The following is a 111,438-nucleotide window of genomic DNA, read 5'->3' on the forward strand; positions in this document are numbered from 1 at the left end:
CCTCGTGACCACCACCGCCGTGGTCCATGCCCTCGTGACCACCACCGCCGTGGTCCATGCCCTCGTGACCACCACCGCCGTGGTCCATGCCCTCGTGACCACCACCGCCGTGGTCCATGCCCTCGTGACCACCACCGCCGTGGTCCATGCCCTCGTGGCCGGCGTGGCCCATGCCCTCGTCGTGGGCGTCCTCGTCCTCGTCGTTGCTAAGCAAGGAGGCCGGCGACGGCCGACCGTCCTCCTTCGTTCCTGATTCGGCCGGCCGGACCAGCGCAGCTCGGCCCTGGTCCAGAGCGACGGCAACGTCACCGGTGCCCTGCACTTCCACTCGGCGCCGCGGCTCGGGGACCTGGCTCCACAGCACGTCGACGGCTTCTGCAAGCTCCGGTCCGGGTTCGCCGAGGACGACCAGCAGGTCGGTGTCCGCAGGTGACACGGCGCACGGCCAGCCGCGCCGGTCCAACTCGGCCTCGACGGACCACCGGAGCGTCGTCGCACCCGGGGCGTCGACGAGCAGCACCCGCGGCCTCGCCAGCGCCCAGTTCCGCACTCGGGCGATCAGGTCCATCGCAGCGCACCTTCACGCCAGACGTAGGTGACACCGACGAGCAGCACGGCGAGGAAGCCGAACATCTCGACGACGGCCGTCGTCCCCATGTCCGCGACCACGACCGCCCACGGGTACATGAAGATCATCTCCATGTCGAAGGCCAGGAAGAGGACCGTGACCGCGTACCACCGCGCGTGGTAGCGAGACACGGCGTGCTGCTGTGGAAGCAGGCCTGACTCATACGGCAGCACGGCGGCGGGCCCCCGGGCGGTGCGCAACGCCGCCGACAGCGCGTACAGCCCGACGATCCAGGCCACGACCAGGACGGCCAGCGAGAGCAGCGCAACCATGGCGCTCTCCTCCCCTCAACGGAGATGCCGTTGGGAATGGCCGGTGCCGGGCGGCGGATACGACAACGTCATCCGGACGACCGTCCGGGTGTGCCCGACTGTAGGGGTGGTCGGAGATGTTCGCGCGGCGACGATCACCCTGCCTTGGCCGCCGCGCCAGCCTCGACACACCGACCGTTAATCGTCGTCGGGCGCCGCTTCCGAGAGGACGACCAACTGGCGGAGACAGTGCTCCCGCAGCGGCTCGGGAAAGCCCTCGGCCAGGCGGTAGTACACGACGCGACCCTGCTTCCGGTTGGTCACCAGTCCCGCCGTGCGAAGCAGCCGCAGGGCATAGCCGACGGCGTCCTCGTTGGCCTCCAGGGCCAGAGCCAGGTCGCCGACGCAGAGCTCCTCGACCATGTCGAGCGCGAATAGCACGCGGGCCCGGGTGGGATCGGCCATCAGGCTCAGCACGCTGGTCAGCTGGGCGGCTTCTTCCCGGCTGGGCAGCCGGGCACGGGCGTGCGCGACACGTTCCGGGTCGACCGGATGGGCGTGGTCAGGTTCGGACATCGAGAAACACCTCCAGGCCGCTCATACCCGTACGGGTCTGCGGGTACCGCCGGAATCGTCGGCGTCCGATCCGGGCGACATCCGAGCCGTCCGGCGCCGAGAAACCGAGGAGGCAACCATGACCGTGGCAGCCCAGATGCTCGACACCTACCCCAAGGACCTCGGCGGGGTGGACAAGCAGAAGCTCCTTGAGTGCATCGAGGCCTGCTTCGAGTGCGCCCAGGCGTGTACCGCTTGCGCCGACGCCTGCCTCAGCGAGGACATGGTCGCCGAGCTGACCAAGTGCATTCGCACCAACGCCGACTGCGCCGACGTCTGCGACACGACCGGCCGTGTGCTCTCCCGGCACACCGGCTACGACGCCAACCTCACCCGGGCGGTGCTCGAGGCCTGCGCTGCCGCCTGCAAGGCGTGCGGTGACGAGTGCGAGAGCCACGCCTCGATGCACGAGCACTGCCGGGTCTGCGCCGAGGCCTGCCGGCGCTGTGAGCGGGCGTGCCGGGACCTCATCAGCTCGCTGGGCTGACAGGGACTGCACGGTGGGTCGGCCTCGGCGGCGCCAGGCCAAGAGCGGCCCCAACGACGCCCCGGGGCCGAACCATCGCTCCAGCGGCGCTGGACGTCGAGCTGCCCCCGCCGACTGTCGAAGGCATCGTGGTCACAACGACACCCGACGCCATCGCTTCCGCAGATCGGCGCGCTCTTCGTCCAGTCGTCGGCGTCGCGGGCTGATGTCGCCCGATCGATGCCGAACAAGTCGGCACTTATGGCGAGTTCGTCGTGAGCGCAACCCCAGCTGTCCCGACGGCGGTATCGACTCTCCGGTTTATCCGTACGGCCGTACGGGCATCCGGACGTCCGACGTACGCCAACCAACGTCTACCCATGCAGCGGTCCGGGCCCGGGGGCCGACACCGCTGCCACTGCAACCACGCACATGTGACGTCGCGGGCTGCGGCGAACGGCTCGCGTGACGATGCAGTCAGTGGTTTGCGGAGTTCCTCCCCACCGACGACAGCAAGGACGGAGATCGGATCCATGGCGACCAAGAGGAGCGACGAGGCGAAGGAACACGGTCAGGACGGCGGCATGTCCCACGAGACGAAGATGTACCTGCGCTTCACAGCCATGATCACGACGTCCATGGTCGTCATGTACTTCACGATGTTCGCCGGCACGTGGGAGTGGAGTCACGTCCGGTTCAGCCAGAGCCGCGTGTTCATGGCGGTCACCATGGGCGGCACCATGGGCCTGATCATGCTCGCGTGGATGCTCAACATGTACAAGAACGTGAAGGGCAACATCGCGATCGTGGCGGTGAGCCTGCTGCTGCTGGGTGGCGGAATCGCGCTGGACCGCAGCCAGGCCACCGTGCAGGACTCCGCCTGGATGAGTGCGATGATCCCGCACCACTCGCTGGCCATCACCCGGTCCGAGCGCGCCGACATCACCGACGTCCGGGTGTGCCAGCTCGCCGTCGAGATCATCAAGGCCCAGGAGCGCGAGATCGCCGAGATGGAGTGGCTGATCCAGGACATCGAGGAGAACGGGAAGGCCGCCACGACCGAGGAGGCGCAGGCCCGCGCCGTTCCCGACTTCGAGGGTTCGGCCCTGCGGGACTGCGCGTCGGAGTGATCGCGGTAAGGCCGGCCACATGTCCATGACGGTGACGACTCGAGCAGGGGTCTCCGGCCGGTGGCCACGGTCCCGGTCTTGTCCGGGACCGTGACCACCCTGAGCACCTTCGGGCCTTTGATGAGGACGCCGAGCTGCGCCACAGCCGGCACTTACAGCGCGGCGGCTCCCGAAGGGGCGCCACCCGAGTCGTGCCGACACAAGGCCACTTTCGGTCAGCTGCCTGCGGTGCCGCCGCCCGCGTGGCGGACGTCGGAATGGGCCGGCGATGGGCCGCTAGCGGTACCCCACGACCAGCCTCCGGGCGCAGACTTTCAGCTGCAGCCGCAGCCACACCCGGACGTCTGGTCACCAGCCCCTGCGAGCAGGTTGGCGGGCTCGGCTACCTGATACCCGGCTTCTTCAACGGCAGCGCGCACGGCACCGTCGTCCACATCGGCCACGGCGCTGACGGCGAGTCCACCGGTGGCGAGATGGACGCTGACGTCGGTGACGCCGGGGACCTGGCGGACCTCTTCGGTCACGGAGTTGACGCAGTGGCCGCAGGTCATGCCGACGACGCTGTACGTGGCGGTGCTCATCTCGAGTTGTCCTTTCGATTCCTCATGTACGTGCATTGCCGTGGATGTTCGTTCTGGTGGTCCTGTCTCAGGAGCGGACCCGGCCGGCGATGGCCTCGATCACCTCGCGGATCATCTCGTCGGCCTCGACCACGGACTGGAGGCCTCGTACCTCCCCTTCCATCCGACGAAGGGGCCTGAGGTAGTCGTCCTTGCGCTGCTGCATGTAGCCGCGAGAACTGCTGGCCTCTGCGTGGCCCGTGACAGGTTCCTGCGCCGACCGACGGATACCCCCCGCCAGTACCCACGCCTTGGAAACCTATACCCCCAGGGGGTGTGATGCAATGACGCATCAAGTGCTCACCCGAGCAGGACCTGGGAGGGCATCGCCCGGTGCGGCAGCAGGAGAGCCTTTCGGCTCCCTGCGCTGACTCATACCCGCCACGCCTCAGTCCTCCAGGACCACTTCAAAGGTCAGTCCGCCGTCGTCCGACTCCACCAGCGCCGTGGTCGTGACGACGGTGATCCTCAGCGAGGCCCCCACCGAGGACGTCGCCGCCACAGCCTGCGGGGGTGATTCCAGCTTGGGCCCCGCCTGCCAGGTCCGGGCTGCGTCCGCGCTCGTCCACACCGCACCGGACGAGTCCACCCCCGCGACGTTCATGCCGTCGTCAGCCCAGTCGACCACCTGGAGGAGCGGCGCACCGTCGTTCCGGACCCACGACCTACCGCCGTCGACAGAGCTGAGGAGACCCTGCTCAGTGGTGGCGAGGATCGTCCGCCCGTCCGGTGCCGCGGCAAGTGCGGCCGGAGTTGCCGGGATCAGTAGCTGCTCCCACTCGTCGCCGTCAGCGCTACGCACGAGGGAGCCGTCGTAACCGAGAACCCCCGCATCACTGACCGTCAGCGCATGGAAGTCGGACTCGCCCTGCCGGGATCGCGGTTCCCACGTCCGGCCGCCGTCCGTCGACTCGATCAGCCCGACCGGCTCTGGCAGGTCGACACCCGGTCCGGGATGCCCGGAGGCGAGAAAATGCCCCGGTCCGCGGACGGCGAAGCCCATCAGGTCGATGACCGGACCGATATGGGTCGACTCGCCGTCATCGCCCACCTCGAAGAGCCCGTCGTGGGTGGCCAGGAGTAGTTGCCCGTCAGCTGGGTCGACTGCGACACCGTGGATGTGGCTGGACGGCAGCATGCCGGCCGTCGCTCCAGTTGCCGCGGGTTCCGACTGCGCAGATGAGGAGGTGCAACCGGCGACGAGCAGCGCGGAGGCGGCCGCTGCAGCCGTCACGACCGAGGAACGCCGCACCAGCGCCGCCAGTGAGTACTTGTCGGTCACAGAAATGACTCTCCCAATCCCGTGGCCGCGAGCCATGCCCGAAGCCAGAACATCAATCGATCCCAGTAACCCGTGAGCAGCAGAATGCCGAGCACGATCAACAAGCCGCCGCCGATCCGCGTCACCGTGCGGGCATGTCGGCGCGCCCAGGCCGACACGCCGACGACGCGGCGGGCACCCAACGCCATCGCCACGAACGGAATCCCTAAGCCGAGGCAGTAGGCCAACCCGAGCACCGCCCCACGAAGCGCGGAGGCCTCCGTATAGGCGAGGGTGTTGACCGCGGCGAGCGTGGGCCCCAGGCACGGCGTCCACCCCAGCCCGAAGACGACGCCGAGCACCGGCGCGCCGGCCAGACCGCCGGAGGGCCGGTGGTGCAGACGGCGTTCCCGCTGCAGCCAGGGAAGCGCGCCGAGGAATGCCAGCCCCATGCCGATGGTCACGACCCCGGCCACCCGGGTCAGCACCGGCGCCCACTCCAGCAGCAGCCGACCCAGGCCACCGAACAGGGCGCCGAAAGAGATGAACACTGCGCTGAAGCCGGAGACGAAGAGCAGGGATCCGAGCAGCATCTTTCGCCTGCCGGGGCTGCGGACCGCCGTCCTGACGGCGCCCGTACCGGACTCCGCAGCTGCGACCACCGGTGTTCCTGTCCCGGGAGCGGGTTCGGCTCTCCTCCCCGGTTCCTCCGCTTCGACGGCCGTTCCGGCAAGCCCCGCGATGTAGCCGACATATCCCGGAACCAGGGGCAGGCAGCAGGGCGAGGCGAAGCTGATCAGGCCGACCAGCGCCGCCACGGCGAAGGCCACCAGCAACGACCCATCGGTGACGATGTCGGCGAACATGGTTCCGAGGTCGGTCATCCTCCGGTCTCCTGGACGAGGCCCGACAGCACCGACTGAAGGTCGTCTCGTGCCACGGCCCCGGTATAGACACCGGCGACCCGTCCCTCCGTGTCGAGCACGATGGTCGACGGGACGACGTTGGCCGGGAAGCCACGGAAGGCCATGGCGACCTCGCCCCGCGGGTCGAACAGCGACGGATACTCCGCGCCGACGTTGGTCATGAAGGCGCTGGCCATCTGCCGGTCGTCTTTCACGTCGATGCCGAGGAACTGCACGCCCTGGTCGCGCACCTCCGCGTAGACGGCTTGGAAGTCGGGGGTCTCGACGCGGCAGGGGGCACACCACGATCCCCAGAAGTTGATGACCACGACGTCTCCGGCCAAGTCGGCCGAGTCGAACTGTGTGCCATCGAGGAGTTCGCCGCTAAAGGATGGCGCGACCGCGCGCCTGGTGGCTTCGATCACCTGGCCAGCGGGGGTAGCGCCGTTGAACTCGTAGCGAGTCCCGGGCGTGGTCTGGTCGACGTCGCTGGACGAGCAACCGGTGAGGGCGATGAACAGGGCCGAGATAACCAAGAGTGCGAGACGACGGAACGCACGAAAGGATTTCGCTGAGCGACGCATGCCAACGCGCATGGGTAGTCCTTCGAGACGGAGAGGCTGATGTTGAGAGAGCGCGCCGGCTCCTCGGCCGAAGCGCGCGAAGCTGTCGACGGGTGGCGCTGTTCCGCATCTGGCACAGCGCCACCCGTCGCGGCATCAGCCGCCCAGCTCGGTCAGCAGCGTCTGCATCTCCTCGATCTCAGCGGTCTGGGACTCGACGATCTCCCGGGCCATATCGACGGCGTCCGGATTGGAACCGTCGGCGATCTCGGTCTCGGCCATGTCCACGGCGCCCTGGTGGTGCGGAATCATCATCTCGAGGAACATCCGGTCGAACTCAGCGCCGGAGGCAGAGTCCAGCGCCGTCATGTCTTCCTCGGACATGCCTTCCATGTCCATGCCGCCGGAGCCGTGGTCCATGCCGCCCATGTCCTCCTCGGGCAGCGGCTCGCCCCACTCCTCGAGCCAGCCGGTCATCGTCTCGATCTCCGGCCCCTGGGCCGCCTCGATGCGATCGGCCAGGTCGATCACCCTCGGGTCGGAGGCCCGGCCGTCGGCGAGCTGAGCCATGGCGAGAGCTCCCTCGTGGTGCGGGAGCATCCCCTGGACGAAGGTCACGTCGGCGTCGTTGTGGACGGTGGAGTCGTTGGCCGAGGTGTCGGCGGCGGCGCTGCTCTCGGAGCTACTCCCTGTGCTGGAGCCTTCGCCGTCGTTGGAGCAGCCGGCCAGCACGATGGCCCCTGCCATGAGGCCGCCGGCAAGGCGGACAAGTCGAGCGGTGGTGCGCGTCATCTCAAGTCTCCTGGGTTGGTGTCATAGGCGTGCGGAACGGACCCGACCGAGCACTTGGGCTGGCGGGTCGGGCACTCGGCCTAGATCCGGAGGAGACAGAGAGCGGAGAGATCCGGTGGCCGCGGGAGCCGAGACCACCAGGTGTGCCACAGCGCAGAGGGCGCCCTGGCGCGGACGATGGAGACTGGAGCTCGTCGGACCAGCGCAGCCACGCCGAGCAGGACCACGCCCGTCAGCAGCACCGCGAGACAGACCGCCCCGAAGGCGGCACCGGGCATCGGCGGACTGTCGTGCGGCAGACCGGACATGGCGGTGACGGAGACCCCGCCCGGGACGGTGCCGGACAGCTGATGCCCCACGACCGTGGACGTCGGCCAGACGGGCCCTGCCAACGCTGCGCCGTGGACCACGGTCATCGCGGATGCCGCCGTCCCGTGGCCGGCGTTCATGTCGCTCGCCATGCACTGAACACCGTGCATGGAGAAGACAGCAGCGAGCAGCAGCAGCGCCCACATGCGTCGCGCCGACATGCCACCTCCCAACGACCGCCCCAGACTACTAGGCCGCGTAGTACTTACATCGCCAGGAGGCGGGCCGGCGAGGCGGTCCGTCGCATGGCGACTGTTCTCGGCCCGGCCCTCAGACGATGCGTCGCGCCCCCGCGTAACCCGACATGTCGACGGAGCCGACCTTGACGGGTTCACCGAACGTAGATGCGTGGACCATCCGTCCACCGCCGATGTAGATGCCGATGTGGCTCACCGGGCTGTAGAAGTAGACGAGGTCCCCCGCCTGCAGCTCGGCCCTCGAGACCGCCTGACCCATGGTGGCCTGCATCCTGCTGGAGTGCGGCAGCGAGATCCCCGCTGCGGCGAAGGCGTATTGGGTCAGCCCGGAGCAGTCGAAAGAGTCGGGTCCCGCTGCGGCCCATACGTAGGGATCCCCGAGCTGGGCCATAGCGGTGTCGACGGCCGTCTGCGCCGCAGCGCTGTTGGCCACCACTTCACTCGGCGGCGGTGCCGCCAGCGTCCGCCCGCCGTGCGCGGCGTCGGCCTCTTCCTGCTGAGCGGCTGTCAGCGCCGTGTACCGGGCCTGGTATTCGGCGATCTCGGCCTGGAGGTCTGCCTGCTTCGCGGTCACCTCGTCAACCTGCCGCTGAGCCTCGGCTGCGGCCCGCTCGGCCGAAAGCTGCGCTTTCTCGGCCACAGCCTGGGCGCTGGCAACCCGGTCGACCACATCGTTGTGGTGACCCGCCACTGATTCCAGGAGGGCGACTCGATCGAGGAACTCCTCGGGGGATCCGCTGGTCATGAACGCCTGCAGGGCGCCGAATCCGTCTCCGGTGTACGCGGTCTGTGCGACGCCTGCCAGTTGGTCACCGAGCACAACCAGTTCCGCCTCGGCCGCGGCGACTTCGTCCTCGGCAGCCGCTGCGGCGGCCTGCTGGGTCTCGAGGTTCTCCCGCGCCTCGTTGAACTGTTCGGTGAGGACTTCCAGCTGATGGCCGCGCTCGGCGACGAGAGAGGCTGCATCCTCGGCCGTGACGGGGTCACCCGGGGCCGCTGCGGCGGCAGGCGCGGAAGCGAGATCGATTCCGACGACGGCGATGCCAGCAAGCAGCAGGCTGCGCTTTCGCCAGTGTCGGGTGGATCGGCGGGAAGGCGTGCAGGGGCGGTGGGCAGTCGCCACGAGGGGCGGCTCTCCTGTCTTCCAGTGCCGCCTACCGAGTTAGCTGACGGATTCGGGCTGGAAGACGCCCTACCTGCGGCCGGCAATTCGGCACGCAGGATTCACCCCAGTACTGCGGTGGGTCCCCGGTCCCGGACGGTCACCCGTCCTGGGTTCGGCGGCGCCCGGACGGGCCTCCATGTGCAGAGGACGACTGCCGAACCGGGCCTGGCCAACATAGGACCGTGACCGTTCCGTGACAACTATGCGGGGCAAATAGTTGCAGGCCCGTCCGTCTGATCTTCCCGACCCTTGCGTCCCGCCGAGGCCATCCTCGGAGAGGGTTCTCTCCCGCTGACTGCCAGTAGGGTGCAGCGACCGATACACCGTCGGACGCACACGCCTGATCCGGACACGACTCCAGCTCCATCGCATGGAGAGCGTGCTCGGGCACGAACGAAGGAGCACGGTGCCACCGCTGGGCAAACTGGAGGCGGCCGTCATGGGCGTCCTATGGTCGGCCGACGGCGCACTGACCGTGCGGGAGGTTCTCGAACGGCTGCCCGTGAAGCGGAACCTGGCCTACACGACGGTCATGACGGTGTTGAGCACGCTGCACCGCAAGGGGATGGTGGATCGCGAAGCGGTCGGCCGCGCGTACAGCTACCTCCCGGCACGAAGCCGGGAAGCAGCGGCTGCGGCGTCACTGCGAGAGATCCTCGAGGCGTCGGAGGATCCCCGGTCGGTTCTGCTGCATTTCGCCGAAACCGCGACCGACGAGGAATCCGAAGTTTTGCGTGACGGCCTCGCCAAGCGGAGCTCCGAACTGTGACCGCGCTCGTTGCTCTCGTCGTCGGCGCTCTGCTGTTCGGCTGGCACGGCCACCGCGTGCTGATGTGGCTCGCGGATCGGCGCCTGGATCCAACGATTTTGCTCACTGGCTGGGTTCTGTCGACGCTGGGCTTCGTCGCCTCGCTGCTCGCCATGCTCAGCCTGGTGGCCCTGCCCGTCGACGAGCATCATTCCGGCGCCTTCGGCCTGGCCGGAGACTGCTGGATGGCCCTCTCTTCCGGAGTCCTGCCAGGGACCGCGGAGGCTGTCGCCGCCACGGGCGTGCTGACTGCCACGTTCGTCGTTGCCAGAGTCGGCCTCGTCATCCACGCGAGACTTCAGCGTCGGCGGCGCAACGCCCCGCACATGCAGCAGCTCCGCCTGCTGGCCGCCGGCTGCCGGGCGCACGACCCACTCTGGATCGACGACGAGCGCCCCATGGCACTCTCCATCGGCGGACGCTCCGGTCTGATCGTCATGAGCCGGGGATTGCGGAATCAACTGACGCCCGCGGCCGTGAACGCCACCCTCGAGCACGAGCGCGCCCACCTCAGGGGCCGACACCACCTCATCCTGGCCATCGTCGAGACGCTCGCCCTGGCTCTGCCGTGGTGCCCTCTGCTGCGTGCAGCGCCCGAAGCGGCGCGGGACCTCGTCGAACTGGCCGCGGACAGCCGGGCCGCCCGCACCTGCGGGCCGTCCGCGGTCCGCGAGGCCCTGTCTCGTCTGACTGGTCAGCCGCTGCCCGCGGGAGCTCTCGCCATGGCCGGGCGCCTGACCACGGCGCGACTCCAGCGGCTCTCCACAGGCAGCATCGGGGGAAGCGGGCTCAGCCGTCTGGCTGGCTGCTCCGCGGTCGCGGCGGGCGCGCTTCTGTTACCCACCGCCGCCGCAGCACTCGCCGTGAGCGCCGTGCAGTGTGCCTTCGCCTGATCCACCCCGCGCTCCATCCGACCGGAGCGGCCTGAACCGTCACTTGCGGCCGATGCGCGTCGCCATCCACGCCGCACAGCGGCGGCACACATAAACACCCGGCGTGCCGCCGAGCTCGTGGACGGCGGTGCGCGGCAGCTCGCGGGCGCAACAGCCGCACGTCAGGAGTTCGTCGGTCCCGGCAGACCGGCGGCGGCCGAGCAGCTTCATCGGAGAACCGCTATGAGTTGTTCGACTGTCGGCGCCCCAGCGAGACGGTCCCCTATGCGGTAGACCCGGCAGGAGAGGCCCACCGGACTGTCCCAGTCCAGGAACGGGTCCCGCCCATCGACGAGCAGAGTCGGCGAGCCGCGAAACTGCATGGCCTCGGCCTCCTCGGGCGTCGCAACCTGGCGGTGCTCCACGACGACGTCTTCCCGCCCGGCTCGGACGAGCGCCTCGCGAAGACGGTCGTCCGCCAGGCGCCAGTTCGGGCAGCCATCGAAATAGAGAAGTGCGACGTGCATGAGCGGAGGACCTCCGGCCTCAACGTCGGGAGAAGTCGCGCGGCACCGCCACTGACCGGGCACAGTCGTGACAGGTGAACGCGCCGGGCACCGCGACAAGCGCCCTCACCCGTCGCCGCGGAAACACGCCGCGGCAGCGGTTGCAGCACTGTAGGCCAGGCACGGCCGCGAACAGAGCAGGTAGCGACCACATGGGCCCATCCTCTCTACCGGTAAGCACGCTGCCAAGCGTTACCGGCGGGGGGAGTGCGGCTGGCGGGCGACCTGAGATGTTCGACCGCGAGGTGCTCAGCTCTGGGAACTGAGCCCCGCCAACGTGACATCGGCAAGCCGCCGGACCGCGACCTCAGATGAGCAGGACCACTGGGGTCACTTCGGCTGCCCCTGCATCACGGGGTCGGCTTGGCTGCGACGATCAGGAATCCCCCGTCGCCACCGGTTTCGCCGGAGTGGCCGCCGGCCGTTCGGTCGTCCTCGTCAGCCGCCGGACCTCTGCGATGTCCAGCTCCAGCAGCGCGGCCGCCCGCTCGGCCGGCACGTCCTCGGCGAGCAACCTACGCAGCGTCTCGCCGAGCGCCGCCGTCGCCACCGCCAAGGCCTGCTCCGCCTCGCTTCGCGCCTCCAGGGCCACCAACGCCTCGGCCGTCGCCTCCTCGACCCGGCGGTCGTGCTCATCGCGAGCGACGTCCAGCGCTCGTCGTCGCTCCCGCGCCTTCGTCAGCGCCGCCGCCTGCCGACTCACCGTTCTGGCCACCGCTTCCTCCGCTCGTCCAGCTGACCGACCGCTGGATCGTCACACGGCCTCATGACACGGCTGCCGACCTGAGCGTCACCCCCAGCAGCCCGGCGACCAGAGCAGGCGTCACCCCACCCCCTCCGACCTGACACACCTCGTGCACGCTGGGAGGTGAACCCGGTCGCGGGGCATGGAGTCGGACGAGTCCGCAGCTTCGCCTCTACTCGCGGCCGGTGGGTCGGTGGGTCGGTGGGTCGTCTACCGCGTTACAGCTCACGCAGACGGTCGCGGTTGCCTTGGGGGGCCACCGCGCCGTCGCGTAGATGGATCTCGTAACCCAGCGCCGTCAGCGCTGCGATGGCTTCGCTGGGCGCGTCTCGCACGACGGCTGCGGTCTGCATGCGGCGCCACCGCTCGCGCCCATCCGCGAGCGCGTCTCGCCATGCATGCTCATGATCCACGCCGAGCTCCCGGACCAGCATGTCGAGGACGTCTTCCAGGCAGGGACGGAAGCGGGTTCCACCTACCGGGAAGTGCAGGTCCGACATGCGAGGTACCGCGGCGCCTTGGGCGACCCGTCCGGCCAGTTGCTGACCCCGAGGTGATCCACTACCGGCTCGTGTCATCACGAATGCGAGAGCGTCCCGGTGCCCGTGGATCTGGACGTGGGCTCCGGGAACATCACCTGTCGTCGCGCGGATGTACTCGTACCGAAACAGCGGCTCGCCGGCTGCCTTCGCACCGGCATAGACCTTGACGGCGGACTCGTCGACTGCCAGGAACTGCCCCGGGCTGTCCCAGACGCAGTAGTACTCCGCCGTGAGGTTCAGAAGCGGAGCTCCATTGACGGTCAACGGGATCCCGGTGCGCGGTTCCTGGTGGACGCTGACGTGGTCGAGGCCGGGATGGTGAAGCGCCCGCGCACGAAAAGCTTCGACGTGGTCACCGACCACGGCCCGGACTGTGACGGTCAGGTCAGTGGCGAAGCGCTGCGCTTCGGCTACGAGGGCGTCGCCGGTGGTCACTCCGACAGGAGGAAGTCGAGCTCATCGAGCTCGGTCAGAGCGGCGAGCTCCTCGGCGTTGAGCATGTATCGGGCGGCGCGTTCGCGGAGGTCGCACTCGTCTCCACCCACGGAGGCGAGGACCTCGTCGCGGCGACGTCTCGCCTCCTCCACGGACAGCGTCTCGACGACCGGCATCCCGCTCTCCTCCCTCATTCAGCGTTCACCCCAGTGGACGTCTCCACTATGCCCATCGGCACTGACAGTTTCGTCCTGAAGCGGAGCCCACGGCCTCCAGCTCCCATGAGATCCGTCGACGGGAGTCCGGTCAGGTGCATGTCCACAGGCCCGGGGACGTCCACAGGGCTGGGCCGAAGCGGGACAGCGGATCGCATACTGCGGCGAGAATGCCTGGTCTGACAGCAAGGTGGGCGATTGCGCGCATGCCAGAGCGGAAGGAGTCGCATGGGAAGGCCGCCGCTGCCGGTCGGCACCTTCGGCAAGATCGACTTTCTCGTGCTCGGCAAGAACCGGGTGCGGGCACGCGCGAGCTTTCGGGATTACGACGGCCACCGTCGTCTGGTCACCCGCTACGGATCCAGCCGCGCGCACGCCGAGCGGCGGCTCCGCGAGGCGCTGCGTGACCGCGGCACCGGGGACGATCCGGTCGCCAGCGCTACCAGTCGGCTCAGCGAGGTGGCGGCCCTCTGGCTCGCCGAGGTGGACGACAGCGACCTGGCCTGGGGCACCAAGCGGCTGTACCGGTTCACCGTCGAGTCCTACATCCTGCCCGGACTGGGCGAGCTGCGACTGCGCGAGGTGACCGTCCCCGCCGTCAACCGGCTACTCGCCGCGGTGAGCAGCAGCCACGGGGCCGCCGCGGCCAAGTCCACCCGCAGCGTCCTGTCCGGCGTCCTCGGCCTGGCCGTGCGCCACGGGCTGCTGCCCGCCAACCCGGTCCGGGAAGCCGCGAGCCGGCGCGCACCCCGCACGTCCCGCGGCCCCCGGGCGCTGACCGTCGAGGAGACCCGCCAACTGCGGGCCCGACTGGCCGCCGACCCCGACGCGGTGCGCCGGGACCTGCCGGACCTGGTCGACTTCATGCTCGGCACCGGCGTGCGCATCGGCGAGGCGTGCGCTGTCCAGCCCTCCGCGGTCGACCTCGAAGCGGCCACCCTCACGGTCGATGCCACCGTCATCCGTATCCGCGGGCTGGGACTGGTTATCCAGGACTCCCCCAAGTCCACCGCGGGCCGCCGCACCCTCGTGCTTCCGTCAGCCGTTGTCGACCTGCTCCGCCGCCGACTCGCCGTCCACCCGAGACCTGACGCGGACCCTTTGGTCATCTTTCCCAGCCCGCAGGGCCGATTGCGCGATCCGAGCAACACCAGCGGCGACCTGCGCGCGGCTCTCGACCGCGCCGAGTTCCCGTGGGTCACCTCGCACGTGTTCCGCAAGACGGTCGCGACCCGGCTTGACGACGCCGGCCTGTCCGCTCGGCAGATCGCCGACCACCTCGGGCACAGCCGGCCCAGCCTCACCCAGGACGTCTACCTGGGGCGCGGTCACGCGAGCCCCGAGGCCGCTGCAGCGCTCCAGCGGTCCCGCTAGCAGGCCCGTCCCCCGGTCTTCCAACCGAGCGCCTTCCGGACGACCTGTCAGGCAATTCGCGCCACCTCACCGTGCTCACGGTGAGACCACGTGCCGCCGTCTCCGGGGACCGTGGCGGTCCGGCGTGCCAGAACAACGGCCCCCGTCTGCAAGCGCGTCCCGACACCGTCCCGGGGGTCCTGATCAAGGATCGACAGCAACCCGCCGACCGGTCGTGGCAAACGTATCTTGGTCGTTCTTTGGACATTTTATCCGCACGGGTTGACCAGACTTGTCGGCTGACCTGCGCTTTTGCTCCCCCGACTGGACTTGAACCAGTAACCCTGCGATTAACAGTCGCATGCTCTGCCAATTGAGCTACGGGGGATGAGCGGGCGCGAGCACCCGCTGGCCCGACGAGAGTACCCCACCGGTCGTCCCGCTCCGCGGCCCCCTCGGCCGTGTCACGAGCGATCAGCACCACAGGTAGCGTGGTTTCCCGTCCTGCTCCCCGCCTGCTGGAGGTCCCCGTGGCGAAGCTGTCGTTCCTCGCCGGTTTCGGCGCCGGTTACGTCCTGGGCTCGCGGGCCGGGCGTGAGCGCTACGAGCAGATCCGCCGCGCGTGGGAGCACGCCAAGGACGACCCGCGCCTGCAGAGCATCGCCGGGATGGCCCAGGCCCGCGCCGACGACGCGCTCTCCTCGATCCGCGCCCGCATGGGCACCGAGACCCCGCGCTGATCCTGCCGATCTAGGGCTGGTCGCCGTCCACGAGCGCGGCCAGCTCCGCCCGTGCCGCCTCGCGGGCAGCCGGGTCGCCGCGGTCGGCGTCGTCGTCGAAGACGACGGTCCACTCCCGCGCGGCCTGGCCGGGGATCCGGCGGGCGACCAGCAGCGCCCCTCCCCCGCCGGGCAGGGCGGTGCGGCGGCTGTCGAGCACCGTCGCGTCCACCCGCTTGCGGACGACGTCGGGCAGGTTGCCGGCCTCGGCCAGCACGTAGCGGCGCACCTCGCCGCGGGCCTGCACCCCCGGCTCCACGTCGACCAGCGGCGTGACGGCGAACGTGCCACCAGCACCCGCCGCCGACCACCGGGCGTGGCCGACCTCGTGCCACGGCTGGACGCCGGCCGCGAGCGCCGGCCCCACCAGCCGCAGCCCCCGGGAGGTGGCCACCAGCCACCCCTCGTCGCCGACCAGCGCACCCCAGGCGAGCACCCGCTCGTCGGGATCGGCCGACACCGCCGCGCGCACCGGATCCGGCGGCCGCGCGAACCGGCGGCGCACCGCGTCGACCACGCTCATCCGAGGCCGCCCAGCGCCCGCTTGCGCAGCGAGATGGCGAGCTGCTCGAGGTCCATCAGCTGCTTGAACGCCTTCATGTACTCGTCTGCTGCCTCCACCGGGTTCATCCGCTGCAGCCGGCCCTTGAGCGCGGCGATCTCGCGCACGGTGGCCATCTCCTGCAGCCGGGCGAGGACGGCGGTGACGTAGCCGGCGTCGGCCTCGCCCACCGAGCGCAGCGGCTCGACGGCCAGCGCGGTCAGCTGGGTCCGGGCGCTCTCCCGGTCGCACTGCTCGGCCACGAGGTCCAGCCACGCAGGCCCGGTGACCGTCGCGGCCGCCGCTCCCCCGGTGGCCGCGACCGCCGCAGCGACCGCGGCGTAGTCGGGATCCGTGTACGCCGCGGGCGGCACGGCGTCGAACGCCGGGCCGGCGAGCTCGGGCACCTGCAGGGCGGCCTTGACCGCCTCCCGCTCGACCGCGATCGCAGCGTCGTCCGGCGTGCGCTGCGGTGGCCGCGGCCGGCGACCGCGGGACTGCTGCCCGGTGTCACCGGTGTGCCGGCGCACCCGCTCCAGCACCTCGGACTCGTCGGTGTTGCCGATCAGGCCGGCCAGCCGGCGGGCGTAGGCCGGGCGCAGTGCGTGGTCCTTGATCTGGGCGAGCAGCGGCGCGGTCTTCTCCAGCGCGGCCACCCGCCCCTCGACGGTGTCGAGGTCGTAGTCGGCCAGCGTCGTCTTCAGCACGAACTCGATCAGCGGCGAGCGGCGCGCGATGAGGTCGCGGACGGCGGCGTCGCCGTGCTCCTGGCGCAGCTCGCAGGGGTCGCGGCCGTCGGGCTCCACGGCGACGAAGGTCTGCGCGACGAAGCGCTGGTCCTCCTTGAACGTCTTCATCGCCGCCGCCTGGCCGGCCGCGTCGCCGTCGAAGGTGTAGATCACCTCGCCGCGGAACTCGTCCTGGTCCATGAGCAGCCGGCGCAGCACGCTGATGTGCTCGCCGCCGAACGCCGTCCCGCACGAGGCGACCGCGGTGGTGACGCCGGCCAGGTGGCAGGCCATGACGTCGGTGTAGCCCTCGACGACCACCGCCTGGTGGCGCTTGGCGATGTCGCGCTTGGCCCGCTCGATGCCGTAGAGGACGGTGCTCTTCTTGTAGAGCGGGGTCTCCGGGGTGTTGAGGTACTTCGGCCCCGGGTCGTCGTCCATGAGCTTGCGGGCGCCGAAGCCGATCACGTCGCCGGTGATGTCGCGGATCGGCCAGGTGAGCCGGCGGTGGAAGCGGTCGATGAGCGTGCCGCGGGAGGATTCCTTCGCCAGCCCGGCGGTGACCAGCTCGTTCTGGGTGAAGCCCTTGGCCCGCAGGTGCCGGGTGAGGGTGTCCCAGCCGCCGGGCGCGAAGCCGCAGCCGAAGTCCAGCGCCACCTGCCGGTCGAAGCCGCGCTCGGCGAGGAACTGCCGCGCCGGCGCCGCCTCGGGGCTGCCGAGCTGCTCGGCGAAGAACGCCTCCGCGGCGGTGTTGGCGGCGACCAGCCGGGCCCGCTGCCCCACCGACGCCCGGTCGGGGCCGGCGGTGGGGCGGCCGCCGTCGTCCTCGTACTTGAGCTCGATGTTCGCCCGGTTGGCCAGGTACTCGACCGCCTCCGAGAACGACAGGTGGTCGATCTGCTGGACGAAGGAGATGACGTCGCCGCCGACCCCGCACCCGAAGCAGTGGAAGAGGTTGCGCGACGGGGTCACCTGGAACGACGGCGACTTCTCGTCGTGGAACGGGCACAGCCCCTTGAGGCTGCCACCGCCGGCGCGCTTGAGCTGCAGGTGCTCGCCGACGATCTCGTCGATCCGGCTGCGCTCGCGCACCAGCGCGATGTCGGCCGCCCGGATGCGTCCCCGGCCGGCCATCAGGTGCTCCCCCCGGCCACGGCGGCGGAGACGCCCGCGGCGGCCGCCGCCTGGTTGCGACGACCGACGACGAGGTCGAGCCACATGAGGAAGACCTGCTCGTCGAGCGGCAGCGAGTCGTCGGCGCTCAGCGTCGGGCGGGGCGACCAGCCACCGGTCGTCCCGCTCTGCGCCACCTGCCGGCCGTCGACCAGGTAGCGGTGGGTGCCCTTCCACCAGGAGCTCGACAGCACCTGCACCGTGCGGCCCGGCAGCTGCACCTCCCAGGAGTCCTTCCACCACGACGTCTGGCGCGCCTGCAGGCGGACGGCGTCCTCCGGTTCGCTCTCCCACCGCGCGGTCAGCACGCCCTTGCGCTTGCCGTACTCCCACCGCCGTTCGCCGACCACCGCGGTGGCCTGCTCCTTCCAGTTCGACGCCTGGAGGGTCGCCACCAGCACGCCGTCCCGCAGCACGGGCAGCACCCGCTTCGGCGCGCCGGCGGTGCCGACCTTGCCCAGCTCGAGCACGTCCCCCTCCTCAGCCGATCCCCGGAGCGCCGGCGACGCTCTCGCCGGTCGCGCGGTAGAGCAGGTAGGCCGCCGTCTCGCGGAGGATGTAGCGGAACTGCGTCGCACGGGTCTGCACCGCGGGGCCCTGGCGGGTGGGCGAGCTGCCGGCGTCGATGCCGGCGTCCTCGGCCATCCGCTCGGCCCGCATCGCGTGCCAGGGGTCGGTCACCAGGACGGCGCTGGTCCAGCCGCGCTCGTCGAACGCCGCCGCCACGACCCGCATGCTCTCCAGCGTGTCGACCCCCTCGGGGACGGCGAGCAGCGCGTCGGCCGGGAGGCCGGCCTGGGCCAGGTAGTCGCGGCCGGCCTCGGCCTCGGTGAACGCGTCACCGGCCGCCTTGCCGCCCACGGTGACGACGACCGGTGCGACGCCGTCCTCGTACAGGTCGATCGCGTGCTCCAGCCGGGCCTCGAAGATCGACGACGGGACGCCGTTGTACTGGGCCGAGCCGAGCACGACGATCGCGTCGGAGGCCGGGTGCGCGTCCTGCCGGGCGGTCCACCAGATGGCCAGCGCGGTGGTGGCCACCAGCAGCAGCGCGGCGAGCACGCCGGCGCCCACGACCCGTGCCACCAGGCTCCGCACACGCACCCCCACGCGTCATGGGTACCACGCGCCGCCGACGGCGTGGGACGCCTGGGGACGCTGCGTCGCTCACCCCCCGGCGCGCTCGGCTCCCAGCGCCGCACGACCGGCCTCCAGCCGGGCCACCGGCACCCGGAACGGCGAGCAGGACACGTAGTCCAGGCCCACCTCGTGGAAGAAGTGCACGGAGTCCGGGTCGCCGCCGTGCTCGCCGCAGACGCCCAGCTTCAGGTCCGGACGGGCGGCGCGGCCGCCCTCGACGCCGAGCTCCACCAGCCGGCCGACGCCGTCGCGGTCGAGCGACTCGAACGGCGAGACGCCGAAGATGCCCTTGTCCAGGTACTGGTGGAAGAACGCCGACTCGACGTCGTCGCGGGAGAAGCCCCACGTCATCTGGGTGAGGTCGTTGGTGCCGAAGGAGAAGAACTCGGCCGACTGGGCGATCTCCCCCGCCGTGAGGGCCGCGCGCGGGACCTCGATCATCGTGCCGATCAGCGGGCGGACGTCGACGCCGTGCTGCTCCTGCACCTCGGTGATGACGCGGTCGGCCTCCTCACGGATGGCCTCCAGCTCCTGCACCGCGCCGACCAGCGGGATCATGATCTCCGGCCGCGGGTCGCCGCCGGCCGCCAGCCGCTCGCAGGCCGCCTCCACGATCGCCCGCACCTGCATCGCGAACAGCCCGGGCACCACCAGACCCAGCCGCACGCCGCGCAGACCCAGCATCGGGTTCTCCTCGTGCATGCGGCGGACCGCGGCCAGCAGCCGCAGCTGCCCCTCGTCGTGGTGTCCCTCCGCCTCGGCCACCGCCACGCGGACCGACAGCTCGGTCAGGTCCGGGAGGAACTCGTGCAGCGGCGGGTCGAGCAGCCGCACGGTGACCGGCAGCCCGTCCATCGCCTCGAAGATCTCCAGGAAGTCCTGCTTCTGCAGCGGCTCGAGCCCGTCGAGCGCCGCCTGCCGCTCGTCGTCGCCCTCTGCCAAGATCAGCTTCTCCACCAGCCGGCGGCGGTCGCCGAGGAACATGTGCTCGGTCCGGCACAGGCCGATCCCGCGGGCGCCGAAGCGGCGGGCGCGGGCGGCGTCCTCGGGGGTGTCGGCGTTGGTGCGCACGTCCAGCGTCCGCGTCTCGTCGGCGTGCGCGAGGATGCGGTGCACGCTGCGGACGAGGTCGTCGGCGTCGTCGGCGTCCGGGTCGATCTCGCCCTCGAAGTACCGGACCACCGAGGACGGCTCGACCGGCACCTCACCGAGCCAGACCCGGCCGGTGGACCCGTCGATCGAGATGACGTCGCCCTCCTCCACCACCGTCCCGCCGGGCGCGCTGAACCTCCGGTTCTTGGTGTCGACCTGCAGCTCCTCCGCGCCGCACACGCAGGTCTTGCCCATCCCCCGGGCGACGACGGCGGCGTGCGAGGTCTTGCCGCCGCGGCTGGTCAGCACCCCCTCGGCGGCGATCATCCCGGCCAGGTCGTCGGGGTTGGTCTCGCGCCGGACCAGCACCACCTTCTCGCCGCGGTCGGCCCACTTCACCGCCTCCTCCGCGGAGAAGACGGCTCTGCCCACCGCGGCGCCCGGTGAGGCGTTCATGCCCTGGGTCAGCTGCTGCGCGTCCCCGCCGGAGACGAACCGCGGGAACATCAGCTGGGCCAGCTGGTCGCCGGTCACCCGGCGGACCGCCTCGTCCATGTCGATGAGGCCCTCGTCGACCAGCTGTGTGGCGATCCGGAAGGCCGCGGCCGCCGTCCGCTTGCCCACGCGGGTCTGCAGCATCCAGAGCTTGTTGCGCTCGACGGTGAACTCGATGTCGCACAGGTCGCGGTAGTGCGCCTCCAGCCGGCTCATGATGCCGAGCAGCTCCTCGTAGGCGCCCTCGTCGATCTGCCGGAGGTCGGGCAGCGGCACCGTGTTGCGGATGCCCGCGACGACGTCCTCCCCCTGCGCGTTCTGCAGGTAGTCGCCGTAGACGCCCTGCTCCCCGCTCCCGGGGTCCCGGGTGAACGCCACCCCGGTGCCGGAGTCCATGCCGAGGTTGCCGAACACCATGGCGACGACGTTGACCGCGGTGCCGGCGTCGCTGGGGATGCGCTCGCGGCGGCGGTAGAGGATGGCCCGCTCCGCGTTCCACGAGTCGAAGACGGCGTTGATCGCCAGGTCCATCTGCTCGCGCGGGTCCTGCGGGAAGTCCCGGCCGGTGTGCTCCCGGACGATGGCCTCGTAGCGGCCGACGACGTCGCGCAGGTGGTCGGCGTCGAGGTCGAGGTCGGACTCGGTGCCCTGCTCGGCCTTCACCGCGTCGAGGGCGTCGTCGAACAGCTCGCCGTCGATGCCCAGCACCGTCTTGCCGAACATCTGGATCAGCCGGCGGTAGGAGTCCCAGGCGAACCGGTCGCTGCCCGACTGCCGGGCCAGGCCCTCCACGGACGCGTCGTTGAGGCCGACGTTGAGGACGGTCTCCATCATCCCGGGCATCGACGCCGCCGCGCCGGAACGCACCGACACCAGCAGGGGGTCGGCCGGGTCGCCCAGCGTCTTGCCCATCGCCCGCTCGAGCGCGGCCAGGTGCTCGCTGACCTGGGCGTCGAGCTCCTCCGGCGTGCTGCCGTGCTCCAGGTAGAAGCGGCAGGCGTCGGTGGTGATCGTGAAGCCGGGCGGGACGGGCAGCCCCAGGTTGGTCATCTCGGCGAGGTTCGCGCCCTTGCCGCCGAGCAGGTCCTTCTGGTCCTTGCTGCCCTCGCTGAAGTCGTAGACCCACTTGGTGGGCGTGCTGCCGCTCATCCCCGCACCTCCGCGCTCCGCCGACCCCCGTCCGGCGATCTTGTCGCAGCGGGACGGGCTCGGCCAGTGCGGGGCGTCAGCCGGCGAAGCCGCAGACCTTGGGGCCCTCTTCGGGGATCACGACCAGCTCGCTGGTGCCGCCGTCGGCCCAGCGCACGGTCACCCGGCGGGCGGCCTCGCCCTCATCCTCGTCGCGGACGACGGAGGTGATCTCGGCCGTGCCGCCGTCCCGCAGGTACTCCCCCGCGACGTCCTCGGGCTGCAGCCGGTCGCGCTCGGACTCGCAGAGCAGGCCGTGCGCGGTCTCGGTGTCGTCGGCGGCCAGCGCCCGGAGGAAGACGTCGGCGGCGTCGCGGGACTGGTCCTCGGCGCTGCCCTTGATCAGCGGCAGCGTGACCACCATGGCGACGGCGACGAGCACGATGCCGAGCAGGCCGAACACCACCCACCACTGCCGCTTCTGCGGCGGGGCGGTGTGCAGCGGCTCCGGGCCGTCGTCGTAGAGGAAGGGTCCCTGGGTCATCCGCCGCTCGTCTCCAGCTCTGCGCCCACCGGGGGCCGGGGGTCGTCCCGGTCGGCCAGCCAGCCCTCGGGCAGCGCGACCGGCCGCGGCGTGCTGGTGCGCCCGCGCGGAGCCCCCAGGACGGCGACCGGGTAGGGCTGGTCGGGGATACCCGCCAGCAGGTCGGCCAGCTCGTCCAGGCCGCTCACCATCGCCAGCGCGCGGCGGACGTCACCGCCCACCGAGAAGCCCTTGAGGTACCAGGCCACGTGCTTGCGGAAGTCGGTGCAGCCGTGCAGCTCGCCCTGCTCCTCGCTCAGCAGCTCGGCGTGCCGGTGCATGACCGCGGCGACCTGGCGGAAGGTGGGCAGCGCGCGCTCGGTGCGGCCGGCGAAGGCCGCCGCGAGGTCGCCGAACAGCCACGGCCGGCCCAGGCAGCCCCGGCCGATGACGACGCCGGCGCACCCGGTCTGGGCGACCATGCGCAGCGCGTCGTCGGCCTCCCAGATGTCGCCGTTGCCGAGAACGGGGATGTCGACGGCCTCCACCAGGCGGGCGATCGGCGACCAGTCGGCGGTGCCGCTGTAGAGCTGGTCGGCGGTGCGCCCGTGCAGGGTGATCGCGGCGGCGCCCTCGTCCTGGGCGATCCGGCCGGCGTCGAGGTAGGTGACGTGGTCGTCGTCGATGCCGATGCGGGTCTTGATGGTGACCGGCACGTCCTTCGCCGCGCGGACCGCCTCGCGGACGATGTTCCGCAGCAGCACGCGGTGCCACGGCAGCGCCGAGCCGCCGCCCTTGCGGGTCACCTTGGGCACCGGGCAGCCGAAGTTCAGGTCGATGTGGGCGGGCCGGGTGCCGGCGACGCCCTCGTCGACCAGCATCTCGACCGCGCGGCCCACGGTGGCCGGGTCGACGCCGTAGAGCTGGACGGAGAAGGCGTCCTTCTCGTCGGTCGTCGCGCGGATCATCCGCAGCGTCTTCTCGTTGCGCTCGACCAGCGCCCGCGTGGTGATCATCTCGCACACGTAGAGGCCGGCCCCGAACTCCCGGCACAGGGTGCGGAAGGCAGGGTTGGTGATACCGGCCATCGGCGCGAGGACGACGGCGGGGTCGACGGTGAGCGCCCCGAGCCGCAGCGGCGGCAGGGCCGTCGTCGTCGGCTCGAGCGTGGCGGTCACGGCACCCAGGGTAGGCGGCGACGCCGGTCACCCTCGCCGTGTGCCACGCGACGGTGTGCGCCGAGGCCCGGTTCCCGGCGTCGGAACCGGGCCTCGGCGCACACGCTCCGGGTCAGCAGCCGGGGAGCTTGCCGGCCAGGTAGGACTCGACCTGGTCCAGCGCCACCCGCTCCTGGCTCATCGAGTCGCGCTCGCGGATGGTCACCGCCTGGTCCTCGAGGGTGTCGAAGTCCACGGTGATGCAGAACGGCGTCCCGACCTCGTCCTGCCGGCGGTAGCGGCGGCCGATCGCGCCGGCGTCGTCGAAGTCCACGTTCCAGTTCCGCCGGAGCGCGGCGGCGAGGTCCTTGGCCTTGGGCGAGAGGTCGGCGTTGCGCGACAGCGGCAGGACGGCGGCCTTCACCGGGGCCAGCCTCGGGTCGAGCTTGAGCACCGTCCGGGTGTCGACGCCGCCCTTGGCGTTGGGCGCCTCGTCCTCGGTGTAGGCCTCGACGAGGAAGGCCATCAGCGAGCGGGTGAGGCCGGCCGCGGGCTCGATGACGTACGGCGTCCAGCGGGTGTTGGTGGCCTGGTCGAAGTAGGACAGGTCGGTGCCGGAGTGCTCGGTGTGCGTCGACAGGTCGAAGTCGGTGCGATTGGCGATGCCCTCGAGCTCACCCCACTCCGAGCCCTGGAAACCGAAGCGGTACTCGATGTCGACGGTGCGCTTCGAGTAGTGCGACAGCTTCTCCTTCGGGTGCTCGTAGTGCCGCAGGTTGTCCGGGTCGATGCCGAGGTCGGTGTACCAGCGGGTGCGCTCGTCGATCCAGTACTGGTGCCACTCCTCGTCGCTGCCCGGCTCGACGAAGAACTCCATCTCCATCTGCTCGAACTCGCGGGTGCGGAAGATGAAGTTGCCCGGCGTGATCTCGTTGCGGAACGACTTGCCGATCTGGCCGATGCCGAACGGCGGCTTCTTGCGCGCGGCGCCCATGACGTTGGCGAAGTTCACGAAGATGCCCTGCGCGGTCTCCGGGCGCAGGTAGTGCAGGCCGTTCTCGTCCTCGACCGGGCCGAGGTAGGTCTTGAGCATCATGTTGAAGTCGCGCGGCTCGGTCCACGCGCCCTTGGTGCCGCAGTTTGGGCAGGAGATGTCGGCCAAGCCGTTCTCCGGGAGGCGGCCCTTCTTCTCCTCGTAGGCCTCCTCGAGGTGGTCGGCCCGGAAGCGCTTGTGGCAGCTCTGGCACTCGGTCAGCGGGTCGGTGAAGACGCCGACGTGCCCGGAGGCCACCCACACCTGGCGCGGCAGGATCACCGAGGAGTCCAGGCCGACGATGTCGTCCCGGCTCTGGACGACGGTCCGCCACCACTGCTTCTTGATGTTCTCCTTGAGCTCGACGCCCAGCGGCCCGTAGTCCCAGGCGGAGCGGGTGCCGCCGTAGATCTCCCCGGACGGGAAGACGAAGCCCCGTCGCTTGCAGAGGTTGACGACCTTGTCGAGGCGCTGGGGATCGTGCTTGGGGGTGCTCACGCGGAGGCTCCATCCGGCTGGCGGTCGGCGGTTGACCACTAGACGTTAGTCGGCCGCGTGCACCCGCCCGTCAGTCGGGAACCGCGACCGGGCGTTCAGCGCCGTCCGGGCCGAACAGCAGCGCGAGCGACGCCCGGATCTCGGCGTGCCGCACCAGGAAGGCCCGCTCGTCCAGCCGCTTGCGCCGCAGCCACCCGGTCACCTCGTCGTTGCACTTGCTGGCGTTGCAGGAGCCGCAGGCCGGGACCACGTTGCCCAGCGTGTACCGGCCACCCCGGGAGATCGGCAGCACGCAGTCCCGCTGCAGCGGCGTCCCGCCGGCACCGCAGTACGCGCAGCCGCCCCAGGCGTGCTGGAGGGCGGCCCACTGCTCGGGGTGCAGGTCGTGCTCGACGGCGTCCATGCGGCGCTTGCGCCGGCGTGCGTACCGGGCGGTGCGGGTGCGGCTGACCACGGTCCGACCGTAGGTGCCCCGGGCCGCGCGGCGCGGGACCGCCGCGTCACTCCCGCACGTCGGCCGGCCCGGTGGACATCGGCAGCTCGGCGGCGAGCCACGCCTCCACCCCACCGTCCAGGTCGGTGGCGCGGTGCAGGCCGATCGCCCGCAGCGAGGCCGCGGCCAGGCTGGAGCTGTAGCCCTGCCGGCACAGGACGACGACCTCGAGGTCGGGGCCGGTCGCCTCCGGGATCCGGTGCGGCGACGTCGGGTCCAGCCGCCACTCGAGCACCGTGCGGTCGATGACGAGGGCCCCGGGGAACTCGCCCTGCCGGCGGCGCTGCGCCTCGGTGCGGGTGTCCACGACCAGCGCTCCGCGCGCCTGCGCCTCGACCAGCTCGGCCGGGGTCGGCCGGTGCACGCCCACGCGGCTGGCGGCCAGGACCGCGTCGATGCCCGTCCCCGTCACCGTGGTCACGCCGGCCAGCCTGCCAGCGGGCGGGTCAGTCGGCGACGTAGACGCCGGGTTCGTCGAGGGCGTGCACCCAGACCGGCGCACCGGCGATCTTCACCTCCGCCGCGGACAGCGCGCGCCGGTAGGAGCCGACGCCGTCCCAGCGGGTGAGCAGCGCCCACAGCGTCGGGTCCTCGGTCGAGCGGCCCACCTCGCCACCCAGGAAGCCCGCTCGGCCGCCCAGCGCGTCGAGCAGGGCGGCGACCGCTCCCGCCAGCTCCTCGCCGTCGTCCCCCGTCGCCCGCAGGCGGGTCACCGCGAACACCCCGTGCTCCTCTCGTCCGGCCTGCGCAGACGCTCCCACGCCCGCCTGTCACCATGGAGGCATGGCCCGGACCACCCGACAGCGCGAAGCGGTGCGCGCAGTCTTCGCCGACCTCGAGGGCTTCCACAGCGCCCAGGAGGTCCACGCCCTTCTGCGCGACGGCGGCGACTCGGTCGGGCTGTCGACGGTCTACCGCGCGGTGCAGTCGCTGGCCGACGACGGCGAGCTCGACTCGATCCGCACCGACAGCGGGGAGGCGCTCTACCGGCGCTGCAGCCCCCAGCACCACCACCACCTGGTGTGCCGCGGCTGCGGGCGCACCGTCGAGGTGGAGGGACCCGCCGTCGAGAAGTGGGCCGACCGGATCGCCGGGCAGCACGGGTTCGCCGACGTCAGCCACACGCTGGAGATCTTCGGGACCTGCGCCGACTGCCGCGCCGCGGAGACCGCAGCAGGCGGCGGCGCGCCCGGGGAGCGCACCACCGCCTGAGCCGGGGGTCAGCGGAAGTCGCAGACAGTGAGGTCGGGGCCGACGTCGACCCACAGGGGGAACACCGTGCCGTCGTCCATCTGCAGGTCGAAGACGGCGCGGTCGGTGGCCGACCCCGGCTGGTGCTCGAGGCTGGTGAACGTCCCGCTCTGGAAGCCGACCCCGTCGAGCGTCTGCTCGTAGAAGTAGGTGGCCAGCTCCCAGGCGGGGTCGCCACCCTCGGCCGCGGAGGTCGCCGCGATCCGCACGTCGGCGCAGGAGAGGTCGTAGGCGGTCTCGAAGTCGCCGGTGGCCAGCGCCTGGACCCAGGCGAACGCCACCTCCCCGGACCCCGCGTACGCCGCGCCGGCGATCGGCGCGACCGCGGTGTCCAGCGTCCCGGTCGGCAGCGACCCGAGGTCGGCCTGCTCGGCCGGCTCCTCGGTCCGGTCGGCCTCCTCGCGCACCGCGGGCTCGGACGTCGACGCGCCGGCCGCGGGGCGGGGCTCCACGTCGTCGTCCCCGGTGAGCAGCAGCGTGGCGACGACGGCGGCCCCGGCGAGCAGGACCGCGAGTCCGGCGAGCAGCCACGGCAGCAGGTTCTGCCGCTGCGGCGGGGTGGGCTCGGCGGGGGCGGCGGGCCAGCTGGGCGGCGGGCCGTAGGGCTGGGTCATGGGGGCGTCCCTCGGGTCGGTGCGCCGACCGACGTCCGGCCGACGCTGACCAGGAGAACCGGCGCGCGTCCGGGGATACCGCCTAGGCGCTGCCGAACCGCCGCTGGCGGGACGCGTACTCCTCCACCGCGGCCCACAGGTGCCGGCGGTCGAAGTCGGGCCACAGGGTGTCGAGGAAGACGAACTCGGCGTAGGCCGACTGCCACAGCAGGAAGTTGCTGGTGCGGTTCTCCCCCGAGCTGCGCACGAAGAGGTCGACGTCGGGCATGTCCGGCTCGTCGAGGAACCGGGCGACCGTCTTCTCGTCGATCTTGTCCGGGTTGAGCCGGCCGGCCGCGACCTCGCGGGCGATCGCGGCGGCGGCGTCGGCGATCTCGGCACGGCCGCCGTAGTTCACGCACATGGTGAGGGTGAGGACGTCGTTGTCCTTGGTGAGCTCCTCGGCGATCTCCAGCTCCTTGATCACCGACCGCCACAGCCGGGGACGCCGGCCGGCCCAGCGCACCCGCACGCCGAGCTCGTGCATCTCGTCGCGGCGGCGGCGGATGACGTCGCGGTTGAAGCCCATGAGGAAGCGGACCTCGTCGGGGCTGCGCCGCCAGTTCTCGGTGGAGAACGCGTAGGCGCTGATCGCCTTCACGCCGAGCTCGATGGCGCCCTCGACGCAGTCGAACAGCGAGGACTCCCCCGCCTCGTGCCCGGCGGTGCGGGGCAGGCCGCGCTGCTTGGCCCAGCGGCCGTTGCCGTCCATCACGATCGCCACGTGCGCCGGCACCTTGTCGGCCGGCAGCTGCGGCGGGCGCGCGCCGGACGGGTGCGGGTTGGGCGCCTTGACCTCGCGCTTCACGCGGGGCTCCCGGCGTGCTCGCGCTCGTCGTCGTCGAGCACGGGCGGGCGCCGGACCACGGTGCCGTCGGACCGGTCGACCAGCGGCAGCGAGCGCAGCCCGCGCTCCAGGTGCCACTGCAGCAGCGCGGCGACCAGGCCGCTGCCCTCGCGCCGGTTGGTGCCCTGGCTGGCGTCGGCCCGCGCCCAGTCGCCGGTGAGCAGTGCGTCGAGCAGCTCGAGGGTCACCGGGTTGGGCATCGCCGAGCCGGTGGGCCGGCAGGACGGGCAGACCGTGCCGCCGGCCGGCACCGAGAAGTGCCGGTGCGGACCGGCCTCGCCGCAGCGCGCGCACTCCCCCAGCGCCGGCTCCCAGCCGGCCACCGACATGGCGCGCAGCAGGAACGCGTCGAGCACCAGGCCGGGCGGGTGCGCCCGCTCGCCCAGCGCGCGCAGCGCGCCGATGACCAGCAGGAACAGCCGCAGCGACGGCTCCTTCTCCTCGGCGGTCAGCCGGTCGGCGGTCTCCAGCACGGCGGTGCCGGCGGTGTAGGCCGGGTAGTCGCTGACGATCTCCTGGCCGTAGGACCGGATGGACTCGACCTGGCTGACGATGTCGAGGTTGCGGCCGGTGTAGAGCTGCAGGTCGACGTGCGTGAACGGCTCGAGCCGGGCGCCGAACTTGCTCTTGGTGCGGCGCACGCCCTTGGCCACCGCGCGGATCTTGCCGGTGCGCCGGGTGAGCACGGTGATGATCCGGTCGGCCTCACCCAGCTTCTGGGTGCGCAGCACGATGCCCTCGTCCCGGTAGAGGGCCTTCGGGGTGTGCGCGCTCAATAGCCCAGCCTGTTCAGCTTCTTGGGGTCGTCCTGCCACTCGCCCAGCACCGTGACGTGCAGGTCGAGGTGGACGCGGGCGCCCAGCAGCTCCTCCATGCCGGCACGGGCCTCGGAGCCGATCGCCTTGATGATCGAGCCGCCCTTGCCCAGCAGCATCGGCTTCTGGCTGGCCCGCTCGCAGTGCAGCAGCGCGTGCACCTCGACCAGCTCGCGGCCCTGCTGCTTCGGGTCGGGACGGCGGTTGACCTCCTCGATGGTGACGGCGAGGGAGTGCGGCACTTCCTGGAACACCTTCTCCAGGGCCGCCTCGCGCACCAGCTCGGCCAGCTGCCGCTCGGTGTCCTCGTCGGTGGTCTGCTCCTCGGGGTAGAGCGGCGGGCCCTCCGGCAGCAGCCCGACGAGCAGGTCCTCGAGCAGCTCGACCTGGTCGCCCTTCACGGCGCTCACCGGCACCAGCTCGGCCGCCTCGACCAGCTCGCTGGCGGCGACCAGCTGCTCGGCGACCTGCTTCTTGCCCGCCGCGTCGGTCTTGGTCACGACGACGACCACCGGCGCCTTCACCTCGCGCAGCTGGCGGGCGATGAACCGGTCGCCGTTGCCGACGGGCTGGTCGGCCGGGATGCAGAAGACGACGACGTCGACGTCGGACAGCGTGTCGCGGACGACGTCGTTGAGCCGGCGGCCGAGCAGCGACTTGGGCTTGTGCAGGCCCGGGGTGTCGACCAGCACGATCTGGCCGCCCGGCCGGTGCACGACGCCGCGGATGGCGTGGCGGGTGGTCTGCGGGCGGTTGCTGACGATGCCGACCTTCTCGCCGACCATCGCGTTGGTCAGCGTGGTCTTGCCGGCGTTGGGGCGGCCCACCAGGGCGACGAAGCCGCTGCGGTGCGGCGACTGCTCGGGGCTGCTCACGGGCCCAGTCTCCCACCCGGCACCGACGTCCTCGTCCCGCTCCCGGGGTGTTCTTCGTCCTCCCGCCGTCCTGCAGCACCCGGGCAGCCGCGGAACGCCCCGGGAGCGGGTCGCGCGCCGCGGTGCCACGATGCTGGACGGGCTACTCCTGGTGGAAGGCGGCGCGGCATGACCAGCACGGGACGCGACGGAACCCCGGCGGACGAGCAGGAGGCCGGCCCGCGGCGGTCGTCCGGCCTCGCGTCGGCCATGCGGCCGGTCAACTCGGTGGTCGAGCGGTACATCCCCAGCGCGCTGGTCTTCGCCATCGTGCTGACCTTCGTGGTGGCCCTGCTCGCGCTGCTGCTCACCGACTCCGGTCCCCGCGACGTCGTGGTGGCCTGGGGCGACGGGCTGTCGGGGCTGCTGGCCTTCATCACCCAGATGGCGCTCATCCTGCTGCTGGGGCACACGCTGGCCAACACCACGCCGGTCCGCCGCCTCCTGGTCCGCCTGGGCGGGGTGCCGCGGACGACCACGGCCGCCTACGTCTACGTGTTCGTCGTCGCCGCCCTGGCCTCGATGATCACCTGGGGGCTCGGCCTGGTCGTGGGCGCCCTGCTCGCCAAGGAGGTCGCCGAGCAGGGCCGGCGCAAGGGGCTGCGGCTGCACTTCCCGCTGCTGGTCGCCGCCGGGTACTCCGGCTACGTCATCTGGCACATGGGCTACTCGGGGTCCGGTCCCCTGACCGCCGCGACCGAGGGCTCCTTCCTCGCCGAGCAGCTGGGCCGCACGATCCCGGTCTCGGAGACGACCTTCACCTGGTGGAACCTGACCGCCGCGGCGGTCACGGTCGTCGTCGTCGGCCTGGCGCTGGCCTGGGCGGCCCCGCGCGGCGCAGATCCCGTCGTCCCCCTGCCCGAGGACGCCGACTACGGCGCGCAGCCCGACGTCGACGACGAGGTGCAGACGCCCGCGGACCGGGTCGACGCCAGCCGGATCCCGACGCTGCTCACCGGGCTCCTGCTGGTGGCCTACCTCGTCCTGCACTACTGGGACGGCGGCACGGCCACCCTGGACATCGTCAACTGGACGTTCCTGGCCCTGATCCTGCTGCTGGTGCGCAACCCGTTCGAGCTGATCGCCCTGGTCAAGAACGCGGCAGCCAACGTCGGGGAGATCCTGCTCCAGTTCCCCCTGTACGCCGGGATCCTCGGCATCATGACCGCGACCGGTCTGATCGAGGTGCTCTCCGATGCCTTCGTCGACGTCGCCTCCCCGACGACGTTCGGCCTGCTGACGTTCCTCGCCGCCGGGCTGGTCAACTTCTTCGTGCCCTCCGGAGGCGGCCAGTTCGCCGTCCAGGGGCCGATCGTGCTCGACGCCGCCGAGCGGCTCGGAGTCGACCCCTCGGTCGCGATCATGGCGGTGGCCTACGGCGACCAGTGGACCAACATGGTGCAGCCCTTCTGGGCGCTGCCGGTGCTGGCCATCGCCGGGCTGAAGATGCGCGACATCCTCGGCTACACGACGGTGACGCTGGTGGCCAGCGGGCTGGTGTTCGGCAGCACGATGCTGCTGCTGGGCCTGACGGCCTGAGCGCTAGACGGTCAGGCGGAGGACGCCGTCGGGGCCGGCGAGGTGCACCGGCGCGGACGGGGTGAGCTCGCGGACGGCGGCCAGGCCCTCCTGCTCGACGGCGTCGGCGTCGGACACGATCGCCGCCGCCTCCAGCCCCTCGACGCCGCTGGACACCGCCGCGGCGACGGCGGCCTGCAGCGCGGACAGCCGCAGCGAGCGCAGGCCGACCGAGGCGGCCACGTAGGTGCGGCCGTCGGTGTCGCGGACGGCGGCACCCTCGGGGGCGCCGGTGCGGCCGCGGGCGGAGCGGGCGAGGGTGACGAGCTTGGCGTCCTCGGCGTCGAGTTCAGGCACGAGAGGATCTTCACCTTCCGGTCGGGACGGCCCTCCTTCAGGGTCCCGCCGCGAGCGTGCGAGCGGTGGGGGGAAGGAGGGTCCTCACCCTTCCACGCCGAGGACCGGCTCCTCGTCGCGGGTGCGGCCGCGCCCCTCGGCGGGCTCGCCGTCCTCGTCGGGCTCCTGCACCCGGCACACCAGCATCGTGTCGATGCGGTTGCGCCGTCCGCCGGTGCTCTCCGCGACCAGCCGCAGCCCCCCGATCTCCGCCGAGGCGCCCTCGATCGGCACCCGGCCGAGCTCGCGGGCCAGCAGCCCGCCGACGGTCTCGACGTCGTCCCCCTCCGGCAGCTCCACACCGGGGAACAGCTCGGAGAGGTCCTCCACGGGCAGCCGGGCGGTCACCCGCACCGAGCCGTCCTCGAGGGGCTCCACCTCGGGCCGCTGGAAGGCGTCGTGCTCGTCGGCGATCTCGCCCACGATCTCCTCGAGGATGTCCTCGATGGTCACCAGGCCGGCGAAGCCGCCGTACTCGTCGACCACGATCGCGATGTGGATGCGCTGCGCCTGCATGTCGCGCAGCAGCTCGTCGACCGGCTTGGACTCCGGCACGAAGGTCGGCGTCCGCATCAGCTCCTCGACCTTGGGGCCGGTGCGGTCCTGGCTGTTCTGCGACCGGCGGACGAGGTCCTTGAGGTAGACCACGCCGACGACGTCGTCCACGTTGTCGCCGATGACCGGGATCCGGCTGAAGCCGCTGCGCAGGGCCAGCGCCAGCGCCTGGCGCACGGTCTTGCCCCGCTCGATCCAGACGACGTCGGTGCGCGGCACCATGACCTCGCGGGCGATCGTGTCGCCCAGCTCGAACACCGAGTGGATCATGTTGCGCTCGCCGGACTCGACGACGCCGCGCTCCTCGGCCATGTCGACCAGCTCGCGCAGCTCGACCTCGGAGGAGAACGGGCCGTCGCGGAAGCCCCGGCCGGGCGTGATGGCGTTGCCGATCAGGATCAGCAGCGTGGAGATCGGCCCGAGCACCCGGCCGAGCAGCTTGACGATGCCGGCCGTGGCCAGGGCGACCCCGTAGGCGTGCTGCCGGCCGAGCGTCCGCGGGCCGACGCCGACCAGCACGTAGCTGACCACGGTCATCGCGCCGGCGGCGGCCAGCACGGCCTGCACCGTGCTGTCCCAGAGGTCGAAGAACAGCAGCGCGACGAGGACGGCGGCGACCATCTCGCAGGCGATGCGCAGCAGGAGGAGCAGCGCCACGTGCCGGGCCCGCTCGGAGACGACCTCCTCGAGCGCGGCGGCCCGCTTGGTGCCCTCGCGGCGCAGCTCCTCGACGCGGGCCTTGGACACCCGCTGCAGCGCCGCGTCCATCGCGCCGAACAGGCCGGCCAGCGGGACCAGGAGGATCGCGATCACCAGCAGGGTGATCGACCCGGAGCTCATCGGGGTCGCGGTTCCCGGGTCGCCGGCGCGCCGGTCACCGGCTCGCGGGGGGCGGAGCGCCACCCGTCGATGAGCTTGGACTGGAGACCGAACATCTCCTTCTCCTCGTCGGGCTCCATGTGGTCGTAGCCCAGGAGGTGCAGCACGCCGTGGGTGGCCAGCAGCACCAGCTCGTCGTCCATGGAGTGGCCGGCCGCGCGCGCCTGGCGCACCGCCACCGCCGGGCAGAGGACGACGTCGCCGAGCAGCGCGGGGCCGGGCTCGGGGTCGTCGGGGCGGGCGGTGTCGAGCTCGTCCATGGGGAAGGCCAGGACGTCGGTCGGCCCCTTCTCCCCCATCCAGCGCTCGTGCAGGCTGCTCATGTACTCGACGTCCACGCAGAGCACCGACAGCTCCGCCATCGGGTGGACCCCCATCTCGCCGAGGACGTACCGGCACACGCCGGCCAGCTCGGCCTCGTCGACGGCGATCTCGGACTCGTTGGAGACCTCGACGGGCACGGCGATCAGCTCCCCTGCCGGCGCGACCGCGTGGGCCGGGCCGGGGCGTTGGTGGCGGGACGGGCCTGCTGGTGCGAGGCGTCCCAGCGCTCGTAGGCGTCGACGATGTCGCCGACCAGCCGGTGGCGGACGACGTCGGTGCTGGTCAGGGTGGCGAAGTGCACGTCCTCGACGCCGTCGAGGATCTCCCGCACGATCTTCAGGCCGCTCTGCGCGCCGCCGGGCAGGTCCACCTGGGTGACGTCGCCGGTGACGACGATCTTCGACCCGAAGCCGAGCCGGGTGAGGAACATCTTCATCTGCTCGGCGGTGGTGTTCTGCGCCTCGTCGAGGATCACGAACGCGTCGTTCAGCGTGCGGCCGCGCATGTAGGCCAGCGGCGCGACCTCGATCGTGCCGGCCGCCATGAGCCGCGGGATCGACTCGGGGTCGACCATGTCGTGCAGCGCGTCGTAGAGCGGCCGCAGGTACGGGTCGATCTTCTCGCTGAGCGTGCCGGGCAGGTAGCCGAGCCGTTCGCCCGCCTCGACCGCCGGCCGGGTGAGGATGATCCGGTTGACCTGCTTGCTCATCAGCGCCTGCACGGCCTTGGCCATGGCCAGGTAGGTCTTCCCGGTACCGGCGGGGCCGATGCCGAAGACGACCGTGTGCTGGTCGATCGAGTCGACGTAGCGCTTCTGGTTCAGCGTCTTGGGCCGGATCGTGCGCCCGCGGCGGCTGATGATGTCGAGGCTGAGGACGTCGGCCGGCCGCTCGGAGCCACCGCTCCTCAGCATCGCGACGACCCGGCGCACCGAGTCCGGCCGCAGCTGCTGACCGGTGCCGACCAGCGCGATCAGCTCGTCGAAGACGCTGACCGCGAAGGCGTTCTCCGCCGGCTGGCCGGTGACGGCGATCTCGTTGCCGCGCACGTGGACGTCGGCCTCGACCTCGGCCTCGACCAGGCGCAGCAGCTCGTCCGCGGAGCCCAGCAGGGCGACCATCGGGACGGAGTCGGGCACGGTGATGGTGGTGCGCACGGGCGCGGGCGACGCGGGGGTGCCGAGGTGGCCGTCCGCGGCGGCGGCCTGAGCCGACGCCTCACGGGACATGGGGGCGCCCGGCACGGGCACGTTCGGGGAGGTGTCGGGCAAGAACCCTCGACCCTGCCTTCCTGGCGGGGGGATCTGACCGCTCGACTCTACCCGCGCGCGCCACCGCGAATCGCCGTCCGCGAGGTCACCGCCCCGAGTAGGTGGCCTTCCCGGGTCCCTCGGTCAGGAACGACGCGACCGCGCCGCGCAGGTCGGACGAGGCGAACAGCGGCCCCGAGACCTCCGGGACGAGGGCGTCCGCTGCCCGCGCGCCGTTGCGGGCCGCGGTGATCACCAGCTGCTTGGTGGCCGCGTGCGCCAGCGTCGGGCCGGCCGCGACACGGCGGGCGTAGCCGCGGGCGGCGTCGGCGAAGCCCTCGTCGGGCAGCACCCGGTTGACCACGTTCCACCGCTCCAGCACCTCGGCCGGGTAGCGCTCGCCGGTGAAGACCAGCTCGCGGGCCCGGGCCGGGCCGGCGCGCTCGGCCAGCCGCTGCGGGCCGCCCATCGAGGGGGTGAGGCCGACGACGATCTCGACCAGCCCGAAGCTGGCCTTCTCCGCGGCCAGCAGGATGTCGCAGCACAGCGCCAGCTCGAAGGCGGCGGTGAGGGTCAGCCCGTGCGCGGCGAACACCGTGGGCACCGGCAGGTCCTCAATCGTCTGCGCGACGCGCAGCAGCCGGGTCCACAGGTCCGCGCCCTGGCGGACCGGCTCGGGACCCTCGGCGATGTCGCGGAAGAACGTCACGTCGACGCCACCGGAGACGACCTTCCCGCGGGCCTCGACCAGGACGGCGCGCGCCCGGCCCGGGTCGTCGGGGTCGGTGAGCGCGACCAGCTCGGCGGCGACGTTCTCCAGCGCGTTGAACACCGGCGGGTCGAACAGGTTCAGCGGCGGGTTGTCGAGGACGACGACGGCGACGTCGCCGTCCCGCTCGATCCGGACGGGCTCGGCGCTGGAGGTCATGGCCTCACCCTGCCATCCGCCGCCGACGGGTCAGCCGGGCGGCCAGCCCAGGTCGCGACCGCCGAGCACGTGGAAGTGGAGGTGGTGCACCGACTGCCCCGCGGCGGGGCCGGTGTTGGTGACCAGCCGGTACCCCGGCTCCGCCCCGTCGGACACCAGCCCCTCCTGGCGGGCGACCGCGTGCGCGGCGGCGACGACGTCGGCCAGCAGCACCGGGTCGGCGCCGGCGAGCGCGCCCACCGTCGCGTGGTGCTCCTTGGGGATCACCAGCACGTGCGTCGGCGCCTGCGGGTTGATGTCGCGGAAGGCGAGCACGCGGTCGGTGTCGTGGACGACGTCGGCCGGGATGTCGCCGGCGACCATGCGGCAGAACAGGCAGTCGGTCACGTGCGCACCCTAGGACGGACCGCGCTCCGGGGAGGTCGCCGCCCGTCGTCGGGGCCCCCACCGCGCCGCGTGGCCCCGGGCCCGCGGCGCGGCAGCGAGGAGCGCGGTCGATCCCGTGCCCGGCTGCGACAGGGCGCGGACGACGCCGCCGTCCGCGGTTCACCGCCCCGCGCCGCTCGGGGAGCCGGAACGGTCCCGGCTCCCTATGCTCCTGCGGTAGCCGACGGGGGCCGGCAGCGGAGCCGGCGCCGGGACGGAGGGCGTCATGTCCGGAACGGTCACCACGGGTAGCTCGGCGAGCGGGCACTCGCCCGCGCCGGAGACGCGCCGCCGGATGACACCGGCGCAGATCGCGATCTGGGTCCTGGTCGCGGCCGTCGGCGCGGTCTGCTGGACGGTGCTGGCGCTGGCCCGCGGCGAGAGCGTGTCGGCGCTGTGGATCCTGTTCGCGGCGCTGTGCTCCTACGCGATCGCCTACCGTTTCTACGCGAAGTTCATCGTCACGAAGGTGCTCCGCGCCGACGACCGGCGCGCCACCCCGGCCGAGCGGCTGGACAACGGGATCGACTACGACGTCACCGACCGGCGGGTCCTCTTCGGGCACCACTTCGCCGCGATCGCGGGCGCGGGCCCGCTGGTCGGACCGGTGCTCGCCGCCCAGATGGGCTACCTGCCCGGCACGATCTGGATCATCGTCGGCGTCATCTTCGCCGGCGCCGTGCAGGACCTGACGGTGCTGTTCTTCTCGATGCGCCGCAACGGCAAGAGCCTCGGCCAGATGGTCCGCGAGGAGATCGGCGTCGTCGGGGGCATCGCGGCGCTGATCGCAGTCTTCGCGATCATGATCATCATACTGGCGGTGCTGGCGCTGATCGTGGTCAACGCCCTGGCCGAGTCACCGTGGGGCGTCTTCTCCATCGCGCTGACCATCCCGATCGCGCTGTTCATGGGGATCTACCTGCGGGTGCTGCGCCCGGGCAGGGTGCTGGAGGCGACCGGCATCGGCGTCGCCCTGCTCCTGCTGGCCATCATCGGTGGTGGCTGGATCGACGACACCGGCCTGGGTGACGCGCTGACCCTGTCGCGCGAGTGGCTGGTCCTCGCCCTGGTGGTCTACGGCTTCGTCGCCTCGGTGCTGCCGGTGTGGCTGCTGCTCACGCCGCGCGACTACCTGTCGACCTTCATGAAGATCGGCGTCATCGTGCTGCTCGCCATCGGGCTGGTCGTGGCCCGCCCGGTGCTGCAGGCCGACGCCATCACCGACTTCGCCCGCGAGGGGACCGGGCCGGTGTTCGCCGGATCGCTGTTCCCGTTCGTGTTCATCACCATCGCCTGCGGTGCGCTGTCGGGCTTCCACGCGCTCATCTCCTCCGGGACGACGCCGAAGATGGTGGCCAAGGAGAGCCAGGTCCGGCTGATCGGCTACGGCGGCATGCTGATGGAGTCCTTCGTCGCCATCAGCGCGCTGATCGCCGCCTGCGTCATCGACCAGGGCCTCTACTTCGCGATGAACGCCCCGGCCGGCGCCACCGGGGGCGACCCCGGGTCGGCGGCGACGTTCGTGGCCGGGCTCGGCTTCCCCACCTCCGCCGATGACCTCGCGGCCGCCGCGGCCGCGGTGCAGGAACCCAGCCTGATCTCGCGGACCGGCGGGGCACCCACGCTCGCCGTCGGCATCTCGGAGATCTTCCACAACGCCTTCGGGGGCAACCTGCAGGCGTTCTGGTACCACTTCGCGATCATGTTCGAGGCGCTGTTCATCCTGACCGCCGTCGACGCCGGCACCCGCGTCGGCCGGTTCATGCTGCAGGACACGATCGGCAACGTCTGGAAGAAGTTCGGCGACCTGTCGTGGCGGCCGGGCAACATCATCGCCAGCGCCGTCGTCGTCGGGTTGTGGGGCTACGTCCTCTACGTCGGCGTCACCGACCCGCTCGGCGGGGTCAACCAGCTGTTCCCGCTGTTCGGCATCGCCAACCAGCTGCTCGCCGCGATCGCGCTGACGCTGGTGACGGTGCTGCTGATCAAGCACGGCCGGCTGCGGTACGCGTGGGTGACCGCCGTCCCGCTGGTGTGGGACCTCGTGGTCACGATGACCGCGAGCTGGCAGAAGGTCTTCTCGGGCGACCCGGCGGTGGGCTACTTCGCCCAGCGGCAGCGCTACGCCGACGCGCAGGCCGCCGGCGAGCTGCTCGCCCCGGCCAAGGACCAGGGCCAGATGGACCAGGTCATCTTCAACTCCACGCTGAACGGGATCCTCCAGGCGACGTTCGCCGTGCTGGTGATCGTCGTCGCGGTCAACGCCCTCGTGGTGATCGCCCGGGCGATCCGCGCCCGTGGCGAGCTGCCGACGACGGAGGAGCCGGCCGTTCCCTCGAAGCTCGTGGAGCCGGCCGGCTTCTTCCCGACCGCGGAGGAGAAGGCGGCGATGGCCGAGCAGCGGCGGCTGGTCGGTGCCGGCGCCGGGCGCACCGAGGCGGAGGAGAAGTGACCGCCGCGCTGACCCGCGCCTGGCGCGGCGTGCGCTGGTACCTGCGCGAGTTCACCGGCGAGGCGCGGTGGGACCGCTACCTCGCGCACTGCGCGGAGCACGGGCACGAGCCGATGAGCCGGCGGGAGTTCGAGCGCCGCCGGTCCGACGCGCTGGAGGCCAACCCGGTCAGCCGCTGCTGCTGAGCTGCGGTCCGTGGCGCGGGGCCCGGAGGGTTCCCGGCACGGACCGCTGACGCACTCGTCGCACAGGGAGGCTCGTGACCGTGGTGCGGTCCGGAGGACCGCGATGTCTCAGCTCCAGCGGGTGCGGGCGGACAGCGCAGCCAGCGCGGCGGCGCCGGCGGTCGACGTCCGCAGCACCTCGGCGCCCAGCCGCACCGGCTCGGCACCGGCGGCGCGGAAGGCCACGACCTCGCCGTCGGTGATCCCGCCCTCCGGACCGACGACGACCACGACGGTGCCCTGCTCAGGGACGGTGAGCCCGGCCATCGGCAGCCGCGCCTGCTCGTGCAGCACGATCGCGGCGTCGGCCTCGCCCAGCAGCCCGCACACCTCGCGGGTGGACATCGGCTCGGTGACCTCCGGGACCCGCGGCCGGCGCGACTGCTTGCTCGCCGCCCGCGCTGCGGCCCGCCACTTGGCCACGCCCTTCGCGATGCGGTCCTCCCGCCACCGGGTCACGCACCGGGCCGCGGTCCAGGGCACGATCCGGTCGACGCCGAGCTCGGTGGCCAGGTCCACGGCCAGCGGCCCGTGGTCGCCCTTGGGCAGCGCCTGCACGAGCACGAACTCCGGCTCCGGAGCGGGGACGTCGAACACCGCGCGGACCGCCACGCGCAGCCCGGCGGACCCGGAGGAGGCGACCTCCCCCTCGGCGACGGCGCCCCGGCCGTTCCCGACGCGGACCAGCTCGCCGGCCTCGAGCCGCAGCACGTCGACGGCGTGCCGGCCCTCGGCGCCGTCCACCATCAGCTCGCCGCCCTCGGCGAGGCCCTCGGGCAGCTCGTCGAGGAGGAACAGCGGCGCCCCGTCGAGCCCGGGCACGGCCGCGTCGGCCGCCGGCACCTCGCTCACCGCCCGTTGAACGCGTCGCGGACCCGGGAGAAGAGCCCGCCCTGGGCCTCGCGGTGCGAGTCGGGGCGGTCCTCGCCGCGCAGCGCGGCCAGCTCGCGCAGCAGCTTCTCCTGCTCGGCGTCGAGCTTCGTCGGCGTCACGACGTCGACGTGCACGAGCAGGTTGCCGCGGCCGGTGGCCCGCAGCCGGGGGGCGCCGTGCGCGCGCAGCGTGATCACGCTGCCGGACTGGGTCCCCGGCTTGATGTCGAGGTCCTCGTCGCCGTCCAGCGTCTTGAGGTTCAGCGTGGTGCCCAGCGCCGCGGCGGTCATCGGCAGGGTGACCCGGCAGTGCAGGTCCTCGCCGTCGCGGGTGAAGACGTCGTGCGGCCGCTCGTGCACCTCGACGTAGAGGTCGCCGGCCGGGCCGCCGCCGGGGCCGACCTCGCCCTGGCCGGTGAGCCGGATCCGCATGCCGTCCTCGACGCCGGCCGGCACCTTCACCTGGATCGTGCGGCGGGCGCGCACCCGGCCGTCACCGGCGCACTTGGGGCACGGCTCGGGGATGACCTGGCCGGTGCCGGAGCACGTCGGGCAGGTGCGGGTGGAGACCACCTGGCCGAGGAACCCGCGCTGGACGCTCTGCACCTCACCCCGACCCGAGCAGGTCGTGCAGGTGGTGGCGTGCGTGCCCGGGGCGGTGCCGGCGCCGGCGCACGTGTCGCAGAGGACGGCGGTGTCGACGGTGAGGTCCTTGACCGTCCCGAACACCGACTCGTCCAGGTCCAGCTCGATCGGGATGAGCGCGTCGCGCCCGGCCCGGGTGCGGCTGCGCGGGCCGCGGGTGGCCGCGCCGCCGAAGAAGGCGTCCATGATGTCGCCCAGCCCGCCGAAGCCCGCGCCGCCGAAGCCGGCACCCCCGCCCGCGCCGCTGTCGAACGGGTCGCCGCCGAGGTCGACGATCCGGCGCTTCTCCGGGTCGGTCAGCGCCTCGTAGGCGCGGGTGACCTCCTGGAAGCGCTCCTTGGCCTCGGGGTCGGGGTTGACGTCGGGGTGCAGGTCCCGGGCCAGCCGCCGGTAGGCCTTCTTGATGTCACCGTCGGACGCGCCCTGGGCGAGCCCGAGGACGCCGTAGTAGTCGGTGGGCATGTGGTTCGAGTCCTCAGCTCTCGGCCAGCAGGTGGCCGACGTAGCGGGCCACGGCGCGGACCGCGGCCATGTTCGTGGGGTAGTCCATGCGGGTGGGACCGACGACACCGAGGCCACCGAGGGCGCGGTCCCCCGCGCCGTACCCGACGGTCACCAGCGACGCGCCGGTGAGCTGCTCGTGCGCGTTCTCCTCGCCGATGCGCACGAGGACGGTGCCGGAGTCCACCTCGCTCATCAACCGCAGCACGACCACCTGTTCTTCCAGCGCCTCCAGCAGCGGCCGGACGGTCCCGTGGAAGTCCAGCGCGTTGCCGCGGGCCAGGTTGGCGGTCCCGCCGATGAGCAGCCGGTCCTCGCTGGGCTCGACCAGGATCTCCAGCAGGGTCGAGCTCACCGTGGCGACCAGCCCGCGCAGGTGCGCGGGCGCGGTCTCCAGCAGGTCGGGCACCTGGTCGCCGGCCTCGGCGAGCTTCACCCCGCCGAAGGCGGAGTTGAGCAGCGTGCGCAGCTCGGCGACGGCGGTGGCGTCGACGTCGACCGGGGTGTCGACGACCCGCTGCTCCACCCGGCCGGTGTCGGTGATGAGCACCAGCATCAACCGTGTCGAGGCCACCTGGACGACCTCGAGGTGGCGGACGGCGCTGCGCGAGAGCGTCGGGTACTGGACGACGGCGACCTGACGGGTGAGCTGGGCGAGCAACCGCACCGTCCGGCCGAGGACGTCGTGCAGGTCGACCGCGCCGTCGAGGAACCGCTCGATCGCCCGCTTCTCCGCGGTGGACAGCGGCTTGACCGCCGAGAGCCGGTCGACGAAGAGCCGGTAGCCCTTGTCGGTGGGCACCCGACCGGCGCTGGTGTGCGGCTGGGTGATGTACCCCTGCTCCTCCAGCACGGCCATGTCGTTGCGGATGGTGGCCGGGGAGACGCCGAGGTCGTGCCGCTCGGCGAGGGCCTTGCTCCCCACCGGGTCGTTGGTGGAGACGTAGTCCTGGACGATGGCCCGGAGCACCTCCAGGCGGCGTTCGTCGTGCGCCACGAGACACCTCCCCGTACCGGTCGACGTGCTGGCACTCGCAACGGCAGAGTGCCAACCCAGCATACTCGACCGAGGCCCTCCCCTTCCCGCTCCGCGAGCACGCGGGAACCCCGTCGCGCAGCCCGTGGCAGGACGGCGGCGCGCCCTCGGCGAGGCGGCTAGGGTAGGCCGGACGGGGGCTCGCGCCTAGGAAGAGAGCGGAGGTCGGAGCACTGATCTTCAAAGGTGTTCGTGACGGCCGCCCGTATCCCGATCACGGTCTGTCCACCCGCGACTGGGCGATGATCCCGCCGCGCCAGGTGCGCATGGACACGCTGACGACGACGAAGAAGGAGCTGGCGCTCGACGCCCTCCTCGCCGACGACTCCACCTTCTACGGCGACCTCTTCCCGCACGCCGTCCAGTGGCAGGGCGAGCTGTACCTGGAGGACGGTCTGCACCGGGCGCTGCGCGCGGCCCTGCAGCAGCGCAACGTCATCCACGTGCGGGTGCTCGACCTCGACGCGCTCAGCCCGGCCTCGACCGGGCCGTCCACCGCCGCGATCCCGGCCCAGCCGCCGGTCCCCCGCCGCACCTGAGCGCCACGGGGGCCGACCGCCCGCCGATCAGGCGGTCAGCTGCACGCCACGCAGGAGCGGGCCATCGGACGCAGCTCCAGCCGCTCCTCGGGGATGGCCGTGCCGCAGCCGGCGCACACCCCGTAGGTACCGGCCTCGATGCGGGCCAGCGCGGCGTCGATCTCCTCGATGGTGCGCTGCAGGTCGGCGCTGCGGCGCTGGGCGACCGGGTCGGGCACCGAGGTGGCGCACTCGGCGAGGGCCTCCTCGCGCTGCTGGACGGCTTCGGCGCGCTGGGCCTCGAGCTGGGCGCGGATGCCGCTCCAGTCGGCGCGGGCGGTGGTGTCGAGCGTGCTGGACATGAGGTCCTCCTCGGACGAGAGCTCTCGGGAAAGCAGGAAGGGACGCGGCACCAGGCGGAGCGCGTCAGGACGGGCGGGGCGTGACCCGGGTGCGGGTCAGGCGGCCTGCGGCGGGGCCCGGTCCTGGCTGCGTCGGAGTACGTCGAGACCGCGGAGGCCTCGGGCGCGACGGTTCATCGCCAGGGCGAGCAGCATGCCGCCGCTGAGGGCGGGCACCGCGGCTACCGGCGGATGGCCTGGCGGGAAGCCGACGGCCGAGCGGGACGTGCGTGCACCCACTGCTGACCACCTCCTCCACCGGACCGGCCGGTTGCCGGAACCGGGACCATAGCCCAGAACCGTGCCGGAAATCTCGCTCTTCGGAGTGAACCGGGTCAGTCGGTCAGGTCCCGGACGACCGCGTCTGCCAGGAGCCGACCCCGATCGGTGAGGACGGCGAGCCCCCGACCGTACGCGTCCGCGGAGAGCAGCCCCCGGTCGACGGCGGTCGCGGCGCGGACCCGCCCGCTGTCCGAGAGGGCGGTCAGCGGGAGCCCGTCACGCAGCCGCAGGCCGAGCATCACCGTCTCCAGCGCGCGGTCGTCCTCGTCGAGGACCTCGGCCTCGGCGTGCGGGCTCTGCCCGGTGGCGAGCCGGTCGGCGTAGGCGGCCGGGTGCTTGACGTTCCACCACCGCAGGCCGCCGACGTGGCTGTGCGCGCCCGGTCCGATCCCCCACCAGTTGGCGTTGGCCCAGTAGAGCTCGTTGTGGCGGCAGCGGGCGGCGTCCGACGTCGCCCAGTTCGACACCTCGTACCAGTCGAAGCCGGCTCGCCGGAGCGTCGCGTCGGCCTGCTCGTAGCGGTCGGCGAGGACGTCGTCGTCCGGCATGGGCAGCTCGCCGCGGCCGATCCGCCGGGCCAGCCGGGTGCCCTCCTCGACGATCAGGGCGTAGGCGCTGACGTGGTCGACCGGCGAGGCCAGGACGGCTTCGAGGGAGGCGGCCCAGTCGGCGTCGGTCTCCCCCGGCGTGCCGTAGATCAGGTCCAGGTTGACGTGCTCGAATCCGGCGGCGCGGGCGTCGCGGGCGGCCTGCACGGCGCGGCCGGGGGTGTGCCGCCGGTCGAGGACGGCGAGGACGTGCTCGGCGGCGGACTGCATGCCGAGGCTGACCCGGGTGAAGCCGGCCCCGCGCAGCTGCTCGAGGTAGCTGCGGTCGACCGTCTCCGGGTTGGCCTCGGTGGTCACCTCGACGTCGTCAGCCACCGGGAACAGCTCGCGGATCGTGCCGAGGACCGCGGCCAGGTCGGCCGCCGGGAGCAGCGTCGGGGTGCCACCGCCGACGAACACGGTGGACACGGTCGGCAGGTCCGGTCCCAGCTCGCGCGCGGCGCGGTGCAGCTCGGCGATCGCGGTGCCGGCGTACTCGGCGCGGTTGGCGCCGGGACCGAGCTCGTCGGAGGTGTAGGTGTTGAAGTCGCAGTAGCCGCAGCGGGTGGCGCAGAAGGGCACGTGCACGTAGAGCCCGAACGGCGTGCGGGCGATCCCCTCGCGCGCGCTCTCCGGGAGCCCGAGCGGCGGCACGGCGCGCTCGACCAGCGGCAGGACGGTGTTCATCTGCTCCCAGTGTGCCGCGTGCGGGCCGTCGACCGGCAGGATGCGGGACGTGACCTCCGACCGAGTGCTCCAGGTGGAGGTGGCGCGCGGCGTCGCGACCCTCACCCTCGACTCCCCTGCCAACCGCAACGCGCTGTCCCGGGCGATGCGGGCGCAGCTGCGGGAGGCGCTCACCGCCGCGCTCTCCGACGACGCGGTGCGGGTCGTCGTCATCGACCACACCGGCCGGGTCTTCTGCTCGGGCATGGACCTCTCCGAGGCCGCCGGCGGGAGTTCCGACGAGCAGGGCGTGCGGGAGCTCCCCGAGCTGCTGGAGCTGGTCTGGTCCGCCCCCAAGCCCGTGGTGGGTGTCGTGCGCGGGCCGGCACGCGCGGGCGGGGTGGGGCTGGCCGCGGCCTGCGACGTCGTCGTCGCCGGCGCGTCGGCGACCTTCGCCTTCTCCGAGGTGCGGCTGGGCCTCGTGCCGGCGGTGATCTCGGCGGTCGTGCTCCCGCGGATGGTGCCGCACGTGGCGCACCGGCTGATGCTCAACGGGCAGGTGTTCGACGCCGACGTCGCCTCGGCGGGCGGGCTGGTCGACGTCGTCGTCCCCGACGCGGACGTCGACGGCGAGCTCCGCGCCCAGCTGGTGCACCTCACCGCCGGGGCGCCCACGGCGCTGGCCGAGACCAAGCGGCTGCTGCGCGCCCGGCAGGGCGCGCTCCCGTTCGACGAGCTGCTCGACCTCTCCGCCCGGTTCTTCGCCGGCGAGGAGGGCCAGGAGGGCATCGCGGCGTTCCGCGAGAAGCGCCCCGCCCGCTGGGTGCCCACCGAGGACTGAGGCGGAAGCGGTCCCTGCCCACCGGGGTGGGCAGGGACCGACCTGATCAGAGGACGTACGTGGCGATCATCTGGCCGAGGTAGCGGATGTCGGCGTTCCCCTTGAACTCCAGGCGCACCTTGCCGAGCCCGCTGAACCACAGATCGAGCTCGGCATCCATGTCGAACGTGCCGGCGGTCTCGACGGAGAACGCCTGCACCTTGCTGTACGGCAGCGAGGTGAAGTCGCGCTTCTTCCCCGTCACGCCCTGGACGTTGACGGCGATGAGCCGCTTGTCGGTGAAGACGACGAAGTCGCGCACGGCCTTGAAGCAGGCCACGATCTGCTCGCCGTGGATGAGCAGCGGCGCCACGGCGGGGCCGATGTCCTGGGGGTTGGCGACGCTGAGCTTGAAGACGGAACCGTTGGAGGAATCGATCACCGGCGCACGGTAGGCGGGGACCGGGCCGCCCCCGGGTGGCACACGCCGCTCGCGCCCCCGGCGGGACGCTGCTTGACGAGCGGCAGGTGCGAGTGTCAATCTCTACCAAGTTGGTCGGGTTAGTGTGGAGAGGAGGTGCCGGTCGTGCGCGGAGCCGCCGTCCTGTCGACGCCTCTCATCCGCCGCCGGCACGTCGACCTGCTCCGGATCGTGAGCGCCGCCTGTCGATGACGACCGCCTCCGGTTCGTCATCGCGCTCGTCGTCGCCCGCCTAGACCCGTTCCGGGTCCGCCGGCGCGCCGGGTGCACCCTCCCCGCCGCCCCGGCACCGCCGGGTGCCGCGGCCTGCTCCCCGAGGACGCCCCGTGCCCCGCCCGCAGTCCCCCGCTGTCTCCACCACCGCCGACGTGCTGGTCCTCGGTGGCGGCCCCGCCGCCGCCTGGACGGCCATCACCGCCCGCGCCGAGGGCTCCTCCGTCGTCGTCGCCGACAAGGGCTGGTGCGGCACCAGCGGTGTCGCCGCCTCCTCCGGCATCGGCCACTGGTTCCTGCCGCCCGACCCCGCGATCCGCGCCCGGGCGATCGCCGACAAGTGGGCGCAGGGCGGGTACCTCAGCGACCGGCGACTCATGGCCGAGGTCATCGACGAGACCTGGCACCGCCTTCCGGAGCTCGTCGGCTGGCGCTACCCGTTCGCCCGCGGCGAGGACGGCGAGCCGATCCTCGCCACGAGCTCCGGCCCCGAGTACCTCCGCACGCTCCGGCGGCAGGCCAAGCGCTCCGGCGCGCGGCTGTTCGACCACAGCCCGGCCCTCGAGCTGCTGACCGACGACGACGGCGCCGTCGTCGGGGCGGCGGGCATCTCCCGCAGCACCGGCGAGCCCTGGTCGGTGCGGGCCGGCGCCGTCGTCCTGGCCACCGGCGGGTGCACCTGGAAGAGCAACTCGCTGGGCGGCAACGTGGTCACCGGCGACGGCGCGCTCATGGCCGCCGAGGTCGGGGCGCAGCTGTCGGGCATGGAGTTCTCGAACTACTACGGGCTGGTGCCGGCCGGCGCGACGATGGACAAGAACGGCTTCTACGGGATGGCCTCGTTCTCCTACGCGGACGGCACCCCGGTGGAGGGCATCTACTTCCAGAGCACGGTGCAACTCGCCCACGCCGCGCTGCGGCACGGCGGGCAGCTCTACGCGGTCATCGACCGGGTCCCGGCCGACCGGCTCCCGACCGTCCGGAAGGCGATGGTCAACTGGAACGTCGCCTTCGAGAAGCTCGGCGTGGACCCGTTCACCCAGCGCTTCCCGATCGACTTCATCCTCGAGGGCACGGTCCGCGGCACCGGCGGCCTGCTGGTCGACCGCGACTGCTGGACCGGCGTGCCGGGGCTCTACGCCGCCGGTGACGTCGCGGCCCGCGACGCCCTCGTGGGCGGCACCTCCGGCGCCGGCTCCCCGAACGCCGCGTGGACCGTCGCCAGCGGCACGTGGGCCGGGCGGGCGGCCAGCCGGTGGGCGGCCGCGGCCGCCCGGACGGGGCCGGCCCGCCCGGCCGGGGGTGCGGGGCTGCGACCGCAGGGCCGACCGGGGGCGCCCGACGACTGGCGCGGGCTGCTGACCCTCGTGCAGGCGGAGATGCTGCCGGTCGAGCGCAACGCCGTCCGCAGCGGCCCGCAGCTGCGCGCCGCGCTCGGAACCCTCGACGAGCTGTGGGCCGACGCCCGCGACGCCCTGCGCGGCGTGGGCCGCGAGGTGCGGCACGCCCGCGAGACCGCGGCTCTGATCGCCATGGCGCGGTGGGCCGACCGCAGCGCGCTGGCCCGCACCGAGAGCCGGGGCATGCACGTCCGCACCGACTTCCCGGCGACCGATCCGGCGCAGCGGCACCGGCTGCGCACGGGCGGCCTCGACGAGATCTGGACCGCGGTCGCGCCGATCGGCGACGACTCCCTCCCGTGGGCCGCGCTCGCCGCCCCCGGTCGCACCTCCCCCACCTCGCTGGAGGTGGCGTCGTGATCGAGATCGTCGACGCCGACCGCTGCACCGGCTGCGGCATCTGCGTGCGGGTGTGCCCGACCGACGTCTTCCGCGGCGAGGTGGGCGAGGTCCCGGTCATCGCCCGCCAGGACGAGTGCCAGACCTGTTCGCTGTGCGAGCTCAACTGCCCGGCGGACGCGCTGTTCGTCTCCCCGAGCGCCGCGCCCGAACCCGCGGGCTCCCCGCTGCGCGATCCGGAGCACGTCGCGGCGGCCGGCCTGTTCGGCCGCTACCGGGAGCTCGAGGGCTGGGGGCCGGGCCGCACCGCCTTCGCCTCGCGCGCCGACACCCAGTGGGTCGGCGCCCAGGGCCGCACCCGGCTGCTGCTCATCCCGACGCCCCCGCCCGGCGTCTACGCCGCACCGGGGTCCGCCGTGGACCCCGGCTCCCTCCCGGTCGCGTTCCCCGACGCCGACCGCTGACCTCCCCTCCGCTCGCACGACCCACCTCGGAAGGACCTGCCATGCCCGCGCCCCTGCCCCGCCGGCGGCACCGCCGCCTGCTCTCCCTCGTCACCGCCGTCGGCCTGACCGCGGTGCTGACCGGCTGCGCCGGATCTGCCGACGCCGGCACCGGATCCGACGCCGACGGTGCACTGGTCGACCTGGTGCTGGGGGCACCGGCGACCTCGGCCAACGGCCTGTCGTCCACGCCTCAGGGGGTGATCGGCTACGCGCTGGCCGACGACGGCGCGCAGGACCTGCTCGCGGAGCACGGCTTCCGCTACACGGAGTTCGCCGCGTTCGAGAACGGCCCGCCCGCGGCGCAGGCGCTGGCCTCCGGTTCCCTGCAGCTCGCCGCCATCGGCGAGTCCCCGGCCCTTCTGTCGCGGGCCGCCGGCCAGCAGAACCGGGCGCTGGTCGTGCTCAGCAGCCCGGGCGGCACCTGGATCGCCGGGCGCGAGGGCGGCCCGACCAGCATCGCCGACCTCGCCGGAGCGACCGTCGGGGTCCAGTTCGGCTCGAACTTCGACCGCTACCTGCGCACCGCGCTCGGGGAGGAGGGCCTCACCGACGAGGTGCAGCTGGTCAACCTCCTGGTGGCCGACGGCTACGGGGCGCTGACCGGCGGCTCGATCGACGCCTACGCCGCACCGGCGGCCAGCGTCGGGCTGTGGGCGCAGAAGGGCGGCGTCCAGGTGATCGACAAGGCGGAGGAGTCGCACCCGGACTACCGGTCGGCACTGGTCACCCTCGTGAACGAGGACTTCCTGGCCGAGCACCCCGAGCTGCCGGACGCGTGGTGGGAGCTGTACCGGCTCGGGCTGGACAAGATCCAGGCCGACCCCGAGGCCTACTACGCCTGGGTGTCGGAGACCCTCGGCTACCCGGTGGACGTCGTCCGGGACACCACGGTCCTCGTCGACCCGCAGGAGCCGGCGTCCGACGAGGACATCGCCTCCCTCGAGGAGGCGCAGGAGTTCCTCGTCGAGCAGGGGCTGGCGAAGGAGCCCTTCGACGTGGCCGAGTGGGTCGTCCGATGACGCTCACCACCGGCCCCAGCCCGTCCTCCGCCGTCGTCCCGGACCCGACGGCGGCCGTCGTCCAGGACGGGTCGCTCGTGGTCGCCGCGGCCCCGGAGGCGGCGGGCCTCCAGCCCCCGACGGCCGTCCTGCCCACCGCACGGCCCCGGCTCGTGCAGCTCGTCCTGCGGGTGCTGCTGCCGATCGCCCTGGTGGTCCTGTGGTGGTGGGCCACCCGGCCGGGCGGCTGGGTCCGGCCGCAGGTCCTCGCCGCCCCCGGCCAGGTGTGGACGACGTTCGCCGACCTCGCCGGCTCGGGTGTGCTCTGGGACAACCTGTCGGCGTCGCTGCAGCGGGCAGCCACCGGGCTGCTGATCGGCGGCACGATCGGGCTGTCGCTCGGCGTCCTCACCGGGTTCGCGAAGCTGGGCGAGGAGCTGCTCGACCCGACGCTGCAGATGCTGCGCACCATCCCGTTCCTGGCGCTGGGCCCGCTGTTCATCGTCTGGTTCGGCATCGGCGAGACGCCGAAGGTGGTGCTGATCGCCGTCGCCACGGCGTTCCCGCTGTACCTGAACACCTACGCCGGCGTGCGGTCGGTGGACCGGAGGTCGCTGGAGGCCGCGCGGGTCTTCGGGCTGTCCCGGCTGGCGCTGGTGCGGCGGGTCGTCGTCCCGGCGGCGCTGCCGGGCCTGCTGGTCGGGCTCCGGGTCGCGCTCGGGGTGTCGCTGCTGGGCCTGATCTTCGCCGAGCAGATCAACACCACGCAGGGCATCGGCTACCTGATGACCTCGGCGATGGCGTTCTTCCAGACCGACGTGATGGTCGTCTGCATCCTGGTCTACGCGCTGTGGGGCCTGCTGGCCGATCTGCTGGTGCGGCTGCTCGAGCACCTGCTCATGCCGTGGCGGCGCACCCACGCGCGCACCCGGGCGGGTGCCCGGTGAGCGGCCCCCTCGCGGTGCGGATCAGCGGCGCGGAGAAGTCGTTCGGCGGCCGGCCGGTCCTGGCCGGCGTCGACCTGGACATCGCCGCGGGCGAGTTCGTGGCGCTGCTCGGGCGCAGCGGCTCGGGGAAGACGACGCTGCTGCGGGTGCTGCTCGGGCTCGAGCAGCTCGACGCCGGAGCGGCCCTGGTGCCCGACCGGCGCACCGCGGTCTTCCAGGAACCGCGGCTGATCGAGTCCACCCGCGTGCTGGGCAACGTGCTGCTCGGCCAGCGGCCGACCGCCGCGCGCAGGGACGCCGCCCGCGCCGCCCTGGCCGAGGTGGGGCTGGAGGCGCACGCCGGGGCGTGGCCCTCGACGCTGTCCGGCGGCGAGGCCCAGCGGGTGGCCCTGGCCCGGGCGCTGGTCCGGGAGCCGGAGCTGCTGCTGCTCGACGAGCCGTTCGCCGCCCTGGACGCGCTCACCCGGCTGACCACGCAGGGCCTGGTGGCCGAGCTCTGCCGGCGGCACCGGCCGGCGGTCCTGCTGGTCACCCACGACGTCGAGGAGGCGATCCTGCTGGCCGACCGGATCGTGGTGCTCACCGACGGCCGGATGGGCCTGGACGTGCGGATCGACGACCCCGCGGCCCGGCGCCGGGACCACCCGGCGTTCACCGCGCTGCGCGGCCGGCTGCTCGCCGAGCTGGGGGTGCCAGTCGCCGCCTGAGCGCCGGGGCCGTCAGCGCAGGCGGGCGGCCCCGGCTCCGGTGAGCCGGTCGAGCGCCGCCGTGCGCCCGGTCAGGAGCAGCAGCAGGGCCTCGATCGGCCCCTCGACCGGTTCGCCGTCCCCGGCCGCCCAGTCGGCGTCCGTGGCGGTCAGGCGCAGCCCGCGCAACCGGCGCCGGGCGGAGAAGGTGGTCGCCATCGGCCACGGCATCGTCCACACCCGGGTCGCCGCGGTCGCCGCGGCGTCGACCGGCATAGGACGGGACCGGCCCAGCGGCAGCGCGATGTCCTGGCCGTGCACCAGCACGTCGAGCAGCGGCTCGAGGTGGCTGACGCCCGGCGCGGTGCGCCGGGAACCGGCCATCGCCCGGATCTGCGCGACCAGCGCGGCCGGCGGCAGCTCGGCGTGCCGGACGGCGGTGTCGTGGATCATCCGCGGGAGGCTGCCGCGGGCACGGGCGAGGTCGACCGCCGCCCGGGCCGGGCCCGTGTGCGCGAGCGCGAGGTGCGCGACCACGTCGCGGACCCGCCACCCCGCGCACAGCGACGGGCGCTCCCACTCCTCGTCGGTCAGCCCGTCCAGCAGATCGGCGAGCTCCAGGCGCTCCCGGTCGATCGTGGTCCAGACGGCGTCGGCGTCCATCCTGCGGGTCGGCTGCGGTCCCATGGCGGGCTCCTGCGAGCTAGTACGATGATCGAACCAAAGTAGTTCGAAGCTCGAACCTCGGTCAAGAAGGAGGCCCGTGCCCGCCGACCCCGCTCCCGCTCCCGCTCCCGCTCCCGCCGAGCTGAACACCGGCCTGCTGCTGTTCATCGCCCACCGGGCGCTGGAGGACCGGGTCTTCCGGGCCCTCGCCGCGGCCGGCTTCGACGACTTCACGCTGGCCCAGGCCCGGGTGATGCAGCGCATCGGCCCGGACGGGACCCGCCTCACCGAGCTCGCCGAGGCCGCGCAGGTCACCAAGCAGACCGCCAGCCACCTCGTCGACCAGCTGGAGCGCACCGGCTACGTGCGCCGGACGCCCGACCCCACCGACGCGCGCGCCCGCCTGGTCCGGCTGGCCGACCGCGGCCGCGCCGCGCAGCCCGTGGCAGCGGCTGTCGTCGCCGACGTGGAGGCCGAGTGGCGGGCGCACCTGGGCGACCGGCGGTGGCAGCAGCTCCGCGGCGCCCTCACCGCGCTGCGGGAGATCACCGACCCCTACCGCTGACCCGGCCCGCGCAGCAGGAGCCGCATCCAGGCATCGGCGAGCCACTCGCGGAAACGTTCGGGCGACCAGCCGCGGGCGCTCACGAGCAGCGCGCGGTACTCGGGTGCGTTCATGCTCCACACGATGTCGGCGACCTCGTCGTCGCGGAGGTCCGTGCGGAGCTCCCCGGTGGCGCGCAGGTCGGCGGCGAGCATCCGCATGTTGGCCGCTCGCCGAGCATCGATCTCCGCCCGCAGCGCCGCGCAGTCGCGATCGCTGACGGCCGCCTCCGCCAGCGCACGGTGGATCGGGGCCAGGCGCACGCCGATGTCAGCCACGGCAGCGGCGTAGATCGTCAGCTTCTCGCGCGCGGACCGGGCAGCGCGCATGCGCACCACGTAGTCCCTCTGCGGTCCGGGCACCGCCCGATCGGTACCGGACAGGCTCGTCTCCACGAGCTCGCGCAACAGCTCCGGCTTGCGCCCCGCCGCCGCGTAGACGGTGTCGACCGCGACGCCGGCCCGTGCCGCGATCGCCGCGATCGAGGTGGCTGCGTAACCGCGCTCGGCGAACAGCTCGCGCGCGGCCGACAGGACGGCAGAACGGGTGGCGGCAGCCTGCTCCGCCCGCACGGCGGAGACGTACCGACGAGAAGCCTTGACGTCGTCCGGCACGCGGAGAACGCTAGCAGAATCCATCCGAAGCCAGTTCGGATCGATTTCAGGAGACCGTCATGGTGTACGCCTGGACGCAGGACCTCCCCATCGACGCCGAGTTCTACGGCCGCATCACCGGCCTGCTGGGCGACGCCCCCATGGACGGGCTGCTGCTGCACCTCTGCGTGCAGCTGCCCACCGGAGGGCTGCGCTACATCGACGTCTGGGAGAGCGAGGAGCAGTGCGACCGTGCCTTCGAGGAGCGGATCCACCCGGCGGTGGACGCCGCGTTCGGCGGGGCTCGGCCTCCGGTCGAACCCACGCGCGACCTGCTGGACGTGGTGGACGTCAGGGGCGCCGTCGCCGGGGCACGGGCCTGACGGTCAGCGCAACCGGCGCGAGGCGTCCGGCAGCTTCGCCGTGACGCCACGGGCGTCGAGCCACTCCATGAGCGGGACGGCGACCCGCCGGCTGGTGCCCCACGCCTGCCGCGCCTGGCTGAGCGTGAACGGCTGCGGCAGGGCGGCGAGCCGCTCGCGGGCGGCACCCTCGACCCCCGGCGCCAGGTAGACCGCCTCCGCGATCCGCACCAGCCGGCCGCTGCGCACCGCGGCGGCCAGCTCGCGCGGACCGAGACCCGCACCGGCCAGGTCCGGGGCCTCCGGGGCGGCGAACGGGTCGGCAGCCAGGCGCTCCCGGATCCGCTCGACCGCGGCGGCCACCGCCGGGGGCAGGGCGGCGTCGCCGTCGACCACCCGGCCGTCGCGCAACTCCAGCGGCGGGCGGACCAGCGGCGCGACCAGCTCGGCGTCGGGCAGCTCCAGCGCGCGGCGGACCACCTCGACCGGGGGCCCGGCCTCCAGCGGCCGCAGCCGCCGGTACCGCACGACGACGTCGGGGATGCGGCCCGCCAGCTCGTCGGCGAGGCCGGCCGCGAGGAGCCACGGACCGTGCACGGCCGCGCCCGCGGGCACCGGCCAGCCCATGGCGGCGAACTCCGCGGCACGCACGATCCGCCGGCGGGCGAGGTCCGCGGCGGCACCGGCGGCCCCCTCCCCCTGCGCGGTCAGCTCGGCGGCCCGCTGACGGGCGGCGCCCCGCCGCCGGAGCTCGGGCGGGGCGACGTCGCGCACGTCGGCGCCGAGCACCCGGCGGGCACCGGGGTCGCGCAGCAGCAGCCGGTCCCCCACCCGCAGCGGCAGCGGGGCGGCCAGCCGCAGCCGCACGGCGGCGCCGTCCAGCTGCCGGAGCCGGGCACCCACGGTGGCGGAGCCGACGTGCACCACGGGCTCCTCGGGGAGCCGGCCCTCCGGCACCCCGCGGAGGGTCACGTCGACCTCGGCGGTGGCCCGGAAGGCCCCCGGGGTGAGGAGCGCGTCGCCGCGGGAGAGCTCGTCGACGGCGACGCCGCGCAGGTTCAGCGCCACCCGCGCGGTCGCGGTCGCCCGCTCGACCGGGCGGCCCAGCGACTGGACACCCCGGACGGTGACCTCGCGCCCGCCCAGCAGCAGCCGGTCGCCCGGCAGCACCCTGCCGCCGGCGAGGGTGCCGGTGACGACGGTGCCGGCGCCCTTGATGGTGAACGCGCGGTCGATCCAGAGCCGGACCGGGGCGGCCGCATCGGGCGCGGGCAGCCCGGCGAGCAGCTGCTCCAGGGCCCCGGTGAGCTCAGGCAGTCCCTGCCCGGTCACGGCGCTGACCGCGACGCCCGGCACGTCGCCCAGGGAGGTCGCGCGCAGCCGCTCGCGCACGTCGGCCAGCACCGGTGCGGGGTCGACCAGGTCGGCCTTGGTCACCGCCAGCAGTGCGTGCCGCACCCCCAGCGCGTCGAGCACCGCCACGTGCTCGGCGGTCTGCGCCGACCAGCCGTCGTCGGCGGCGACCACGAGCAGCACGGCGGGGACCGGGCCGACCCCCGCCAGCATGTTGCCGACGAACCGCTCGTGCCCCGGGACGTCGACCACGGCGACGGTGCGGCCCGACGGCAGCTCGGTCCAGGCGAACCCGAGGTCGATGGTGAGCCCGCGCCGGCGCTCCTCCGCCCAGCGGTCGGGCTCCATGCCGGTGAGCGCGCGGACCAGGGCCGACTTGCCGTGGTCGACGTGCCCGGCGGTGGCCAGGACATCCATCCGGGGACCGGCGGTCACGTCCACCGGCGGGCCACCTCCAGCACCGCATCGGCCAGGTCGTCGTCGGCGGCCGGCGGCACGCTGCGCAGGTCGAGCAGGGTCCGGTCGTCGTCGACGTGGCCCACGACCGGGCGTGGGCCCCGGCGCAGCGGCTCGGCGAAGGCGGCCGGGAGGGCGACGGCGGCGCTGGGGAGCGGGTGCTCGGGCGCTCCTCCCCCGCCGACCCGGGCCTGCGAGTCGACGGCCTCGGCGGGCACGCCGGCGTCGGCCAGCCGGGCGGCGAGCGCCCGGGCCCGCCCGCGGAGCGTGCCGACGTCGGCGGCCAGCATCTCCGCGACCGGCGGGCGCGGCCCGCGCAGCGTCGCCTCGAGCGCGGCCAGGGTCGTCTTGTCCACGCGCAGCGCCCGGTAGAGCGGGTGCCGGCGCAGCCGCTGCACGAGCTCCGCGCGACCGAGCACCAGCCCGGCCTGCGGCCCGCCCAGCAGCTTGTCGCCGCTGGCGAGGACGAGGTCGGCACCGCCGGCCAGCGTGGACTGGAGGTCGGGCTCGTCGGGCAGCAGCGGGTGCGGCGCCAGCAGGCCGGACCCCACGTCGGCGACCAGGGGCACCCGGCTGCCCCGCAGCGCCAGGGCCAGCTCGTGCACGGGCACCTCTCGGGTGAAGCCGCGGACGACGAAGTTCGACGGGTGGACCTTGAGCACCGCACCGGTCTCGTCGTGCAGCGCGTCGCGGTAGTCGTCGACTGTCACGCGGTTGGTCGTGCCGACCTCGCGCAGGCGCGCCCCGGTGGCGGCGAGCAGCTCGGGGATCCGGAAGCCGTCGCCGATCTCGACCAGCTCCCCGCGGGCGAGGACCAGCTCCCGCCCCTGACCGAGGGCCGTGGCCACCAGGGCCAGCGCGGCGGCGCAGTTGTTCACCACGATCGCCGCCTCGGCCGCCGGGACGCGCTCCAGCAGGGCGCCGACCGCCCCCTCGCCTCGCGGACCCCGACGGCCGGTGCCCAGGTCGAGCTCGACGTCGGTGGTGCCGGCCGCCGCGGCGATCGCCTCGACGGCGGCCGCGGACAGCGGGGCGCGGCCCAGGTTCGTGTGCACCAGGACGCCGGTCGCGTTGAGCACCGGCTGGAGGCTGCTCGCCCGCTCGGGCAGCGCCGCGAGCGCCGCGTCGGCGGCGTCCTCGGGGCCGAGCTGCCCGTCGCGCACCTGCTGCTGCACCCGCAGGACGGCGTCCTTCACCAGGCTCCGACCCAGCCGCTCGGCCGCGGCAGCGAGCCGGGGCTCGGCCAGCAGGGCGTCGGTGCGGGGCACCCGTCGGCGCGGATCGGTGCTCATCGCCCCGCAGCGTATGTGCGGGGGAGGATTGGCGGAGGCGGACGGGAATCGAACCCGCCTGACCGAGCTGCTCGGTCACGTCGGCTTTAGAGGCCGCGGGGGCCACCAGACACCCTGACGCCTCCGCGTCGCAGCGTACGTGCCCGGAATTGTCGGTGCCCGGTGCCAGCATCCCCGCCGTGACCCGAACCGAGCCCCGCACCCCCGCGACGCTGCCGCCGGTCTCCCTCTCCCCCGAGGAGGCGGCCGCCGTCGCGGTCGCCCTCGCCGCCCGTCCCGACGGTCCCTACGCCGATGCCGGCCGGGGGGCGCTGGAGAAGGTGCTCGACGCGCTGGAGCCCGATCCGCGCCGGCGCGCACACCTGCTGGCCACGAGCCTGTGGGTGGCCGCCGAGGCGGAGCGGTCGGGCGAGGTGCGGCAGGTGCTGGAGCGGGGCGTCACGCAGGGCCGCGTGCTGGTGCTGCGCTACCGCGACGGGCAGGGCCGCGCCTCGCGCCGTGCCGTCGAGCCGCAGCTGCTGGCCCGCACCGGGGAGCACTGGTTCCTCGTCGCCTGGTGCCGCGAGCGCGAGGCGCTGCGCTGGTTCCGGGAGGACCGGATCGAGGCCGCGGAGCTCACCTCCGAGCCGGCCGCGAAGCGCGACCTCGCGGCGGTCGGGGCCCCGCCGTCGTCCAGCCACCCGGCCGGGCGGGCGCTGCGCCGCCGGTCCCCCGCCGACGAGACGCCGACTGCGCAGGCTGCGCCGGCGACCCCGCGCCTGCGGGTGCTGCCCGGAGGCCGCTCCTGATCCCTGGTGCTCCGCGGTCCGCAGCTACCGTCGACGCGTGACCACCGCGCCTGCTCGCACCCGCCTGACCCAGTACGCCCACGGCGGCGGCTGCGCCTGCAAGATCCCACCCGGCGAGCTGGAGTCGGTGGTCGCCGGGCTCACCGCGACGGGACCCGCGGCGCCGAACGCCGAGCTGGTCGTCGGGCTGGACGACGGCGACGACGCGGCGGTGGTGCGCCTGCCAGGCGGCCAGGGCCTCGTGCTCACCACCGACTTCTTCACGCCCGTGGTCGACGACGCCTACACCTTCGGCCGGATCGCCGCCGCCAACGCGCTGTCCGACGTCTACGCGATGGGCGGCACCCCCGTCGTCGCGGTCAACCTGCTCGGCTGGCCGCGGGACGTGCTGCCCGCCGAGCTCGCGGCCGAGGTGCTGCGGGGCGGGCTGGAGGTGGCCCAGGAGGCCGGCTGCCACGTCGGCGGCGGCCACTCGATCGACGACCCCGAGCCCAAGTACGGCATGGCGGTCACGGGCGTGGTCGACGTCGACCGCATCATCACCAACTCCGCCGCGGTGGCCGGGACGGCGCTGAGCCTGACCAAGCCGCTCGGCGTGGGCGTGCTCAACAGCCGGATGAAGGCGACCGGCGAGGTGTCGGAGGAAGCCGTCGCCTCCATGACCGCGCTGAACCGCGACGCCGGCCGGGCCGCGGTCGACGCCGGCATCCGGGCGGGCACCGACGTCACCGGTTTCGGCCTGCTCGGCCACCTCTACAAGATGGCCCGCGCCAGCGGGGTCACCGCCGTGGTCGACGCCTCCGCCGTGCCCTACCTGGCCGGCGCCCGGGGGGCCCTCGCCGAGGGCTTTGTCTCGGGCGGCACGCGACGCAACCTCGACTGGGTGCGCCCGCACGCCGACCTGTCCGCCGTCTCCGGGGACGAGGCGCTGCTGCTGGCCGACGCGCAGACCTCGGGCGGTCTGCTGCTCGGCGGCGAGGTGCCCGGCGCCCCGGTGATCGGCGAGTTCGTCCCGCGCCAGGACGCCGTCGTCGTCATCCGCTGACGGCTGGGCGGCGCGCCGTCACCAGCCAGGCGGCGGCGCCGACGAGCACCCCGTCCGGTCCCGCGCGGTCGGCCAGCCGGTCCCGGAGCCGCTGCAGCGCGGCCGTGCGCGCGGCCTCGTCGAGCCCGGCCAGCAGCCCCTGGGTCGGCCCGAGCGAGGTCATGAACGCGTAGGCGTCGTCGACGTCGGCCCCCAGGCGCTCCGGTTCGCGCACGTCCGCGAGGTCGACGTCGGTGAACCCCGCCGCGGTGAGCACGCCCCGGACGGTGCCCGGGTCGGCCAGCCCGAACGGCCCCGGGGCGCCCGGCGCAGGAGCCGGCAGCGGACGGCCGGCGGCGAGCGTGTCGAACAGGACGCCGAGCCACTCGTTCCGGGCGAGCTCCTGCCAGACGAGCAGCGCCAGGCGTCCGCCCTCCCGCAGCGCCGACGCCAGGTTGGCGAAGGCGGCACGCGGGTCGGCGAAGAACATCACCCCGAAGCGGCTGAGGACGACGTCGAACGACGCGGGCGCGAAGCGGTGCACCTGCGCGTCGCCCTGCACGAAGGTCACGTTGGCCAGCCCGGCGTGCTCGGCGCGCCGGCGGGCCGCCTCCAGCAGCGGGCCGGAGATGTCGAGGGCGGTCACGTGCCCGTGCTCCGCGAACCGGGCGGCGGCGACAGTGGAGACGCCCGCGCCGGAGCCCACGTCCAGCACCCGGTCACCGGGGCGGATCCCCGCCGCGCGCAGCAGCCACGGGTCGAACCGCGCGCTCGCCGCCTCGTACCGATCGGCGTTGACGACCCAGCCCCGGACGTCGTCGCCGTTCCAGGCGCGGAACTGGTCGGCGTTGGCCTCGGCGACGAGCGGTGCCCGCGCCGGCGCAGGGTCGGTCATGCACCGGGATCGTCCCCGCTCCCGGGCCGGTCGCCCAGCCCTGCGTGCGCGGCCCGACGTCGCCGCTGGTCGGCTGCTCGGTTAGCGTCCGGACATGCTCGCTGCCTTCGTCTCGACGCCCGCCCCGAAGGACCCGCTCTCCGTGCTGGAGATCGGCGAGCGCCCGGAGCCGGAGGCGCCCGACGGCTGGACGACGATCCAGGTGAAGGCGGTGTCGCTCAACCACCACGACCTGTTCAGCCTGCGCGGCATCGGCCTCCCCCAGGAGCGGATGCCGATGATCCTGGGCACCGACGCCGCCGGGATCGACGAGGACGGCAACGAGGTCGTCGTCCACGGGGTGATCTCCAGCCCCGACTGGACCGGTGACGAGACGCTCGACCCCAAGCGCTCGCTGCTGTCGGAGGTGCACCAGGGCTCGATGGCGGAGAAGGTCGCCGTCCCCCGGCGCAACCTGCTGCCCAAGCCGCCCGAGCTGTCCTTCGCCGAGGCCGCCTGCCTGCCCACGGCCTGGCTCACCGCCTACCGGATGCTGTTCGTGAAGTCGGGGCTGCGCCCGGGGCAGACGGTGCTGGTGCAGGGCGCCAGCGGCGGCGTCGCGACCGCGCTCGTCGTGCTGGGGCGGGCCGCCGGCTACCGGATCTGGGTCACCGGGCGCACCGAGGAGAAGCGGGCGGCCGCGCTCGCCCTGGGTGCCGAGCAGGCGTTCGAGTCCGGTGCCCGGCTGCCCGAGCGGGTGGACGGCGTCATGGAGACCGTCGGCGACGCGACCTGGAGCCACAGCATCAAGTCGCTCAAGCCCGGCGGCGTGATCGTCACCTCCGGCGCCACCACCGGCTTCAACCCGGGCGCCGAGCTGAACCGGGTGTTCTTCACCCAGCTGTCGGTGATCGGCTCGACGATGGGCACGAAGCCCGAGCTCGAGGCGCTCATCCAGATGTGCCGGGTCACCGGCGTGCGCCCGCAGATCGACGTCGAGCTGCCGCTGGCGCAGGCGCGCGAGGGCTTCGAGCGGATGCTCGAGGGGCGCACGAACGGGAAGATCGTCTTCACCCTGTAGCCGTGCCCGCCCTGAGCGTGCGAAGGGTGAGGAGGACGGGATCCTTCGTCAGTGGACGACCTTGAGGCCGACGACGCAGCCGACGATCCCGGCGAGCAGCAGCAGCCGCACCAGCGAGACCGGTTCCGCGCCGGTGACCATCGCGTAGACGACGGTGAGGACGGCGCCGATGCCGACCCAGACGGCGTAGGCGGTGCCCAGCGGCAGTTCCCGCATGGCGTAGGCCAGCCCGCCCATGCTCAGCACCAGGGCGACGGCGAAGAGCACCGACGGCCAGAGCCGGCTGAACCCCTCGGACCGGTCGAGCGCGGCAGCCCAGACCGCCTCGAGCACCCCGGACACGACCAGCACGATCCACGACATGGCGTACTCCTCCGGCGCCGTCTTGTCGCACACCGGGTACGGCACCCCTCGTCCGGGAGCCGGAGGACGGCTCGCCTCCACCATGGCACACGGTCACCAGCGAGGCCCGCGAGGTCGCGGAGCACCGGGCTGCGCGACGAGCTCAGGCTGGCGCTGAACTCCTGACCGCCGGACCGCGGAGCAGCACGGCAGCCGCGACCGCGGCCAGCGCGGCGGCGACCGCCGCGCCGGCGAACACCGTGTGCAGCTGGGTGAGCAGCGCCGCGTCCGTGGCCGCCTCGTAGACCGCGCAGTCGGTCGGTGACTGCGGGCAGAGCTCGAACGGCGACCCGATGGCGTCGACCTCGGCGGTGAACCGGCGCAGCGCGACGGCGGTCAGCAGCGAGAGCCCGACCAGCATGCCGATGGTGCGCGCGACGACCGAGAGCGCGCTCGCGCTGCCGTGGACGCCGGGGTGGGTCACCGCCAGCAGGACGGCGTTGACCGGCGCGATGGCGAGGCCGAAGCCGAGGCCCGCCGCCAGCAGGACGACCCAGGACCCGGCGCCGTCCAGCGACCGCTCGTCCCAGCCGGTCATCGCGACCAGGGCGACCGCCGTGGCCGCCATCCCCGCGGCCGCCACCCACCGGGCGGCGACGAACCGGCACAGCCAGCCCCCCAGGAGCGCCCCGACCGGGACGGCGACCAGCAGCCGCAGCAGCACGAGGGCGGCGCCGAGCTGGTCGCCGGGCGTGGTGGTCGCCCGCGCGAACAGCGGGACGTCGACCAGCGCCGCCACCAGCGCCACGCCGACCAGCAGGTTGACCACCAGCGCACCCCAGGCGCCGACCGGCCGCAGCGCCGCCAGCGGCAGGACCGGTGCCGGCGCCCGGCGCTCGTGCAGCACGAACGCGACGGCGGCCAGGGCGGTCACCGGCAGCAGCACCCAGCCGTGCGCCACCACCTGGACCGACGGATCGGCCGCCGCGAACGCCCAGACGAAGGCACCCAGCGCGACCACGACCAGCAGCGACCCGAGCACGTCCACCTCGGCGGCCAGCCGGCGCAGCCCGCGCAGCGGCAGCACCGCGCGCCGGGGTACGAGGAGGCTGCGGGCGACCAGCCCGAGCGCCGCTCCACCCGACACCAGCAGGAGGGGCGTCGTCCACGACCAGGCGTCGACGACGGGCACGTAGAGCAGCCCCCAGTCGACGTCCTCGGCGAGCGCCGCCGGCGCCGCCAGGTGCAGCGCCAGCGCTGCGGCCGCGAGGACGGCGAGCACCAGGCCGAGCGGATCGGGCCGGCCGGCCCGACCGGAGAGCAGCACGCCGGCGGTGAGCGCGAGGCCGAGCAGCAGGTTCAGCCAGAAGATGGCCCGCCAGTCGGCCACCGCCAGCACCGCGGCCCCGGCGAGTGGGCCGAGCACCGCACCGGCCTCCTGCACCGCGCCCACCACGCCCAGCGGCAGCGCCCGCCGCTCCGGCGGCCACCGGTCGGCGACCAGCGCGAGCGTCGCCGGCACCAGGCCGCCGGCGCCGATGCCCTGCAGCACCCGGCCCAGCACCGCCGGGCCGAGCGCGTCCGCCGTCGCGGTCAGCAACGAGCCGAGGGCGAACAGCAGGAGGCACCCCGCCAGCACGGGGACGCGACCGCGCAGGTCGGCCAGCCGGCCCAGCAGCGGCAGGGTGGCGGTGTAGCCGAGCAGGAAGCCCCCGACGATCGGCGTGGCCCGCTGCAGCTCGTCCAGCGAGACCCCGACGCCGTCCAGGATGTCGGGCAGTGCCAGGACCACGACGTACGTGTCGGCGGCGGTGACCAGCACCGCGAGCGTGGCCAGGGCGATCAGCGGCAGACCCGGCAGCGGCCGGGTCGGGGCGTCAGCCGGGGACGGGCGCACTGATCTCGACGTCGGCGCCGAAGTCGCTCAGCTCGAGGACGTACGTGGCGTCGGTGCCGGCCTCGAAGAACGGACCGGTGAGCTCCACCCGGCGCAGTTCACCGCTCTCCGTCGCCACCGAGATGCGCGCCTGCACCGGCCGGCTCGGGTCCTCGCTGGTGAGGATCTGCTCGACCAGGTCGCCGGGCAGGTCGGCGGTGACCTCGCGGACCACCTCGCCGTCGACCCGGCGCTCCTCCCCCAGCTCGGCCCGCTCGGCCTCGGCCAGCAGCTGGGAGATCCCGGTCTCGGGATCGAGCAGCTCGCCGGGGTCGCCGAAGCCGAACTGCGCGGGGTCGATGACGCTGAACTCGGAGGTGAACGGCAGCATCGCGTAGACGGTGCCGTCCACCGAGACGACGTCCAGGTCGATGGTCGAGCCGAGCGCGGTCACCTGCAGCGTGCCCTCGAACGAGGCGGGCCGGGCGACGTCGCCCTCTCCCCCGACCAGCTCCGTGCCGGTGTCCGGGGCGCCCTCGCTGTCCAGGACGAAGTGCAGCGTCTCGGCGTCGTCCAGGGCCTGCTTGGCCCGCTCGAGCAGCTCGGTCGCGGACTCCTCGGGCTGGTCCTCGCCCTCGCAGCCGGCCAGGACCGGACCGGCGGTCAGCGCGAGGGCGAGCAGCGGAACGGCCCGTCGGCGCAGCAGCATGGCGTCCTCCCCGTCGGCCGGGAGCTCCGGCGTACCGACGGCGGACAGTAGCGCGCCGCCCGCGTCAGCTCGCGGCAGCGCTCCGGGCAGCGCTCCGGGCGGCGCTCCGCGCGGCGATCCGCGCGGCCAGCGTGGCCCGGTTGCGCTCGGGGAACGTGTCCAGCGCCGGTGCCAGCTCCGCCACGCGGGACTTCTGCGTCGTCCAGGCGCGGAAGGTCAGCCCGACGGTCACACCGTGGTCGGGGCGGTGCACGACCTCGACGGCGTCCCCGGCCCCGATGTCGCCGGTCTCCAGGACGCGCAGGTAGGCGCCGCTCGCGCCGCGCGCGGTGAACCGCTTGACCAGCTGGGGCTCGTCCCAGAACCGGGCGAAGTTGGCGCACGGGATCCGCGGCGCGGTGACCTCGAGCAGCGCCGTCCCGACCCGCCACCGCTCGCCGACGACGGCGCCGGTGAGGTCGACGCCCGTCGTCCGCAGGTTCTCGCCGAAGCGGCCCGGCGGCAGCTCGCGGCCGAGCTCGGCGATCCAGAAGTCGGCGTCCTCCTGGGCGAAGGCGTAGACCTGCTGGCCGTCGCCGCCGTGGTACTTGCGGTTGACCTGGACGTCGCCGTCCAGACCGGCCTCGCCGACGGCGACGCGGCCGCCCACCGGCCGCTTGTCGATGCCGCTGCGGTTCGGCTTCCGGTCGGGCAGCGGCAGCAGGTCCGCGCCCGAGACGCAGACCGCCTCGACCCGGGCGGTCACTTCTTGGAGGCGGTCGACTCGTTGGTGGAGAGCGCGGCCACGAAGGCCTCCTGGGGGACCTCGACGCGGCCGACCATCTTCATCCGCTTCTTGCCCTCCTTCTGCTTCTCCAGCAGCTTGCGCTTACGGGTGATGTCACCGCCGTAGCACTTGGCGAGCACGTCCTTGCGGATGGCGCGGACGGTCTCGCGGGCGATGACCCGGGAGCCGACGGCGGCCTGGATCGGCACCTCGAACTGCTGCCGCGGGATGAGCTCGCGCAGCTTGCCGGCCATCATCACGCCGTAGCTGTAGGCCTTGTCCTTGTGCACGATCGCGCTGAACGCGTCGACGGCCTCGCCCTGCAGCAGGATGTCCACCTTGACCAGCTGCGACTCCTGCTCGCCGGCCTCCTGGTAGTCCAGCGAGGCGTAGCCGCGGGTGCGCGACTTCAGGGCGTCGAAGAAGTCGAAGATGATCTCGCCGAGCGGCAGCGTGTAGCGCAGCTCGACGCGGGACTCGCTCAGGTAGTCCATGCCGCCCAGCTGCCCGCGCCGGCCCTGGCACAGCTCCATGATCGCGCCCGTGTAGTCGCTGGGCGCGATGATCGTGGCGTTGACGATCGGCTCGAAGACCGTGTCGATCTTGCCCTCGGGCCAGTCGCTGGGGTTGGTCACGGTGATCTCGGTGCGGTCCTCCATGACCACGCGGTAGACCACGTTCGGCGCGGTCGAGATGAGGCTGATGCCGGCCTCGCGCTCCAGCCGCTCCCGGACGATCTCCAGGTGGAGCAGGCCGAGGAAGCCGACGCGGAAGCCGAAGCCCAGCGCCGCCGACGTCTCCGGCTCGTAGGTGAGCGCGGCGTCGTTGAGCAGCAGCTTGTCCAGCGCCTCGCGGAGCAGCGGGTAGTCGCTGCCGTCGATCGGGTAGAGGCCGGAGTAGACCATCGGCTTGGGGTCGCTGTAGCCGCCGATCGGCTCGGCCGCCGGCTTGTGCTGGTGGGTGACGGTGTCGCCGACCCGGGACTGGCGGACGTCCTTCACGCCGGTGATGAAGTAGCCGACCTCGCCGACGCCGAGGCTCTCGACCGGCTTGGGCTCCGGGGAGATGACGCCGATCTCGAGCAGCTCGTGGGTCGCGCCGGTGGACATCATCTTGATCCGGTCGCGGGCGGAGATCCGGCCGTCGACGACGCGGACGTAGGTGATGACGCCGCGGTAGATGTCGTAGACGCTGTCGAAGATCATCGCGCGGGCCGGGGCGTCGGCCTCGCCGACCGGCGCGGGGATCTGGGCCACGATGGCGTCGAGCAGGGCGGGGACGCCCTCGCCGGTCTTGCCGCTGACCCGCAGCACGTCCTCGGGCTCGCAGCCGATGATGTGCGCGATCTCGGCCGCGTACTTCTCCGGCTGGGCGGCCGGCAGGTCGATCTTGTTGAGCACCGGGATGATCGTGAGGTCGTTCTCCATGGCCAGGTACAGGTTGGCCAGGGTCTGCGCCTCGATGCCCTGCGCGGCGTCGACCAGCAGCACGGCGCCCTCGCAGGCGGCCAGCGAGCGGGACACCTCGTAGGTGAAGTCGACGTGCCCGGGGGTGTCGATCATGTCGAGGACGTACTCGGTGTCCCCGACCTTCCAGGGCAGGCGGACGTTCTGCGCCTTGATGGTGATGCCGCGCTCGCGCTCGATGTCCATGCGGTCGAGGTACTGGGCGCGCATCTGCCGGGCCTCGATGATCCCGGTCACTTCCAGCATCCGATCGGCCAGCGTCGACTTGCCGTGGTCGATGTGGGCGATGATGCAGAAGTTCCGGATGAGGGCCGGATCGGTGGTAGCAGGAGTCGTCACAGTGCCGCCATCGTCCCACGTCCTCGTTGCCGGTCGACCCACCGGCGTGCGGTGGTGTGCCGGGCGTCGCCGACCCGCGGGTTGGGGTGCCCGGCCGGACGCTGGTATCTTTGCAGGCCGGTCCGTGTGCGCGACGCCCTGCGTCGCCACTGCACGCGGACGCCGAACTTAGAACGACTGTCAGAAGTACTTCCTCCTGTCGAGACACCGAGGCTCACGCGTGGCGAACATCAAGTCCCAGATGAAGCGGATCAAGACCAACGAGAAGGCGCGTCAGCGCAACGTTGCCGTCAAGTCCGCCCTGAAGACGGCCGTCCGGCGGGTCCGCACGGCCGCCGAGGCCGGGGACGCCGCTGCTGCGACCGAGGCCATGAAGGACGCCAACAAGGCGCTCGACAAGGCCGCCAGCAAGGGCGTCATCCACAAGAACCAGGCCGCCAACCGCAAGTCGGGTCTGGCGAAGCTGACCGCCGGTCTCTGATCCGGCCGCCGCGCCCTCGCGGCGCGGTCGTCGAACGAGCCCCCTGTCCCAGCCGGGACCGGGGGCTCGTTCGCGTTCCGGGGGTGCCGGGGGTCAGCGGCCGGCGACCCGGCCGCGGCCCGTCTCGGCGCGGATGGCGACGATGCGGCGCACGGCGCGCTCGAGGGCGTAGTCCGCGCTCGCCGCGGCGCCCTTCACATCGGCGTTGAGCTCGGCGGTCACCCGCATGGCCTGCTGCAGCCCGTCGATGCTCCAGCCGCGCGACTGGGACTGGGCCTTCTTGACCTTCCAGGGCGGCATCTTGAGCGTGCGGGCCAGCTCGCCGGGGTTGGTGGAGCTCAGCGAGCTCACGCGGGCGGCGGTCCGGACGCCGTCGGCGATCGCATCGGCGATGAGCACGTGCGCGACACCGCGCTGCAGCGCCCAGCGCAGCGTCTCCAGGGAGCCCTGCCGGTCGCCGACCAGCACCCGCTCGGCGACGGTGAACCCGGTGACCTCGGCCTGCCCGCGGTGGAACCGGGCGACGGCGTCGGCGTCGATGGAGCCGCCGAAGTCCGACACCAGCTGGCCGGCGGCTGCGGAGAGCGCCCGGAGGTCGTTGCCGACCGCCTCGACGAGCGCGCTCACCGCGTCGGCGGTGATCCGCCCGCCGAAGGTCCGGACCTCGTTGCGCACGAAGGCCATGCGGTCGCCTGCGGAGCTGATCTTCGGGCACTCGTCGACGGCGGCCCCGGCGGTGGTGAAGGCCTTGACCAGGGCCTCGTTCCGCTTCCCACCGCCGTGCACGAGCACGAGCGTGATGTCGGGGTCGGGGTCCTTGGCGTAGGCGGTGAGCGCGTCGGCGAGCGCGCCGGCGGCCTCGTGCACGCCGACGACGACCACCAGCCGGTGACCGCCGAACAGCGAGGGGGCCAGCACGTCGGCCAGCTGCCCCACCGGCAGGCCCTGGGCGGCCAGTTCGTGCAGCTCGGCGTCGGGGTGGCGGTCGAGGACGGCGGACCGCACCGCGGAGACCGCGCGCGACCTCAGCAGCTCCTCCTCGCCGTGGACGACGCGCAGCCGCGACGTGGGCGGCACGGCAGCAGCGGCAGGCACCCCTGCATGGTGTCACGCGGTACCGACGGCCCCGGGACGCTCGCCTCCACCGTCCGCGGACGGCGATCCCCCACGACCGCCGCGTGCCGGAGACCGCGACGTCGCCCTCCCGGTCGGTCCGGTGCACGCGCACGCCGTCCCTGGTCAGCGCGGCGAGCAGGCTGGGGGCCGGGTGCCCGTAGGTGTTGTCGGCACCGACGGAGACGAGCGCGACGCGGGCACCGGTGGCCGCCAGGAAGCCGGCGTCGAAGTCCGCGCTGCCGTGGTGCGGAACCTTCAGCACGTCCGCGCTCAGGTCGAGGTCCGAGCGCTCCAGCCGCGCCTCCGCCTCGGCTCCCAGGTCGCCCGTGAGCAGCACCCGGACGCCGGACATCGTCGCCCGCACGACGAGTGACAGGTCGTTCGGTTCGGCCCCGGCGGTCGCGCGTTCCGGCGCGGGCGCGAGCACCTCGAGCCCCACGCCGCCGACCTGGCGCCGGTCCCCCGGTACGAGCACCTCCCGCCGCGCCCCGGTGCCCCGCAGCGTGGCGACGAGCTCGGAGGCCCGGTCGTCCGCGGGCGACAGCGTGCCGGTCGCGACCGTCCCGACGTCCCGGCCCGCGAGGGCCCCGGCCAACCCGGCGACGTGGTCGGCGTCCAGGTGCGACAGCAGCACCAGGGGCAGCCGGTCGACGCCGAGGCGGTCCAGGCAGCGGTCCACCGCGGCGACGTCCGGGCCCGCGTCCACGAGCACCGCCTCGCCCGCTGCCGTGGGCAGCACGAGGGCGTCCCCCTGACCGACGTCGCAGGCCACCAGCAGGGTCGACGGCGGCGGCCAGCCGCGCACGCCCTGCCGCACCGGCCAGCCCACCAGGACGACGCCGGCCAGCACGGCCACCGCCAGGACCCGGAGCCGGCGGTACCGCCACAGCGCCCAGCCGGCGCCCAGCAGCAGCACGGTGAGCACGGCGGCCCCGCGCACCCCGGCCGGCCAGGCAGCCGTGGCGTCCGGCAGACCCGCGGCTCGCTCGGCGACGAGGACCAGCCAGCGGGTCGGCCACCCCGCGGCCCGGACCAGCGCGTCGCCGAGCGGAGGCAGCACGGCCACGACCGCGGTGCCCAGCAGGCCGAGCACCGTGGCCGGGGGCACGGCCGGCGCGGCCAGCAGGTTCGCCGGCAGCGCCACGAGGCTGACCGTCCCCGACAGCGCCGCCACGAGCGGAGCGGTCGCCATCCCGGCCGCTGCGCTCACCGCGATCGCGTCGGCGACCGGCGTCGGCCAGCCGCGGAGGCGCAACGACCGGGACCAGCCGGGGGCGAGCAGGACGATCGCCGCCGTGGCCACGACGGACAGGGCGAAGCCCGGCTCCCGGGCGAGCCGCGGCTCGACCAGCAGCAGGACGACCACCGCGGCGGCCAGCGCCGGGACCGCGGCCCGCACCCGCCCGGTGGCCAGCGCGAGCAGGGTGACCGCACCCATCGCCGCCGCCCGCAGCACGCTGGGCTCCGGCCCGGCCAGGCCGACGAAGGCCCCCAACCCCAGCAACGCGACCACCGCCTGCACCCGTCGGTCCACCGCGCGCCGGCGCAGCGGCCACACGACCGCCGCCAGGACGATGGCGACGTTGGCCCCGGAGACCGCGGTCAGGTGCGCCAGCCCGGCGCGCTCGAAGTCCGTCTCGAGCGCCGGGTCCAACCCACTGGTGTCCCCGACGACGAGCCCCGGAAGGAGACCCGCCGGGCGGGGGGCCATGGTCCGCGAGGCAGAGGCCGCCAGCGCCGTCCTGAGGTCGGCAGCCACCCGCTGCCACGCCCCGGGACCACCGACCAGCTCGGGCGGCCCGCGGGCGGACAGGACGGCGACCGCGTCGTCGCCCGCAGCGGGCTCGCTCGCCGCGGCCCGGACCCGGACCTCCGTCCCGGCGACCAGCCCGTCCCAGCCGCGTGCGGGGGCGAACAGCAGCACCGCCGCATCGGCTGCGGTTGCTTCCGGCCGCTCCAGCGCCACGACGGTCGCGTCGGCGACCACCCGCGGTTCGGCCGCACCGCCGCCCAGCACCCGGGGAGCGCCGTCGAGGCGCAGCCGCACCTGCACCACCCGCTCGTCCAGCGCGGGACCGCGCAGCGGCGAACCCTCCCGCGCGGAGGTGCGCACCGCTCCCGCCGCCGACGTGACGACGAGGCCGGCCAGCACCGCCAGGGCCACGGTCACGCCGGCACCCGGTCGTCGGCGCAGCAGGAGCGCGACGACCACGGCCCCGCCGCCCACGAGCACCAGGGCCGCGGCCGGCAGGTGCGGGGCGACGAGGGTGAGCGCCCACACCCCGGCCGCCACCGGGACCAGCCGGAGGTCGATCCACGACCAGCGGCCCGCCGCTGCGCGCTGCACGGCGGTCACACCGTCACCAGCCCGGAGAGCTCCGCGAACAGCGTGGGGCCGATACCCGGCACGTCGTCCAGCTCCTCCACGCTCCGGAAGGGCCCCTGTTCCGTCCGGTGCGCGACGATGCGTTGCGCCAGCACGGGGCCGATCCCCGGCAGCTCGTCCAGCTCGTCCACGGTCGCGGTGTTCAGGTCGACGAGCCCGCCCCCGGCGCCCTGCTGAGCCGGGGCGTCGGAACCGCCCCCGTTCGACGCGCCGGGGAGGCCGACGGCGATCTGCTGCCCGTCGCTGAGCACCGCAGCGAGGTTGACCGACGCCGGGTCGGCCTCCGGCAGGAGACCCCCGGCCGCCGCGATCGCGTCCGCCACGCGGGCTCCCGCGGGCACGCTGACCAACCCGGGACGGGCGACCGACCCGACCACCGACACCACGACGACGTCGGACGTGCCCGCTGCCTCACCCACCGGCGGCGCGGCCGACGTCTCGGCCTCGACGTGCGCCCCCTCCTCCGGTGCCGGTTGCACACGGGGTCGGTCCAGCCAGGTCCACCCCACCAGCAGGAGCGCCGCCAGCGCCGCGGCGATCCAGAGCGAGCGCGCGCCGGGGTGGCCCGGATCCCAGCGGGCGGTGCGGCCCGGGGACCGGTGGCGGCCGATCCCCTCCGGGAGGCCCGTTCCGGCGACGGGCTCGTCGAGGACCTGCCGGTCCGCCCCTGCCGACCCGTCCGTGAGCACCGGCCAGGTCTCCGGGTCGTCGTCGGGCAGCCAGCCGGCGCCCGGGTCGTCCCGGTCGGCACCGACCTCGGCCAGGAGGGCGCGCAGCCGGGCACGGATGACGTCCGCGTCGTCGGCTCTGCGGGCGGGAGGTCGCACCCGTCGGACGCTAGGGAGCTGCGCCGGGCCCCGGCGTCGTCGGATCCGAGCTGTGGACGGCCGGCCGCCTGTGGACGGCCCGGCCCTCTCGGGCGCCGCGGCGGGGCACCCTGCCGCCGTGCCCTGCGGTCCGTCAGCCCTCCGCCGCCTCCTGCGGTTCTTCCTGCGCGCCGTCCTCCGCGGCCGGCGACACCACGACGCCCACCGCGCCGGGCCCGACGTGCGCGCCGATCGCCGCACCGAGTTCGCTGACGTGCAGCTCCCGGATCCCCGGCACCCGCTCGCGCAGCTCGGCGGCCAGCCGCTCGGCCCGCTCGGGCGCGGCCAGGTGGTGCACGGCGAGCGAGACGCCGCCGTCGCCGGCCGCCTCGACGGCGCGCTGCACCAGCCGGTTGAGCGCCCGCGCCGAGGTGCGGACCTTCTCCAGCGGGACGACCCGGCCGTCGAGGACGTGGAGCACCGGCTTGACCGCGAGCGCCGATCCGAGGATCGCCGCGGCCGAGCCGATCCGGCCCCCACGGCGCAGGTGCTCCAGGGTGTCGACGACGAACAGCGTGCGCGTGCGGGCAGCCGTCCGCCGGGCCTCCTCGGCGACGGCGTCGACGTCGGCTCCCTCGGCGGCCGCGCGAGCGGCGGCCAGCACGGCGAAGCCGCTGCCCATCGCCGCCGACCGCGAGTCGACCACCTTCACGACGTGCTCCCCCACCTGGGAGGCCGCCAGCCGCGCCGCGTCCCAGGTACCCGACAGCTCCGAGGACAGGTGGATGGAGACGAGCCGGTCCGCGCCCGCGTCGAGGACACGGCGGTAGGTGGCGACGAAGTCCCCCGGTGTCGGCCGCGACGTGGAGACGTGACCTCCGCGCGCGGACAGGGCGCGTGCGACGTCGTCGGGTGCGACGTCCTGCCCTTCCCGCCCGGATCGGCCGGCCAGGACCACGTAGAGCGGCACCACCTCGATGCCGTAGCCCGCGATGACGTCCGCGGGCAGGTAGGCCGTCGAATCGGTGACGACGGCGACAGGCACGCGGCGAGGCTAGCCCGAGGGTGCGTCCGCCTGACGGGCGCACACCGCAGCGCGCCCCTCCCCGCCCCGCGGGGAGCGGCTCAGAGAACCGCGTCCGCGTCGGCTGCGGGAGCGCCTTCCTCCGGCGATGCGCCCGCGGGCACGGCCGCCCCGTTCCCGGTGGGGGCCGGTGCGGCGGTCCCGTCGGACGACGGCGCCGCGCTGTTGTGCCGCAGCACCCGCCACCGCCCCGAGTGCTCGAGGAGCTCGGTCCACGCGCAGTTGCCCAGGGGGCCGAACAGCCGACGCTGGTCGGGGGCCAGGCCCAGCAGCCGCTCGAGCAGCCGGCCGCTCGTCCCGCCGTGGCTGACGACGACGGCGACGGGCGCCGGCGGGAGGTCGACGAGTGCGGCGAACGCGCGCTCGGCGACGGCCTCGGCCTCCTCGCCGCCGCGACCCCGCACCGGGCGGCCGGCCAGCCAGTCGGCGAACTGGTCGGGGTACCGGTCGGCCACCTCGTCGCGGGTCAGGCCCTCCCAGCTGCCCATGCCGTGCTCGCGCAGCCGCGGGTCGTGCCGCACGCCCACGCCCAGGAGCGTGGCGAGCGCGGCGGCGGTGTCGGCCGCACGGCTCAGGTCGCTGGAGACGACGACGGCGTCGCCGTCCAGCCGGGCCGACTCCACCAGGTGCGGCGCCGACTCGACGGCCTGCCGCCGGCCGACCGCGTCGAGCGGCGGGTCCATCCGGCCCTGGAACCGACCGGCGGCGTTCCACTCGGTCCGGCCGTGGCGCCAGAGCACCAGCCGGGAGACCGGCAGCGGCGTCACCGGGCCGACGGGTCGGCCGCGCCGCTGTCGGGTGCCGCACCCTCCGCGGGGGCCTCCGCGGGGGTCTCCGCGGTGCCGGCCTCCGCCGGGGCGGCGCGGTCGACGAACGGGATGACCGGGCAGTCCTTCCAGAGCCGCTCGAGGGCGTAGTAGGCGCGTTCCTCGGCGTGCTGCACGTGGACGACGACGTCGACGAAGTCCAGCAGCACCCAGCGGGCCTCGCTGACACCCTCGCGGCGGACGGGCTTCACGCCGTGCTCGCGCAGCCGCTCCTCCACCTCGTCGACGATGGACTGCACCTGGCGCTCGCTCGGCGCGGAGGCCAGCACGAAGGCGTCGGTGATGGCCAGCCGCTCGCTCACGTCGACGATCGACACGTCGGTGGCGAGCTTGTCGGCTGCGGCCTGGGCGGCGATGAGCGCGGTCTCCCGCGCCTCGGCGGAGGCGGTCATCGGGGCACCTCCTGGAGGTGGGGTCGGGGGTCGGAGTCGTCGTCGGGAGGTGCGGCAGCGGGCCGGGTGCCCGGCGGGGGCCGGTCGTACGTGGGCCGGTCGCCGGACGGACGGCCCTCGCGTTCCTGCGCGCTCACCAGCGCGCCGGGAGCGCGGCGGCGGCTGCCCTCCCGGTACAGCCCCCGCTTCTCGATGTACTGGACCACGCCGTCGGGCACCAGGTACCAGACCGGCATGCCGCGACCCACGCGGTCGCGGCAGTCGCTGGAGCTGATGGCCAGGGCGGGGATCTCGACCAGGCTGACGTTGCGGCTCGGCAGGTGCGAGTCGGCCAGCGGGTACCCGGGCCGGGTCACCCCGATGAAGTGCGCCAGCTCGAAGCACCGGTCACCGTCGCGCCAGGTCATGATCTGCGCGAGGGCGTCGGCGCCGGTGATGAAGAACAGCTCCGCGTCGGGGCGCTGCTGCCGGAGGTCGGTCAGGGTGTCGATCGTGTAGGTCGGCCCACCGCGGTCGATGTCCACCCGGCTCACGGAGAAGCGCGGGTTGGACGCCGTCGCGATGACCGTCATCAGGTAGCGGTCCTCGGCCGGCGACACCTGGCGCTCGCTCTTCTGCCAGGGCTGGCCGGTCGGCACGAACACGACCTCGTCGAGCCCGAAGAGCCCGGCGACCTCGCTCGCCGCCACGAGGTGCCCGTGGTGGATGGGGTCGAACGTTCCACCCATCACGCCGATGCGGCCGCCAGTCACCGAACGAGGGTATCCGGGCCCGCCGGAACCGGCCCCGACGGACCGGCTCCGGCCGCGGGAAGGGCGGAACCGCGTCGCTCGCGACGGGTGCCGCCTCCCGCTGCGACCGGCTCCCCCGTGCAGCCGGTCACGGACCCGCCCGCGCCTTCGCGGTTCGGACGGTGCCGGTGCCGGCTGCGTCGCCGGCACCGCGCTGACCAACGGATCGGTGCCGTACCGGGTTACGCCGGGGCACGGGAAAACTGCTGTGGGCGTCCGCACACGCCCCGGACGTTTCAGAGCGTGGTGACGAACTCCGCGAGCTGGGCGGCGTTGCGGCACTCGACCATGTCGATGACCTCCCCGTAGCGATCGGCCGCCGAGTCACCGCTCCCCCACTGGCGGCGCGGCTCGGGGTTGAGCCAGTGCGCCGACCGCGCACGGCCGACCAGATCGGCCAGCACCGGCACGCCCGGCGGGCGGTAGTTGGTGCGACCGTCGCCCAGCACCAGCAGGGAGGTCTTCGGTCCCACGGCCGTGGCCCACCGGTCGGCGAACACCTCGAACGCGCTGCCGTAGTCGCTGTGCCCGTCGAAGGCGACCACCCGGGCCTCCCGCCCGATGCGCGCCACGGCGTCGGCCACGTCGGCGCCGGGGCGGAAGAACCGGGTCACCTCGTCGGTGGAGTCGACGAAGGCGAAGGCACGCACGCCGGTGAAGTGCTCGCGCAGCGCCTGGGTCAGCATCAGCGTGAAGTGGCTGAACCCGGCGACCGAGCCGCTGACGTCGCAGAGCACCACGAGCTCGGGCTTGTGCACCTTCCGCGGCCGGTGGTGGGTCACCACCGGCACGCCCCCGGTGGCGAGCGACGCGCGCACCGTCCTGCGGAAGTCCAGCCGCCCCTCCCGGCCCATCCGCCGCCGCGCCGACAGCCGGACGGCCAGCCGCCGGGCCAGCGGAGCCACCGCGCGGCGCAGCTCCGCGAGGTCGGCGGCCTGGGCCCGCAGGAAGTCGACCTGGTCGGCCAGGGGGCGCACCGCGTTCTTAGCGACCTTGTCCCGGCCCTTGTCCTGCGCGGTGCGCCGCCGCACCTCGGCCTCCACCGCCGCGCGGAAGGCGGCCAGCCGCTCGCGCACCGTCTGCCGGGCCACCTGCTCAGTCAGCCCACCGCGCTCGGCATCGCCGAGCAGACCGGCCAGCAGCTGGGAAATCAGCGTGTCCGGCGACAGCGCCCGCATCACCCGGTAGCTGAAGTACGACTGCCCCGACGGCGTCGGCTGCCCGCGCCCCAGCCGGTCCACGGCCTCGCGGGCGAACCGGCGCAGCGCCTCGTCGTCGCCGTCCCGGAGCAGCCGGGCCAGCTGCTCGCGCATCAGCTCCGCCAGGTCGGCGTCGTCGGAGCCGGGGACGTCCAGCGTCGAGCCCGCATCAGCGGCCGCGTCGTCCTCCCCGTCCGCCACCGGACGGTCCCCCAGCGGCCACCACAGGTCGAAGAGCACGTCGTAGGCCGGCCGCTGGGCGGCCCGCTGCAGCAGCACCGCGGCCAGCCCGTGCCGCAGCTGCTCGCGGTCGAGCAGGTCGACGACGGTGAGGATCTGGGCGGCGTCCACCGCCTGGCTGATGCCGACCGGGATGCCCGCATCGCGGATCGCCCGGACGAACCCGTCCAGGTGCCCGGCGAGGCCTCCGGTGGCAGCGGCCGGGACGGCCATCAGTTGAGCCGGAGCTCGGCGGCAGCGCGGTCCTGGTCGCTGGCGTGCTTGAGGACGACCCCGAGCGTGGCCTTCATCGCGCCCTCGTCGAGCGTGTCGAGGCCCAGCTCGAGCAGCGTCTGCGCCCAGTCGAGGGTCTCCGAGATCGACGGCGACTTCTTCAGCTCCAGCGCGCGCAGGGCCCGCACCGTCCGGACGAGCTGGTCGGCCAGCCCCGGCGCGAGATCGGGCACCCGGGACAGGACGATCTCGCGCTCGCGCTCGGCCGACGGGTAGTCCAGCGCCAGGTAGAGGCAGCGCCGCTTGAGCGCCTCGGACAGCTCGCGGGTCGCGTTGGAGGTCAGCACGACCATCGGCCGGCGGGTCGCGGTGACCGTGCCGAGCTCGGGGATGGTGACCTGGAAGTCCGACAGCACCTCGAGCAGCAGGCCCTCCACCTCGACGTCGGCCTTGTCGGTCTCGTCGATGAGCAGGACGGTCGGGTCGGTGCGCCGGATCGCGGTGAGCAGCGGGCGGGAGAGCAGGAACTCCTCGCCGAAGATGTCGTCGTGGACGGTGTCCCAGTCGGCACCACCGGCTCCCTGGGCCGCCTGGATCCGGAGCAGCTGCTTCTTGTAGTTCCACTCGTACAGCGCCCGCGCCTCGTCCAGGCCCTCGTAGCACTGCAGCCGGATCAGCTCCGAGCCGGTCGCCGTCGCCAGGGCCTTGGCCAGCTCGGTCTTGCCGGTCCCCGCCGGTCCCTCCACCAGCAGCGGCTTGCCGAGCCGGTCGGCCAGGAAGACCGTCGTGGCGATCTGCGCGTCGGGCAGGTACCCGGCCGTGGCGAGCCGCTTGGCGACGTCCGCGACGGAGGAGAACTGCGGGGACTGCTGGCGGGTCATCGGGCTCCTCGCGGGGGGCGGGGTGGGTCGGCTATCGGACGTGGCCGCGGCCGGTCACGACGTAGGTCGTCGACGTCAGCTCCGGCAGGCCCAGGGGCCCGCGCGCGTGCAGCTTCTGGGTGGAGATGCCGATCTCGGCGCCGAACCCGAACTCCCCACCGTCGGTGAACCGGGTGGACGCGTTCACCATCACGGCGGCCGCGTCGACCCCGGCGGTGAACGCGGCGATGGCCGCGGCGGAGTCGGCGACGATCGCCTCGGTGTGCCCCGTGGTCCAGCGCGCGATGTGGTCGAGGGCCTGCGGCAGGTCGTCGACGACGCGCACCGCCATGTCCATCGACAGGTACTCCGCGGCCCAGTCGTCGTCGGTCGCCGCGACGACGCCCTCGTGCGCCGACCGGACCGCGTCGTCGCCGTGCAGCGTCACGCCGGAGCCGGCCAGCGCGCGCAGCAGGCGGGGCAATTCCGGGAAGTCGCGGTGCACGAGCAGCGTCTCGGCGGAGTTGCAGACGCTCACCCGGTGGGTCTTGGAGTTCAGCACCACCGCCTCGGCGATCTCCGGGTCGGCGGAGGCGTCCACGTAGACGTGGACGTTGCCCTCACCGGTCTCGATCACCGGCACCCGCGACTCCCGGACCACCCGCTGGATCAGCGAGGCCCCGCCGCGCGGGATGACGACGTCGACGAACCCGCGGGCGCCCAGGAGCTCGCCCACCGACGCCCGGTCCGCGGGCAGCAGCTCGACGAACCCGGCCGGCAACCCGGCCTTCTCCCCCGCCTCGGTGAGGACGGCGATGAGCGCGGTGTTGGTGCGGAACGCCGATGCGGAGCCGCGCAGCAGCGCTGCGTTGCCGCTCTTGAGGCAGAGGCCGGCCGCGTCGACGGTCACGTTCGGCCGGGCCTCGTAGACGATGCCCACGACACCGAGGGGCACGCGGACCTGGCGCAGCTCCAGCCCGTTGGGCAGCCGGGAGCCGCGGACGACGTCGCCCACCGGGTCGGGCAGCGCGACCAGCTGGCGCAGCGCGTCGGCGACGCCGGCGACCCGGCCCGCGTCGAGGCTCAGCCGGTCGACGATCGCCTCGGGCGTCCCGTCGGCCCGCGCGGCCTCGACGTCGAGCGCGTTGGCGGCGAGCACCTCGTCGGTCCGCTCCACCAGGGCCTCCGCCATGGCGGTCAGCGCGGCGTCCTTGGTGTCGGTCGGCAGGGTGCGCAGCACCCGTGCAGCAGCGCGCGCACGCAGCGCGGCGGCACCGATCAGCGGCAGCGAGGCGACGTCGGACACACCCGCGAGCCTACGCGGGCGCGGAGGTGAGGTCGGGTCGATGACCCGGCAGCGGCCGCGGCGGAAACCATGTGAGAATGATTCTCATGCCAACGTCGCACTCCCGCCGCACCGCTCTCACGGCCGCCTCGGCAGCCGTCCTCCTGCTGGCCGGGTGCGGCGACGACGGTGGCGGCTCGGCCGGCGGCGACGACGGGCTGACCGTCCTGGCCGGCTTCTACCCGCTCCAGTGGGCGGCCGAGCAGGTCGGCGGGGACCGGATCTCGGTCAGCGCCCTCACCCCGCCGGGTGCGGAGCCGCACGACCTCGAGCTCACCCCGCGCGACGTCGGGGCCGTCTCGGAGGCGGACCTGCTCGTCTACCTCGACGGCTTCCAGCCGGCCCTGGACGAGGCGGCCGAGCAGGAGGCCGGCGACGCCGCGTGGGACGTCGGCGACGCCGCCGACCTCGTGGCCGGGGAGGACGAGCACGCCGACGAGGAGGGCCACGCGGACGACGAGCACGCCGACGAGGAGGGCCACGCAGAGGACGAGCACGCCGCGGAGGACGGCCACGACCACGGCGCGACCGATCCGCACTTCTGGCTCGACCCCACCCGCCTCGCCTCGGTCGCCGACGCGCTCGCCGAGCGGCTGGCCGAGCTCGACCCGGACGGCGCCGCCACGTACGAGGAGAACGCCGCCGCGCTGCGCGCCGATCTCGAGGCCCTCGACGAGGAGATGCGGGCCGGGCTGGCGAACTGCGCCGTCGGCACCCTGGTCACCAGCCACGACGCCTTCGGCTACCTCGCCGACCGGTACGGGCTCGACGTGGTCGGCATCAGCGGCCTGAGCCCGTCCCAGGAGCCCGACCCCGCGCAGCTGGGGACGATCGCCGCCCTGGTCGGCGAGCGGGGCATCACCACCGTCTACACCGAGACCCTGGTCGACCCGGCCGTCGCCGAGACCGTCGCCGAGGAGGCGGGCGTGCGCACCGCGGTCCTCGACCCGATCGAGGGGCTGACGGACGAGTCCGCCGGGGAGGACTATTGGCAGGTCATGCGAGCCAACCTCGCCACCCTGCAGGAAGGCCAGTCCTGCTCATGAGCCACGCGACGCCGGCGTCCTCCGACGAGGTCGCCGTCCGCCTCCGGGACGCGAGCATCGGCTACGGCGACGTGCCGATCGTCTCCCACGTCGACCTGACCGTGCGCCGGGGCGAGGCGGTCGCCGTCCTGGGGTCCAACGGGTCGGGCAAGACCACCCTGGCCCGCGGGCTGCTGGGCCTGGCCACCGTCCTCGGCGGTGAGGTCGAGCTCCTCGGCGCACCGGTCGGGCGGCTGCGCGAGCGGGGCCGCGTGGGCTACGTGCCGCAGCGGCACACGGTCAGCGGCGCCGTGCCGGCGACCGTCCGCGAGGTCGTCTCCGTCGGTCGGCTGGCCCGCCGCGGCCTGCTCCGCCGGCTCGGCCCGGCGGACCGGGCCGCGGTCGGCGAGGCCGTCGCGGCGGTCGGCCTGGCGGACCGGATGGAGGAGCCGGTCGCGTCCCTCTCCGGTGGTCAGCAGCGCCGGGTGCTCGTCGCCCGGGCGCTGGCCGCCCAGCCGGAGCTGTTGATCATGGACGAGCCCACCGCCGGGGTGGACGCCGCCAGCCAGGCCGCCCTGGCCGGGGTGCTGGCGCGGGTCGCCGCCGCCGGGACGACGCTGCTCGTGGTGACGCACGAGACCGGCCCGCTGTCGGGCGTGCTGACCCGCGCCGTCGTCGTCGACCACGGCCGCATCCGCTACGACGGCCCGCTGGCCGGTGCGGACGCCCCCGGTGGGCACGACGACGGGCACTGCGGCCCGGAGGAGCCGGTGACCGGCTACCGGCTGGACCAGCCCACGGTGTCGGCGCGGGCCGCGGGTGGGAGGCGCTGACGTGGAGATCCTCGAGTACGGCTTCATGCAGCGCGCCCTGCTGGCCTCGGTCATGGTCGGCCTGGTCGCTCCCGCGGTCGGCGTCTTCCTCGTGCAGCGCCGGCTGTCCCTGCTCGGCGACGGCCTGGGGCACGTCGCGCTGACCGGCGTCGGCATCGGCGTCCTGACCTCGACCGCCCCCGTCGGGGGCGCGCTCGTCGCCGCCGTCCTGGGCGCGGTGCTCATCGAGCTCGTCCGGGCCCGCGGACGCACCAGCGGCGACGTCGCCCTCGCCGTCCTGTTCTACGGCGGCATCGCCGGCGGCGTGGTGCTGCTGAGCCTGGCCCCCCGCGGGCAGGCGACCAACCTCGACGCCTACCTGTTCGGCGCCATCACCACGACCAGCAGCGGCGACCTCGCCGTCTTCGCCGTCATCGCGGTCGCCGTCCTGGCCGTGGTGGGCCTGCTGGGCGCGCGGCTGTACGCGGTGAGCGACGACGAGGAGTACGCCCGCGCCGTCGGGCTCCCGGTGCTGGCGCTCAACATCGCCCTGGCCGCGCTGGTGGCGGCCACCGTCGTGCTCTCCATGCGCGTCGTGGGCCTGCTGCTCATCAGCGCCCTGATGATCGTGCCGAGCGCGGTGGCCCAGCTGCTGGCCCGCAGCTTCCGGCAGACGCTCTACCTGGCCTGCGCCATCGGGCTGGTGGTCAGCGTGAGCGGGACGACGACGTCGTACTACACCGGCACCCCCTCGGGCGGCACGATCGTCCTCATCGCCATCGCCTTGTTCCTGGCCGTGTCCGCCGGCGTGGCGATGCGCGACGCGACGGCCCGGCGCCGCCACGGCCGGCGCAGCGAGGTGCACGCCGCGCACCCGCACGAGCACGGCGAGGGCTGCGGGCACCCGGCCGTGGCGCACGGCGACCACGTCGACTACGACCACGACGGCCACCTGCACGCGCCGCACCTCACCGGGTCGGGCGTGCACTACGACGAGCACGGCACGCGCCGCGCGATCGACGGCTGACCGGTCGGCGCGCTGATCAGCTCCTGGGGCGAGCCAGCCGGTGCCGGAGCCCCGCCCGGACGGCCGGCCACTCGGTGTCCAGGATCGAGAAGACGACGGTGTCGCGCAGCGAGCCGTCCCGCAGCCGCCGGTGGTTGCGCAGCACGCCGTCCTGGTGGGCGCCCAGCCGGGCGATCGCCTCGCGGGACTGCCGGTTGTGCCAGTGGGTGCGGAACTCGACGGCGCGGCAGCCGAGGGTGTCGAAGGCGTGGCCGAGCAACAGCAGCTTGCTCTCCGCGTTCACGCCGGTCCCCTGCGCCGAGGCGGCCGTCCAGGTGGCACCGATCTCGACGCGCGGCGTCTCGGCGTCCGCGTTGAGGAAGGTGGTCATGCCGACCGCCCGGCCGGCGGTCGTGCGCACGGTGAAGGGCAGCATCTCCCCCGCCGCCTGGCGGGCCAGGCGCGCCTCGATCTCGCCCGCCATCCCCTCCGGGGTGGGCACGGAGGTGTACCAGAGCTCCCACAGCCGGCCGTCGTGCACGGCGTCGGCCAGCTCCCGGGCGTGTCCGGCCTCCAGGGGCTCGAGGACGACGAGCTGGCCGGTCAGCGTGACCGGCCGCAGGAACGCCACGGTCAGCGGGCGCGCAGGGCGCGCAGCGCGGACTTGCGCGCCTCACCGGCGAGCCGGTCGAGGAAGAGCTTGCCGTCGAGGTGGTCCACCTCGTGCTGCAGGCAGCGGGCCATCAGCCCCTCGCCCTCCAGGCGCAGCGGCTCGCCGTGCACGTCGAAGCCGTCGACGACGGCGTGCATCGCTCGGACGGTCGGCGCCCAGATGCCGGGGACGGAGAGGCAGCCCTCGTCGCCGTCCTGCGTCTCCTCGGACAGCTCGGTGATCGTCGGGTTGACCATGTGCCCGATCACGCCGTCGATGTTGTACGAGAAGACACGGGCGCTGACGCCGATCTGCGGGGCGGCCAGGCCGGCCCGGCCGGGGTTGTCGACCGTCTCCTCGAGATCGCGGACCAGCGCGGCCAGCTCCTTGTCGAACGCGCGCACCGGGTCGGCGGGGGTGCGCAGGACCGGGTCACCGACTTCGCGGATGGGGCGGATCGTCACGCCTGCAGTCTCTCAGCCCGCTGATCCGGCCCTGTTCGTCGGTGGGGTCCGGTACAACGGCACTCCCCGATGCCGAGGAGGCGCCGTGCCCGTCGAACCGCTCGATCCGCCCGGACTACCGGTCTCGCCGTTCTACCGGCAGATGGCGGTGGCCACCGGCTCCCGCACCCTCTACCTCTCGGGTCAGGTCGCGCGCACCGCCGAGGGCACCCCGGTGGGCGCGGGCGACCTCGCCGCCCAGGTGGAGCAGGCGTACCTGAACGTGGCGACCGCGCTGGCCGGCGCCGGCGGCAGCTTCGACGACGTCGCCAAGCTGACCGTGTACGTCGTCGACTGGACGCCGGAGAAGCTGGCCGCGTTCGGCGAGGGCGTCTTCGCCGCCGCCGACCGGCTCGGCGTCGACCTGGTCAAGCCCATCACGCTGATCGGCGTCGCCGCGCTGGGCGAGCCGGACCTGCTGGTCGAGGTGGAGGCCGTGGCCGTCCTCCCCTGAGGTCAGCGCAGGGAGGGGCGGCGGACCAGCACCATCTCGTCGCGGTGCACGACCTCGCGCCGGTGCTCGGGCTCCAGCTCCGAGGACTTGCGGCCGAGCAGGGCCGGCAGCTCGCGGGCGTCGTAGGCGACCAGGCCGCGGGCGACGACGACGCCGTCGGGACCGACCAGCTCGACGGGGTCGTCGGCCGCGAACTCGCCGACCACGCCGGTGATGCCGGCCGCGAGCAGGGAGGCGTGCCGCTCCCGCACCGCGGCAACGGCCCCGGCGTCCAGGAGCAGCCGGCCCTGCGGCCGGGTGGCGAAGCGCAGCCAGAACTGCCGCGCGCGCGGCCGCGGGGCCATGACGGAGAAGGCCGTGCCGACCTGCTCGCCGGCCAGCGCGGCGGCGGCCTGCGGCGTGGAGGTGACCACCACCGGCACGCCGGCGTGGGCGGCGATCAGGGCCGCCTCGACCTTGGTGGCCATCCCGCCGGTGCCGACGCCGTTGCGCCGGGCGCTGCCGAGCGCGACGGTGTCGAGCTCGGCGGGGTCGGTGACGGTGCGCAGCAGGTTCGCCGGGCCGGTGCGCGGGTCGCCGTCGTACACGCCGTCGACGTCGGACAGCAGCAGCAGCGCGTCGGCGCGGGCCACGTGGGCGACCAGCGCGGCCAGCCGGTCGTTGTCGCCGAAGCGGATCTCCTCGGTGGCGACCGTGTCGTTCTCGTTGACGATCGGCAGCGCGCCCAGGGTGAGCAGCCGCTCGAGGGTCTGCTGGGCGTTGCGGTAGTGGCTGCGCCGGGTCAGGTCGTCGGCGGTGAGCAGCACCTGGCCGACCGTGACGTCGTGCCGGGCGAAGGCGTCGGCGTAGGTCTGCACCAGCCGGAGCTGGCCGACGCTCGCTGCGGCCTGCGCCGTCGCCAGGTCACGCGGGCGCCCGTCGAGACCCAGCGGCGCCAGCCCGGCCGCGATCGCCCCGGAGGACACCAGGACGACCTCGCGGCCGGCTGCCCGGGCGGCGCCGAGCACGTCGACCAGCGCTGCCAGCCGGTCGACGTCGAGCCCGCCGGGCAGCGTCGTGAGCGACGACGAGCCGACCTTGACGACGACCCGGCGCGCACCGGCGACCGCGGCGCGGACGGCGTCCTGCTGACCGGTCACCGCACGTCCTCGGGGAGGTCGTCGTCGCTCCAGCCGTCGTCGGTGAGCTCGTACGGCGTCCGGCGGGCGCGCTTGGCGGCCAGCCGCTCCGCGGCGCCGACGCGCTGGTTGTTCTCCAGCCGGTTGTCGGTCCCGCGTCCGCCCAGGCCGGCGGACTCCTCGGCGGTGAGGGTGCCGGCGGGCAGCGTCGGCTCCCAGTCGAAGGTGACGTCGCCGATGGTGACCGCGTCGCCCTCGACGGCGCCGGCCTGGGCCAGCTTCTCCTCGACCCCGAGCCGGTTGAGCCGGTCGGCGAGGTAGCCGACGGCCTCGTCGTTGGTGAAGTCGGTCTGCCGCACCCAGCGCTCGGGCTTGGCGCCGCGTACGACGAAGCCCTCCGGGTCGTCGGGGTCGCGCTCCACGGTGAAGCCGTTGTCGTCGACGGCCCGCGGGGTGAGCGTGACGCGCACCGGCTCGGGCTCGGGCAGGGCGGCCCGGTGCTCCTCGACGGCGGCGGCCAGCGCGTAGCCGAGCGCGGGCAGCCCCTCGCCGGTGACGGCGCTGACCGGGAAGACCTGCAGGCCCCGGGCCTCCAGCGTCTCCCGGACCAGGTCCACGAGGTCGCGCGCGTCCGGCACGTCGATCTTGTTGAGGACGGCGATGCGCAGCCGGCCCACCAGGTCCAGCTCGTCGCCGCCGTACTCGCGCAGCTCGTGCTCGAGCGCGTCGATGTCGGTCTCCGGGTCGCGGCCCGGCTCCATCGTGGCCATGTCGATCACGTGCACGAGGACGGCGCAGCGCTCGACGTGCCGCAGGAACTGCAGCCCCAGGCCCTTGCCGGTCGAGGCCCCGGGGATGAGACCCGGGACGTCGGCCATCGTGTAGGTGACGTCGCCGGACCGGATCACGCCGAGGTTGGGCACCAGCGTCGTGAACGGGTAGTCGGCGATCTTGGGCCGCGCCGCGGACATCGCGGCGATGAGCGAGGACTTGCCGGCCGACGGGTACCCGACCAGCCCGACGTCGGCGATGCTCTTCAGCTCGAGCACCGCGTCGAGCGTCTCGCCCTCCTCGCCGAGGAGCGCGAAGCCGGGCGCCTTGCGCCGCGGGTTGGCCAGCGCCGCGTTGCCGAGGCCGCCCTTCCCCCCGGAGGCGAGCACCACGCGGGTGCCGGCGCCTATGAGGTCGGCGATGACCCGCCCGTCGGACGTGCTCACGACGGTGCCCTCGGGCACGCGCAGCACCTTGTCCTCGCCGCGGGCGCCGTGCCGGTTGCTGCCGGCGCCGGGACGGCCGTTGCCGGCCTTCTGGTGCGGGCGGTGGTGGAAGTCCAGCAGCGTGTGGACGTTGGGGTCGACCTCGAGGACGACGTCGCCACCGTCCCCGCCGTTGCCGCCGTCCGGCCCGCCCAGGGGCTTGTACTTCTCGCGGTGCACCGAGGCCACGCCGTGCCCACCGTTCCCGGCGGCGACGTGGACGGTCACGCGATCGACGAATGCGGCCATGTGTCAGCTACTCCTGGAACGCCACGAGCGCACGGGCCGAGGCCCGTGCGCTCGAAAGCTGCTGGAACGGCCCCGTCCCGGGTCCCGCCCCGAGCGTGCGAGGGGTGGGGAGGACGGGGTCCTTCGTCAGGCCTCGACGGCGGTGATGGAGACGGTCTTGCGTCCCCGCCGCGTGCCGAAGGTGACCGAGCCCGGAGCCAGCGCGAACAGCGTGTCGTCGCTGCCGCGGCCGACACCCAGACCCGGGTGGAAGTGGGTGCCGCGCTGGCGCACGATGATCTCGCCGGCCTTCACGACCTGGCCGCCGAAGCGCTTGACGCCGAGGCGCTGCGCGTTCGAGTCGCGACCGTTGCGGGAGGACGAAGCGCCCTTCTTGTGTGCCATGTCGGGGTCAGCCCTTCGTGATGTCGCGGACCACGACGTCGGTCAGGCGCTGACGGTGCCCCTGACGCTTGTGGTAGCCGGTCTTGTTCTTGAACTTGTGGATGTGGATCTTCGGGCCCTTGCCGTGCCCGACGATCTCGCCCGTCACCGTCACCTTGGCCAGGGCCGAGGCGTCGCTGGTGACGGTCTCGCCGTCGACCAGGAGGATGGCCGGCAGGGTGACGGTGTCGCCAGCCTCACCGGCGAGACGGTTGATCGTGAGCTTGTCGCCCACGGCCACCTTGTGCTGGCTGCCGCCAGCCTTCACCACTGCGTACACCACTGACTCCTCGTTCGAACTCTCGCGTCGATCTTCGTCCGGCGCGCACGACCGGAGCGGGCACCGGGTGCTGGACGGGCTGCGGACGCCTGACCGGGCGGCACCCTGAGGTGCCCGCGCCGTGGCGGTGCAACCCGACCAGCGTACCCGAGCGGTCAGCTCCTGGTCGACACGGCCTGGTCGTGCTCCCGGTTACCCCGGCCGGGCGTCACGCCACCGGCGGTCCGGCGGGGCGGCTGGCGGCACGGCGGCGACGGGGACGGGCGGCCGGGGCCGGCTCCTCCTCGACCGCGGGCGCGGCCGGCTGCTCGTCGGCCACCGGTGCCGCGGCGGGCTCCGCGGGCTCCGCGGGCGTGCCGCCGTCCTGCTCGTGGGCCACCGACCCGGGCGCCACGTCCGCGGCGGTCGTCGCCGGCGTGATCGGCAGCGCGACCTCGTCGGACGACGGCGCCTCGGCGGGCGCCTCGACGGCGGCCACCTCACCGGCGGGCAGCACGTCGTCGGCCGCCGTCCCCGGCTCGGCCGTCTCGTCCTCCACGGTCTCGGCCGACCCGTCGGCGGCCGGCTCGGCCGGCCCGCCGTCGGCTCCCCGGGCACCGGCGAGCACGGCGGCGTCCTCGGCCGCCCGCTCCTCGCCGGACTGACCGCGGTTGCGCCGGCCGCGGTTGCGCCGGCCCCCGCTGCGGCCGCCCTCGGGCGCCTCGCCGTCCCCGGCGTCGGGGGCCGCGGTCTCGGCAGCGGTGGTGTCCGCGGTGTCGGCGTCGTCCTTGGCGGTCCCGCCGTCCCGGCCGCCGGAGTCCTTGCCGGAGTCCTTGCTCGAGTCCTTGCCGGAGTCCTTGCCGCCGCCGCCGCCGTTGCCGCGGTTCCGGGAGCCCCCGGACTCCTTGGCGCCGCCGCCGTTGCCGCCGTTGCCGCCGCTGCGGCGCTTCTCGTCGACCGGGTCGGTGTGCACGAGGATCCCGCGCCCGCGGCAGTGGTCGCAGGTCTCGGAGAAGACCTCGAGCAGACCCTGGCCCACGCGCTTGCGGGTCATCTGGACCAGCCCCAGCGAGGTCACCTCGGCGACCTGGTGCTTGGTGCGGTCGCGGCCCAGGCACTCGGTGAGCCGCCGCAGCACGAGGTCGCGGTTGCTCTCGAGCACCATGTCGATGAAGTCGATGACGATGATGCCGCCGATGTCCCGCAGCCGGAGCTGGCGGACGATCTCCTCGGCCGCCTCCATGTTGTTGCGGGTCACCGTCTGCTCGAGGTTGCCGCCCGAGCCGGTGAACTTGCCGGTGTTGACGTCGACGACGGTCATCGCCTCGGTGCGGTCGATGACCAGCGAGCCGCCCGAGGGCAGCCACACCTTCCGGTCGAGCGCCTTGGCCAGCTGCTCGTCGATCCGCAGGTCGCGGAAGGCGTCGCCCTCACCGGTGTAGCGGGAGAGCCGCCCGGTGAGCTCGGGGCTCACGTGCGCGACGTAGGCCTCGACGGTGTCCCAGGCGTCGTCGCCCTGGACGACCAGCTCCTTGAAGTCCTCGTTGAAGACGTCGCGGATCACGCGGATAGCCAGGTCCGGCTCGCCGTAGAGCAGGGTCGGCGCGCTCGACGACGACTCCGACTTCTGCTTGATGACGTCCCACTGCGCCTTCAGCCGGTTGACGTCGCGGGTGAGCTCCTCCTCCGAGGCGCCCTCCGCGGCGGTCCGGATGATGACGCCGGCGTCCTCGGGGACGATCTTCTTCAGGATGTCCTTGAGCCGCTGGCGCTCGGTGTCGGGCAGCTTGCGGCTGATGCCGGTCATCGAGCCGCCGGGCACGTAGACGAGGAACCGGCCGGGCAGGTTGATCTGCTGGGTCAGCCGCGCGCCCTTGTGGCCGATCGGGTCCTTGGTGACCTGGACGAGGATCTTGTCGCCGGACTTGAACGCCTGCTCGATCGAGCGCTGCTTGCCCGAGAGACCCGCGGCGTCCCAGTTGACCTCACCGGCGTACAGGACGGCGTTGCGCCCCTTGCCGATGTCGACGAACGCCGCCTCCATGCTGGGCAGCACGTTCTGCACCCGGCCGAGGTAGACGTTGCCGGCGAACGAGGTCGCCGACGCCTGGGTGACGTAGTGCTCGACCAGGACGTCGTCCTCGAGGACGGCGATCTGGGTCCGCTCGCCGCGCTGGCGGATGACCATCTTGCGGTCCACCGCCTCGCGCCGGGCGAGGAACTCGGCCTCGGTGAGGATCGGGGCGCGCCGGCGACCGGTGTCGCGGCCCTCCCGGCGGCGCTGGCGCTTGGCCTCGAGCCGGGTGGAGCCGGTGATGCCGCGGACGTCGTCGTCGCTGGTGCTGCGGCCGTTGCGACCGGCGCGCTCGGGCCGGTCGTCGTCGTCCGACTCGTCCGAGGCCTCGTCGCCGCCGCCCCCGCCGCCGCTGCGACGCCGGCGACGACGCCGCCGTCGGGTGCCGGAGCCCGTGCCGGAGTCGTCGCCGTCGGTCTCGTCGGACGCCTCGGTGTCGGCGTCGTCCTCGTCGGTCTCGGTGCCCGGCTCGTCGGACGCCTCGTCCTCGTCGGTCGCGTCCTCGGCGCCGTCCTCACCGGTGCGACCGCGGCCACGACCGCGCCGCCCGCGACGACGGCGGCGGCTGCCACCGGACCCGCCCTCGCTGCGGTCCTCGGACTCGTCGCGGTCCTCGGCCTCGCCGTCGTCGTCGGTCTCGACGTCCTCGGGGACGTCCACGGCCTCGACCGGCTCGGCGGCGGGACGGCGCCGGCGGCGCTGCGGGCGGGGCTCCTCGTCGGTGGGCTCGGGGGCCTCCTCGACCACGTCCTCCGGGGACTCGACCGGACGGCGGCTGCGCCGGCGCGGGGCCGGGGGGACGTCGGCCGGCGGCGCGACGAAGCTGACGAAGGCCGGGACGGCGGCGGCCGGCGCCGGCGGGGTCACCGGCTCGACGGCGTCGGGGTCGGGAGCCGCAGCCGGCCGGGTGGCGCGACGGCGGGGCCGGGCCACGACCGCGGTCGGCTCGGGGCTGCTGAACTGGGCGCCGAACCGCGGCAGCTCGGGCTCGGGCTCCGGCTCGGCCGCGGGCGTCTCGGCGACCGCCTCGGCGGTCTCAGCCGTCTCGGCGGTCTCGTCCTCGTCGGCCCCCTCCTCGGGGGTCGCGGGGACGCCGGTGACCTCGGCCTCGGCCGGCTGCGGTGTGCCGGGCCGGGCGTCGGTGGTGGTGTCGTCGGTGGTGGTGTCGTCGGTGTCAGCCACGAGGGCTTGCCTCCTCATGCGCTCCCGGGCGCCATCTTCTGGCGGCCGCGCAGGAGCACGGGGTTGGGGCGGGGCGGGCCGTCGCGCGGGGTACGGCGGCGAGCTCGTCCTGCGAAGTCTGTGGGTCGGCCCCTGCGCGACGGTTGCCGCGGCCGGGAGCCGGTGGGGTGGTGCGCGCTCCCGGTGACGCCGGGGGCGGTGGAGCGGTCCTGCGGTGGTCTGGTCGTCCGGGTCGGCTGGCCCGGAGCGGGTGCGTCACGTCTGGCAGCCGTGCCGCTGCGACGGCGCGCGGGCCCCGGGGGGCTCCGTCGGTCAGACCGGTGCGTGCGCCCCCGGGACGGGGATGCCCGCTGCGCGGTCAGGTCCGAGCGGATCGGCCACGGTCCCGCTGTCGTCGAGCCGGCCCTGCGCCTCACGCACGGCCCTGGGGGGCAACGGCGGGCGCAGGTCGGCGACGGCAACCAGAGCGGCCAACACGTCGTCGGGTCGTACGGCGGGCGTCACCTGCCGGACGACCATGTGCAGTATGGCACAACCTGCCCCCTCGGCCGCCGACGCGCCGGCCACGGCGACCCGCGCGTCGATGTCCTTGAGGCCGTTCTTGGTGCGCTTGGCGACGGTCACGACATCCGCCGCCAGGAACTTCTCCAACGCCGGGGCCAGCTCCTCCAGGCGCACGCCGGGCAGCTCGACCCGCCACACGGCGGCATCGATCCGGTCGGCCAGCGAGCCGGTCCCCTCCCCCGCCTCGACGCACTCCAGGACGGCGACGTCCTCGGGCAGCGCCGCGTCCAGCGCGGCGCGGACGGCCTCGGGGTCGCGCCGCTCGGCCAGCCCGATCTCCAGGTACTCCGCCTCGCTGGCCGCACCGGTGGGGGCGGCGCCGAGGTAGGAGATCTTGGGGTGCGGGCTGAAGCCGGCCGAGAACGCCATCGGCACCTGGGCGCGGCGCAGCGCGCGCTCGATGGCGCGGGCCAGGTCGCGGTGCGAGGCGAAGCGCAGCCGGCCGCGCTTGGCGTAGCGGATGCGCAGCTTCTGGACGGTGGGCGGCGGCGGGGGGCCGTCGGGCTGGCGGGCCATCAGACGACGGTCAGCGGGAGCAGGCTGCGCCCGGTGGGGCCGATCTGGATCTCGGTCCCCATGGTCGGGCAGACGCCGCAGTCGTAGCAGGGGGTCCACCGGCAGTCGGCGACCTCCTCCTCGTTCAGCGCCTCCTGCCAGTCCTCCCAGAGCCACTCCTTGTCCAGCCCGGAGTCCAGGTGGTCCCAGGGCAGGATCTCGTGCTCGGTGCGCTCGCGGGTGGTGTACCAGTCGAGGTCGACGCCGAAGGGCGCCAGCTCCTCGGCGGCCGCGGCCACCCAGCGGTCGTAGGAGAAGTGCTCGCTCCAGCCGTCGAACTTGCCGCCCTCGCGCCACACCCGCTCGATGACCCGGCCGACGCGGCGGTCACCGCGGGACAGCAGCCCCTCGATGACGCCGGGCTTGCCGTCGTGGTAGCGCAGGCCGATGGAGCGGCCGATCCGCCGGTCCTCGTTGATCTTCTGCCGCAGCACCCGGAGCCGGTGGTCGATGGTCTCGGCGCTGGCCTGCGACGCCCACTGGAACGGGGTGTGCGGCTTGGGCACGAAGCCACCGATGGAGACGGTGCAGCGGATGTCCTTGCGCCCGCTGGCCTCGCGGCCGGCGCGGATCACCTCGACCGCGAGGTCGGCGATCTCCAGGACGTCCTCGTCGGTCTCGGTCGGCAGACCGCACATGAAGTAGAGCTTCACCTGGGTCCAGCCGTTGGCGTAGGCCGCGGTCACCGTGCGGACGAGGTCCTCCTTGGACACCGTCTTGTTGATGACCCGGCGGATCCGCTCGCTGCCGCCCTCGGGGGCGAAGGTGAGCCCGGAGCGCCGTCCGTTGCGGGACAGCTCGTTGGCCAGCGTGACGTTGAAGGCGTCCACGCGGGTGCTCGGCAGGCTCAGCCCGGTGTTGGTGCCCTCGTAGCGGTCGGCCAGCTCCTTGGCCACCTGCGCGATCTCGGAGTGGTCGGCGCTGGAGAGGCTGAGCAGGCCGACCTCCTCGTAGCCGGTCGCCTTGAGCCCCTGCTCGACCATCGAGCCGATGCCGGTGATGGTCCGCTCGCGCACCGGGCGGGTGATCATCCCGGCCTGGCAGAAGCGACAGCCGCGGGTGCAGCCGCGGAAGATCTCGACGCTCATCCGCTCGTGCACCGACTCGGCCAGCGGCACCAGCGGCGTCTTCGGGTACGGCCACTCGTCGAGGTCCATGACCGTGCGCTTGCCGACCTTGGCCGGGACGTCGTCACGGGTGCGGGCGACCCCGGCGATCGCGCCGTCGTCGCCGTAGCCGACCGCGTAGAAGCGCGGCACGTAGACGCCGTCGACCCGCGCCAGGCGGGCCAGCAGCTCGACCCGGCCACCGGGCCGGCCCTGCGCCTTCCACGCCTTGACGACGTCGGTGATGTCGCCGACCGCCTGCTCGCCGTCGCCGAGGACGGCGCAGTCGACGAAGTCGGCGACCGGCTCGGGGTTGAAGGCGGCGTGCCCACCGGCGACGACGACCGGGTGGGTCTCGTCGCGGGCGATCGCGTGGATCGGGACGCCGGCCAGGTCGAGCGCCTCGAGCAGGTTGGTGTAGCCGAGCTCGGTGGCGAAGCTGACGCCGAGCAGGTCGAAGTCGCGCACCGAGCGGTGGCCGTCGACGGTGAACTGCGGGACGCCGTTCTCCCGCATCAGGGTCGCCAGGTCGGGCCAGACGGCGTAGGTGCGCTCGGCCAGGGCGTCGGGGCGCTCGTTGAGCACCTCGTACAGGATCATCAAGCCCTGGTTGGGCAGCCCGACCTCGTAGGCGTCGGGGTACATGAGCGCCCAGTGGACGTCCGCGTCCGCCCAGGGCTTCACCTGGGCGTTGAGCTCACCACCCACGTACTGGATGGGCTTCTGGACCTGGGCCAGCAGCGGCTCGAGTCGCGGGTAGAGCGACTCGCCGGCGGCGCTGGAGAGCTGTGCAGTCATGACCGCTCCAGGGTAGACGGCGGCTCCAGCCCCTCCCCCGCCGTCGTCGGCGGAGGCTTCCCAACCTCATAGCATTATTGCTATGGTTCGTCGTGTGGGGCGACAACCGAAGTCGGAAGCCGACAAGGTGCACGACCGCATCGCGGTGCTGCGGGCCGACCGGGGGGTGAGCCGGAAGGAGCTCGCGGAGGCCGTCGGCGTCCACCCGCAGACCATCGGCTACGTGGAGCGCGGCGAGTACAGCCCGTCCCTCGCCCTGGCGCTGCGCATCGCCCGCTTCTTCGACCTCCCGGTCGAGGCCGTCTTCTCGCTCGACCCGTTGCCCTCGCTCAGCTCGGAGCTCCTCAGGAGGACGTCGTGAGCACGCACCCGCAGCAGACCTACCTCGCCCGCACCTTCGACGACGAGCGCTACGCGTGGGCACGGCACCCGCGGGTCCGCCGGCGCGCCGTCGCCGCCGAGGCCGCGCTGCTGATCGTGCTGGTGGCGGCCACCCTGGCCGCGACGACCACCGACGACGGCTGGCCGACCTGGTTCTTCGTGACCTGGACGGTGGGGATGGTGGGGTTCGTCCCGCTGCACTCGGTGCTCAACCTCGGCATCCGCGGCGTCCTGGACCGGGACAAGGGATCGCTCGACGAGCACCAGCGGCGGCTCGGCGAGCGGTCGCACAGCGCCATGAGCCGGCCGGCCGCGGCGCTCACCCTCGCGGCGTTCGCCGGCGCGGTCGCCGTCGTCGCCCTGACCGGGCACGTGGCGCCGGCGCTCTGCCTCGGCTTCCTGCTGTGGTTCACCAGCGGCCTGCTGACCTACTGGCACCTGGCCTGGACGGCGCCCGAGGAACCGGACGACGCCGACCTGCAGACGTGATCCGCGAGATCTGCGCACTCGGGCACCCGGGACCGCGGAAAGCCCCGAGTGCGCAGATCTCGCGTGAGCTCAGCGCAGGTCGGGGAAGAAGAGCGCCACCTCGCGCGCGGCGGACTCGGGCGAGTCGGAGCCGTGCACGATGTTGTTCTGCACCTCGAGGGCGAAGTCGCCGCGGATCGTGCCGGGAGCGGCCTTCACCGGGTCGGTAGCGCCGGCGAGCGCGCGGAACGCCTCGATGGCCCGGGGGCCCTCGACGACCAGCGCCATCAGCGGGCCGCTGGTGATGAACTCGACGAGCGAGCCGAAGAACGGCCGCTCGCGGTGCTCGGCGTAGTGGGTCTCGGCGACCTCGGCGGTCAGCGTGCGGAGCTCGGCGGCCACCAGGCGCAGGCCCTTGCGCTCGAGCCGGGTGATCACCTCGCCGACCAGGCCGCGGGCGACGCCGTCGGGCTTGACGAGGACGAGAGTGCGTTCAGTCACGGGGCGGCAGCCTACGGGGTGCGCTGCTCCGCGCCGCCGTCGTCGTCCGCCGGCGGTACCGGGACCGGCCCGAACGGGGTGCCGATCAGCTGCTTGCGCACCTGGAGCAGGTACATCCAGATGAGCACGAAGGCGCCGGCGACGAACCACATGACGCTGTTGATCAGGCCGGTCAGCAGCAGCGGGACCTGGAGCACCGTGCCGATGAGCAGGCCGCGCTCCCGGCGCTGCACGCCCGAGGCGAGGATCAGCACGACCGCCAGGGTGATCAGGACCGTCAGGCGGAACGCGCCCAGCCCCTCCTCGGTCTGCGCGATGCCGCGCGGCACGAACAGGACGGAGATGCCCTCCAGCACCAGGACGGCCGCGGCCGCGCCGCCGAGCGCCCGTCCCGCCCGGACCGGGTCGGGGGCGGTCACGCCGACCGGCCCTGCAGCAGGGTGCGCGCCTCTCCGGCGGTGATGACGCTGCCCGTGACGAGCACGCCGGACCCGCCGAGGGCGTCGTCCGGCCCGGCCTCGGCCAGCTCGATCGCCTCGGTGATCGCCTCGTTCAGCCGGGGCGAGACGCTGACCCGGTCGGCCCCGAACACGTCGACGGCCAGCGCCCCCAGCTCGTCGGCCGGGATCGCCCGCGGGGAGCCGTTCTGGGTGACGACCAGCTCGGCGCAGATGCCCTCGAGGGCCGCGAGCATCCCGCTGACGTCCTTGCCGTGCACCGCACCGACGACCCCCACCAGCCGGGTGAAGTCGAAGGACTCCCGGATGGCCTCGACCGTGGCGGCCATGCCGGCCGGGTTGTGCGCGGCGTCGACCAGCACGGTCGGGCTGGTGCGCACCCGCTCCAGCCGGCCGGGCGAGCGCACCGAGGCGAACGCGGCACGCACCGTCTCCTGCTCGATGGGGCCGGTGGCCGCGCCGGCGCCCAGGAACGCCTCGACGGCGGCCAGGGCGGTCGCCGCGTTCTGCGCCTGGTGGGCCCCGAACAGCGGCAGGTAGATCTCCTCGTACTCGCCACCGAGGCCCTGCAGCCGGACCTGCTGACCGCCGACGGCGACCTTGCGCTCCAGCACGCCGAACTCGGTCCCCTCACGGGCCACCACGGCCTCCTGCTCGACGGCGCGGCGGACCAGCGAGTCCAGCGCCGCGGGCTCCTGGTGGGCCAGGACCGCGATCGCGTCGCGCTTGATGATCCCGGCCTTCTCGCCGGCGATCGTGCCGACGTCCGGACCGAGGTACTCGGCGTGGTCCAGCGCCACCGGGGTGACGACGGCGACCCGCGCGTCGGCGACGTTCGTCGCGTCCCAGGCGCCACCCATGCCCACCTCGATGACCGCGACGTCGACCGGGGCGTCGGCGAACAGCGCGTAGGCCATGCCGACCATGACCTCGAAGAAGCTCAGCGGGTGCTCCGAGGCGCCGTCGACCATCTGCACGTAGGGCTCGATGTCGCGGTAGGTCTCGACGAAGCGCTCGGCGCTGACCGGCTCGCCGTCCAGCACGATCCGCTCGCGGATGGACTGCAGGTGCGGGCTGGTGAAGCGGCCGACGCGCAGACCGAAGCCGCGCAGCAGCTCGTCGACCATCCGCGCCGTCGTCGTCTTGCCGTTGGTGCCGGCCACCTGGATCACCGGCATCGCGCGGTGCGGCGAACCGAGCAGGTCGACCAGGGCGGTGATGCGCCCCAGCGAGGGCTCCAGCCGGCTCTCCGGCCAGCGGGCCAGCAGCTCCTTCTCGACCCGGGCCATGTCACCGGTGCTGCCGTTGCTCATCCTGCTCAGGATGCCAGGGGTCGACTACCTACGATGAGGGGCATGACCACCGACATCAGCACCCCGGACGCCGCGGCCCCGGGAGCCGGCGGTGGCGTACCCGAGAAGCCGACGATCGACGGCCTCGAGGAGAAGTGGGTCCAGCGCTGGGCCGACGAGGACACCTACGGCTTCGACCGCGACGCCGCGCTGAGCGCGCCGCGGGAGCGGATCTGGTCGATCGACACCCCTCCGCCGACCGCCAGCGGTTCGCTGCACGTGGGGCACGTCTTCAGCTACACCCACACCGACATCATCGCCCGCTACCAGCGCATGCGCGGCAAGCACGTCTACTACCCGATGGGCTGGGACGACAACGGCCTGCCGACCGAGCGCCGGGTGCAGAACTACTACGGCGTCCGGTGCGACCCGTCGCTGCACTACGACCCGTCCTTCGAGCCGCCGGCCAAGCCCGGCAAGGACCAGGTGCCGATCTCGCGGCGCAACTTCGTCGAGCTGTGCATGCAGCTCACGGAGGAGGACGAGGCCGAGTTCGAGAAGCTCTGGCGCCGGGTCGGCCTCTCGGTGGACTGGAAGAACGTCTACCGGACGATCTCGGAGTCCTCCCGCGCCACCGCGCAGCGGATGTTCCTGCGCAACCTGGCCCGCGGCGAGGCCTACGCGCAGGAGGCGCCGACCCTCTGGGACGTCACCTTCCGCACCGCCGTCGCCCAGGCCGAGCTGGAGGACCGGGAGCGCCCCGGCGCCTACCACCGGATCTCGTTCCACTCCGCCGACGGCCCGGTGTTCATCGAGACCACCCGCCCCGAGCTGCTGCCGGCCTGCGTCGCCCTGGTGGCCCACCCCGACGACGAGCGCTACCAGCCGCTGTTCGGGAAGACCGTGACGACGCCGGTCTTCGGGGTCGAGGTGCCGGTGGTGGCGCACCGCCTGGCCGAGCCGGACAAGGGCTCCGGCATCGCGATGATCTGCACCTTCGGCGACCTCAACGACGTCACCTGGTGGCGGGAGCTGCAGCTGCCGACCCGGGCCATCGTCGGCTGGGACGGCCGGATCCTCGCCGAGCCGCCGGCCGACGTCCCCGCCGAGCCGTACGCCGAGCTGGCCGGCAAGACCGTGTTCAGCGCGCAGCAGCGGATGGTCGAGATGCTGCGGGAGTCCGGCGACCTGCAGGGCGACCCCAAGCCGATCACGCACCCGGTGAAGTTCTTCGAGAAGGGCGAGCGCCCGCTGGAGATCGTCACCACGCGGCAGTGGTACATCCGCAACGGCGGCCGGGACGCCGCCCTGCGCGACGCGCTCGTGGCCCGCGGGCGGGAGATCCAGTGGGTGCCCGAGCACATGCGGCACCGCTACGACAACTGGGTCGAGGGGCTCAACGGCGACTGGCTGATCAGCCGCCAGCGGTTCTTCGGCGTCCCGTTCCCGGTCTGGTACCGGCTCGACGAGTCCGGTGAGCCGGTCCACGACGAGCCGATCCTGGCCGACGAGGCGTCGCTCCCGGTGGACCCGTCCTCCGACGTCCCGCCGGGCTTCGACGAGTCGCAGCGCGGGAAGCCGGGCGGCTTCATCGCCGACCCCGACGTGATGGACACCTGGGCGACGTCGTCGCTGTCGCCGCAGGTCGCCTCCGGCTGGGACACCGACCCCGAGCTGTTCGCCCACGTCTTCCCGATGGACCAGCGGCCGCAGGCGCACGACATCATCCGCACCTGGCTGTTCTCCACCGTCGTCCGCGCGCACTTCGAGCACGGCACCGTGCCGTGGACGCACGCCACGATCTCCGGCTTCGTGGTCGACCCCGACCGCAAGAAGATGTCGAAGTCCAAGGGCAACGCGACGACGCCGATCGACGTGCTCGAGCGCTACGGCACCGACGCGGTGCGCTGGCGTGCGGCCGGTGCCCGCCCGGGTGCGGACTCGCCGTTCGACGAGGCGCAGATGAAGGTCGGCCGCCGGCTGGCCATGAAGATCCTGAACGTCGGCAAGTTCGCGCTGGGCTCCGGCGCCTCGGCCTCGCACACGGTCGAGCAGGTGACCGAGCCGATCGACCTCGGGCTGCTCGCCGCGCTGGCGTCCGTCGTCGACGAGGCGACCGCGGCGCTGGAGGCGTTCAACTACACCCGGGCGCTCGAGGTCGCCGAGACCTTCTTCTGGTCGTTCTGCGACGACTACGTGGAGCTGGTGAAGTCCCGGGCCTACGGGTCTGGCGCGGCGGCCGTGTCGGCGCAGGCGGCCCTGGCGGTCGCGCTGGACGTGCAGCTCCGGTTGTTCGCCCCGGTGCTCCCGTTCGTCACCGAGGAGGTCTGGTCGTGGTGGCAGACCGGCTCCGTGCACCGCGCCGCGTGGCCGTCCGCCTCGGAGCTGCCTGCCTCGGGTGACCCCGCCGTCGTGACCGCGGCCGCCGCAGCGCTGGCCGGGGTGCGGAAGGCCAAGTCCGACGCGAAGGTGTCGATGCGCGCCGACGTGGAGACGGCGACCGTGCGGGCCCCCGCCGACCAGGTCGCGCTGGTCGAGGCGGCCCGCTCGGACCTGGTCGACGCCGGCCGGATCGCGACGCTGACGATCGAGCCCGGCGACGGCGAGCTGACCGTCGACGTCGTCCTCGCCGAGGTCCCCGAGGCGTAGAGCGTGTGCGCCGACGCCCGGTTCTGAGCCTCGGAACCGGGCGTCAGCGCTCACCGTCCAGGCCCATGAGCCGTCGGCGAGCGGCGTAGGCCGCGCGGATGTCACGCCGGCACGCGTCCGGCGCTGAGGTCATGCGGCGGTAGCCGAACCGGAGCGTCTGCCAGCCGACCGTAGCCAGCAGCGCGTCCCGCCGGATGTCCCGCTCGCGTTGCTGGCGGGAACCGTGAAAGCTCGCGCCGTCCATCTCCACCGCGAGCAGCACGTCCTCGCAGGCGGCATCGAGCACGAAGCGCTCCCCCGCCACCGTGACCGGTCGCTGCAGCGTGAACGTCGGCATCCCGGGCCCGCGGAGCACGTGCAGGCAGCCCCAGATCTCGAGCTCGCTACGGCACCCGTCGGCGAGCAGCCCGACCAGGGACAGCAGTGCTGCGCGACCGGGGAGGCAGGGCCGCCGCTCGATCTCCCGCACGAGGTCGCTCGGCGAGCACAGCCGCCGTCGGACGGCATCGATGGCCGCGGCCCGCAGCTCGGATCTGGGGACGCCGTCCGGATGCCCCCACGCGTCCACCACGGAGCGCTCGACGGAGGTCACCGGCAGACCGTCGACCCGCCGGACGGCGTCGTCGAGGTCCCTGGTCCGGTGTACGACGACTCCGTCGGTCCCGCGACCGCTGCGGGTGACAGGCACGGTGAGGTGCAGGGCCGCGGCCGGGCGCGGTGGCAGCAGGTCCCACAGCGACAGCGCCGTCCGGTGGCTCACCACCGCGCCGGACGTCCGGACTACGGCCTCGACCCGGACCCGCCAGTCGGCGGCCAGCGAGGGAAGGGCGTAGACGCCGGGCCGGATGCGCTGCAGTCGTCCCGTGCCGACCCAGCTCGCCAGCGTCTTGCGGTCAACGCGAGCGGTCAACGAGGCCCACGTGGTCCACCCGTCGGGACCGATGACTGCCGGCAGGTCGTGAGCCATGCGGTCAAGCCTGGCCAGCGACATCCCCCCACGGACGGGCTTCGCGGAATCTGTGGACGGACCGGGCCGAAGGGTGTGCGCCGGCGCCCGGTATCAGCCACCGGAACCGGGCGTCAGCGCACATCGTCGCGTCCGGAGAACGCGACGAGCCCGCCCCCTGGTCGGGGACGGGCTCGTCGGCGCAGGTGTGGTTACGCGGACTTCTCGCGGCGCTCGCGGGTGGGCTTGCGCGGCACGATCGTCGGGTTCACGTGCTCCAGCACGACCTCCTTGGTGATCACCACGGAGGCGACGTCGTCCCGGCTCGGGACGTCGTACATGACCGACTGCAGCACCTCCTCCATGATCGCCCGGAGCCCACGGGCGCCGGTGCCGCGGAGGATGGCCTGGTCGGCGATCGACTCGAGCGCGTCGTCGGTGAACTCCAGGTCGACGCCGTCGAGCTCGAACAGCTTCCGGTACTGGCGCACCAGGGCGTTCTTCGGCTCGGTGAGGATGTTGATCAGCGCCTCGCGGTCGAGCTTCTCGACGCTGGTGATGACCGGCAGACGGCCGATGAACTCGGGGATCATCCCGAACTTCAGCAGGTCCTCGGGCATGACCTGGGCGAAGGCGTCGGACTCGGCGATCTCCTGCTTGCTGCGGATCTCCGAGCCGAAGCCGATGCCCTGCTTGCCGGTGCGCGACTCGATGACCTTCTCCAGGCCGGCGAAGGCACCACCCACGATGAACAGCACGTTCGTCGTGTCGATCTGGATGAACTCCTGGTGCGGGTGCTTGCGGCCGCCCTGCGGCGGAACCGAGGCGGTCGTGCCCTCGAGGATCTTCAGCAGCGCCTGCTGCACGCCCTCACCGGAGACGTCGCGGGTGATCGACGGGTTCTCGCTCTTGCGGGCGATCTTGTCGACCTCGTCGATGTAGATGATCCCGGTCTCGGCGCGCTTGACGTCGTAGTCGGCGGCCTGGATCAGCTTGAGCAGGATGTTCTCGACGTCCTCGCCGACGTAACCGGCCTCGGTCAGCGCCGTGGCGTCGGCGATGGCGAAGGGCACGTTCAGCATCCGCGCGAGGGTCTGCGCCAGGTGCGTCTTGCCGCACCCGGTGGGGCCCATCAGCAGGATGTTGGACTTGGCCAGCTCGACGGAGTCGTCGCGCGAGGCGCGGTCACCACCGGCCTGGATCCGCTTGTAGTGGTTGTAGACGGCCACGGAGAGGACGCGCTTGGCGCGGTCCTGGCCGATGACGTACTGCTCCAGGAAGTCGTGGATCTCCTTGGGCTTGGGCAGCTCGTCGAACTTCAGGTCCGAGGACTCGGAGAGCTCTTCCTCGATGATCTCGTTGCAGAGGTCGATGCACTCGTCGCAGATGTAGACCCCGGGGCCCGCGATGAGCTTCTTGACCTGCTTCTGGCTCTTCCCGCAGAAGGAGCACTTGAGCAGGTCACCGCTCTCACCGATTCGTGCCACCTGCTGACCTCCACCTCGGATTCGCATGCCCTGGCATCAGGTACCTGCGTCTTGATTGTCGCTGCTCCGGCCCCTGCTGTCCCCGCTCCGGGGGGAAATCTCCCGGCTCTACCGGCCGGGGTTCGGGCGTCCGCCGAACGTACCTGCCGCCACCGGCGCGATCGGGCAATGACTCACCCGGGTTCGCACCGGCTCTCCCCCACCCGTCCCGGACACCTCTCGCCACCGCCGGATCGCGGCGGCCGCTCGACGCACTCCAGGAACCCTCGACGGTACGGGCCGGAGCCACGACGAGCGCGACCCCGACCCGTACCGGTTCGGGTCAGACCGGGAGGGCGTTGAGCTTCCGGCTCTGGATCACCTGGTCGACGATCCCGTACTCCTTCGCCTCCTGGGCGGTGAGGATCTTGTCGCGGTCGATGTCGGTGCGGACCTGGTCCACCGAGCGACCGGTGTGCCGCGCGAGGATCTCCTCCATCTGCGACCGCACCCGCTGGATCTCCGCGGCGTGGATCTCGAGGTCGGAGACCTGACCGCCGGCCTCGCCCGAGGGCTGGTGGATGAGCACGCGGGAGTAGGGCAGCGCCAGGCGCTTGCCGGGCGTGCCGGCCGCGAGCAGGACCGCGGCGGCCGAGGCGGCCTGGCCCATGCAGACGGTCTGGATGTCGGGCCGGACGAACATCATCGTGTCGTAGATCGCCATGAGCGACGTGAACGAGCCGCCCGGCGAGTTGATGTAGATGGTGATGTCGCGGTCGGGATCGGCGGACTCCAGCGTGATCAGCTGGGCCATCACGTCGTTGGCCGACGCGTCGTCGATCTGCACCCCGAGGAAGATGATGCGCTCCTCGAAGAGCTTGTTGTAGGGGTTGGACTCCTTCATGCCGTAGCTGGTCCGCTCCACGAAGGAGGGCAGCACGTAACGGCTGGAGGGCATCTGGAAGCTCATGTGTTCGTTCCTCCGAACCGTCAGTTGTCCGTGACCGGGTTGGTGCTGTCGGTCATGGCGGCCTTGCTCACCACGTGGTCGACGAAGCCGTACTCCAGGGCCTCCTGCGCCGTGAACCAGCGGTCGCGGTCGGAGTCCTTCTCGATCTGCTCGATGCTCTGGCCGGTGTGGAAGGACTGCAGCTCGTTGAGCTCCTTCTTCGTCCGGCGGAAGAGGTCGGCCTGGATGGCGATGTCGGCCGCGGTGCCCCCGACGCCGGCCGACGGCTGGTGCATCATGATCCGCGCGTGCGGCAGGGCGTAGCGCTTGCCCTTGGTGCCGGCGGTGAGCAGGAACTGGCCCATCGACGCGGCCAGACCCATCCCGTAGGTGGCGACGTCGCAGTCGATGAACTGCATCGTGTCGTAGATCGCCATGCCGGCGCTCACGGAGCCGCCGGGTGAGTTGATGTAGAGGTGAATGTCGCGCTTCGGGTCCTCCGCCGACAGCAGCAGCATCTGCGCGGCCAGCTGGTTGGCGATGACGTCGTCCACCTGGGTGCCCAGGAAGATGATGCGCTCGCGGAGGAGGCGCTCGTAGACCGAGTCGTTGAGGTTCATCCCCCCGGCGGCGCCACGCAGCATGGGTGCGCTCGCCAGGTTCGGGTCGGTGGTGCTCACGGGTGCGGTGACCTCCGTAGGACTGTCGTGCAGTCGGTCTCGGTGGGGCGGGTCGGACGGTGGGTGGTGCGGGCGTCGGCGCCCTCCGGGGGCGTTACCCCCCGGCCATCGCCTGAGTCCTGTCGACCCTAACGCGCACCTGCGACGCGGCAGTCCCGGTCGGGGCGGTGTTCGCCGTCGGCGCAGCGCATCCACCCGCACATGCGACGACGCCGCCCTCCCCGGTGCGGGGAGGGCGGCGTCGGCGCGTCTGGCAGTGGCCGGGTCAGGCCTTGTCGACGTCCTCGGTGTCCTCGACGGCGCCCTCGATGGCCTCGACCGCGGCCGCCTCGGCGGACACCTCGGCCTCGGACACCTCGGCCTCGGACTCCTCGGCCTCGGCCTGCTCGACCGTGGCGGCCGGCACCGTCTTGGGCCGCAGCGCCTCGAGGTCGACCGTGTTGCCCGACGCGTCGGTGATCGTCGTCTGCTCGAGCAGCTGGGCGAGGGTCTTGGTGCGGCGGACGTCGGCGACGAACTCGGCGATGTTGCCGCCCTGCTGCAGCTGCTGCGCGTACTGCTCGGGGCTCATCCGGTTGCGCTGGGCCTGCGCCATGATCTGCGCCGAGAGGTCGTCGTTGTCCACGGTGACCTCGCGGGCGTCGGCGATGGCGTCCAGGATGAACTGGGTCCGGACCGCCTCCTCGACGTTCTTGCGCTGCTCGGCGTCGTAGGCCTCGCGGCTCTCGGTGCCAGACATCTGCAGGAACGCGTCCCAGTCCATGCCGGCGTTCCTGAGCTCCTGCTCGAACGCCCGGTTGCGCCACTCGATCTCGCGCTCGACCAGGTTCTCCGGCATCGGCACCTCGACGGCCTCGAGCAGGTGCTCGACCAGCTTGTCCCGGGCCTGCGCGCCCTGCTGCAGCACCTTGGTGCGGGCGAGCCGGGTGCGGACGTCCTCGCGCAGCTCCTCGAGGGTGTCGAACTCGCTGGCGGTCGACGCGAACTCGTCGTCCAGCTCCGGGAGCTCCTTCTCCTTCACCGAGCGGACGGTGACGGTGACGTCGGCCATCTCGCCGGCGTTGGGGCCCGAGAGCAGCGCGGTCTGGAAGGTCTTCGACTCCTCGGCCGAGAGCCCGACGATCGCGTCGTCCAGCCCCTCCATGAGGTTGCCGGAGCCGACCTCGTAGGACATGCCGCTGGTGGAGCCGTCCTCCAGCACCTCGCCGTTCAGCGTGGCCTCGAGGTCGATGGAGACGAAGTCGCCGGTCTGGGCGGCGCGCTCGACGGCCTTCAGCATGCCGAAGCGCTCGCGCATGACGGTGATCTGCTGCTCGATCTCGTCGTCGGCGACCTCCACGTCGTCGACGGTGACCGTCAGGTCGTCGAGGGAGGGCAGCTCCAGCTGCGGGGCGACGTCGACCTCGGCGGTGAAGGCGAGGGTGTCGTTGTCGTCGAGGCGGGTCACCTCGACCTCGGGCTGGCCGAGGACGCGGACCTGGTTCTCGCGGACGACCTCGGAGTAGATCTCCGGGATGGCGTGCTGGACGACCTGCTCGAGGACGACGGGGCGCCCGATGCGCTGGTCGAGGACGCGGTTGGGCACCTTGCCCGGGCGGAAGCCGGGGACGCGGACCTGCTTGCCCAGCTCCTTGTAGACCTCACCGAAGGCGTGGTCCAGGTCCCCCCAGGGCACCTCGATCGCCATCCGGACCCGCGTGGGGCCCAGTTCCTCGATGGTGCTCTTCACAGCGGCAGTGCTCCTCGATCGAAAGACAGGCGTGGCCGGCGCCGGGACGTGCGCGGCGCCGGGTCAGCCCACGAGTCTACGGACGTCGCGGGCCGGTCGGGGCTGTGGGATGCAAGGCCCACGGCACGACCTGGTCGGGGTGACAGGATTTGAACCTGCGGCCCCCTGCTCCCAAAGCAGGTGCGCTACCAAGCTGCGCCACACCCCGCGGCCGCCCGAGTCTAGGCGCCCGTGCCGGCGCCACCCGCAGGGCGGAGGAACGAGGGCCGGTTAGGCTGTGCGGGCACCTCGCGGGTGTAGCTCAATGGTAGAGCCCCAGCCTTCCAAGCTGGCCATGCCGGTTCGATCCCGGTCACCCGCTCCACGTACTGACCAGCTCGTATGCCGGTTTACGCAGCTCAGCCGGGCAGCGCCGTTCATTCCGTGCCTTAGCAGTGCTGACCTCTGTTGGCCGCTGAACACCGGCTTTGGCCCGTGCTTAAGGCACGGATAAGGCACGACCTCGAGCGGCCCAAGCTACGAACGCGTTGTCCTATGGCTCGCTGCACTGCCAGGTGAAACCGGCTCTTCCTACTTGAGGTGGCCGTCGGATGGGCGCCCACGGCACCGGGGATCGCCGTCATGTGTCGAGGAAGTCCCATTCGCTGCCGAGGACCCAGCGCAGGGCCGAAAGCTTGCCGTTGAGCATCCCGAGCTCGAAATCCGTGTACCGGCCCAGCTGACCAGGCTCTGTGTACAGCCCCTCAACACGCCGGCGCCCTGGCCCTGCAATCGCGAGTAGGCGCTCCAGCTCGGCGTCGTCCCCAGCGTCCTCGAGCCGGTACTCGTGCTGGAGGGAGCGGTGGTACCAGATGCGGTCGAACAGCTCCCGTTCTGCCTCCACGATCTCGTCCAGCTGTCGGGGCTCCTCCTCGAAGTAGGTCTCGGCGAACAGCTCCTCGATCTCGTCGCCGAAGTAGTCCAGGAGGACCTGATTGAGGCCGTCGACTCCCAGCCCGTAGGTCGACCCCTCCGCTGCGAACAGACTGGCGAGGTCAGGATGCGGCTGCCGCGCGTCTCCGCCGGGCAAGGAGAAGTCGTCGCTGTTGCTCGTGATGAACGCGTGCGGCTCCCGCTCCAGGTCGACACCTCGGGTAACTGTCGCGTAGAGCTCGATGAGCAAGGCGTCGGCGACACTGTTGCGGGACCGGTGGAACGGCGCCTGCTTCGAAAGGCCGCGCTCGACCACCCGGCGCTTCTCTTCGCCCTCTGGCTCGATGACACGACCCGCCTGGAGCAGTACCAGCACCTCGTCGAAGTTGCGGGTCGTCATCGCGCCGATGAGCGGCACATGACGCGCGAGGTCCGCAACGAGCCTGCGTGCCTCCTCCTGAGCCGTCCCGCCGTAGTCGTCGAGGTCTTGTTTGATGAACTTGAACCGCTGGGCGATGCTCGCCGTCATCGACGTCTCAACCCGGTCCCGGTTCCGCTCGAACTCGTCGATGACGAGTCGAGGGACGAGTAGCTCGACCTGCCCCTGGTGAACGAGGACCCGGAGCGCGACGATCCAGCGCTGCCCGTCGCGGCGCTTGCACAGGTCCAGCCAGGTGGAGGTGTCAACGAGCAGATGGAGCACGACCCCACCGTATGGGTACCCCGGAGGCGACATGGCCCAGCTGACCGAGGAGCAGAAGGCTCAGAGAGCGGCCGCACGTCGCCGCAGCTCTGCCTTGGCCGCCGAGGAGGACGCCCTCCGGCATGAGCGCAAGCGTCAGGAGTGGGATGCCAACGGCACCCGGCTCACCCGCGACGAGATAGAGGCCGGCGTTCCCTGTCACGGCTGCGGCCAGCCGATCATCGACGGGCTCGGCGACTGGCCACCGCTCATGAAGCTGACCGAGCAGGAGACGCGCGAGTACGACGCCGCCCAGGCGGACTTCGCCGCCCGCCACAAGGACTGCCGTGGCTATCGCTGGAGCATGTCGGGCTCCCGCGCGTTGCACTGCGGCTACTGCTGCCCTCCCCCGCCGCTCAGCGAGCGGCAGCTGGAGAGGCTCGGCACGCTGCTCCGCGCCAGCCGACCGGATCCGGCGGAACTACGGACGTGGCGCCTGACCCTGACCTGCGACCACGTCATCGACGTCCAGCAGCACAAGTCGCACGGGCAATGGACGACCAACGTGCGGCACTGCCCCACCTGCGATCAGACCCGCAGGGTCGTAACCGCGGAAGCTCAGCCGTAGGGCGCTCGTACTCAGAAGGGCGGCTCGTCGCTTCCCACAGCCCACGGGTCGGACTGCTTCGGAAGCGCTCCAGCAGGAAGTGGCAGGTTGTTCACGACGTAGAGATTGAGAATGTCACCCCGGTCGATGAACATGATCTGACTTCTCTTCGAGTCATCTAGAGCGTTGCCTATCCAGTTCCGAGCAGCCTTGGTGATCTCGCCTCCAGCGACAATGAAGGCGTGGTCCACCAAGACTCGCTTGTTCGTCTCGGGATCGAATATCTCGTGAGCCAGCATCATGAGAGCTTGGTGGTGAATCTCGGCGACGTTCGCGTTACCGGCCTTGGTGACGCCAGATGCGTCGATCTTCCCCTTCTTGGCTTGGATGCCGAAGTAGAGCAGGTGCTGGGTCGGCAAGGTGAAGCGCATCCAGACGTCCTTGCCGTACTCCAGAGCCTTGTCCTTGTGGCCGGCCGCCGTGATTCGGTGGAACCCGAGCTGACGGAAGAGGGGCAGCAGGACCTCCTCGATGAGCTCGTCCTCGCTGCAGGTGTCGAGGTACGTCTTGAGGTCACTGCGGCGCTTGGCCTCGGCTGCAGTAAACGGTCGATGGGGATTCGCTTGCAACACAGTGGTGGTGTTGGTGCCGAGATGACGCAGGTAGCAGTGCCTGTCGTCGGCGTAGAAGGCTTCGAAGCCCTCTTTGGCCAGCACGTCGTTTAGCTGCCCCAGTGCGTTCGGTCGATCCGGGCCCTCGCTCTTGGCGTCACTCGGGCTCATGAGCTGGTCGATGAGGCGGCAGAAGATTTCGGGAGGGTGCGCCAGCCCATCATGGGGCTCGCCCAGCATGAACTCGAGCACATCCGCAACCCAGCGGTGACGAGTCGAGCCGTCGTGCACCCAGTCAGTACCAAGGTCTTGGAAGAACTCGGTGATGTACATGCTCGACCGGTACGGGAAGTACCTCGGCTTCTCTCCCGGGCCCGGGTTGTCGGAACCCAGATTGCCGCAGACCAGGTCGGCAAGTTCCTCCAAGTTCCGTCGCTTGAACCTCATATCTGCCCCTTCGGGCGCCCGAGGGTCGTCGCCTGAGAGCCGTCTTCCTGATGCCGGGCAGCATCGAGCATGGCCCTGACCGGACCTGGGAACAGCGCGTCGAGGTCGAGATCCCGCGTGAGGCCACCCAGGGTGCGCCAGAACACTGTGCGGACCTCTCCAGGCGTGACCCCGTATGCCTCGGCGACCGCCTGCTCAACGCCCAGTCCCTGGCGCCTGGGTCCTTCTTGGCCGCGTCAGTCACGCGAAGCATCTCGATGACGACCGAGGTCGCGGTCTCTGCCGCCTCTTCTTCGGGGGCCGGTGCGGTGCTCGTGACAGGAGAGGACGACGGAGTTAGCGACGACGAGGGCGTCGTCGCGCTCGGCGAGGAGTCCGGACTCGCGTCGCTTGCCGCGCAGCCGGCGAGTGGCAGCAGCGACAGGAGTACGCCGACCGTTAACCGCCGTGTGGTCATCGCGACTGTCCTCGCCGGGGCCGCGGGCCACGCTTCGGCATGAGCATTACCCGGAAACGGGCGGGCTGCAGGCACGCGGGCCGCCGTAACGCTCGACTTTGTGCGCGGGCCATGGGCACCTCCCCGGCGGTGGTGGGGGAAATTACCACCGAGATCGCCCGTGAAGGCAATGCCTTTCCTCCTGAAAGTCTCCTGTTCAGCCGCCGGGAGACGACAAGGCCGCGTGGTCGCTTCGGGAACGGCGGACGGCCGCCTCCACGCGAGCGACGTCCACTCCGAGGACTTCGGCGACGGCGGCCATCACCTTGGCGGAGTGATCTACACCGGGTCGTCCGTCCTCCAGGCGCACGTATGTCATGACTGACAGGCCGGGAGCAGTCACCTGGTTGGTGGCGAAGCCAGCCGCGAGGCGGAGGGCCGCCAATGGCGGATCGCTCGCATCGACGTCGAGCAGGTACAAGGGGTCGACGCCCAGCGCAGCCGCGAGCCTCGGTACGAAGCGGGGGCGCGGGCGCTCGAGCCCGGTCTCCCACACCCGGACACGGGCCGGGCCCGAGAGCTCAAGCTTCATGGCCAGTTCTTCTCTGGTCAGCCCCACGGCCTCGCGGGCAGCCTGCAAGCGGTCACCTCGAAGCAGCGGCCGCGCCATGGCAGCTCTCCCCCACATCACCCGTTCGGTGGACACCCGCCGTGGCGCTGAACCCTAGCGCCCGCCTGGCTGTCTCGGTTCGCAACGCTCGCGCTGCGGCGTGCAACGGCATCATCCGAAGGCCGCGAAGCCGTCTCCACCCAGGGCCTGGAGACGAACTGGTGGATGGGTGGTGGTCGATGCCGATGCCACGGCAACGCTGCCAGCACCGCTTGTGTTGTCACGGCGAACTACCCACCGATCCCGATGTCCAGACGGGAGAGAAACCGGAACATTGCGCGCCAGGCTTTCCGCATGAAATCCGCAACCCATGACCAGGCAGAGCGTCCTCGATGGCTTCCAGGTTGGGTCTCCGCCCTCGACACCGACCGGCGCGTTCGCGGACGGCCCCTTCGCCAGCAGGGCGGCACCTGATGGCCGTCACGACGTCGGAACGAGCGGCACCGAGCCAACGGAATGACCCCCTGCTGACCGTCGCCCAGGCCGGGGACTACCTGGGAACCGGCGAACGCTTCATTCGCCGGCTGATCGCTCAACGGCGAATCACCTACGTCAAGCTCGGCAAGTACGTCAGGCTTCAGCGCTCAACGCTCGACGCATTTATCGAGGCCGGACGTATCACCAGCGAGGAGTAGCGCGCCACGGCACGCAAGCAGCGACCGCTGTTGCGCGATTCGGGAAGCAGAAGACCGCGGTATTCGCCGCCCCCGCCACGTGGCTTGTCTGCCGTCCCCTTGTCCTCTGTCAGGGCGCGACATGACGCGAGGTCCGCGGCGAACGACCCAGCTCATGCGGAGGCCGAGTCAAAGACTCGTCATTCACAAGCTCGCGAATGGGCTTCCTCGGCCCGGTCGGAGGCTGAGACTCCAGCTTCTTCGTCCAGTCGACGATCACGTCGGCCTGTGGAAGTCAAGACCCTCTCTGGATCAGTGGAACCCAAGACTCGATCGACGCCGAGCCACCGACACCCGCTCGCGGTCACGCGACGCTCCCATCGACTGCAAGACACGGAGAGGTCGTCATGGGTCGAAGAGGCTGGGGAACCGTCCGCAAGCTTCCCTCTGGCCGCTACCAAGCCCGCTACACGGATGGCTCGGGAAACCAAGTCTCAGCGCCGTCCACATTCGCCACCAAAGCTGACGGCGATCGTTGGCTCGCAAGAGCGCAGACCGAGATGGACTCGGGCCGCTGGGCGGACCCGAAGGCGGGCAAGGAGACGCTCAAGGCCTACGCCGAACGCTGGGTCGAGACTCGCCTCGTCAGGGGCCGGCCGCTGGCCCCGCGCACCGCCGAGCTCTACCGGGCACAGCTCAAGAAGCACATCGTCCCAACCTTGGGAGCGACGCAACTTCGCCAACTGGAGACGTCCGCCGTCCGGGCCTGGTACGGCAAGCTAAGCGGCCCGAGCGGGCCAGGCCAGGTCACGGCGGCCAAGTGCTACCGGCTGCTGCGTGCCATCTGCACCACAGCCGTGGACGACAACCTCATGGCGCGGAACCCATGCTCCATCCGCGGGGCGGGGCAGGAACGTTCCAGTGAACGGCCGATGTTCACGGTCGCTCAGGTCCAGGCGCTGGTCGACGCGGTCGAGGATCGCTGGCGAGCGCTGATCCTCCTGGCCGCCTGGACGGGCCTCCGCATCGGCGAGCTGTCCGCACTGCGCCGCGAGCACCTCGATTTGAAGGCAGGCACCGTGAGCGTGACGAGCGCCGTCGTCGACGTCGTCGGACAGCAACGCTCCTACGGCCCACCCAAGTCCGCTGCCGGCCGCCGATCCGTCGCGATCCCGCCGCACATCATCGGCGATTTGCAGCACCACCTCGCCATGTACGCCCAGCCCGGCCCACACGGACTGGTCTTCGTGGGGCCGAAGGGTGGACTCATCCGGCGCAACAACTTCGCCTCGCGGGTGTGGGCTCCGGCAGCAGAAGCGGCCGGACTTCCGGCCGGCTCTCACCTGCACGACCTGCGCGGCTGGGGAGCGACCATCGCCGCCCGTCATGGAGCCACCACCAAGGAACTCATGCACCGTCTCGGGCACGCCTCGCCCGCCGCGGCGCTTCGGTACCAGCGCGCCGAACAGGACCGAGACGCCGCTCTCGCCGCCGCTATGAGCGCGGCCCTGAGGCGATCGGAAGGCGCGGCCTCGAACTAATCACGCGTTAGCGGTCGCGGCCAGGGTCACCAGCCAAGGCGACCAGCGCAATGTCATCGTCACCGGCATGCAGCGCCAGCGCGGTGGGTCGTCGGTGGTCTCGCTCCGATACCCGACGCTCGTCCTCGGGAACGAGAGGTTGATGCGACTGGATTAGGGGCACGCGTTCGGCCGGGCGGAGTCACCGCCCCGCCGAGGGGGAAGGAGTTCCACACGTGCTCTCAGACAGGTCCCGACCCGTGATCGAGACGACCCTGCCAGTCGTGGGGCAGAACATCGGCAAGATTGCCGAGCGGTTCTACCAGCACATGTTCGGCGAGCACCCGGAGCTGCTCGACGGATTGTTCAACCGCGGCAACCAGGCCGAGGGCACCCAGCAGCAGGCGCTCGCCGGCTCGGTCGCCGTCTTCGCCACCGCCCTCGTCAACCACCCCGACCGGCTGCCCGAGCAGTTGCTCTCACGCATCGCGCACAAGCACGCGTCGCTGGGGCTGCGCCCCGACCAGTACCAGGTGGTGCATGACAACCTCTTCTGGGCGATCGGCGACGTGCTCGGCGATGCCGTGACGCCGGAGGTCGCCGCCGCCTGGGACGAGGTGTACTGGCTGATGGCGTTCGCGCTGATCAACCAGGAGCGCGGGCTCTACAGCGCTCGTGGCGTGCGGCCTGAAACGGTCTGGCGCGACTGGCAGGTGATCGAGAAAGTCCGGGAAACGGCGGACGTCGTGCGGTTCACCGTCAAGCGGATCGACGACAGGTTGGTGAAGACCTCGCTGCCGGGCCAATACGTCACGGTGCGCATGCCGATGGACGACGGCGTTCGGCAGCCCCGCCAGTACAGCCTCACGCGGGCCGATGACGGCGAGCACCGCTCGTTCGCGGTGAAGCGGGTGCACGGCGGAGGCAAGCCCGACGGCGAGGTCTCGAACCTGCTGCATGACCGGGTCGACGTCGGCGACACGATCACCATGTCCCTGCCGTTCGGCGACGTCGTCCTCGACGACTCCCGCCCCGCCGTCTTCTGCAGCGCCGGCATCGGCATCACCCCGATGGCCGGCATGCTCTCCCACCTGGTCAACGCGAAGACCCATCTCGACATCACGCTGCTGCACGCAGACGTCGACGAACCCTCCTGGGCGTTGCGCCGCCAAGTCCTCGACGACGTCCGCGCTCTGCCCGACGGCACGGTCCACGTCTGGTTCGAGCGGGGTTCCGAGTGCAGCCTCCCGGTCGACGGCGTCCACGCCGGGACGATGGACCTCGCCGAGGTGGACCTGCCCGACGACGCCGTGTACTACCTGTGCGGCCCGCTGCCGTTCATGCAGGCGGTGCGCAGTGCGTTGGTCGATCGCGGCGTCGCCCCACGGGACATCCAGTACGAGGTGTTCGGTCCGGACCTGTGGCAGGCCGACGAAACCGCCTGACCAACTCACGGCGCCGGCGGCCGTCCCGGTCGCCGGCGCCCGGGCCCCCGGCGCTGGTCGTCAGACGGTCGACGACGCCGTCGCAGCGGGCCCCGGCGCCGAGTGCTCGGCTTCCCATCGGTCCATGTCGTCCCAGTCGCTGCCGTCCAGCGTCGCGAGGGCGGCGGGGAACAGGCCGTAGTCCTCCTTGTACATGTGCTCGTCGAGTTCGTGAAGCACATGTCGTACACCGTCGCGCCAGCGTTGCACCGCGGCCGTCGGCACGTCCTCCAGGTCGTCGACCGCGTCGTAGAGGTCAGCGTGCTCGCCCTCGAGCACGGCGACGTGCGCAGCGAGGTCCTCGGAGCGGCGGAGCATGGGGAAGAGCGAGCCTTCCTCCTTGGCGACGTGGGGGCCGAGGACGGCCAGCAGATCGCGGAAGTGGCTGTGGGCGCCCACGTCGTCCCCGGCCGCGAGGTGCCGCTGGATGTGGTCGCTGAGATCGCGCAGCCGGTCGTGCTCGTCCATCAGGCGAGCGACGGGCGTGAGATCGCGGCAGCCGCAGTGGTCGCACATGGGTACTCCTCGACCTGGGTGGGTGGTTCACTCCCTTCAAGGATCGTTGACCGGCCGGTCATTCCCCGTCACGGCGTGGCGCCGACGCCGTCCGGCGTCGTCAGCCGGCTCGCGATGCGCGCTCCCCCGACTGCATCCCCCACGCGGTGAAGCAGGCGGCGACCGCCGCGGTGATCGAGAGCAGCCACAGCCCCGGCTGGTAGTTGCCGATCCAGCCGTAGATGGCGCCCATGGCCAGGGGCGGGGCGAAGCCGCCCAGGCCGCCGGCGGCGCCGACGATGCCGGTCACCGCACCGACCTTGCCTGGTGGTGCGGCGATCGCCACCAGCGCGAACACCGCCCCGGAGGAGGCGCCGAGCGCCGCGGCCATCGCGAGGAAGGCGACGGTGCCCAGCGGTGCCAGTGGCTGCTCCAGCGCGGAGATCGCGGCGAACACGGTCACCACG

General features: G+C 73.0%; 118 protein-coding genes, 4 tRNA genes, 2 pseudogenes and 2 riboswitches (1 of these 126 only partly in view). Of the genes and pseudogenes, 36 read left to right on the plus strand and 88 right to left on the minus strand.

What is annotated here, in order from left to right; genetic code table 11:
• From DQ241_RS15995 to DQ241_RS16005, 3 genes are all read right to left on the minus strand, one after another.
• Window positions 1–568 (minus strand): hypothetical protein (locus DQ241_RS15995; protein WP_199584626.1); only part of this gene is annotated, 568 nt, incomplete at its 3' end.
• The gene (locus DQ241_RS16000; RefSeq protein WP_113831220.1) at window positions 559–900 is read right to left on the minus strand and encodes an NADH-quinone oxidoreductase subunit A; all 342 of its coding nucleotides are present in this window, start codon (window positions 898–900) and stop codon (window positions 559–561) included. The genes DQ241_RS15995 and DQ241_RS16000, both read right to left, overlap by 10 nt.
• Before the next feature lie 177 nt (window positions 901–1,077).
• Window positions 1,078–1,455 (minus strand): helix-turn-helix transcriptional regulator, encoded by a 378-nt coding sequence (locus DQ241_RS16005; protein ID WP_113831221.1) that lies wholly within the window; start codon window positions 1,453–1,455, stop codon window positions 1,078–1,080.
• Window positions 1,456–1,573: 118 nt separating this feature from the next.
• On the opposite strand from DQ241_RS16005, the gene DQ241_RS16010 reads away from it, so the two are divergent.
• On the plus strand, window positions 1,574–1,981 hold the full coding sequence (locus DQ241_RS16010; protein ID WP_113831222.1) for a four-helix bundle copper-binding protein: 408 nt from the start codon (window positions 1,574–1,576) through the stop codon (window positions 1,979–1,981).
• 512 nt (window positions 1,982–2,493) lie between these two features.
• The gene (locus tag DQ241_RS16015; protein WP_113831223.1) at window positions 2,494–3,090 is read left to right on the plus strand and encodes a DUF305 domain-containing protein; all 597 of its coding nucleotides are present in this window, start codon (window positions 2,494–2,496) and stop codon (window positions 3,088–3,090) included.
• 314 nt (window positions 3,091–3,404) lie between these two features.
• Here the strand turns inward: DQ241_RS16015 and DQ241_RS16020 are convergent, their stop codons facing one another.
• The 8 genes from DQ241_RS16020 to DQ241_RS16050 form a co-directional block, all read right to left on the minus strand.
• Window positions 3,405–3,671 (minus strand): heavy-metal-associated domain-containing protein, encoded by a 267-nt coding sequence (locus tag DQ241_RS16020; RefSeq protein WP_113831224.1) that lies wholly within the window; start codon window positions 3,669–3,671, stop codon window positions 3,405–3,407.
• A gap of 67 nt (window positions 3,672–3,738) precedes the next feature.
• Window positions 3,739–3,876 (minus strand): metal-sensing transcriptional repressor, encoded by a 138-nt coding sequence (locus DQ241_RS20425; protein WP_147252388.1) that lies wholly within the window; start codon window positions 3,874–3,876, stop codon window positions 3,739–3,741.
• A gap of 222 nt (window positions 3,877–4,098) precedes the next feature.
• Window positions 4,099–4,992, minus strand: a complete 894-nt coding sequence (locus DQ241_RS16025; RefSeq protein ID WP_233492491.1) for a F510_1955 family glycosylhydrolase — start codon at window positions 4,990–4,992, stop codon at window positions 4,099–4,101.
• A complete protein-coding gene (locus DQ241_RS16030; protein ID WP_199584628.1) occupies window positions 4,989–5,855 on the minus strand; it encodes a cytochrome c biogenesis CcdA family protein in 867 nt (288 codons plus the stop codon). The genes DQ241_RS16025 and DQ241_RS16030 overlap by 4 nt, the downstream gene beginning before the upstream one ends.
• On the minus strand, window positions 5,852–6,472 hold the full coding sequence (locus tag DQ241_RS16035; protein ID WP_233492492.1) for a TlpA disulfide reductase family protein: 621 nt from the start codon (window positions 6,470–6,472) through the stop codon (window positions 5,852–5,854). The genes DQ241_RS16030 and DQ241_RS16035 overlap by 4 nt, the downstream gene beginning before the upstream one ends.
• A gap of 123 nt (window positions 6,473–6,595) precedes the next feature.
• The gene (locus DQ241_RS16040; RefSeq protein ID WP_113831225.1) at window positions 6,596–7,231 is read right to left on the minus strand and encodes a DUF305 domain-containing protein; all 636 of its coding nucleotides are present in this window, start codon (window positions 7,229–7,231) and stop codon (window positions 6,596–6,598) included.
• Between the two features lie 80 nt (window positions 7,232–7,311).
• Window positions 7,312–7,761: a hypothetical protein gene (locus DQ241_RS16045; RefSeq protein ID WP_147252389.1), complete on the minus strand. Its 450-nt coding sequence runs from the start codon at window positions 7,759–7,761 to the stop codon at window positions 7,312–7,314.
• Window positions 7,762–7,870: 109 nt separating this feature from the next.
• Complete coding sequence (locus DQ241_RS16050; protein ID WP_113831227.1) at window positions 7,871–8,920, minus strand: C40 family peptidase; 1,050 nt, start codon at window positions 8,918–8,920, stop codon at window positions 7,871–7,873.
• Window positions 8,921–8,933: 13 nt separating this feature from the next.
• Window positions 8,934–9,090: riboswitch (cyclic di-AMP (ydaO/yuaA leader) on the minus strand.
• Between the two features lie 278 nt (window positions 9,091–9,368).
• Between DQ241_RS16050 and DQ241_RS16055 the strand changes: the two genes are divergently transcribed.
• Both DQ241_RS16055 and DQ241_RS16060 read left to right on the plus strand, forming a co-directional pair.
• The gene (locus DQ241_RS16055) at window positions 9,369–9,731 is read left to right on the plus strand and encodes a BlaI/MecI/CopY family transcriptional regulator (RefSeq protein ID WP_081788325.1); all 363 of its coding nucleotides are present in this window, start codon (window positions 9,369–9,371) and stop codon (window positions 9,729–9,731) included.
• Window positions 9,728–10,663 carry a M56 family metallopeptidase gene (locus tag DQ241_RS16060; RefSeq protein ID WP_113831228.1) on the plus strand — a complete coding sequence of 312 codons (936 nt, stop codon included), beginning with the start codon at window positions 9,728–9,730 and terminating at the stop codon, window positions 10,661–10,663. The genes DQ241_RS16055 and DQ241_RS16060 overlap by 4 nt, the downstream gene beginning before the upstream one ends.
• A gap of 39 nt (window positions 10,664–10,702) precedes the next feature.
• Here the strand turns inward: DQ241_RS16060 and DQ241_RS20640 are convergent, their stop codons facing one another.
• The 5 genes from DQ241_RS20640 to DQ241_RS16080 form a co-directional block, all read right to left on the minus strand.
• A complete protein-coding gene (locus DQ241_RS20640; protein ID WP_158545949.1) occupies window positions 10,703–10,873 on the minus strand; it encodes a hypothetical protein in 171 nt (56 codons plus the stop codon).
• Window positions 10,870–11,169 (minus strand): thioredoxin family protein, encoded by a 300-nt coding sequence (locus tag DQ241_RS16065; protein ID WP_113831229.1) that lies wholly within the window; start codon window positions 11,167–11,169, stop codon window positions 10,870–10,872. The genes DQ241_RS20640 and DQ241_RS16065 overlap by 4 nt, the downstream gene beginning before the upstream one ends.
• 415 nt (window positions 11,170–11,584) lie before the next feature.
• Window positions 11,585–11,923: a hypothetical protein gene (locus tag DQ241_RS16070; protein ID WP_113831230.1), complete on the minus strand. Its 339-nt coding sequence runs from the start codon at window positions 11,921–11,923 to the stop codon at window positions 11,585–11,587.
• Window positions 11,924–12,171: 248 nt separating this feature from the next.
• Window positions 12,172–12,930: a hypothetical protein gene (locus tag DQ241_RS16075; protein WP_113831231.1), complete on the minus strand. Its 759-nt coding sequence runs from the start codon at window positions 12,928–12,930 to the stop codon at window positions 12,172–12,174.
• Complete coding sequence (locus tag DQ241_RS16080; protein WP_147252390.1) at window positions 12,927–13,106, minus strand: hypothetical protein; 180 nt, start codon at window positions 13,104–13,106, stop codon at window positions 12,927–12,929. Before DQ241_RS16080 ends, DQ241_RS16075 begins: the two co-directional genes overlap by 4 nt.
• A gap of 267 nt (window positions 13,107–13,373) precedes the next feature.
• On the opposite strand from DQ241_RS16080, the gene xerC (DQ241_RS16085) reads away from it, so the two are divergent.
• Complete coding sequence (gene xerC, locus DQ241_RS16085; protein WP_113831233.1) at window positions 13,374–14,519, plus strand: tyrosine recombinase XerC; 1,146 nt, start codon at window positions 13,374–13,376, stop codon at window positions 14,517–14,519.
• A 294-nt stretch (window positions 14,520–14,813) separates the two neighbouring features.
• Here xerC (DQ241_RS16085) and DQ241_RS16090 read toward each other — a convergent pair.
• Window positions 14,814–14,886 (minus strand) — tRNA-Asn (locus tag DQ241_RS16090).
• A gap of 142 nt (window positions 14,887–15,028) precedes the next feature.
• Between DQ241_RS16090 and DQ241_RS16095 the strand changes: the two genes are divergently transcribed.
• Window positions 15,029–15,238 (plus strand): hypothetical protein, encoded by a 210-nt coding sequence (locus DQ241_RS16095; RefSeq protein WP_113831234.1) that lies wholly within the window; start codon window positions 15,029–15,031, stop codon window positions 15,236–15,238.
• Window positions 15,239–15,248: 10 nt separating this feature from the next.
• Here the strand turns inward: DQ241_RS16095 and DQ241_RS16100 are convergent, their stop codons facing one another.
• The 11 genes from DQ241_RS16100 to DQ241_RS16150 all read right to left on the minus strand — a co-directional run bounded on the left by DQ241_RS16100 (window position 15,249) and on the right by DQ241_RS16150 (window position 26,000).
• Window positions 15,249–15,800, minus strand: a complete 552-nt coding sequence (locus DQ241_RS16100; RefSeq protein WP_113831235.1) for a hypothetical protein — start codon at window positions 15,798–15,800, stop codon at window positions 15,249–15,251.
• Window positions 15,797–17,680 (minus strand): DNA primase, encoded by a 1,884-nt coding sequence (gene dnaG / locus DQ241_RS16105; protein ID WP_113831236.1) that lies wholly within the window; start codon window positions 17,678–17,680, stop codon window positions 15,797–15,799. The genes DQ241_RS16100 and dnaG overlap by 4 nt, the downstream gene beginning before the upstream one ends.
• A complete protein-coding gene (locus DQ241_RS16110) occupies window positions 17,680–18,189 on the minus strand; it encodes a hypothetical protein (RefSeq protein WP_113831237.1) in 510 nt (169 codons plus the stop codon). Before DQ241_RS16110 ends, dnaG begins: the two co-directional genes overlap by 1 nt.
• Before the next feature lie 10 nt (window positions 18,190–18,199).
• The gene (locus DQ241_RS16115) at window positions 18,200–18,805 is read right to left on the minus strand and encodes a YdcF family protein (RefSeq protein ID WP_233492493.1); all 606 of its coding nucleotides are present in this window, start codon (window positions 18,803–18,805) and stop codon (window positions 18,200–18,202) included.
• An 81-nt stretch (window positions 18,806–18,886) separates the two neighbouring features.
• Window positions 18,887–21,595 (minus strand): pyruvate, phosphate dikinase, encoded by a 2,709-nt coding sequence (gene ppdK, locus DQ241_RS16120; protein ID WP_113831238.1) that lies wholly within the window; start codon window positions 21,593–21,595, stop codon window positions 18,887–18,889.
• 76 nt (window positions 21,596–21,671) lie between these two features.
• Complete coding sequence (locus DQ241_RS20645; RefSeq protein WP_113831239.1) at window positions 21,672–22,118, minus strand: hypothetical protein; 447 nt, start codon at window positions 22,116–22,118, stop codon at window positions 21,672–21,674.
• Window positions 22,115–23,275, minus strand: a complete 1,161-nt coding sequence (gene dusB / locus DQ241_RS16130) for a tRNA dihydrouridine synthase DusB (RefSeq protein ID WP_113831240.1) — start codon at window positions 23,273–23,275, stop codon at window positions 22,115–22,117. Before dusB ends, DQ241_RS20645 begins: the two co-directional genes overlap by 4 nt.
• Window positions 23,276–23,387: 112 nt before the next feature.
• Window positions 23,388–24,785, minus strand: coding sequence for a glycine--tRNA ligase (locus tag DQ241_RS16135; RefSeq protein WP_113831241.1), 1,398 nt, complete (start codon window positions 24,783–24,785; stop codon window positions 23,388–23,390).
• Between the two features lie 70 nt (window positions 24,786–24,855).
• Entirely contained in the window at window positions 24,856–25,239 is a 384-nt protein-coding gene (locus DQ241_RS16140) for an HNH endonuclease (protein ID WP_233492494.1), read from the minus strand.
• 46 nt (window positions 25,240–25,285) lie between these two features.
• The gene (locus tag DQ241_RS16145) at window positions 25,286–25,699 is read right to left on the minus strand and encodes a rhodanese-like domain-containing protein (protein WP_113831242.1); all 414 of its coding nucleotides are present in this window, start codon (window positions 25,697–25,699) and stop codon (window positions 25,286–25,288) included.
• A gap of 25 nt (window positions 25,700–25,724) precedes the next feature.
• Window positions 25,725–26,000 (minus strand): antibiotic biosynthesis monooxygenase family protein, encoded by a 276-nt coding sequence (locus tag DQ241_RS16150; RefSeq protein ID WP_233492495.1) that lies wholly within the window; start codon window positions 25,998–26,000, stop codon window positions 25,725–25,727.
• Window positions 26,001–26,061: 61 nt separating this feature from the next.
• Here DQ241_RS16150 and DQ241_RS16155 point away from each other — a divergent pair, with 61 nt between their 5' ends.
• Complete coding sequence (locus DQ241_RS16155; protein ID WP_113831243.1) at window positions 26,062–26,490, plus strand: Fur family transcriptional regulator; 429 nt, start codon at window positions 26,062–26,064, stop codon at window positions 26,488–26,490.
• An 8-nt stretch (window positions 26,491–26,498) separates the two neighbouring features.
• Here DQ241_RS16155 and DQ241_RS16160 read toward each other — a convergent pair whose 3' ends face one another.
• The 4 genes from DQ241_RS16160 to era form a co-directional block, all read right to left on the minus strand.
• A complete protein-coding gene (locus DQ241_RS16160; protein WP_113831244.1) occupies window positions 26,499–27,143 on the minus strand; it encodes a hypothetical protein in 645 nt (214 codons plus the stop codon).
• Between the two features lie 82 nt (window positions 27,144–27,225).
• Complete coding sequence (locus tag DQ241_RS16165) at window positions 27,226–27,990, minus strand: isoprenyl transferase (RefSeq protein WP_113831245.1); 765 nt, start codon at window positions 27,988–27,990, stop codon at window positions 27,226–27,228.
• On the minus strand, window positions 27,987–28,805 hold the full coding sequence (gene recO, locus DQ241_RS16170; RefSeq protein ID WP_113831246.1) for a DNA repair protein RecO: 819 nt from the start codon (window positions 28,803–28,805) through the stop codon (window positions 27,987–27,989). Before recO ends, DQ241_RS16165 begins: the two co-directional genes overlap by 4 nt.
• Window positions 28,802–29,719, minus strand: a complete 918-nt coding sequence (era, locus tag DQ241_RS16175) for a GTPase Era (RefSeq protein WP_113831247.1) — start codon at window positions 29,717–29,719, stop codon at window positions 28,802–28,804. Before era ends, recO begins: the two co-directional genes overlap by 4 nt.
• A gap of 168 nt (window positions 29,720–29,887) precedes the next feature.
• Between era and DQ241_RS16180 the strand changes: the two genes are divergently transcribed.
• Window positions 29,888–31,297 carry a short-chain fatty acid transporter gene (locus tag DQ241_RS16180; protein ID WP_233492496.1) on the plus strand — a complete coding sequence of 470 codons (1,410 nt, stop codon included), beginning with the start codon at window positions 29,888–29,890 and terminating at the stop codon, window positions 31,295–31,297.
• A 3-nt stretch (window positions 31,298–31,300) separates the two neighbouring features.
• On the opposite strand, the gene DQ241_RS16185 is transcribed toward DQ241_RS16180, so the two are convergent.
• The 6 genes from DQ241_RS16185 to DQ241_RS16210 form a co-directional block, all read right to left on the minus strand.
• Window positions 31,301–31,633 (minus strand): cytidine deaminase, encoded by a 333-nt coding sequence (locus DQ241_RS16185; protein ID WP_113831248.1) that lies wholly within the window; start codon window positions 31,631–31,633, stop codon window positions 31,301–31,303.
• Window positions 31,634–31,717: 84 nt separating this feature from the next.
• The gene (locus tag DQ241_RS16190; protein ID WP_113831439.1) at window positions 31,718–33,067 is read right to left on the minus strand and encodes a hemolysin family protein; all 1,350 of its coding nucleotides are present in this window, start codon (window positions 33,065–33,067) and stop codon (window positions 31,718–31,720) included.
• Window positions 33,064–33,567, minus strand: a complete 504-nt coding sequence (ybeY, locus tag DQ241_RS16195; protein WP_113831249.1) for an rRNA maturation RNase YbeY — start codon at window positions 33,565–33,567, stop codon at window positions 33,064–33,066. Before ybeY ends, DQ241_RS16190 begins: the two co-directional genes overlap by 4 nt.
• A gap of 5 nt (window positions 33,568–33,572) precedes the next feature.
• Window positions 33,573–34,700 (minus strand): PhoH family protein, encoded by a 1,128-nt coding sequence (locus tag DQ241_RS16200; RefSeq protein ID WP_233492497.1) that lies wholly within the window; start codon window positions 34,698–34,700, stop codon window positions 33,573–33,575.
• A gap of 85 nt (window positions 34,701–34,785) precedes the next feature.
• Entirely contained in the window at window positions 34,786–35,607 is an 822-nt protein-coding gene (locus DQ241_RS16205) for an enoyl-CoA hydratase/isomerase family protein (protein ID WP_113831250.1), read from the minus strand.
• Between the two features lie 30 nt (window positions 35,608–35,637).
• Window positions 35,638–35,994, minus strand: coding sequence for a histidine triad nucleotide-binding protein (locus DQ241_RS16210; protein ID WP_233492498.1), 357 nt, complete (start codon window positions 35,992–35,994; stop codon window positions 35,638–35,640).
• Between the two features lie 265 nt (window positions 35,995–36,259).
• Between DQ241_RS16210 and DQ241_RS16215 the strand changes: the two genes are divergently transcribed.
• Together DQ241_RS16215 and DQ241_RS16220 are read left to right on the plus strand one after the other, a co-directional pair.
• The gene (locus tag DQ241_RS16215; protein ID WP_113831251.1) at window positions 36,260–38,485 is read left to right on the plus strand and encodes a carbon starvation CstA family protein; all 2,226 of its coding nucleotides are present in this window, start codon (window positions 36,260–36,262) and stop codon (window positions 38,483–38,485) included.
• Window positions 38,482–38,670, plus strand: a complete 189-nt coding sequence (locus DQ241_RS16220) for a YbdD/YjiX family protein (protein WP_113831252.1) — start codon at window positions 38,482–38,484, stop codon at window positions 38,668–38,670. The genes DQ241_RS16215 and DQ241_RS16220 overlap by 4 nt, the downstream gene beginning before the upstream one ends.
• A gap of 108 nt (window positions 38,671–38,778) precedes the next feature.
• Here DQ241_RS16220 and DQ241_RS16225 read toward each other — a convergent pair whose 3' ends face one another.
• From DQ241_RS16225 to hrcA, 3 genes are read right to left on the minus strand one after another with little or no spacing between them, the layout of a single operon-like run.
• A complete protein-coding gene (locus DQ241_RS16225) occupies window positions 38,779–39,561 on the minus strand; it encodes a 16S rRNA (uracil(1498)-N(3))-methyltransferase (protein ID WP_113831253.1) in 783 nt (260 codons plus the stop codon).
• Window positions 39,558–40,688 (minus strand): molecular chaperone DnaJ, encoded by a 1,131-nt coding sequence (dnaJ, locus tag DQ241_RS16230; protein WP_113831254.1) that lies wholly within the window; start codon window positions 40,686–40,688, stop codon window positions 39,558–39,560. The genes DQ241_RS16225 and dnaJ overlap by 4 nt, the downstream gene beginning before the upstream one ends.
• A gap of 13 nt (window positions 40,689–40,701) precedes the next feature.
• A complete protein-coding gene (hrcA, locus tag DQ241_RS16235; protein WP_233492499.1) occupies window positions 40,702–41,724 on the minus strand; it encodes a heat-inducible transcriptional repressor HrcA in 1,023 nt (340 codons plus the stop codon).
• A gap of 212 nt (window positions 41,725–41,936) precedes the next feature.
• On the opposite strand from hrcA, the pseudogene DQ241_RS16240 reads away from it, so the two are divergent.
• A pseudogene (locus DQ241_RS16240) lies at window positions 41,937–42,227 on the plus strand (type II toxin-antitoxin system VapB family antitoxin); the annotation flags it as partial.
• Between the two features lie 110 nt (window positions 42,228–42,337).
• Here the strand turns inward: DQ241_RS16240 and DQ241_RS16245 are convergent.
• A complete protein-coding gene (locus DQ241_RS16245; RefSeq protein ID WP_113831257.1) occupies window positions 42,338–42,643 on the minus strand; it encodes a TraR/DksA C4-type zinc finger protein in 306 nt (101 codons plus the stop codon).
• A gap of 374 nt (window positions 42,644–43,017) precedes the next feature.
• Complete coding sequence (gene hemW, locus DQ241_RS16250) at window positions 43,018–44,238, minus strand: radical SAM family heme chaperone HemW (RefSeq protein WP_113831442.1); 1,221 nt, start codon at window positions 44,236–44,238, stop codon at window positions 43,018–43,020.
• Between the two features lie 40 nt (window positions 44,239–44,278).
• On the opposite strand from hemW, the gene DQ241_RS16255 reads away from it, so the two are divergent.
• Window positions 44,279–45,058, plus strand: a complete 780-nt coding sequence (locus tag DQ241_RS16255; protein ID WP_233492500.1) for an enoyl-CoA hydratase-related protein — start codon at window positions 44,279–44,281, stop codon at window positions 45,056–45,058.
• A 46-nt stretch (window positions 45,059–45,104) separates the two neighbouring features.
• On the opposite strand, the gene DQ241_RS16260 is transcribed toward DQ241_RS16255, so the two are convergent.
• Window positions 45,105–45,479 carry a PH domain-containing protein gene (locus tag DQ241_RS16260; protein WP_113831259.1) on the minus strand — a complete coding sequence of 125 codons (375 nt, stop codon included), beginning with the start codon at window positions 45,477–45,479 and terminating at the stop codon, window positions 45,105–45,107.
• 365 nt (window positions 45,480–45,844) lie between these two features.
• Here DQ241_RS16260 and DQ241_RS16265 point away from each other — a divergent pair, with 365 nt between their 5' ends.
• From DQ241_RS16265 to DQ241_RS16285, 5 genes are read left to right on the plus strand one after another with little or no spacing between them, the layout of a single operon-like run.
• Window positions 45,845–47,491 (plus strand): FAD-binding protein, encoded by a 1,647-nt coding sequence (locus DQ241_RS16265; protein WP_113831260.1) that lies wholly within the window; start codon window positions 45,845–45,847, stop codon window positions 47,489–47,491.
• A complete protein-coding gene (locus DQ241_RS16270; RefSeq protein ID WP_113831261.1) occupies window positions 47,488–47,934 on the plus strand; it encodes a ferredoxin family protein in 447 nt (148 codons plus the stop codon). The genes DQ241_RS16265 and DQ241_RS16270 overlap by 4 nt, the downstream gene beginning before the upstream one ends.
• A gap of 41 nt (window positions 47,935–47,975) precedes the next feature.
• Window positions 47,976–48,995, plus strand: coding sequence for an ABC transporter substrate-binding protein (locus DQ241_RS16275; RefSeq protein ID WP_113831262.1), 1,020 nt, complete (start codon window positions 47,976–47,978; stop codon window positions 48,993–48,995).
• Window positions 48,992–49,921, plus strand: a complete 930-nt coding sequence (locus DQ241_RS16280; protein WP_113831263.1) for an ABC transporter permease — start codon at window positions 48,992–48,994, stop codon at window positions 49,919–49,921. Before DQ241_RS16275 ends, DQ241_RS16280 begins: the two co-directional genes overlap by 4 nt.
• Window positions 49,918–50,628, plus strand: coding sequence for an ABC transporter ATP-binding protein (locus tag DQ241_RS16285; RefSeq protein WP_113831443.1), 711 nt, complete (start codon window positions 49,918–49,920; stop codon window positions 50,626–50,628). The genes DQ241_RS16280 and DQ241_RS16285 overlap by 4 nt, the downstream gene beginning before the upstream one ends.
• Before the next feature lie 12 nt (window positions 50,629–50,640).
• Here the strand turns inward: DQ241_RS16285 and DQ241_RS16290 are convergent, their stop codons facing one another.
• The gene (locus DQ241_RS16290; protein ID WP_233492501.1) at window positions 50,641–51,294 is read right to left on the minus strand and encodes a maleylpyruvate isomerase family mycothiol-dependent enzyme; all 654 of its coding nucleotides are present in this window, start codon (window positions 51,292–51,294) and stop codon (window positions 50,641–50,643) included.
• Window positions 51,295–51,370: 76 nt separating this feature from the next.
• Between DQ241_RS16290 and DQ241_RS16295 the strand changes: the two genes are divergently transcribed.
• Window positions 51,371–51,838 (plus strand): MarR family winged helix-turn-helix transcriptional regulator, encoded by a 468-nt coding sequence (locus DQ241_RS16295; protein ID WP_113831265.1) that lies wholly within the window; start codon window positions 51,371–51,373, stop codon window positions 51,836–51,838.
• Here the strand turns inward: DQ241_RS16295 and DQ241_RS16300 are convergent.
• The gene (locus tag DQ241_RS16300; RefSeq protein ID WP_199584637.1) at window positions 51,829–52,491 is read right to left on the minus strand and encodes a TetR family transcriptional regulator; all 663 of its coding nucleotides are present in this window, start codon (window positions 52,489–52,491) and stop codon (window positions 51,829–51,831) included. The genes DQ241_RS16295 and DQ241_RS16300 overlap by 10 nt on opposite strands.
• 59 nt (window positions 52,492–52,550) lie before the next feature.
• On the opposite strand from DQ241_RS16300, the gene DQ241_RS16305 reads away from it, so the two are divergent.
• Window positions 52,551–52,853: a hypothetical protein gene (locus tag DQ241_RS16305; RefSeq protein WP_113831267.1), complete on the plus strand. Its 303-nt coding sequence runs from the start codon at window positions 52,551–52,553 to the stop codon at window positions 52,851–52,853.
• A gap of 3 nt (window positions 52,854–52,856) precedes the next feature.
• Here DQ241_RS16305 and selB read toward each other — a convergent pair whose 3' ends face one another.
• The 3 genes from selB to DQ241_RS20650 all read right to left on the minus strand — a co-directional run bounded on the left by selB (window position 52,857) and on the right by DQ241_RS20650 (window position 56,058).
• Window positions 52,857–54,620 carry a selenocysteine-specific translation elongation factor gene (gene selB, locus DQ241_RS16310; protein ID WP_233492502.1) on the minus strand — a complete coding sequence of 588 codons (1,764 nt, stop codon included), beginning with the start codon at window positions 54,618–54,620 and terminating at the stop codon, window positions 52,857–52,859.
• The gene (gene selA / locus DQ241_RS16315; RefSeq protein WP_113831268.1) at window positions 54,617–55,933 is read right to left on the minus strand and encodes an L-seryl-tRNA(Sec) selenium transferase; all 1,317 of its coding nucleotides are present in this window, start codon (window positions 55,931–55,933) and stop codon (window positions 54,617–54,619) included. The genes selB and selA overlap by 4 nt, the downstream gene beginning before the upstream one ends.
• A gap of 29 nt (window positions 55,934–55,962) precedes the next feature.
• A tRNA-OTHER gene (locus tag DQ241_RS20650) sits at window positions 55,963–56,058 on the minus strand.
• Between the two features lie 54 nt (window positions 56,059–56,112).
• Between DQ241_RS20650 and DQ241_RS16320 the strand changes: the two genes are divergently transcribed.
• Complete coding sequence (locus DQ241_RS16320; RefSeq protein WP_158545950.1) at window positions 56,113–56,721, plus strand: YafY family protein; 609 nt, start codon at window positions 56,113–56,115, stop codon at window positions 56,719–56,721.
• 37 nt (window positions 56,722–56,758) lie between these two features.
• Window positions 56,759–57,766: a selenide, water dikinase SelD gene (selD, locus tag DQ241_RS16325; protein WP_113831270.1), complete on the plus strand. Its 1,008-nt coding sequence runs from the start codon at window positions 56,759–56,761 to the stop codon at window positions 57,764–57,766.
• Here the strand turns inward: selD and DQ241_RS16330 are convergent.
• The gene (locus DQ241_RS16330; RefSeq protein WP_113831271.1) at window positions 57,756–58,640 is read right to left on the minus strand and encodes a class I SAM-dependent methyltransferase; all 885 of its coding nucleotides are present in this window, start codon (window positions 58,638–58,640) and stop codon (window positions 57,756–57,758) included. The genes selD and DQ241_RS16330 overlap by 11 nt on opposite strands.
• 94 nt (window positions 58,641–58,734) lie before the next feature.
• Here DQ241_RS16330 and DQ241_RS16335 point away from each other — a divergent pair, with 94 nt between their 5' ends.
• Window positions 58,735–59,700: a zinc-binding dehydrogenase gene (locus DQ241_RS16335; RefSeq protein ID WP_113831272.1), complete on the plus strand. Its 966-nt coding sequence runs from the start codon at window positions 58,735–58,737 to the stop codon at window positions 59,698–59,700.
• A gap of 48 nt (window positions 59,701–59,748) precedes the next feature.
• Here the strand turns inward: DQ241_RS16335 and DQ241_RS16340 are convergent, their stop codons facing one another.
• From DQ241_RS16340 to lepA, 5 genes are all read right to left on the minus strand, one after another.
• Entirely contained in the window at window positions 59,749–60,096 is a 348-nt protein-coding gene (locus tag DQ241_RS16340) for a multidrug efflux SMR transporter (protein ID WP_255410997.1), read from the minus strand.
• Window positions 60,075–60,139, minus strand: a riboswitch (guanidine-III (ykkC-III) riboswitch). Its footprint overlaps the gene before it by 22 nt.
• 66 nt (window positions 60,140–60,205) lie before the next feature.
• Entirely contained in the window at window positions 60,206–61,939 is a 1,734-nt protein-coding gene (locus tag DQ241_RS16345; RefSeq protein ID WP_113831274.1) for an MFS transporter, read from the minus strand.
• Window positions 61,920–62,627: an LppX_LprAFG lipoprotein gene (locus DQ241_RS16350; RefSeq protein WP_113831275.1), complete on the minus strand. Its 708-nt coding sequence runs from the start codon at window positions 62,625–62,627 to the stop codon at window positions 61,920–61,922. Before DQ241_RS16350 ends, DQ241_RS16345 begins: the two co-directional genes overlap by 20 nt.
• 64 nt (window positions 62,628–62,691) lie before the next feature.
• Window positions 62,692–63,372: an MOSC domain-containing protein gene (locus tag DQ241_RS16355; RefSeq protein ID WP_113831276.1), complete on the minus strand. Its 681-nt coding sequence runs from the start codon at window positions 63,370–63,372 to the stop codon at window positions 62,692–62,694.
• Window positions 63,369–65,198, minus strand: a complete 1,830-nt coding sequence (gene lepA, locus DQ241_RS16360; RefSeq protein ID WP_113831277.1) for a translation elongation factor 4 — start codon at window positions 65,196–65,198, stop codon at window positions 63,369–63,371. Before lepA ends, DQ241_RS16355 begins: the two co-directional genes overlap by 4 nt.
• 220 nt (window positions 65,199–65,418) lie before the next feature.
• On the opposite strand from lepA, the gene rpsT reads away from it, so the two are divergent.
• Window positions 65,419–65,679, plus strand: a complete 261-nt coding sequence (rpsT, locus tag DQ241_RS16365; RefSeq protein WP_113831278.1) for a 30S ribosomal protein S20 — start codon at window positions 65,419–65,421, stop codon at window positions 65,677–65,679.
• Between the two features lie 93 nt (window positions 65,680–65,772).
• Here the strand turns inward: rpsT and holA are convergent, their stop codons facing one another.
• From holA to DQ241_RS16410, 10 genes and pseudogenes are all read right to left on the minus strand, one after another.
• A complete protein-coding gene (gene holA, locus DQ241_RS21150) occupies window positions 65,773–66,774 on the minus strand; it encodes a DNA polymerase III subunit delta (protein WP_233492503.1) in 1,002 nt (333 codons plus the stop codon).
• Window positions 66,775–67,039: 265 nt separating this feature from the next.
• Window positions 67,040–68,506 (minus strand): annotated as a pseudogene (locus DQ241_RS21155) (ComEC/Rec2 family competence protein); the annotation flags it as partial.
• A 641-nt stretch (window positions 68,507–69,147) separates the two neighbouring features.
• Window positions 69,148–70,008 carry a ComEA family DNA-binding protein gene (locus tag DQ241_RS16375; RefSeq protein ID WP_113831279.1) on the minus strand — a complete coding sequence of 287 codons (861 nt, stop codon included), beginning with the start codon at window positions 70,006–70,008 and terminating at the stop codon, window positions 69,148–69,150.
• A 133-nt stretch (window positions 70,009–70,141) separates the two neighbouring features.
• A complete protein-coding gene (locus tag DQ241_RS16380) occupies window positions 70,142–71,032 on the minus strand; it encodes a DegV family protein (RefSeq protein WP_113831280.1) in 891 nt (296 codons plus the stop codon).
• 80 nt (window positions 71,033–71,112) lie between these two features.
• Complete coding sequence (locus DQ241_RS16385) at window positions 71,113–71,838, minus strand: histidine phosphatase family protein (protein WP_113831281.1); 726 nt, start codon at window positions 71,836–71,838, stop codon at window positions 71,113–71,115.
• Window positions 71,835–72,290 (minus strand): ribosome silencing factor, encoded by a 456-nt coding sequence (gene rsfS / locus DQ241_RS16390; RefSeq protein WP_113831282.1) that lies wholly within the window; start codon window positions 72,288–72,290, stop codon window positions 71,835–71,837. Before rsfS ends, DQ241_RS16385 begins: the two co-directional genes overlap by 4 nt.
• Window positions 72,287–73,042, minus strand: a complete 756-nt coding sequence (nadD, locus tag DQ241_RS16395; protein WP_233492504.1) for a nicotinate-nucleotide adenylyltransferase — start codon at window positions 73,040–73,042, stop codon at window positions 72,287–72,289. Before nadD ends, rsfS begins: the two co-directional genes overlap by 4 nt.
• Before the next feature lie 275 nt (window positions 73,043–73,317).
• A complete protein-coding gene (locus DQ241_RS16400) occupies window positions 73,318–74,733 on the minus strand; it encodes a VWA domain-containing protein (RefSeq protein ID WP_113831283.1) in 1,416 nt (471 codons plus the stop codon).
• On the minus strand, window positions 74,733–75,614 hold the full coding sequence (locus DQ241_RS16405) for a MoxR family ATPase (protein ID WP_113831284.1): 882 nt from the start codon (window positions 75,612–75,614) through the stop codon (window positions 74,733–74,735). The genes DQ241_RS16400 and DQ241_RS16405 overlap by 1 nt, the downstream gene beginning before the upstream one ends.
• Before the next feature lie 31 nt (window positions 75,615–75,645).
• Entirely contained in the window at window positions 75,646–76,899 is a 1,254-nt protein-coding gene (locus DQ241_RS16410; RefSeq protein ID WP_113831285.1) for a glutamate-5-semialdehyde dehydrogenase, read from the minus strand.
• A gap of 86 nt (window positions 76,900–76,985) precedes the next feature.
• On the opposite strand from DQ241_RS16410, the gene DQ241_RS16415 reads away from it, so the two are divergent.
• Genes DQ241_RS16415 through DQ241_RS16425 form a run of 3 tightly spaced genes read left to right on the plus strand, consistent with a single transcriptional unit; the run spans window position 76,986 to window position 79,802 of the window.
• Window positions 76,986–77,984 carry a metal ABC transporter substrate-binding protein gene (locus DQ241_RS16415; RefSeq protein WP_113831286.1) on the plus strand — a complete coding sequence of 333 codons (999 nt, stop codon included), beginning with the start codon at window positions 76,986–76,988 and terminating at the stop codon, window positions 77,982–77,984.
• Window positions 77,981–78,796 (plus strand): metal ABC transporter ATP-binding protein, encoded by an 816-nt coding sequence (locus tag DQ241_RS16420; protein ID WP_113831287.1) that lies wholly within the window; start codon window positions 77,981–77,983, stop codon window positions 78,794–78,796. The genes DQ241_RS16415 and DQ241_RS16420 overlap by 4 nt, the downstream gene beginning before the upstream one ends.
• 1 nt (window position 78,797) lies before the next feature.
• Entirely contained in the window at window positions 78,798–79,802 is a 1,005-nt protein-coding gene (locus DQ241_RS16425) for a metal ABC transporter permease (RefSeq protein ID WP_113831288.1), read from the plus strand.
• Between the two features lie 16 nt (window positions 79,803–79,818).
• Here DQ241_RS16425 and DQ241_RS16430 read toward each other — a convergent pair whose 3' ends face one another.
• Window positions 79,819–80,412, minus strand: coding sequence for a GNAT family N-acetyltransferase (locus tag DQ241_RS16430; protein WP_113831289.1), 594 nt, complete (start codon window positions 80,410–80,412; stop codon window positions 79,819–79,821).
• 2 nt (window positions 80,413–80,414) lie between these two features.
• Entirely contained in the window at window positions 80,415–80,897 is a 483-nt protein-coding gene (gene def, locus DQ241_RS16435; RefSeq protein WP_113831290.1) for a peptide deformylase, read from the minus strand.
• An 85-nt stretch (window positions 80,898–80,982) separates the two neighbouring features.
• On the opposite strand from def, the gene DQ241_RS16440 reads away from it, so the two are divergent.
• Window positions 80,983–81,390 (plus strand): RidA family protein, encoded by a 408-nt coding sequence (locus DQ241_RS16440; RefSeq protein WP_113831291.1) that lies wholly within the window; start codon window positions 80,983–80,985, stop codon window positions 81,388–81,390.
• A gap of 2 nt (window positions 81,391–81,392) precedes the next feature.
• Here DQ241_RS16440 and proB read toward each other — a convergent pair whose 3' ends face one another.
• The 7 genes from proB to DQ241_RS16475 all read right to left on the minus strand — a co-directional run bounded on the left by proB (window position 81,393) and on the right by DQ241_RS16475 (window position 90,974).
• Entirely contained in the window at window positions 81,393–82,529 is a 1,137-nt protein-coding gene (gene proB / locus DQ241_RS16445; RefSeq protein ID WP_113831292.1) for a glutamate 5-kinase, read from the minus strand.
• Complete coding sequence (gene obgE / locus DQ241_RS16450; RefSeq protein WP_113831293.1) at window positions 82,526–84,013, minus strand: GTPase ObgE; 1,488 nt, start codon at window positions 84,011–84,013, stop codon at window positions 82,526–82,528. Before obgE ends, proB begins: the two co-directional genes overlap by 4 nt.
• Before the next feature lie 126 nt (window positions 84,014–84,139).
• Window positions 84,140–84,397, minus strand: coding sequence for a 50S ribosomal protein L27 (gene rpmA, locus DQ241_RS16455; RefSeq protein ID WP_113831294.1), 258 nt, complete (start codon window positions 84,395–84,397; stop codon window positions 84,140–84,142).
• Window positions 84,398–84,404: 7 nt separating this feature from the next.
• Window positions 84,405–84,716, minus strand: a complete 312-nt coding sequence (rplU, locus tag DQ241_RS16460) for a 50S ribosomal protein L21 (RefSeq protein ID WP_199584639.1) — start codon at window positions 84,714–84,716, stop codon at window positions 84,405–84,407.
• Between the two features lie 208 nt (window positions 84,717–84,924).
• Window positions 84,925–87,951 carry an Rne/Rng family ribonuclease gene (locus DQ241_RS16465; RefSeq protein ID WP_233492505.1) on the minus strand — a complete coding sequence of 1,009 codons (3,027 nt, stop codon included), beginning with the start codon at window positions 87,949–87,951 and terminating at the stop codon, window positions 84,925–84,927.
• Between the two features lie 312 nt (window positions 87,952–88,263).
• Window positions 88,264–89,031, minus strand: a complete 768-nt coding sequence (locus DQ241_RS16470; protein ID WP_113831297.1) for a TIGR03936 family radical SAM-associated protein — start codon at window positions 89,029–89,031, stop codon at window positions 88,264–88,266.
• Window positions 89,031–90,974, minus strand: coding sequence for a TIGR03960 family B12-binding radical SAM protein (locus DQ241_RS16475; RefSeq protein ID WP_113831298.1), 1,944 nt, complete (start codon window positions 90,972–90,974; stop codon window positions 89,031–89,033). The genes DQ241_RS16470 and DQ241_RS16475 overlap by 1 nt, the downstream gene beginning before the upstream one ends.
• Before the next feature lie 94 nt (window positions 90,975–91,068).
• Between DQ241_RS16475 and DQ241_RS16480 the strand changes: the two genes are divergently transcribed.
• Window positions 91,069–91,335, plus strand: a complete 267-nt coding sequence (locus DQ241_RS16480; protein ID WP_233492506.1) for a helix-turn-helix transcriptional regulator — start codon at window positions 91,069–91,071, stop codon at window positions 91,333–91,335.
• Window positions 91,332–91,844, plus strand: coding sequence for a hypothetical protein (locus tag DQ241_RS16485; RefSeq protein WP_113831300.1), 513 nt, complete (start codon window positions 91,332–91,334; stop codon window positions 91,842–91,844). Before DQ241_RS16480 ends, DQ241_RS16485 begins: the two co-directional genes overlap by 4 nt.
• Window positions 91,845–91,913: 69 nt before the next feature.
• On the opposite strand, the gene ndk is transcribed toward DQ241_RS16485, so the two are convergent.
• Genes ndk through DQ241_RS16500 form a run of 3 tightly spaced genes read right to left on the minus strand, consistent with a single transcriptional unit; the run spans window position 91,914 to window position 94,095 of the window.
• Window positions 91,914–92,324: a nucleoside-diphosphate kinase gene (ndk, locus tag DQ241_RS16490; RefSeq protein ID WP_113831301.1), complete on the minus strand. Its 411-nt coding sequence runs from the start codon at window positions 92,322–92,324 to the stop codon at window positions 91,914–91,916.
• 11 nt (window positions 92,325–92,335) lie between these two features.
• Window positions 92,336–92,743, minus strand: coding sequence for a DUF4233 domain-containing protein (locus DQ241_RS16495; RefSeq protein ID WP_113831302.1), 408 nt, complete (start codon window positions 92,741–92,743; stop codon window positions 92,336–92,338).
• Window positions 92,740–94,095 (minus strand): folylpolyglutamate synthase/dihydrofolate synthase family protein, encoded by a 1,356-nt coding sequence (locus DQ241_RS16500; protein ID WP_113831303.1) that lies wholly within the window; start codon window positions 94,093–94,095, stop codon window positions 92,740–92,742. Before DQ241_RS16500 ends, DQ241_RS16495 begins: the two co-directional genes overlap by 4 nt.
• A 42-nt stretch (window positions 94,096–94,137) precedes the next feature.
• Between DQ241_RS16500 and valS the strand changes: the two genes are divergently transcribed.
• A complete protein-coding gene (gene valS, locus DQ241_RS16505; protein ID WP_113831304.1) occupies window positions 94,138–96,723 on the plus strand; it encodes a valine--tRNA ligase in 2,586 nt (861 codons plus the stop codon).
• A gap of 43 nt (window positions 96,724–96,766) precedes the next feature.
• Here the strand turns inward: valS and DQ241_RS16510 are convergent, their stop codons facing one another.
• From DQ241_RS16510 to DQ241_RS16535, 6 genes are all read right to left on the minus strand, one after another.
• A complete protein-coding gene (locus DQ241_RS16510; protein WP_113831447.1) occupies window positions 96,767–97,690 on the minus strand; it encodes a DUF559 domain-containing protein in 924 nt (307 codons plus the stop codon).
• Between the two features lie 191 nt (window positions 97,691–97,881).
• Window positions 97,882–99,156 (minus strand): ATP-dependent Clp protease ATP-binding subunit ClpX, encoded by a 1,275-nt coding sequence (gene clpX, locus DQ241_RS16515; protein WP_113831305.1) that lies wholly within the window; start codon window positions 99,154–99,156, stop codon window positions 97,882–97,884.
• Window positions 99,157–99,478: 322 nt separating this feature from the next.
• Entirely contained in the window at window positions 99,479–100,105 is a 627-nt protein-coding gene (locus tag DQ241_RS16520; protein WP_113831306.1) for an ATP-dependent Clp protease proteolytic subunit, read from the minus strand.
• Window positions 100,106–100,125: 20 nt separating this feature from the next.
• Window positions 100,126–100,764, minus strand: a complete 639-nt coding sequence (locus DQ241_RS16525) for an ATP-dependent Clp protease proteolytic subunit (protein WP_370444386.1) — start codon at window positions 100,762–100,764, stop codon at window positions 100,126–100,128.
• A 265-nt stretch (window positions 100,765–101,029) separates the two neighbouring features.
• The gene (gene tig / locus DQ241_RS16530; RefSeq protein ID WP_113831307.1) at window positions 101,030–102,493 is read right to left on the minus strand and encodes a trigger factor; all 1,464 of its coding nucleotides are present in this window, start codon (window positions 102,491–102,493) and stop codon (window positions 101,030–101,032) included.
• A gap of 131 nt (window positions 102,494–102,624) precedes the next feature.
• A tRNA-Pro gene (locus tag DQ241_RS16535) sits at window positions 102,625–102,701 on the minus strand.
• An 82-nt stretch (window positions 102,702–102,783) separates the two neighbouring features.
• Here DQ241_RS16535 and DQ241_RS16540 point away from each other — a divergent pair.
• Window positions 102,784–102,857 (plus strand) — tRNA-Gly (locus DQ241_RS16540).
• Between the two features lie 255 nt (window positions 102,858–103,112).
• Here the strand turns inward: DQ241_RS16540 and DQ241_RS16545 are convergent.
• The gene (locus tag DQ241_RS16545; RefSeq protein ID WP_113831308.1) at window positions 103,113–104,108 is read right to left on the minus strand and encodes a PIN domain-containing protein; all 996 of its coding nucleotides are present in this window, start codon (window positions 104,106–104,108) and stop codon (window positions 103,113–103,115) included.
• Window positions 104,109–104,139: 31 nt separating this feature from the next.
• On the opposite strand from DQ241_RS16545, the gene DQ241_RS16550 reads away from it, so the two are divergent.
• Window positions 104,140–104,715, plus strand: coding sequence for a hypothetical protein (locus DQ241_RS16550; protein WP_113831309.1), 576 nt, complete (start codon window positions 104,140–104,142; stop codon window positions 104,713–104,715).
• An 11-nt stretch (window positions 104,716–104,726) separates the two neighbouring features.
• Here DQ241_RS16550 and DQ241_RS16555 read toward each other — a convergent pair whose 3' ends face one another.
• Window positions 104,727–105,752 carry a hypothetical protein gene (locus DQ241_RS16555; RefSeq protein WP_113831310.1) on the minus strand — a complete coding sequence of 342 codons (1,026 nt, stop codon included), beginning with the start codon at window positions 105,750–105,752 and terminating at the stop codon, window positions 104,727–104,729.
• Between the two features lie 50 nt (window positions 105,753–105,802).
• Between DQ241_RS16555 and DQ241_RS20655 the strand changes: the two genes are divergently transcribed.
• Complete coding sequence (locus DQ241_RS20655) at window positions 105,803–106,252, plus strand: hypothetical protein (RefSeq protein ID WP_158545951.1); 450 nt, start codon at window positions 105,803–105,805, stop codon at window positions 106,250–106,252.
• Window positions 106,253–106,405: 153 nt separating this feature from the next.
• Here the strand turns inward: DQ241_RS20655 and DQ241_RS16565 are convergent, their stop codons facing one another.
• On the minus strand, window positions 106,406–106,858 hold the full coding sequence (locus DQ241_RS16565; RefSeq protein WP_113831311.1) for a helix-turn-helix domain-containing protein: 453 nt from the start codon (window positions 106,856–106,858) through the stop codon (window positions 106,406–106,408).
• Window positions 106,859–107,271: 413 nt separating this feature from the next.
• On the opposite strand from DQ241_RS16565, the gene DQ241_RS16570 reads away from it, so the two are divergent.
• From DQ241_RS16570 to DQ241_RS16580, 3 genes are all read left to right on the plus strand, one after another.
• Window positions 107,272–107,493 (plus strand): excisionase family DNA-binding protein, encoded by a 222-nt coding sequence (locus DQ241_RS16570; RefSeq protein WP_113831312.1) that lies wholly within the window; start codon window positions 107,272–107,274, stop codon window positions 107,491–107,493.
• Between the two features lie 539 nt (window positions 107,494–108,032).
• On the plus strand, window positions 108,033–109,013 hold the full coding sequence (gene xerC, locus DQ241_RS16575) for a tyrosine recombinase XerC (RefSeq protein WP_233492507.1): 981 nt from the start codon (window positions 108,033–108,035) through the stop codon (window positions 109,011–109,013).
• Between the two features lie 239 nt (window positions 109,014–109,252).
• Window positions 109,253–110,437, plus strand: coding sequence for a globin domain-containing protein (locus tag DQ241_RS16580; RefSeq protein WP_233492508.1), 1,185 nt, complete (start codon window positions 109,253–109,255; stop codon window positions 110,435–110,437).
• 60 nt (window positions 110,438–110,497) lie between these two features.
• Here the strand turns inward: DQ241_RS16580 and DQ241_RS16585 are convergent, their stop codons facing one another.
• Window positions 110,498–110,992: a hemerythrin domain-containing protein gene (locus tag DQ241_RS16585; RefSeq protein ID WP_113831315.1), complete on the minus strand. Its 495-nt coding sequence runs from the start codon at window positions 110,990–110,992 to the stop codon at window positions 110,498–110,500.
• Between the two features lie 100 nt (window positions 110,993–111,092).
• Window positions 111,093–111,438, minus strand: partial view of a nitrate/nitrite transporter gene (locus DQ241_RS16590; protein ID WP_113831316.1) — the 3' end only. It continues 884 nt past the right edge of the window; only the last 346 of its 1,230 coding nucleotides appear in the window; its start codon lies off the right edge, out of view; the stop codon is at window positions 111,093–111,095.

Origin of the sequence: Blastococcus sp. TF02A-30 (assembly GCF_003319185.1) — a bacterium.
Taxonomy (GTDB): domain Bacteria; phylum Actinomycetota; class Actinomycetes; order Mycobacteriales; family Geodermatophilaceae; genus Blastococcus.

Bases quoted from the DNA above. Each gene is read 5' to 3' on its own strand.
- DQ241_RS16000 (WP_113831220.1), bottom strand. From the start codon at position 900: ATGGTTGCGCTGCTCTCGCTGGCCGTCCTGGTCGTGGCCTGGATCGTC.
- DQ241_RS16005 (WP_113831221.1), bottom strand. From the start codon at position 1,455: ATGTCCGAACCTGACCACGCCCATCCGGTCGACCCGGAACGTGTCGCG.
- DQ241_RS16010 (WP_113831222.1), top strand. From the start codon at position 1,574: ATGACCGTGGCAGCCCAGATGCTCGACACCTACCCCAAGGACCTCGGC.
- DQ241_RS16015 (WP_113831223.1), top strand. From the start codon at position 2,494: ATGGCGACCAAGAGGAGCGACGAGGCGAAGGAACACGGTCAGGACGGC.
- DQ241_RS16020 (WP_113831224.1), bottom strand. From the start codon at position 3,671: ATGAGCACCGCCACGTACAGCGTCGTCGGCATGACCTGCGGCCACTGC.
- DQ241_RS20425 (WP_147252388.1), bottom strand. From the start codon at position 3,876: ATGCAGCAGCGCAAGGACGACTACCTCAGGCCCCTTCGTCGGATGGAA.
- DQ241_RS16030 (WP_199584628.1), bottom strand. From the start codon at position 5,855: ATGACCGACCTCGGAACCATGTTCGCCGACATCGTCACCGATGGGTCG.
- DQ241_RS16035 (WP_233492492.1), bottom strand. From the start codon at position 6,472: ATGCGCGTTGGCATGCGTCGCTCAGCGAAATCCTTTCGTGCGTTCCGT.
- DQ241_RS16040 (WP_113831225.1), bottom strand. From the start codon at position 7,231: ATGACGCGCACCACCGCTCGACTTGTCCGCCTTGCCGGCGGCCTCATG.
- DQ241_RS16045 (WP_147252389.1), bottom strand. From the start codon at position 7,761: ATGTCGGCGCGACGCATGTGGGCGCTGCTGCTGCTCGCTGCTGTCTTC.
- DQ241_RS20640 (WP_158545949.1), bottom strand. From the start codon at position 10,873: ATGAAGCTGCTCGGCCGCCGCCGGTCTGCCGGGACCGACGAACTCCTG.
- DQ241_RS16065 (WP_113831229.1), bottom strand. From the start codon at position 11,169: ATGCACGTCGCACTTCTCTATTTCGATGGCTGCCCGAACTGGCGCCTG.
- DQ241_RS16080 (WP_147252390.1), bottom strand. From the start codon at position 13,106: ATGCCGGTCGTCGAGACGCTGTCCGTGGAGGAGGCGAGACGTCGCCGC.
- xerC (WP_113831233.1), top strand. From the start codon at position 13,374: ATGGGAAGGCCGCCGCTGCCGGTCGGCACCTTCGGCAAGATCGACTTT.
- DQ241_RS16100 (WP_113831235.1), bottom strand. From the start codon at position 15,800: ATGAGCGTGGTCGACGCGGTGCGCCGCCGGTTCGCGCGGCCGCCGGAT.
- dnaG (WP_113831236.1), bottom strand. From the start codon at position 17,680: ATGGCCGGCCGGGGACGCATCCGGGCGGCCGACATCGCGCTGGTGCGC.
- ppdK (WP_113831238.1), bottom strand. From the start codon at position 21,595: ATGAGCGGCAGCACGCCCACCAAGTGGGTCTACGACTTCAGCGAGGGC.
- DQ241_RS20645 (WP_113831239.1), bottom strand. From the start codon at position 22,118: ATGACCCAGGGACCCTTCCTCTACGACGACGGCCCGGAGCCGCTGCAC.
- DQ241_RS16155 (WP_113831243.1), top strand. From the start codon at position 26,062: ATGGCCCGGACCACCCGACAGCGCGAAGCGGTGCGCGCAGTCTTCGCC.
- DQ241_RS16160 (WP_113831244.1), bottom strand. From the start codon at position 27,143: ATGACCCAGCCCTACGGCCCGCCGCCCAGCTGGCCCGCCGCCCCCGCC.
- DQ241_RS16180 (WP_233492496.1), top strand. From the start codon at position 29,888: ATGACCAGCACGGGACGCGACGGAACCCCGGCGGACGAGCAGGAGGCC.
- DQ241_RS16190 (WP_113831439.1), bottom strand. From the start codon at position 33,067: ATGAGCTCCGGGTCGATCACCCTGCTGGTGATCGCGATCCTCCTGGTC.
- DQ241_RS16205 (WP_113831250.1), bottom strand. From the start codon at position 35,607: ATGACCTCCAGCGCCGAGCCCGTCCGGATCGAGCGGGACGGCGACGTC.
- DQ241_RS16215 (WP_113831251.1), top strand. From the start codon at position 36,260: ATGTCCGGAACGGTCACCACGGGTAGCTCGGCGAGCGGGCACTCGCCC.
- dnaJ (WP_113831254.1), bottom strand. From the start codon at position 40,688: ATGCCCACCGACTACTACGGCGTCCTCGGGCTCGCCCAGGGCGCGTCC.
- DQ241_RS16245 (WP_113831257.1), bottom strand. From the start codon at position 42,643: ATGTCCAGCACGCTCGACACCACCGCCCGCGCCGACTGGAGCGGCATC.
- hemW (WP_113831442.1), bottom strand. From the start codon at position 44,238: ATGAACACCGTCCTGCCGCTGGTCGAGCGCGCCGTGCCGCCGCTCGGG.
- DQ241_RS16255 (WP_233492500.1), top strand. From the start codon at position 44,279: ATGCGGGACGTGACCTCCGACCGAGTGCTCCAGGTGGAGGTGGCGCGC.
- DQ241_RS16275 (WP_113831262.1), top strand. From the start codon at position 47,976: ATGCCCGCGCCCCTGCCCCGCCGGCGGCACCGCCGCCTGCTCTCCCTC.
- DQ241_RS16280 (WP_113831263.1), top strand. From the start codon at position 48,992: ATGACGCTCACCACCGGCCCCAGCCCGTCCTCCGCCGTCGTCCCGGAC.
- DQ241_RS16290 (WP_233492501.1), bottom strand. From the start codon at position 51,294: ATGGGACCGCAGCCGACCCGCAGGATGGACGCCGACGCCGTCTGGACC.
- DQ241_RS16305 (WP_113831267.1), top strand. From the start codon at position 52,551: ATGGTGTACGCCTGGACGCAGGACCTCCCCATCGACGCCGAGTTCTAC.
- selA (WP_113831268.1), bottom strand. From the start codon at position 55,933: ATGAGCACCGATCCGCGCCGACGGGTGCCCCGCACCGACGCCCTGCTG.
- DQ241_RS16330 (WP_113831271.1), bottom strand. From the start codon at position 58,640: ATGACCGACCCTGCGCCGGCGCGGGCACCGCTCGTCGCCGAGGCCAAC.
- DQ241_RS16335 (WP_113831272.1), top strand. From the start codon at position 58,735: ATGCTCGCTGCCTTCGTCTCGACGCCCGCCCCGAAGGACCCGCTCTCC.
- DQ241_RS16350 (WP_113831275.1), bottom strand. From the start codon at position 62,627: ATGCTGCTGCGCCGACGGGCCGTTCCGCTGCTCGCCCTCGCGCTGACC.
- rsfS (WP_113831282.1), bottom strand. From the start codon at position 72,290: ATGACCGCCTCCGCCGAGGCGCGGGAGACCGCGCTCATCGCCGCCCAG.
- DQ241_RS16400 (WP_113831283.1), bottom strand. From the start codon at position 74,733: ATGGCCGTCCCGGCCGCTGCCACCGGAGGCCTCGCCGGGCACCTGGAC.
- DQ241_RS16405 (WP_113831284.1), bottom strand. From the start codon at position 75,614: ATGACCCGCCAGCAGTCCCCGCAGTTCTCCTCCGTCGCGGACGTCGCC.
- DQ241_RS16415 (WP_113831286.1), top strand. From the start codon at position 76,986: ATGCCAACGTCGCACTCCCGCCGCACCGCTCTCACGGCCGCCTCGGCA.
- DQ241_RS16420 (WP_113831287.1), top strand. From the start codon at position 77,981: ATGAGCCACGCGACGCCGGCGTCCTCCGACGAGGTCGCCGTCCGCCTC.
- obgE (WP_113831293.1), bottom strand. From the start codon at position 84,013: ATGGCCGCATTCGTCGATCGCGTGACCGTCCACGTCGCCGCCGGGAAC.
- rpmA (WP_113831294.1), bottom strand. From the start codon at position 84,397: ATGGCACACAAGAAGGGCGCTTCGTCCTCCCGCAACGGTCGCGACTCG.
- DQ241_RS16470 (WP_113831297.1), bottom strand. From the start codon at position 89,031: ATGGCCCGCCAGCCCGACGGCCCCCCGCCGCCGCCCACCGTCCAGAAG.
- DQ241_RS16475 (WP_113831298.1), bottom strand. From the start codon at position 90,974: ATGACTGCACAGCTCTCCAGCGCCGCCGGCGAGTCGCTCTACCCGCGA.
- DQ241_RS16500 (WP_113831303.1), bottom strand. From the start codon at position 94,095: ATGAGCAACGGCAGCACCGGTGACATGGCCCGGGTCGAGAAGGAGCTG.
- valS (WP_113831304.1), top strand. From the start codon at position 94,138: ATGACCACCGACATCAGCACCCCGGACGCCGCGGCCCCGGGAGCCGGC.
- DQ241_RS16510 (WP_113831447.1), bottom strand. From the start codon at position 97,690: ATGGCTCACGACCTGCCGGCAGTCATCGGTCCCGACGGGTGGACCACG.
- DQ241_RS16520 (WP_113831306.1), bottom strand. From the start codon at position 100,105: ATGAGCTTCCAGATGCCCTCCAGCCGTTACGTGCTGCCCTCCTTCGTG.
- DQ241_RS16550 (WP_113831309.1), top strand. From the start codon at position 104,140: ATGGCCCAGCTGACCGAGGAGCAGAAGGCTCAGAGAGCGGCCGCACGT.
- DQ241_RS16555 (WP_113831310.1), bottom strand. From the start codon at position 105,752: ATGAGGTTCAAGCGACGGAACTTGGAGGAACTTGCCGACCTGGTCTGC.
- DQ241_RS20655 (WP_158545951.1), top strand. From the start codon at position 105,803: ATGCCGGGCAGCATCGAGCATGGCCCTGACCGGACCTGGGAACAGCGC.
- DQ241_RS16565 (WP_113831311.1), bottom strand. From the start codon at position 106,858: ATGGCGCGGCCGCTGCTTCGAGGTGACCGCTTGCAGGCTGCCCGCGAG.
- DQ241_RS16570 (WP_113831312.1), top strand. From the start codon at position 107,272: ATGGCCGTCACGACGTCGGAACGAGCGGCACCGAGCCAACGGAATGAC.
- xerC (WP_233492507.1), top strand. From the start codon at position 108,033: ATGGACTCGGGCCGCTGGGCGGACCCGAAGGCGGGCAAGGAGACGCTC.
- DQ241_RS16585 (WP_113831315.1), bottom strand. From the start codon at position 110,992: ATGTGCGACCACTGCGGCTGCCGCGATCTCACGCCCGTCGCTCGCCTG.